The 115,343-nt window shown below is 44.6% G+C and carries 90 protein-coding genes and 5 tRNA genes (2 of these 95 cut by a window edge); 43 read left to right on the forward strand and 52 right to left on the reverse strand.

Annotation, left to right across the window (positions count from 1 at the left end; translation table 11 throughout):
* From proB to HMPREF1212_RS23310, 16 genes are all read left to right on the forward strand, one after another.
* On the forward strand, window positions 1-1,017 hold the 3' portion of the coding sequence (proB, locus tag HMPREF1212_RS23235; RefSeq protein ID WP_028726981.1) for a glutamate 5-kinase. It extends 69 nt beyond the left edge of the window; the window shows 1,017 of its 1,086 coding nt (coding positions 70-1,086); its start codon lies off the left edge, out of view; the stop codon is at window positions 1,015-1,017.
* Between the two features lie 67 nt (window positions 1,018-1,084).
* Window positions 1,085-2,332 carry a glutamate-5-semialdehyde dehydrogenase gene (locus HMPREF1212_RS23240; protein ID WP_046151360.1) on the forward strand — a complete coding sequence of 416 codons (1,248 nt, stop codon included), beginning with the start codon at window positions 1,085-1,087 and terminating at the stop codon, window positions 2,330-2,332.
* Window positions 2,333-2,489: 157 nt separating this feature from the next.
* On the forward strand, window positions 2,490-4,991 hold the full coding sequence (locus tag HMPREF1212_RS23245; RefSeq protein ID WP_087880946.1) for a TonB-dependent receptor plug domain-containing protein: 2,502 nt from the start codon (window positions 2,490-2,492) through the stop codon (window positions 4,989-4,991).
* 9 nt (window positions 4,992-5,000) lie between these two features.
* The gene (locus HMPREF1212_RS23250; protein WP_052725102.1) at window positions 5,001-6,194 is read left to right on the forward strand and encodes a DUF4876 domain-containing protein; all 1,194 of its coding nucleotides are present in this window, start codon (window positions 5,001-5,003) and stop codon (window positions 6,192-6,194) included.
* 16 nt (window positions 6,195-6,210) lie between these two features.
* The gene (locus tag HMPREF1212_RS23255; RefSeq protein ID WP_046151361.1) at window positions 6,211-7,824 is read left to right on the forward strand and encodes a DUF6850 family outer membrane beta-barrel protein; all 1,614 of its coding nucleotides are present in this window, start codon (window positions 6,211-6,213) and stop codon (window positions 7,822-7,824) included.
* 134 nt (window positions 7,825-7,958) lie between these two features.
* A complete protein-coding gene (locus HMPREF1212_RS27445) occupies window positions 7,959-9,776 on the forward strand; it encodes a helix-turn-helix domain-containing protein (RefSeq protein WP_232430208.1) in 1,818 nt (605 codons plus the stop codon).
* Window positions 9,777-9,976: 200 nt separating this feature from the next.
* Complete coding sequence (locus HMPREF1212_RS23265; RefSeq protein WP_232430209.1) at window positions 9,977-10,270, forward strand: helix-turn-helix domain-containing protein; 294 nt, start codon at window positions 9,977-9,979, stop codon at window positions 10,268-10,270.
* Window positions 10,271-10,457: 187 nt separating this feature from the next.
* Entirely contained in the window at window positions 10,458-11,213 is a 756-nt protein-coding gene (locus HMPREF1212_RS23270; RefSeq protein ID WP_046151363.1) for a DNA-binding domain-containing protein, read from the forward strand.
* A 43-nt stretch (window positions 11,214-11,256) separates the two neighbouring features.
* Window positions 11,257-13,305: a DUF5686 family protein gene (locus HMPREF1212_RS23275; protein ID WP_052725110.1), complete on the forward strand. Its 2,049-nt coding sequence runs from the start codon at window positions 11,257-11,259 to the stop codon at window positions 13,303-13,305.
* A 125-nt stretch (window positions 13,306-13,430) separates the two neighbouring features.
* Complete coding sequence (locus tag HMPREF1212_RS23280; protein ID WP_232430210.1) at window positions 13,431-15,275, forward strand: hypothetical protein; 1,845 nt, start codon at window positions 13,431-13,433, stop codon at window positions 15,273-15,275.
* Window positions 15,276-15,297: 22 nt separating this feature from the next.
* The gene (locus tag HMPREF1212_RS23285) at window positions 15,298-18,093 is read left to right on the forward strand and encodes a hypothetical protein (protein ID WP_046151364.1); all 2,796 of its coding nucleotides are present in this window, start codon (window positions 15,298-15,300) and stop codon (window positions 18,091-18,093) included.
* Window positions 18,094-18,158: 65 nt separating this feature from the next.
* Window positions 18,159-21,137 (forward strand): autotransporter outer membrane beta-barrel domain-containing protein, encoded by a 2,979-nt coding sequence (locus HMPREF1212_RS23290; protein WP_046151365.1) that lies wholly within the window; start codon window positions 18,159-18,161, stop codon window positions 21,135-21,137.
* A gap of 21 nt (window positions 21,138-21,158) precedes the next feature.
* On the forward strand, window positions 21,159-22,700 hold the full coding sequence (preA, locus tag HMPREF1212_RS23295) for an NAD-dependent dihydropyrimidine dehydrogenase subunit PreA (RefSeq protein ID WP_046151366.1): 1,542 nt from the start codon (window positions 21,159-21,161) through the stop codon (window positions 22,698-22,700).
* A 57-nt stretch (window positions 22,701-22,757) separates the two neighbouring features.
* Window positions 22,758-23,711: an N-acetylornithine carbamoyltransferase gene (locus tag HMPREF1212_RS23300; protein WP_028726979.1), complete on the forward strand. Its 954-nt coding sequence runs from the start codon at window positions 22,758-22,760 to the stop codon at window positions 23,709-23,711.
* Between the two features lie 139 nt (window positions 23,712-23,850).
* Window positions 23,851-24,858, forward strand: coding sequence for an FAD:protein FMN transferase (locus tag HMPREF1212_RS23305; RefSeq protein WP_046151367.1), 1,008 nt, complete (start codon window positions 23,851-23,853; stop codon window positions 24,856-24,858).
* A gap of 99 nt (window positions 24,859-24,957) precedes the next feature.
* Window positions 24,958-26,244: an NAD(P)/FAD-dependent oxidoreductase gene (locus HMPREF1212_RS23310; protein WP_046151368.1), complete on the forward strand. Its 1,287-nt coding sequence runs from the start codon at window positions 24,958-24,960 to the stop codon at window positions 26,242-26,244.
* 39 nt (window positions 26,245-26,283) lie between these two features.
* Here HMPREF1212_RS23310 and HMPREF1212_RS23315 read toward each other — a convergent pair whose 3' ends face one another.
* The 3 genes from HMPREF1212_RS23315 to HMPREF1212_RS23325 form a co-directional block, all read right to left on the reverse strand.
* On the reverse strand, window positions 26,284-28,350 hold the full coding sequence (locus HMPREF1212_RS23315) for an outer membrane beta-barrel family protein (protein ID WP_046151369.1): 2,067 nt from the start codon (window positions 28,348-28,350) through the stop codon (window positions 26,284-26,286).
* Window positions 28,351-28,428: 78 nt separating this feature from the next.
* Window positions 28,429-28,650: a hypothetical protein gene (locus HMPREF1212_RS23320; RefSeq protein ID WP_028726975.1), complete on the reverse strand. Its 222-nt coding sequence runs from the start codon at window positions 28,648-28,650 to the stop codon at window positions 28,429-28,431.
* A gap of 188 nt (window positions 28,651-28,838) precedes the next feature.
* Window positions 28,839-29,639: a DeoR/GlpR family DNA-binding transcription regulator gene (locus HMPREF1212_RS23325; protein WP_044191724.1), complete on the reverse strand. Its 801-nt coding sequence runs from the start codon at window positions 29,637-29,639 to the stop codon at window positions 28,839-28,841.
* A gap of 269 nt (window positions 29,640-29,908) precedes the next feature.
* Here HMPREF1212_RS23325 and HMPREF1212_RS23330 point away from each other — a divergent pair, with 269 nt between their 5' ends.
* The 10 genes from HMPREF1212_RS23330 (at window position 29,909) to HMPREF1212_RS23375 (ending at window position 44,166) form a co-directional block, all read left to right on the forward strand.
* Complete coding sequence (locus tag HMPREF1212_RS23330; protein ID WP_157317125.1) at window positions 29,909-31,036, forward strand: SIS domain-containing protein; 1,128 nt, start codon at window positions 29,909-29,911, stop codon at window positions 31,034-31,036.
* Between the two features lie 11 nt (window positions 31,037-31,047).
* Window positions 31,048-32,277 (forward strand): class II D-tagatose-bisphosphate aldolase non-catalytic subunit, encoded by a 1,230-nt coding sequence (locus tag HMPREF1212_RS23335; protein WP_046151370.1) that lies wholly within the window; start codon window positions 31,048-31,050, stop codon window positions 32,275-32,277.
* Entirely contained in the window at window positions 32,274-33,230 is a 957-nt protein-coding gene (locus tag HMPREF1212_RS23340; RefSeq protein WP_028726972.1) for a carbohydrate kinase family protein, read from the forward strand. Before HMPREF1212_RS23335 ends, HMPREF1212_RS23340 begins: the two co-directional genes overlap by 4 nt.
* A gap of 22 nt (window positions 33,231-33,252) precedes the next feature.
* A complete protein-coding gene (locus HMPREF1212_RS23345; RefSeq protein WP_044191720.1) occupies window positions 33,253-34,077 on the forward strand; it encodes a class II fructose-bisphosphate aldolase in 825 nt (274 codons plus the stop codon).
* A 28-nt stretch (window positions 34,078-34,105) separates the two neighbouring features.
* Window positions 34,106-35,194: an amidohydrolase family protein gene (locus HMPREF1212_RS23350; RefSeq protein ID WP_052725103.1), complete on the forward strand. Its 1,089-nt coding sequence runs from the start codon at window positions 34,106-34,108 to the stop codon at window positions 35,192-35,194.
* Complete coding sequence (locus tag HMPREF1212_RS23355; RefSeq protein WP_052725104.1) at window positions 35,191-36,288, forward strand: amidohydrolase family protein; 1,098 nt, start codon at window positions 35,191-35,193, stop codon at window positions 36,286-36,288. Before HMPREF1212_RS23350 ends, HMPREF1212_RS23355 begins: the two co-directional genes overlap by 4 nt.
* Before the next feature lie 4 nt (window positions 36,289-36,292).
* Complete coding sequence (locus HMPREF1212_RS23360; protein ID WP_046151372.1) at window positions 36,293-37,165, forward strand: DMT family transporter; 873 nt, start codon at window positions 36,293-36,295, stop codon at window positions 37,163-37,165.
* Window positions 37,166-37,241: 76 nt separating this feature from the next.
* Window positions 37,242-39,272: a glycoside hydrolase family 36 protein gene (locus HMPREF1212_RS23365; protein ID WP_046151373.1), complete on the forward strand. Its 2,031-nt coding sequence runs from the start codon at window positions 37,242-37,244 to the stop codon at window positions 39,270-39,272.
* Window positions 39,273-39,345: 73 nt separating this feature from the next.
* The gene (locus HMPREF1212_RS23370) at window positions 39,346-42,366 is read left to right on the forward strand and encodes a SusC/RagA family TonB-linked outer membrane protein (RefSeq protein ID WP_028726966.1); all 3,021 of its coding nucleotides are present in this window, start codon (window positions 39,346-39,348) and stop codon (window positions 42,364-42,366) included.
* A 90-nt stretch (window positions 42,367-42,456) separates the two neighbouring features.
* Entirely contained in the window at window positions 42,457-44,166 is a 1,710-nt protein-coding gene (locus HMPREF1212_RS23375; RefSeq protein WP_198293304.1) for a RagB/SusD family nutrient uptake outer membrane protein, read from the forward strand.
* A 124-nt stretch (window positions 44,167-44,290) separates the two neighbouring features.
* Here HMPREF1212_RS23375 and HMPREF1212_RS23380 read toward each other — a convergent pair whose 3' ends face one another.
* Window positions 44,291-45,955 (reverse strand): AMP-binding protein, encoded by a 1,665-nt coding sequence (locus HMPREF1212_RS23380; RefSeq protein WP_046151375.1) that lies wholly within the window; start codon window positions 45,953-45,955, stop codon window positions 44,291-44,293.
* Window positions 45,956-46,023: 68 nt separating this feature from the next.
* Window positions 46,024-47,187 (reverse strand): 6-bladed beta-propeller, encoded by a 1,164-nt coding sequence (locus HMPREF1212_RS23385; protein ID WP_046151376.1) that lies wholly within the window; start codon window positions 47,185-47,187, stop codon window positions 46,024-46,026.
* A gap of 519 nt (window positions 47,188-47,706) precedes the next feature.
* On the opposite strand from HMPREF1212_RS23385, the gene mtaB reads away from it, so the two are divergent.
* The 3 genes from mtaB to HMPREF1212_RS23400 are packed head-to-tail and all read left to right on the forward strand — an operon-like array spanning window position 47,707 to window position 50,960.
* Complete coding sequence (gene mtaB / locus HMPREF1212_RS23390; RefSeq protein ID WP_046151377.1) at window positions 47,707-49,035, forward strand: tRNA (N(6)-L-threonylcarbamoyladenosine(37)-C(2))-methylthiotransferase MtaB; 1,329 nt, start codon at window positions 47,707-47,709, stop codon at window positions 49,033-49,035.
* Between the two features lies 1 nt (window position 49,036).
* Window positions 49,037-49,927 carry a lysophospholipid acyltransferase family protein gene (locus tag HMPREF1212_RS23395; protein ID WP_028726961.1) on the forward strand — a complete coding sequence of 297 codons (891 nt, stop codon included), beginning with the start codon at window positions 49,037-49,039 and terminating at the stop codon, window positions 49,925-49,927.
* Window positions 49,917-50,960 (forward strand): glycosyltransferase family 2 protein, encoded by a 1,044-nt coding sequence (locus tag HMPREF1212_RS23400; protein ID WP_046151378.1) that lies wholly within the window; start codon window positions 49,917-49,919, stop codon window positions 50,958-50,960. Before HMPREF1212_RS23395 ends, HMPREF1212_RS23400 begins: the two co-directional genes overlap by 11 nt.
* Here the strand turns inward: HMPREF1212_RS23400 and HMPREF1212_RS23405 are convergent.
* The 7 genes from HMPREF1212_RS23405 to folB form a co-directional block, all read right to left on the reverse strand.
* Window positions 50,957-51,373, reverse strand: a complete 417-nt coding sequence (locus HMPREF1212_RS23405; protein ID WP_028726959.1) for a type II toxin-antitoxin system VapC family toxin — start codon at window positions 51,371-51,373, stop codon at window positions 50,957-50,959. The genes HMPREF1212_RS23400 and HMPREF1212_RS23405 overlap by 4 nt on opposite strands.
* Before the next feature lie 4 nt (window positions 51,374-51,377).
* On the reverse strand, window positions 51,378-51,620 hold the full coding sequence (locus HMPREF1212_RS23410) for a hypothetical protein (RefSeq protein WP_028726958.1): 243 nt from the start codon (window positions 51,618-51,620) through the stop codon (window positions 51,378-51,380).
* Between the two features lie 246 nt (window positions 51,621-51,866).
* Window positions 51,867-52,556: an HAD family hydrolase gene (locus tag HMPREF1212_RS23415; RefSeq protein ID WP_046151465.1), complete on the reverse strand. Its 690-nt coding sequence runs from the start codon at window positions 52,554-52,556 to the stop codon at window positions 51,867-51,869.
* A complete protein-coding gene (locus tag HMPREF1212_RS23420) occupies window positions 52,556-53,200 on the reverse strand; it encodes a MarC family protein (protein ID WP_046151379.1) in 645 nt (214 codons plus the stop codon). Before HMPREF1212_RS23420 ends, HMPREF1212_RS23415 begins: the two co-directional genes overlap by 1 nt.
* Window positions 53,201-53,306: 106 nt before the next feature.
* The gene (locus HMPREF1212_RS23425; protein WP_046151380.1) at window positions 53,307-54,548 is read right to left on the reverse strand and encodes a PNGase F N-terminal domain-containing protein; all 1,242 of its coding nucleotides are present in this window, start codon (window positions 54,546-54,548) and stop codon (window positions 53,307-53,309) included.
* 6 nt (window positions 54,549-54,554) lie between these two features.
* The gene (locus HMPREF1212_RS23430; RefSeq protein WP_046151381.1) at window positions 54,555-55,991 is read right to left on the reverse strand and encodes a monomeric [FeFe] hydrogenase; all 1,437 of its coding nucleotides are present in this window, start codon (window positions 55,989-55,991) and stop codon (window positions 54,555-54,557) included.
* A gap of 54 nt (window positions 55,992-56,045) precedes the next feature.
* Entirely contained in the window at window positions 56,046-56,408 is a 363-nt protein-coding gene (gene folB, locus HMPREF1212_RS23435; RefSeq protein ID WP_046151382.1) for a dihydroneopterin aldolase, read from the reverse strand.
* Between the two features lie 94 nt (window positions 56,409-56,502).
* Here folB and HMPREF1212_RS23440 point away from each other — a divergent pair, with 94 nt between their 5' ends.
* Window positions 56,503-56,865, forward strand: coding sequence for a bactofilin family protein (locus HMPREF1212_RS23440; protein WP_198293306.1), 363 nt, complete (start codon window positions 56,503-56,505; stop codon window positions 56,863-56,865).
* Window positions 56,866-56,970: 105 nt separating this feature from the next.
* Here HMPREF1212_RS23440 and HMPREF1212_RS23445 read toward each other — a convergent pair whose 3' ends face one another.
* From HMPREF1212_RS23445 to HMPREF1212_RS23520, 16 genes are all read right to left on the reverse strand, one after another.
* Complete coding sequence (locus HMPREF1212_RS23445) at window positions 56,971-59,664, reverse strand: 4-alpha-glucanotransferase (protein WP_046151466.1); 2,694 nt, start codon at window positions 59,662-59,664, stop codon at window positions 56,971-56,973.
* 87 nt (window positions 59,665-59,751) lie between these two features.
* Window positions 59,752-62,292 (reverse strand): adenosylcobalamin-dependent ribonucleoside-diphosphate reductase, encoded by a 2,541-nt coding sequence (locus HMPREF1212_RS23450; RefSeq protein ID WP_046151384.1) that lies wholly within the window; start codon window positions 62,290-62,292, stop codon window positions 59,752-59,754.
* Between the two features lie 255 nt (window positions 62,293-62,547).
* Window positions 62,548-63,945 (reverse strand): chromosomal replication initiator protein DnaA, encoded by a 1,398-nt coding sequence (gene dnaA, locus HMPREF1212_RS23455; RefSeq protein ID WP_028726947.1) that lies wholly within the window; start codon window positions 63,943-63,945, stop codon window positions 62,548-62,550.
* Between the two features lie 368 nt (window positions 63,946-64,313).
* Window positions 64,314-65,198 (reverse strand): MlaD family protein, encoded by an 885-nt coding sequence (locus tag HMPREF1212_RS23460; RefSeq protein WP_028726946.1) that lies wholly within the window; start codon window positions 65,196-65,198, stop codon window positions 64,314-64,316.
* A 25-nt stretch (window positions 65,199-65,223) separates the two neighbouring features.
* A complete protein-coding gene (locus HMPREF1212_RS23465) occupies window positions 65,224-66,453 on the reverse strand; it encodes an N-acetylmuramoyl-L-alanine amidase family protein (protein WP_046151385.1) in 1,230 nt (409 codons plus the stop codon).
* 121 nt (window positions 66,454-66,574) lie between these two features.
* Window positions 66,575-67,018, reverse strand: coding sequence for a 50S ribosomal protein L9 (gene rplI / locus HMPREF1212_RS23470; RefSeq protein WP_028726944.1), 444 nt, complete (start codon window positions 67,016-67,018; stop codon window positions 66,575-66,577).
* A gap of 21 nt (window positions 67,019-67,039) precedes the next feature.
* Window positions 67,040-67,309 carry a 30S ribosomal protein S18 gene (gene rpsR, locus HMPREF1212_RS23475; RefSeq protein ID WP_007654155.1) on the reverse strand — a complete coding sequence of 90 codons (270 nt, stop codon included), beginning with the start codon at window positions 67,307-67,309 and terminating at the stop codon, window positions 67,040-67,042.
* Between the two features lie 2 nt (window positions 67,310-67,311).
* On the reverse strand, window positions 67,312-67,665 hold the full coding sequence (gene rpsF, locus HMPREF1212_RS23480; RefSeq protein WP_028726943.1) for a 30S ribosomal protein S6: 354 nt from the start codon (window positions 67,663-67,665) through the stop codon (window positions 67,312-67,314).
* 86 nt (window positions 67,666-67,751) lie between these two features.
* The gene (locus HMPREF1212_RS23485; protein ID WP_046151386.1) at window positions 67,752-68,687 is read right to left on the reverse strand and encodes a multiheme c-type cytochrome; all 936 of its coding nucleotides are present in this window, start codon (window positions 68,685-68,687) and stop codon (window positions 67,752-67,754) included.
* A complete protein-coding gene (locus tag HMPREF1212_RS23490) occupies window positions 68,684-70,336 on the reverse strand; it encodes a GMC family oxidoreductase (RefSeq protein WP_046151387.1) in 1,653 nt (550 codons plus the stop codon). Before HMPREF1212_RS23490 ends, HMPREF1212_RS23485 begins: the two co-directional genes overlap by 4 nt.
* Window positions 70,329-70,868 carry a gluconate 2-dehydrogenase subunit 3 family protein gene (locus tag HMPREF1212_RS23495; protein WP_046151388.1) on the reverse strand — a complete coding sequence of 180 codons (540 nt, stop codon included), beginning with the start codon at window positions 70,866-70,868 and terminating at the stop codon, window positions 70,329-70,331. Before HMPREF1212_RS23495 ends, HMPREF1212_RS23490 begins: the two co-directional genes overlap by 8 nt.
* A 93-nt stretch (window positions 70,869-70,961) precedes the next feature.
* Window positions 70,962-72,614 carry a RagB/SusD family nutrient uptake outer membrane protein gene (locus HMPREF1212_RS23500; protein WP_046151389.1) on the reverse strand — a complete coding sequence of 551 codons (1,653 nt, stop codon included), beginning with the start codon at window positions 72,612-72,614 and terminating at the stop codon, window positions 70,962-70,964.
* Between the two features lie 10 nt (window positions 72,615-72,624).
* A complete protein-coding gene (locus HMPREF1212_RS23505; protein ID WP_232430212.1) occupies window positions 72,625-75,990 on the reverse strand; it encodes a TonB-dependent receptor in 3,366 nt (1,121 codons plus the stop codon).
* Window positions 75,991-76,189: 199 nt separating this feature from the next.
* On the reverse strand, window positions 76,190-77,122 hold the full coding sequence (locus HMPREF1212_RS23510) for a FecR family protein (RefSeq protein WP_052725106.1): 933 nt from the start codon (window positions 77,120-77,122) through the stop codon (window positions 76,190-76,192).
* A 119-nt stretch (window positions 77,123-77,241) separates the two neighbouring features.
* Window positions 77,242-77,769 carry an RNA polymerase sigma-70 factor gene (locus HMPREF1212_RS23515; RefSeq protein WP_232430213.1) on the reverse strand — a complete coding sequence of 176 codons (528 nt, stop codon included), beginning with the start codon at window positions 77,767-77,769 and terminating at the stop codon, window positions 77,242-77,244.
* Between the two features lie 124 nt (window positions 77,770-77,893).
* Window positions 77,894-79,408 (reverse strand): sulfatase, encoded by a 1,515-nt coding sequence (locus HMPREF1212_RS23520; protein ID WP_046151391.1) that lies wholly within the window; start codon window positions 79,406-79,408, stop codon window positions 77,894-77,896.
* 226 nt (window positions 79,409-79,634) lie between these two features.
* Between HMPREF1212_RS23520 and HMPREF1212_RS23525 the strand changes: the two genes are divergently transcribed.
* The 3 genes from HMPREF1212_RS23525 to HMPREF1212_RS23535 are packed head-to-tail and all read left to right on the forward strand — an operon-like array spanning window position 79,635 to window position 83,829.
* Window positions 79,635-82,064, forward strand: a complete 2,430-nt coding sequence (locus HMPREF1212_RS23525; protein WP_046151392.1) for a TonB-dependent receptor — start codon at window positions 79,635-79,637, stop codon at window positions 82,062-82,064.
* Between the two features lie 18 nt (window positions 82,065-82,082).
* A complete protein-coding gene (locus HMPREF1212_RS23530; protein WP_046151393.1) occupies window positions 82,083-83,123 on the forward strand; it encodes a sensor histidine kinase in 1,041 nt (346 codons plus the stop codon).
* Window position 83,124: 1 nt separating this feature from the next.
* Window positions 83,125-83,829, forward strand: a complete 705-nt coding sequence (locus tag HMPREF1212_RS23535) for a LytR/AlgR family response regulator transcription factor (protein ID WP_046151394.1) — start codon at window positions 83,125-83,127, stop codon at window positions 83,827-83,829.
* A gap of 16 nt (window positions 83,830-83,845) precedes the next feature.
* Here the strand turns inward: HMPREF1212_RS23535 and HMPREF1212_RS23540 are convergent, their stop codons facing one another.
* Together HMPREF1212_RS23540 and HMPREF1212_RS23545 are read right to left on the reverse strand one after the other, a co-directional pair.
* Window positions 83,846-85,066 (reverse strand): hypothetical protein, encoded by a 1,221-nt coding sequence (locus HMPREF1212_RS23540; protein WP_046151395.1) that lies wholly within the window; start codon window positions 85,064-85,066, stop codon window positions 83,846-83,848.
* Between the two features lie 73 nt (window positions 85,067-85,139).
* Window positions 85,140-85,763 carry a hypothetical protein gene (locus HMPREF1212_RS23545; protein WP_046151396.1) on the reverse strand — a complete coding sequence of 208 codons (624 nt, stop codon included), beginning with the start codon at window positions 85,761-85,763 and terminating at the stop codon, window positions 85,140-85,142.
* Window positions 85,764-86,169: 406 nt separating this feature from the next.
* On the opposite strand from HMPREF1212_RS23545, the gene HMPREF1212_RS23550 reads away from it, so the two are divergent.
* Window positions 86,170-87,174 carry an alpha/beta hydrolase gene (locus HMPREF1212_RS23550; protein WP_046151397.1) on the forward strand — a complete coding sequence of 335 codons (1,005 nt, stop codon included), beginning with the start codon at window positions 86,170-86,172 and terminating at the stop codon, window positions 87,172-87,174.
* A 2-nt stretch (window positions 87,175-87,176) separates the two neighbouring features.
* On the opposite strand, the gene HMPREF1212_RS23555 is transcribed toward HMPREF1212_RS23550, so the two are convergent.
* Window positions 87,177-88,562 carry a protein kinase domain-containing protein gene (locus tag HMPREF1212_RS23555; protein ID WP_046151398.1) on the reverse strand — a complete coding sequence of 462 codons (1,386 nt, stop codon included), beginning with the start codon at window positions 88,560-88,562 and terminating at the stop codon, window positions 87,177-87,179.
* A gap of 140 nt (window positions 88,563-88,702) precedes the next feature.
* On the opposite strand from HMPREF1212_RS23555, the gene HMPREF1212_RS23560 reads away from it, so the two are divergent.
* Entirely contained in the window at window positions 88,703-90,187 is a 1,485-nt protein-coding gene (locus HMPREF1212_RS23560) for a capsule assembly Wzi family protein (protein ID WP_046151399.1), read from the forward strand.
* A gap of 7 nt (window positions 90,188-90,194) precedes the next feature.
* On the opposite strand, the gene HMPREF1212_RS23565 is transcribed toward HMPREF1212_RS23560, so the two are convergent.
* Entirely contained in the window at window positions 90,195-90,932 is a 738-nt protein-coding gene (locus tag HMPREF1212_RS23565; RefSeq protein WP_028726936.1) for a lysophospholipid acyltransferase family protein, read from the reverse strand.
* Between the two features lie 139 nt (window positions 90,933-91,071).
* On the opposite strand from HMPREF1212_RS23565, the gene HMPREF1212_RS27230 reads away from it, so the two are divergent.
* On the forward strand, window positions 91,072-91,242 hold the full coding sequence (locus HMPREF1212_RS27230) for a hypothetical protein (RefSeq protein ID WP_167331494.1): 171 nt from the start codon (window positions 91,072-91,074) through the stop codon (window positions 91,240-91,242).
* 86 nt (window positions 91,243-91,328) lie between these two features.
* Here HMPREF1212_RS27230 and HMPREF1212_RS23570 read toward each other — a convergent pair whose 3' ends face one another.
* The 20 genes from HMPREF1212_RS23570 to mtnA form a co-directional block, all read right to left on the reverse strand.
* Window positions 91,329-91,652, reverse strand: coding sequence for a DUF3467 domain-containing protein (locus HMPREF1212_RS23570; RefSeq protein WP_046151400.1), 324 nt, complete (start codon window positions 91,650-91,652; stop codon window positions 91,329-91,331).
* Between the two features lie 388 nt (window positions 91,653-92,040).
* The gene (locus tag HMPREF1212_RS23575) at window positions 92,041-92,904 is read right to left on the reverse strand and encodes an endonuclease/exonuclease/phosphatase family protein (RefSeq protein WP_046151401.1); all 864 of its coding nucleotides are present in this window, start codon (window positions 92,902-92,904) and stop codon (window positions 92,041-92,043) included.
* Between the two features lie 133 nt (window positions 92,905-93,037).
* Window positions 93,038-97,330, reverse strand: coding sequence for a DNA-directed RNA polymerase subunit beta' (gene rpoC / locus HMPREF1212_RS23580; protein WP_046151402.1), 4,293 nt, complete (start codon window positions 97,328-97,330; stop codon window positions 93,038-93,040).
* A 74-nt stretch (window positions 97,331-97,404) separates the two neighbouring features.
* Complete coding sequence (rpoB, locus tag HMPREF1212_RS23585) at window positions 97,405-101,217, reverse strand: DNA-directed RNA polymerase subunit beta (RefSeq protein WP_028726932.1); 3,813 nt, start codon at window positions 101,215-101,217, stop codon at window positions 97,405-97,407.
* A 106-nt stretch (window positions 101,218-101,323) separates the two neighbouring features.
* Complete coding sequence (rplL, locus tag HMPREF1212_RS23590; RefSeq protein WP_028726931.1) at window positions 101,324-101,701, reverse strand: 50S ribosomal protein L7/L12; 378 nt, start codon at window positions 101,699-101,701, stop codon at window positions 101,324-101,326.
* Between the two features lie 44 nt (window positions 101,702-101,745).
* On the reverse strand, window positions 101,746-102,276 hold the full coding sequence (gene rplJ, locus HMPREF1212_RS23595; RefSeq protein ID WP_028726930.1) for a 50S ribosomal protein L10: 531 nt from the start codon (window positions 102,274-102,276) through the stop codon (window positions 101,746-101,748).
* Between the two features lie 16 nt (window positions 102,277-102,292).
* Entirely contained in the window at window positions 102,293-102,991 is a 699-nt protein-coding gene (rplA, locus tag HMPREF1212_RS23600; protein ID WP_028726929.1) for a 50S ribosomal protein L1, read from the reverse strand.
* Between the two features lie 15 nt (window positions 102,992-103,006).
* Window positions 103,007-103,450: a 50S ribosomal protein L11 gene (rplK, locus tag HMPREF1212_RS23605; protein WP_028726928.1), complete on the reverse strand. Its 444-nt coding sequence runs from the start codon at window positions 103,448-103,450 to the stop codon at window positions 103,007-103,009.
* 63 nt (window positions 103,451-103,513) lie between these two features.
* A complete protein-coding gene (gene nusG, locus HMPREF1212_RS23610) occupies window positions 103,514-104,056 on the reverse strand; it encodes a transcription termination/antitermination protein NusG (RefSeq protein ID WP_028726927.1) in 543 nt (180 codons plus the stop codon).
* 12 nt (window positions 104,057-104,068) lie between these two features.
* On the reverse strand, window positions 104,069-104,263 hold the full coding sequence (gene secE / locus HMPREF1212_RS23615; protein ID WP_007654183.1) for a preprotein translocase subunit SecE: 195 nt from the start codon (window positions 104,261-104,263) through the stop codon (window positions 104,069-104,071).
* Window positions 104,264-104,282: 19 nt separating this feature from the next.
* Window positions 104,283-104,355 (reverse strand) — tRNA-Trp (locus HMPREF1212_RS23620).
* 48 nt (window positions 104,356-104,403) lie between these two features.
* On the reverse strand, window positions 104,404-105,591 hold the full coding sequence (tuf, locus tag HMPREF1212_RS23625; protein ID WP_028726926.1) for an elongation factor Tu: 1,188 nt from the start codon (window positions 105,589-105,591) through the stop codon (window positions 104,404-104,406).
* Window positions 105,592-105,643: 52 nt separating this feature from the next.
* Window positions 105,644-105,715: transfer RNA gene (locus HMPREF1212_RS23630), tRNA-Thr, on the reverse strand.
* An 11-nt stretch (window positions 105,716-105,726) separates the two neighbouring features.
* Window positions 105,727-105,799 (reverse strand) — tRNA-Gly (locus HMPREF1212_RS23635).
* Window positions 105,800-105,850: 51 nt separating this feature from the next.
* Window positions 105,851-105,933, reverse strand: a tRNA-Tyr gene (locus tag HMPREF1212_RS23640).
* Window positions 105,934-105,957: 24 nt separating this feature from the next.
* Window positions 105,958-106,031, reverse strand: a tRNA-Thr gene (locus tag HMPREF1212_RS23645).
* A 98-nt stretch (window positions 106,032-106,129) separates the two neighbouring features.
* On the reverse strand, window positions 106,130-106,429 hold the full coding sequence (gene hpf, locus HMPREF1212_RS23650; protein WP_028726925.1) for a ribosome hibernation-promoting factor, HPF/YfiA family: 300 nt from the start codon (window positions 106,427-106,429) through the stop codon (window positions 106,130-106,132).
* Between the two features lie 2 nt (window positions 106,430-106,431).
* Window positions 106,432-107,328 carry a tyrosine-type recombinase/integrase gene (locus HMPREF1212_RS23655; protein WP_028726924.1) on the reverse strand — a complete coding sequence of 299 codons (897 nt, stop codon included), beginning with the start codon at window positions 107,326-107,328 and terminating at the stop codon, window positions 106,432-106,434.
* 72 nt (window positions 107,329-107,400) lie between these two features.
* Window positions 107,401-107,592: a 30S ribosomal protein S21 gene (gene rpsU / locus HMPREF1212_RS23660; protein WP_028726923.1), complete on the reverse strand. Its 192-nt coding sequence runs from the start codon at window positions 107,590-107,592 to the stop codon at window positions 107,401-107,403.
* Between the two features lie 145 nt (window positions 107,593-107,737).
* Window positions 107,738-108,793 (reverse strand): S-methyl-5-thioribose-1-phosphate isomerase, encoded by a 1,056-nt coding sequence (gene mtnA, locus HMPREF1212_RS23665; RefSeq protein ID WP_046151403.1) that lies wholly within the window; start codon window positions 108,791-108,793, stop codon window positions 107,738-107,740.
* Window positions 108,794-109,249: 456 nt separating this feature from the next.
* Here mtnA and HMPREF1212_RS23670 point away from each other — a divergent pair, with 456 nt between their 5' ends.
* The 7 genes from HMPREF1212_RS23670 to HMPREF1212_RS23700 form a co-directional block, all read left to right on the forward strand.
* Complete coding sequence (locus HMPREF1212_RS23670; protein WP_046151404.1) at window positions 109,250-111,037, forward strand: aminopeptidase P family protein; 1,788 nt, start codon at window positions 109,250-109,252, stop codon at window positions 111,035-111,037.
* Window positions 111,038-111,047: 10 nt separating this feature from the next.
* On the forward strand, window positions 111,048-111,572 hold the full coding sequence (locus HMPREF1212_RS23675) for a gamma carbonic anhydrase family protein (RefSeq protein ID WP_028726920.1): 525 nt from the start codon (window positions 111,048-111,050) through the stop codon (window positions 111,570-111,572).
* On the forward strand, window positions 111,573-112,727 hold the full coding sequence (locus HMPREF1212_RS23680; protein ID WP_046151405.1) for a serine hydrolase domain-containing protein: 1,155 nt from the start codon (window positions 111,573-111,575) through the stop codon (window positions 112,725-112,727). It abuts the gene before it with no gap.
* A gap of 22 nt (window positions 112,728-112,749) precedes the next feature.
* A complete protein-coding gene (locus HMPREF1212_RS23685) occupies window positions 112,750-113,868 on the forward strand; it encodes a carbohydrate-binding family 9-like protein (RefSeq protein WP_046151406.1) in 1,119 nt (372 codons plus the stop codon).
* A gap of 68 nt (window positions 113,869-113,936) precedes the next feature.
* Window positions 113,937-114,593 carry an HAD-IA family hydrolase gene (locus HMPREF1212_RS23690; protein WP_046151407.1) on the forward strand — a complete coding sequence of 219 codons (657 nt, stop codon included), beginning with the start codon at window positions 113,937-113,939 and terminating at the stop codon, window positions 114,591-114,593.
* Between the two features lie 34 nt (window positions 114,594-114,627).
* Window positions 114,628-115,191 (forward strand): Crp/Fnr family transcriptional regulator, encoded by a 564-nt coding sequence (locus HMPREF1212_RS23695; RefSeq protein ID WP_028726916.1) that lies wholly within the window; start codon window positions 114,628-114,630, stop codon window positions 115,189-115,191.
* Between the two features lie 113 nt (window positions 115,192-115,304).
* Window positions 115,305-115,343, forward strand: the 5' portion of a protein-coding gene (locus HMPREF1212_RS23700; protein WP_028726915.1) for an acyltransferase family protein. The gene runs 1,116 nt beyond the window's last position; the window shows 39 of its 1,155 coding nt (coding positions 1-39); its start codon is at window positions 115,305-115,307; its stop codon lies off the right edge, out of view.

Below are 115,343 nucleotides of genomic sequence, written 5' to 3' on the forward strand. Positions count from 1 at the left end.
TTAGACGTCACCCGCATGTCGGCCCTGGTCGACCAGGTTGCCGAACTTCATCAACATGGTGTAGAGGTCGTTCTGATCTCATCAGGTGCGGTAGCATCGGGACGCAGTGAGGTGAAACCCGGCAGGAAGCTCGATCCGGTTTCAGCCCGTCAGCTTTATTCGGCAGTGGGACAGGCTAAACTGATAAACCGTTATTTCGAGTTATTCCGTGAGCATAAGATTGCCTGTGGGCAGGTGCTCACAACAAAGGAGAACTTCGGTAGCCGCACGCATTATCTCAACCAGAAGCATTGTATGGAAGTGATGCTTGAGAATAATGTGATACCGATCGTCAATGAGAACGATACGATCTCCGTAACCGAACTGATGTTTACGGATAATGACGAACTGTCCGGCCTGATCGCAACAATGATGGGGATGGACGCGCTTATTATCCTAAGTAATATCGACGGTATTTATAATGGCAATCCTTCCGATCCGGCAGCAACGGTGATCCGCGAAATCGACGGCGGAAAACAGGATCTGTCGGAATATGTACAAACCAGCAAGTCGTCATTCGGCAGGGGCGGTATGCTCACCAAATGCAGTATCGCACAGAAAGTAGCCGACGAAGGAATCACCGTCATCATCGGTAACGGAAAGAAGGAGAACATTCTGCCCCGGCTACTGGTTAAGGGAAGTACGGAAGTTTGCACCCGGTTTATTCCTGCTGCCAAACCCGTGAGCAGCGTAAAGAAATGGATCGCCCACTCCGAAGGTTTCGCCAAAGGAGAGATACATATCAACAAAGGGACGGAAGAAGCGTTGACTGGCCCTCGGGCTACAAGCCTGCTATTAGTGGGCGTGACAGCCATCATAGGTGAGTTCGAGAAGAACGACATTGTAAAGATAGTCGGCGAAGACGGTATTCAGATAGGCGTTGGCTGTGCCGGATACGATAGCCGGGAAGCAGTGACCCTGATCGGGCAACGGGATATCAAGCCGCTGGTACATTATGATTATCTGTATTTGGACTAGATAGAGACTATTGCTACCGAAGGAAAAGACCGAAGGAAAAGTTAGAACCAGTTAATAAGAAAAGAATATGGCAATCAACCATCTATTACAACAAAGTGTTACTGCTTCGCGTCAGCTTATCACACTGAGCGATGAAGCTAGAAATAGCATCCTGACCGATACGGCCAACGAGCTACTAAAGCAACAGGCGGAAGTACTTGCCGCCAACGAGAAAGACCTGGCCCGTATGGATCCTGCTAATCCCAAATACGACCGTCTGAAGCTGACAGCCGACCGTTTGGAAGGTATCGCCGGGGATATGAAGAATGTAGCAACACTCCCCTCACCGCTGGGCAAGGTTCTGAGTGAGTTAACCCGTCCGAACGGCATGGTGATCCGCAAAGTATCTGTACCTTTCGGAGTAATAGGTGTGATCTATGAAGCACGTCCGAACGTGACATTCGACGTATTCTCTCTTTGTTTCAAAAGTGGAAACGCCTGTGTGTTGAAAGGTGGTTCAGATGCGGACGATTCCAACCGGGCATTGGTCGGGATTATCCACCAAGTGCTGGAACGTCATGGCGTTAACCCGGCTGTTTGTTGCCTCTTGCCTCCTGACCGGGAAGCTACGACCGAGCTGTTAAATGCCGTCGGACTGGTAGACCTGATCATTCCGCGCGGTAGTAGTTCGCTGATCAACTTCGTACGCGACAATGCCCGCGTTCCGGTGATCGAGACGGGAGCCGGGATTTGCCATACCTACTTCGATAAGGAAGGAGATAAGGAGAAAGGGCAAGCCATCGTAAACAATGCAAAGACGCGCCGTGTCAGCGTGTGTAACGCTTTGGACTGTCTGATTATCCATCAAGATCGTCTCGACGACCTGCCTTATATCTGCAATAAGCTAAAAGACAGCCATGTAATCATATACGCCGACCAACCGGCATTCGACTCTCTGGCCGGTTCTTATCCATCGGAACTGCTTCAACCGGCTACGGAAGACAGCTTCGGTACCGAGTTCCTCGACTATAAGATGAGCATCCGCACGGTTGCCAGTCTCAACGAGGCACTGGAGCACATCACCCGATACAGTTCGAAACATAGCGAAAGTATCGTAAGCGAGTCGGAAGAAATCGTATCTTTGTTCCAGCAACTAGTAGATGCCGCCTGTGTTTACAGCAATGTGTCGACGGCTTTCACCGATGGAGCCCAGTTCGGCTTCGGGGCGGAGATCGGTATCAGTACACAGAAACTGCATGCACGCGGGCCGATGGCATTACCGGAACTGACTACCTATAAGTATATTATCGAAGGAGACGGACAGGTCAGGAAATAGACCTGTCCCAGCCACAATGAGTATAGTGTAAGTTACCAACTGTACCAGATCGTTCGGTTTTTATTCCAATGCAGAACGATTAATACCATAATTAACATGGTATCCCGCATTCTATCCATATATTTGTCAGTGCTATATTGAAAACACTGACAAACTTATGGATTATTATATACCGAGAACTCACAAATATCTCCGGAAATTTGCTGTTTACAGCTGTATGCTGGTCTCCACTTACCACCTGGGATATGGTGCAGAACACGCCTCACCGGAATCAGGAGACACACTCTCTTTTCATCTTCCTAACGTGATTGTCACTGCCATTGAAAGCAAAGGAATGGAAAGTTCTTCGCTGCTACCATCATCGGCAATCGAACATGTACAACCCTTCAGTGCCGCCGATCTGATGCAGCTTCTGCCGGGAGGGCTGACAGGCAACCCCGGCTTCAACCAGGCTCAATATTTCACGATCAGGGAGATCACACTGACAAACGGATTGAATAAGACCAATGCCGCTCAGGCCGAAGGAACACAGATCGTGCTCGACGGATCACCATTACATTATAATGCCTGGATCGGCAGCCCGTTCGACGGGTCAGACACCCGCTTCCTGTCGATGAATGAAGTGGAACAGGCCGAAGTCATACGCGGCATACCTTCAGCCCGCTACGGTAACCTGACCAACGGGATGCTAAAGCTCAAGACACATCGTGGCGAGATGCCTTTGACTGTCGGCATACGTTACAATCCGAAGATGAAGCAATACACAGCAGGGAAAGGTTTCGTTCTCTCTCCGTCCGGGCATACGATCAATCTGCTGGCCGACTATACGGCTCAAGGAGATTTCCATACCGGAGGCTTCCGGCTGGCCAATACATATCACTGGCTGGCAGGCGGTCGACCGCTGATCGCCCGGTTCGATTATACCGCGAGGATAGGCTCTGAAAAGAACTACATCAGCGAAGAGGAACACAGCAGACAGCAACTGCAAAACCACCGCCTTTCCCTATCCGGGGAATGGAAGCCCGGACGGCAGCTTCTTGAAAATCTCTCACTCCGCATTGACCTGTCAGCATCAAAGACCCAATCGGATAAGTACAACGTACCTTCTTCCAAACAAGCCTACAGCGGATCGACCGTCACAGGCGAAAGCGTAGCGCTGGTGCTTCCCGACCGTTATATCTGCCGGACACAGAATGAAGGTCTACCACTATATGTAGATGCCGAGCTGCGTGCCACCACCCAACGCCCTTTACCACATCCCAAAAGCCGGGTGGAACTGAGTGCCGGCATCACCTGGCGTAGTGAAGGCAACCGAGGAAAAGGATTTCAGTTCGATCCCTTGCGGCCACCCTATGGTGCCTCACGCCCACGATCCTACAGAGAGATTCCTTTCATGCACAGCAGTGCCTTTTTCGCCGAAGCCCTTTTCCGCTGGCCTCGGACAATCATACAAGCCGGGATACGTTACCAGGCAATGGGATGCAACGGTTACGGCTGGATAGGAAGTACCGAACCCCGCGTCAACCTGTCGTGGACAGCCTTTTCTTCATCCGGCTGGCAACTACGGCTGAAAGCTGGCGCCGGCCGGATGGGATATATGCCAACCGTAGAGCAACTTTATCCCTCACCGGTTTACGACGACCGCATGGCCTTTTACTACAACGACCCGGAGAACGGCCACTCGCTCGCCGTAATCCACACCCACGCACCCAATGACAGAAAGAACACTGACTTGTGTCCGGTCATCAACCGAAAGTTGGAAACCGGCTTTATGTTGAAGACTCCTGCCGTCAGAGTCGACATGACAGGCTTTTATGAACGGAAGACAGGCGGCTTTGCCACTGTCACCGATTATGTGCCTTACAACTACCGCGAGTATGAATACCAGTACGATACCGGCCTCCGCCCCGAATACCGGGAAGGGCAGGTCTGGGTGAACGGTGAGCCGGTGGCTTATGAGGAGCGCACCCGCTTTACCGCCATATTCCGCCCGATAAATGCACAGGTCACAACCAAATACGGGATAGAAATGACAGCCGACTTCGGCACCTTCCACCCCCTGCTTACTTCGCTGGTAGTAGACGGTCAATGGCTCCGTATCCGAAGGAAAAACAACTCACTGACCGGCTATACCGATATGAGTACCTCCTACGGCGATGCCTACCCGTATGTCGGCTTCTATGACAAGCCGGTTTCTTCCAACGGCAATGAAGAGATAACCGAGCAACTCAGTACCAACTTCCGCTTCATCACCCGCATTCCCCGTATCGGGCTGGTGACGACGCTCACCCTCCAAATGGTCTGGATACAACGTTCCCGGCGCTATTATAACGGAAGAAAAGAAACGGAAGTATGGCCCCTCTACTGGTGCGGCACCGACGGCATACGCCATCCCTTCACCGAAGCTGAAAAAGCGAATCCCGACTTCTCCGAACTACTGTTGGAAAGCGACCCGGACGACTTCCTGCAGAACTCATATAAACCTTATGGGCTTATCAACCTCCGTGTCAGCAAAGAGTTCAGCCGATACGCCACACTGTCGTTCTTCGCCAACAATCTGGCCGACATGCGTCCGGTACGCTTGCAAGCCACCAGCGGACAGTATTACCGTCAGAACCCTTCTTCCTTCTTCGGTCTCGAACTACAAATAAAACTATAACAACACGATATGACTACATACTTACGACTCATCTGCCAACTGCTCAGCCTCCTGTTGCTCCTACCGGGATGTACGGAGAATACATTCAGTATCCGGACGATACACATTCAACTCGTACTGGAAGACAGCACCCTCGTACTCCCTCTCGGAGATATTCCGGTCACGCTTAAAAACCAGACACTAAGCAATACCTACACCGTGACGACTGATGCCGAAGGCCGTGCCGACCTCACCATCACACCCGGTTCCTGCACCATCAGTTTCAGCCATACGCTAACGAAGGGGCTGACAACCTACAACTACAACGGTGGATACGCCGACCTCTATGTAGAGCCCGGTAATGAAGATATCGATCTGGAGATCCCCATCACCCTGAATGCCGTTCCGCAACTGGTGATAGACGAACTCTACTTCGGCGGTTGCCTGAAGCCCGATGGCAAGTCGACTTATACTACCGACCAGTACCTGACCATCGCCAACAACTCCTCCCGGACGCTCTACCTCGACGGACTCTGTATCGGACAGGCCGCCCCCTTCACCACTGCAAAGCCATCGAGCTGGATGAAGTACACCGACATGAAAGAGATCCCCCTCACGATGATGTGCTGGCAATTTCCCGGTAACGGCACCGACTATCCCCTACTGCCCGGAGAGCGGCAGATAGTGGCTACTAATGCGATCGACCACACCGCCGGAGAGGCAGGCATCCCCGCTTCACTGGATCTTTCGCACGTGGAATGGGCCTTCTGGAATGCGTCGTTACGCGACAGCAAGATCACAGCCGGTGTAAAGCCCCTCCGCCTCGTATGGCATACCAGCGGTACGGCCTACGCCCTGACGGTAAGCGGCCCGACGGTATTGCTCTTCATGCCCCAAAGCGATATGGCAGCCTGGGTGGCCGATGCCGCCCATATATGCAAAGAGCCGGAAAGCTCTTCCAAACTGCAATACCTGCACATCCCCGCCGAATGGGTGATCGATGTGGCCAACTATGTCTCGTCTCCCTCCCTGGCCATCAACAGTCGTCTTCCGTTCAATATAGATCCGGAGCCGGGCATAGCAGGCCCTTCCGGGCAGGGTAATGCCTGGCGGAGAGCCCATTGGGAAAAAGACGGGCAAATCATCTGGAAGACCGGAAGCGGCACCTACTACAACTTCAATGAAGAAGTACCCAGTTTAAAAGATATCTCCGAAACAAACTAATAAGCATCCTCTTGTCATGAAGATAAAACAACTATATCCCCTTCTCTTTACCGGGCTCCTCTTTCTAACTGCGATACCGGCCACCACCGCGCAACATCAAAGCGGAACCATACGCCCGGACATCGGTAGCTACCGGCAGTTCAATCCCTGGGAACAATCGATCAACCCGGCCGGCATACAGCTGACCGAAGTCGACAGCCTGATGGAAATAACCATCGGACACAAGAACCTGCGCCCCGCCTTCTGCGCTACCGACCAACCGGACAGGCTGCTGTCTTACCGTGGAACCGTCGATGGCTACAAACGCCTGGGTGCGCTGCAACTCTCCGGCGGCCTTGGCTGGCAACAATACCGCTTGAAAGGACAAAGCTGGAACTTCCTCGAGCAACCCGGCTACCTCATCACGGCAGGCGACTCGCTCGCCAATCCCCGCCACTCCGAGCAATACAGCCTCTACGGGAAAGCCGCCTATGTCCTCTCCCCCCGCCTGCTGGCCGGACTGGCGATGTCCTATACTGCGACAGCGAATAAAGATGCCTCGCCCGAAAAGCGATATTCAGGCAGTGCACATACCGCTGTTCTTTCAGCCGGACTAGTCCGTTCCGGCCGGCAGGGACGTATCGGACTCTCCACCGGCTACACCCATCGTACGGAATTACTCACTTATGGAAGTACCTACAAAGAACGTCTCTATACCTACCCGCTAGGGTACTTTATTCCCATGCAGGAAATCAACGACGGAAACACCGGCATACTCCGCAGTTCAGCAGGCAACAGCAACATCTTCCGCAGCATAGGAAACGAATGGCAAGCTGCCGGGCAGGCAGAATGGCTGCAACCGGGATGGAGCTGGTTCAACGAGTTATATGCCAGCTTTGAACGCCGCCGCCTCAGTCCCGACGATTCCGAGAATATGCATGGCTGGAAAGAGCAATACCTCACCCTCGGCTACCGCAGCCGTCTTAGCATCGGCCACGGACGTTGGACGCATCTCGTCTCTCCCGCCCTGTTGTTGAAACGTACCCTGTCCGACCGCATCCTGCAACGTCCCGACCCGAATAACTTCAACGGAGCCTGGGTACGTTTTGGCCTGCTGCGTTTCGCTTCACGCCACACGGCAGACTTGTCCGTCAGCTACTGCCTGGCACGCGACTATACCCCCGACGGTGCCACGCAAGCCTGGCAACTCGCCATTGGATGGTCAGGCAACCGTGAAGAGATTTACAGTTACCCTTTCACTATCGCCCAGCTCACCGGCACTATCCATGCCGAAGCCGCCTTCGTGTGCCGTATGCCCCTTCCTCATACCGCCGGCCTGATGTTGCGCCCTTCCGTCACCCTCCTGACGGGCAATGGAACAGAGGAACGCATCACCCGTGAAGAGAACAATGCGGCAGTCGAAATAAAGGCCTACCGCAACTACGGGCGTGTCAGCTCCACCTTTGCCGCCCTCACCACCACCCGTCTCGGCTTCGGCCTGCAAGCAGAATACCGTCGTCCGTTGGCAGGCAGCGTAGACGGAGGTCTGCGTTTGCAAGCCTACCTGGAACGGATTGCAAAAAACCAAACTGATTATCAATTAGATAAAACAGGAGGAGGAGGCATGCTTGCCCTGATCGTATGGCTATGATCGCATCCCCCTCCTTTTCTGCGGCACCCTCAGCGCCTTTAGTGGGGCACCCTCAGCAAGCTTGATGGGTCACCCGCAGCAAGGGCGCTGAGGGTACCGCAGAAATAATGAATATTCTAAAACACCGTATTAATATGAAACGAACGATCTGTTTATATCTCCCTATCTTGCTCCTTTTAGTGCTTGCGTGTACTCCCCGCAAGTCATCTGAAGAAGCCGAACGCTTCCTGCAAACCGCCCTCAGCCAGCAGAAAGGCATCCGGGCATCCGGTGAAGAAGAAATCACCCCTGTCGCCCTCTTCAATGCCGAACAGGAGTATCGCTTTACCCCGGTACAACGCCTGCAACTCAAACGTATCTTGCTGGCCAAAAGCTATCGCATCGATCGCGAAATGACGGACGGGCTCTGTGCCGAAGCCGAAGCAATCGCTCTCCAAACAGGCAACGACAGTCTGCTCTGCGTCACCCGCTGGGACATCTTCCGTTACCACCAGGCTATCCACGATACGACAGCCGCCCTTGACGTACTACAGCGACAGGCTCCCCTCGTGCGTACCCTTTATGGTGAAGAAAATCTGAAACCCTACTACTATGCCCTGGCCAATATGTACAACTATCATAACCGCCCGGCAATCTGTTTCCATTGGCTTCGCAAGGCACGCCCGGCAAAAGCGACCAAGCTTCACATATGGTACAACCAGATGGCCAATGCCTTGCTACGCTTCAATCGCAATGACGACGCACTGGCTTATGCCGATAGCAGCCTGGCCACCTGGGGCAATAACAAATCAGGAGCCTCCGGTTCCTGCCTCATAAAAGGACAAGCCCTGCGCAACCTCGGCCGCAGCACCGAAGCCATGCATTTATATGCCGTGACCGTTGCCACTATCGACAGTCTGTCCCTTACCCGCAAAAGTGGAAACTACAGCAACAACGAACTGTATATCTTCTACGACTACGCCTCCCTGCTGCAACAGGCCGGACGCTATCATGAAGCCATCCCCCTGCTTGCCCGCGTTGCAGCTGCCGACAGCCGCACCGATAAATATAAAAACACCTACTCCTATTACACAAGCGATATTGAAACCCCACCGATCAATGCCTCCCGCCTTCTCTCCCAATGCTATTACAGCCTCGGGCAGAAAGACCGTTCCATTGAATATGCCCGCCGTGCCGACTCCCTGCAGAACGTAACCAACGAAGTCCGCCGGAAGATTAACGAACAACGCATCGAAGAAATATACCGCAACAAACTGCTTAGCAGTCAATTAAGCTATCAGCAGGAAGCCACAGCCGCCGCCCGCCGGATGCAATATGTCCTGTCCGTTGTAGTAATCCTGTTGGCAGCCGCACTTGCAACTGCCGGTTTGTGGTGGCACAAACGCCGCCAACGCCTGCGCCAACTCTTCATCCTGATGGCAGAACGCCATGCCGACTGGCTCTCCATCCGCTCCCTTCTCTTGGAGCAACCCCACCCCGATCCGAAAAACATCCTTCCCGAAGAATACTTCTCCCGTACGGGAGATTCGCGAATCGCCCTCCCCTTATCTCTCCTCTCTTCTCCTCCTTTACCGGAGAGTGAAATAGCTTTTACCGCTGACACCGAAGGAGTCTACCGCCGTATCTTCCACCGTGTGCTCCGGATCATGGAGAACGAGCAGCCTTTTCTTGACCCGAAGTTCGACCTCATCGCCCTGTCGCGGTTGGCCGGAACGAATCGTACGCAGCTATCCACAGCCATCAACCAGCAGGCACAGACCTCCTTCAGCAACTGGCTGGCCGCCTATCGCGTGAACTACCTGATTCAACAGATCGACCTGCAACCCGATTGCTATATCGACGAAATCTATCCGCAGGCCGGCTTCGCTTCGCGCACGACCTTTTATCGCCAATTCCGGCAGGCAACTGGCCTCACGCCGAAGCAATATATGAAAGAAAGAACCAGAGGGTAAAGGCCGGTTGTACCATTTCGTCCATAATCCGTTCCAGATCATTCGTATCTCATGGGCTACGTTGATATTTTAGCTACTGTATTTATACCTTTGGGGAGAAAAATTAGCAAATACTACTGACTAGTCCCTCATAAGTTATGGATAACAAGACGAACAATTCTATCATAATGCATCGCTTATATCAGCGTGTTTTAATCGTCATGGACCAAGAGCAACCCTACCTCGATCCTCAGCTGAACCTTGGAAAGCTGGTACGTATTATCGGAACAAACCGTACGCTTCTCTCGACGACCATTAACAACCAGTCGAAGAGCAATTTCAACACTTGGCTTGCTTCCTACCGGGTAAACCATCTGCTTGAAGCACTCCGTAGTAACCCTGACAAAAGCTTCAAAGAACTCTATTCCGGCTCAGGATTTGCCTCACGTACATCCTTTTACCGCCAGTTTCGGCTTATCATGGGATGCAGTCCGCAGGAATACTTACGACAGTAAAATAGATTCACCTTGTACCATATCATTCGAAAGCAGTACCACTTCATCCATATCATTTAACACCTATTGTTTTTCACAGCTGCTATCGATACATTTGCTGTATGAGATTTTACAACAAATGTTTAAACAGGGTCAGTTAACCTTTCCTATACCGGGAAGAACGCGGCACTTTAAAACCTGACGTATTATGATGAACAAACTAAAAGGCTGGCTGGTCGATTTACCGATAGGCCGCAAAAAAGGAGGCAAGATCCTTATGTTAAACTCCGCCGGATCGGTAGACCTGGAGACTGTCTACACGGAGATGGGGAAAGAAATCACCGGAGTAAAGAAAGAAACAATCGTACATGTCGTGACCCTCTTTCTGCGTATAATCGCCGAACTCATCCTAAACGGGTATAGTGTCAATGTCGGACTTTTCCGTGCTGTGGCCCGCTTCAGCGGAATGATAGAAGGCGGCGTATGGAACCCTGAAAAGAACTCGGTGTATGTGGATTTCCAACAAGACAAACTGCTGCGTGATGCCATCCGCCAGACAAAGGTGATTGTAGAAAGCACCAAACCCGACAGTATGTATATTATTGAAGTGGAAGACCGCATAATCGGTATGGATCGCAACCGGATCACGCCGGGACATAATGTCTTTGTACGTGGTGCCCGCCTGAAAGTTATCGGTACTGATGAGTCGGTGGGCGTTACCCTGACCCATACTGACGGTACGGTAAGTAAAATCGCAGCGGAAGATATCGTTATCAATAACCCTTCCGAATTGTTGCTGCTCCTCCCTGCTGACTTAAAAGACGGTATATATGAACTAAAGATAACAACTCAATACAGTAATGGCGGCACCAGTATGTTGAAACAACCCCGTTCCGTATCCTGCAACGTAGAGGTAGGCGGTGGTGGTGGCGGAGGTGACGACGACCGTCCGGTTATTGAATAAAGTGAAGTTAACCTGTATACTTTATATCCTTCTTCTCCTTTCCATGACAACCCAGGCATCGCGGAAAGGAGACAGAAGTCAGGTCGACTCCGTTATGCGTCACGTGGTAGCCAATGCAGCCCTCTATGAACAGGCCGTTGCATCCTACGAAGCAGAAGTGTATGTGAAAGGGCTTACAACGGTGCAGAAAAAGAACCTCCTCTTATATTTCGCCAACCTGGTCTTCCCTGTCGAGTCGAACCAGAAAGAGACTGCCTTCGAAATGGTAAGTGACTTCCGCTACGAGGCTCCTGGCAACTATCACCATGATATCCGCGCCATCAACAGCAACCGTCCCTTCCGGGCCCGGAAGCAGAAGGAAGTACTGTCGTTTATCAATCTCAATGTCTACTCGCCCACTATCTACGATAAGGGGATCATCATGCCTGTAGCCCGTGGAGCTTTCCGTTATTACAACTTCTATCTGGAAGGTACTGAGGATATAGCCGGCATCCGCATCTACCACATCCGTTTCAGTCCGAAGCAATGGAGCCAGAAGTTACTCGACGGGGAACTTTACATCATAGACAAGAGCTGGACGATAGACCGCATTGTGATAAACGGCCTCTCCACCCTCTCGGAATTTACCTTGCAGATGCGTTTCAGCCGCGACCGCCGTTACTTCCTGCTACCCGAAGAAGCCGATCTGAAAGCTCACTTCCATGCATTGGGTAACAAGCTGACGAACAGTTATCATGTAGCTTTCCGTTATAGGGCAGTCACCTGGACGGAGGAAGACAACGAGCCGCCACAACCAAAACCGCTCGACCGGACACGTTATTTCAGCCTTTCGTCAGACACGATACCGATAGTACGCGATACGGCCTATTGGCTGTCGAAACGCGATGCAGCCCCTACGCCCGAAGAGTTGAATGTATATCGGCTGCTCCCCGGTCAATCGTCTGCTACTACCGACAGCAACAGCTTCACCCCTTACCTGAAGATGACCGGGCGGCTGACCAACACCATGAACCTCGACTATAAGACTACCCGCGTGAAATACTCGGGCTTGCTCAACCCTTTCCAGCTGGGATATTCAGGTAGCAACGGCTTCACCTACCACCAGCGGATACGCATCAGCAAAACCTTCGCCCGCGACCGCCAGTTGCGTTTCCGTCCGGAACTGGGATATGTGTTCAAGCGGAGGCAGTTATTCTTTAAACTGGCGGCAGACTGGGAGTACCTTCCCAGCCGGATGGGGGTACTCAGCCTGATTGCTGCCAACGATAACCCAAGTTACCCGGCTGGCGTGATGGCAAAGATCGGGCAGCAATTACAAGACTCGGTATTCCAGCTGGCCGACGAAAGGCATAACAAGTTCCACCACTATTATGTAGACTTGCGCAACAGCATCGAACCGGCTAACGGACTGCGCCTGGAAGCTGGCCTTTCCCTTCACCGCCGGGTACCGACAACCGGAGGGGGAACCTTCCACGACTTCACACCGTCGGTAGGCCTCACCTATACGCCACGGCAGTACTACTGGATGGACGGTTACCGGAAAGAGTACCTTTACTCCCACTTCCCAACCTTCTCCATTGAGGTGGTACAGGCTATCCCGGGAGTAGGTCAAAGGGCTGGCAATTACGGCCGGGTAGAGACAGATATGCACCAAAGCATCCGCATAGGCTTGTCGCAACGACTCAACTACCACCTGAGCGGCGGGTTCTACTTCAATCGCCGGTCGCTCTACTTCTCCGACTTCCGCTACTTCGCCCGGCGTTATTTCCCCGAGTCGTGGGACGACCGTTTCGGGGGCGTGTTCAATCAGTTGAAGGGGGAATGGTACAACGTATCCGACAGTTACGTCCAGGGGCATCTGATGTTCGAAAGCCCGTTACTTCTGCTTCAACTCTTTAAGACCCGGCATGCACGCTATGTCGTGTCGGAACGCCTGTATCTCGGCCAGCTCTGGACACCGTCGCTTCCCTGCTACACGGAGCTGGGTTATGGGGTGGGTAGCGACCTATTCAATGTGGGAGTCTTTGCCGGCTTCGAGCAAGGACGGTATCGTAGCGTTGGTGTGAAGCTTACCTTTGAACTGTTCCAATAGGAGTCCAGGAGTACCAGATTGTTCAAAAGAAGTCCCGGATCATTCATACCTGCTCTTACCCCTTGTGTCTCTGCACTCCCTGTGATACATTTACCACTGAATTGATAGACACACACAGTATTAGTATGAGAATAAAGTACCCGAACATGTTATGGCGCCGGCTACCTGTATTGGTATTTGCCGCCCTTTCACTTCTTCAGTTACCCTGCTTTGCCTGGGATTTTGCAGAACATCGCAAGATTGGCGACCGCGCTATGAGCCTGCTGCCTGCCCAATTGGTTAAATCCGGTATCTTCTCCACTGAAGAGGAAGCAGATAGAGCCTTGCTTTCTATCCTTAATATGTCGCACATGGAAGGGACGAATGCCTATGCCATGAACGAGCTGACCCAACTGCCTAATATTGTAACCTATGGTACGCTTTGCGGACTGGCGGGCGACCATGTCGAGAACCCGCTCTTGCTCGAAACCGGACTGCAGACCCACTTCTCTAAGACAAACCGGACACTGGCACTCGAATTTAAAGCCATGAACGAGTTCCTCACCGGCGCATCCAGCAAGGAGTTGCTCGACATCAACCTGGCTTACGGGCTGCTGGCTATCAAAGACCTTTCGCACTTCTATGCCTACGGGAAAGGAATGAACGAACACCTGCGCATGATAGACCCGGAGTTGATACGCCGCTTGCAGAAACCTTCTGAAGTGAATGAAGTCTTCTCCGAACTGAACCATCTGCCATCCCTCTCAAAGTATTTCTGCATACATATCTTTGCCGTCTATCTGGCCGAAGAGGCGGGCAAACAACTGCACGCAGGTAACCGGACAAGTGCAAACGACCTGATGTTCTACGCCTCTCTCTACGAAGCCTTTGCCGAACACTTCCTGCAAGACTCGTTCGCTTCCGGCCATCAGATGGTGCGACGTGGCTTCTCGGCATCGGCCGTCTCCAACAACAAGAGTCTGCACGACTTCTATAACACGATCCCCGTACAAACAGCTAATATGAAAGGCGAAACCTGGTCGGCCTATGGCGACAAACGCTTGAATCAGAATGCCATGAGCTATAAGAATGCGGATGACTACCTAAATATCCGTGTCACAGAACATCATCCTTACTCACTGGATAAAGGCGACAGCTACGAACGTGAGACACAGGTGTTTTACCAGGTGGTGACGGCTACCTGCCAGTCGCTTACGGAAGTATGGGCTGCCTGGCACCAAGCCTCTTCAGGAGATACCCGTAACCTGCTCGATGAGCTTCCCGACAACGAGAAAGCGCTTCCCGACTTCGTGTATGCAAACTTTCCTGTCGTGCGCCAGTTCCCCATCCCATTCGGAACAGACATAAATACACTGCCGATGAACGACCTCACGGACGAACGCAAAGAGGAATTGCAATTGATCGTACAGGAACCTTTCACCCGCAACTTCATCCGTTCGAGGGTAGCCAATTCCTTTATGTTTCTGATCGGGATGCCTATCCATGCACATCGCGAAGGGGTGATGGTATATGGTGCCCGCCTGAATGCCAGCATGTTCAATTGGCATAAATTCGGCAACGGGACAACAATGATTATGAAACCGGGGGATGTGGCACAATGGGTCAGCCCCACCATCTCCGGATATTATATGCATGCTCCTTCCGGCTCTTATATAATGAAAAACTGGAATGTCAAGGCGGGTGTGAACTATGCTGCCGACATCTTCGTTTCGCCCAACCGTTTCCTGGGTCTTTACGGGTACATGGAAATGGGTATCGACCGTCGTAACAATGAAACACGTTTCCTGGTGGCTCCGTCGACCGGTATACAGCTGGGGTCGCTGATCGGACTGCATGAATTCAACATGCCGGGGTGGCTGCGTATTCCGTTGGGGATCATTCTCCCCCTTAAGTTCGCCGTAACCTGCAACAAAGTGAAGGGGCGCCCGGTAGAGTGGATCAGTAACATGGAAGTAGACATACTCTTTTAAGAATACTCAAATATTATACATCATGAAAGATTACAAACAACCTGTATGGTGGTGGCTGTCGCTCTGCATCCTTTTATGCATTGGGACTGCTTGCAAAGATGAAAATGAGACGGATGAACCATTATCAAGTACCTCCTACTACGAAGGTGAATTTCGTTTCGTCAACTTCCACAGGAAGATGGCACCGGGAGCCTATGAGTGTTACTTCACCAACCGAGAGGATAAATCGGAACTGGTAGTAGCGGCTATAGTCTATTCCGAAGAAGGGGAAGTGGTCTTTATCCCCGAGTCGCCTGTACGCACCGGCGATTATTATTTCAACCGGGCTGTCCTGGTGAAAAGCGACCGGCCGGCCAATGAAGCCGAAGTAGGACTCGATGTCCCCCTGGGGTGCGAGATGAGTATCACCCCTACAGCCTGCACATTGAAGGAAGAAACACCCGACCCTAACCTGGAATGTTATGGCTCGGGAACTAAAGACGATCCTTTCCGCATCTCCTCGTATGCCCATCTTCAAAACTTAATGAACCTGGTTAACTCAACGGAGGAGAATAATAAAAAGTATGGCGATAAATACTACATACAGACGGCGAACCTTTCGCTGAAGGTTCCCTGTGCCAACCTCAACGGCGGCTGGAACTCGATCGGCAACCACATAACAAGGCCGTTTGCCGGACACTATGACGGGCAAGGCTACAAGATCAAGAACATGACCGTCAAGCGCACGGGCGATATCGTGCCCCAGCCTGCCGGATTGTTCGGCATTATCATTAACAGCAGTATCCGCAACGTGAAGCTGGAAAGTTCGACGATCGAGAGTGACTTTGCCGTAGCCGGCATGTTGGTCGGGGCAGTAGTGTCGACCGGCGACATGCGCCTGACCTCCGGACTGAGCAACTGCACGGTGTCGTCCGATTGTAAGATACAGGCACCCTACCTGGTGGGCGGACTGGTAGGCGGTGTTAATCAGAATGCACGTCTGGTGATGAGCAAATGCACGAATCACATGCCGGTAACGGCTCCCTACCAGGGAGTAGGCGGACTGATCGGGGCGGCTTTCTTTGCCTCGACCGTCACCCTCGAAGGATGCACGAACACGGCTGCGGTCACAGGACGGTCGGGGATCGTGGGCGGACTGATCGGCTCGGCCGATACCCTCATGGTAAATGATTGCAAGAACTCGGGGATGATCGATGGCGGCATCAACTCTATCGGTACCGGCGGATTGGTAGGCGGCGGACTGAACGTCATAACCAGCTTCAGCGAGAACCGCGGAACGGTGACAGGCGACCGCGAAGTTGGTGGTATCATCGGTTCTACCGCCCGTAACTCATCGGAAAAGACCTATGGCGATACGCATGTCTACACCAGTGGTAACTATGCCGAAGTGAAGGGTAACAGTGAGGTCGGAGGCCTGGTCGGTGCCGCTCAGATATTGATTTCCGGCAGTTATAACTTTGCTACGGTAAAGGCAAGTCAAAAGAATGTGGGCGGCCTGGCGGGATTAGGCCCGATGGCTATTATCATCGGATCGACCAATGACGGGGATGTTAGTTGCTACGGATCGGACGAAGACAGCTTTACAGGCGGCGTACTGGGTTCGGCACAGGACTACGTGATAACCGGCTCCAACAATTGCGGCAAGGTAAGTAATCCCAACGGCAAAGGTACGGTAGGTGGTATCCTGGGCGGTTGCGACCTGCTGGGTATCGTATCCTATTGCGGTAACTTCGGCAGCGTGAGTGCCGACCAAGGGGCAGCCGGCGGTATCATAGGACGTGCCGGCAAACCGCGTAACCTGACGGATAAGATGATAGCCGATATGGTGTTAGGCACCGCCCTAAGCATTGCTACCATCGGCATGTCGGCTTCCGAGATACCGGGAGCGGGAGGCAGCAAGCAGAAAGCGGCCAAGATGATGGCCAGAAGCTTGCAGATAGGTATCGCGAACAATGTACTCGGAGCGCTTACCTCGGTAAACGATTTCGCTTGGGCGATTGCCAACAACGTGGTGGAAGAGTCGGCCGTCTCGCGCCAGCAGTTGGAAGATCTGGAGTATAAAAGAAGCAGTGAGCTTGAGAAGTATCACAACAACCGCTTCAACCTTGTCGAGATTAAGTCCAACCACCTGATGGTTTCGCCCGGCCCCTACAGTCGGCAGCTGTCCAACCAAAGGGACTTCCTCGGACGCATCAACCACGCGGATAGCAAATACCAGAATAACCTGAATGACTGGCGCAACGATGTGGAGGACAAGATGCATGCCCGTGAGGAGATGCGTGAAGTGGCGGCCCACGTGGGCGAAACGATCGCTTTCCTGGGCGACATCATCGGCTTCTGTCCGGTGCCCAACCCGGTGAGTATCGTCGTGACCGCCATCGTTGCTTTCTACAACCTCGTGATGAACCTGACGGACTACAGCTACAACCGTGTCGGTATCATCCAATGTTTCAATTATGGAGAGGTTAAGGCTTCCGGTAAATACTTCTCGGGAGGTATTGCAGGTGAACTGCACGATTATGCCCGTATCCTCGACTCGGCCAACTTCGGCCCGGTAGAGGGCGACCATGCCGGTTATATGTTCGGCAAAGGAGGGCATTTACCGGCGGTAGAACGCAGCCTTAATTTGCGCGATGATGGTGCACTGTTCTACAAAGAATGTGAGATGTACAGCTCGAAAGGCAAGAACATCGATGTACGTGAAAAAGGAGCAGATGTATTCGAGAAAAAGACATACACCTTGTTTAACTTGGAGAAAGAGTGGGAATGGCTACCTTTTGAATCTCTCCCGGCGATAAACCGCTCGACCTTCGAATAAATCCGAGGCCTTCCCAGCACCCTTGCTGAGAGTGAAATAGATTAATTATCAAACAACATACAGACATGAAGATGACATATGAAATAACAGGGAAACTGATTCCCCTCCTGCTGCTTTTCGGAAGCCTGCTGGCAACCGGTTGCAGCAAGGATGACGAAGATATACCGGACATTCCCGGCAAACCGAATGAAGAGAATGTGATAGTGCTCACCCATGAAGTCGCCGCCTCGATCCCGATCTTCTCGGCCACCAGCGTTGCCCCTCCGGGCGAATGGATTTTCTGTCTCGAAGACAATGATGGCAATGAGTATATGATACCCGGCTCGGCCGGCGAAAAGAAAGACGGCACGTATATGCACCTGCTCCTGCCGGAAGGTACCAAATGTATAACCTATACCGTTAAGTACGTAATCAACCGGGAAGAAACAGCTGGCTACGACCTGGGCTTCACCATCACACTGGATGAAAAAGGTATTATCACCTGTCAGGATATATGGAATGAAGACCTGGAGTTGTTCGGCAAAGGAACCTGCGAATGGCCTTACAAGATCAGTTCACTGAAAGACATCAATGCCATTTCCGCTTTCTGCGACGAGAATGGATGGGAAAACACTTGGTTCCAACAGATATGCGACATCTACTGTGATGAAGGAAGCAACAAGCCATATAATGAAACGAATGGCGGTATCTTACCGATCGGAACCCAGAAGCCTTTCCTCGGACATTACAACGGAGGGGGATTTGTCATCAACAAGCTCAAGTTTATCTCTTCCGGTACGACCAATAACATCGGACTCTTTGCCGTGGCGGCCGGCAATGCTACGATCGACAGCGTGCACCTCGACGTGACCAATATCCTGAAAGCCAATAAGAATATCGGCACACTGGTTGCGGTTCTGAAAGAGAATGCCGCCGTTACGGACTGTTCCGCCACGAACGGTAGGATCTCTGGCATCAGCCATGTAGGCGGACTGATCGGATGTATGGAAGGAGGAAGCGTTACGAATTGCAAGAATGACAACAACAGCGTGGAATCTAACCAGCAAAACAACCCTTACACAGATTGTATCGGCGGAGTGATAGGCTGTGTCAACGTTGCCGACGGGGCTACTGTACAGATCAACAACCTCTCCAACAATGCAGCGGTGCTGGGTAATGAAAACATAGGCGGTGTGATTGGCTTCGTCACGGCCACCAATTCATCCACCTCACTCACAATAAATAACCTAACAATGGAGTTGATGGTGATCACCGGCGAGCGGAGTGTCGGCGGCATCATCGGCGGATGTACACAGCCACTGACTCTGACAAATGCAGTCAACCGCTCCGCCATCGATGCGCAGGGTAGCGACCGAAGGGATTTCGGCGGCATTATCGGTGCCATCTCCACCGAGGGGTCTGTGGTGCTCGATAATTGCCAGTCGGGTAAAAACAAGATGGGTGCCCAACCCGACCCAAGCCAGAAATATATCGATGCCGGAGCACATACGGGGGGACTGATCGGATACGTTCATGCCGGTGAGGGTGTCACGCTGAAGAATAGCAGCCTTACCTCCAATACGTACGGTACTGACCAGGTAGGCGGCCTGATCGGCCTTAGCGTATCTGCAACAACTATCGAGAACTGCCGGAATGATGGCGGCAACATACAGGCTTCGGGCATGCAGGCCGGAGGTCTGGTAGGACAGGCTACCGGAAGCATCAGCTTCAATAGCAGCTGCGTGAACCAGGGAAATGTAGAGGTAACGGGTGATTATGCCGGTGGCTTTGTAGGCCAGGCCAATAAAGTCAGGTTATCCGGAGGGCGCAGCCAGGCCAACGTAACAGCTGGCGGCAAGTATAGCGGAGGATACGTAGGATATGCCGGCGATCTCACGGCAGAGGGGATCGACCTTCCCACCATAACCGGTACGGTGATCGGCAATGAATCGATAGGCGGACTGGCAGGTAGTGCGGGCAAAGCATCCGTGAGTAATGTCAAACTGGGTTACATTGTAGGACAAGCAGCATCGACAACGAAATATACAGGCGGCCTGATCGGCTTGCTGGATAAAGGCACATTCAACCAGTGCACCTTCACCGGCTCCGTACAGGGAGGTGAGAAAACGGGCGGCATTGTCGGTTACCAGCAAGGGGGCGAGATCAAAACATGCGTTACCCGGTCGGAAAACCGTATACTCTGTAATGCGACCGGCGAAGTGGGTGGCATAGCAGGCGCTATCGCCAAAACGGCTATCTCCGGCTGCGAGAACCATTCCACTGTGGTTAATGTCGAGAGTGAACACCTGACGGGCGGTATCGTCGGCTACATAGACGAACAGCCGGATAACCTTCAGATAAGGGGTGGCGACCAGACTGGCGGCATCATCGGAGGTCACCGTAGCAACAAGAACTCGAATATCCAGGTTCCCAACTGTCATAATACCGGCGATATCACCGGAAAGGACGAGGTGGGTGGCATCACCGGAAGCCTTATACAGGGACAACTCTACCGTTGTTCCAATAAGGGTACCATCATCGGTACCCGCAGTGCAGGCGGTATCTCCGGCTGTATATACGGTACGGAGTCTTACTATCCCAACGGCCTTGTCAATGAATGTTTCAACACCGGACGGATAGATGCACCGGATAAGGTGGGCGGTATTGTCGGTCGTTTCTTCGGTTGGAGCCATGCCACCGTCAAGAACTCGTACAATAAAGGGGAGATCGGCCACAACGGGGCAACAAGCTGTGCCGGTATCGTGGGATGCATCGACAACAATGCCTACAGCCGTATCGAGTATTGCTACAGCGGCGGAACGCAACGTACAGGTTGGGGTATTGCCGGACGCTATTACACGACAGTAGGCTCGGAAGTGACCTTCGTCAAATGCCATTACTCAAAGGAAAGTGCTCCAAACGACAAACTGGATAACCCCGACTGTACGAAGAACTCAAACGGCGGTCTAAGCTCGCAGAGTAACTTCAAAGGTTGGGATTTCAGCGATACATGGGTGATGAAGTCGATGCCTGAACTTCAGGGAAACCGGGAGACGAATCAGTAATTCAACAGAAAGGTTAATAGTATGAAAGACTGTATCACGAAGAATACGATCCGGGAAGAAGCAAACCGTTGCTGGATGTGTCACGCCCCGGTTTGCTCCGCAGCCTGCAAAGCCAGGATGCAACCGTCGCGAATGCTCCGTTCCCTGCGTTTGGAGAATGAGGATGGTGCCATCCGTCATGCCCGTCAGATGGATGCCTGCCTGACTTGCACGACCCGTGCCTGTGAAAAGGCCTGCCTGCACGGACGAACCGGACAGGCGGTAAAGATCCAAAAGATAGCCGGCTTCCTGTACAGGCAGGGAACCACTATTGACCTGCCAGACAAAGAGCAACCCCTGCCCGACCTGTCGATCGACTTCTGCGGCATCCGTTGTGAGAATCCCTTTATCCTGGCCTCCTCCCCCGTGGCACATAATTATGAGATGTGTGCCCGTGCGCTGGAAGCCGGCTGGGCAGGCATTTGTTTCAAAACGATCTCCTACTACCCTGCACAGGAGGTGTCGCCGCGCTTCGACCAGGTACAGCAGGCGGGGGTTCCTTTCATCGGCTTTAAGAATATGGAACAGTTATCGGAAGCTCCCATTCCGACGAACTTCGATATTCTCTACCGTCTGAAGCAACATTATCCCGACAAACTGATCGTCTCCTCCATCATGGGACAGATGGAAGAGGAATGGACGAAACTAGCCCACTTCTCCACTCTGGCCGGTGCCGACATCATCGAATGTAACTTCTCCTGTCCCCAGATGACGAATGAGGGGATGGGTAGCGATGTAGGACAAAACCCTTTACTGGTACGCAGCTTCACCGCTGCCACTTGCCGGGGAACGCATCTGCCCGTTATAGCCAAGATGACACCTAACCTGGCCGATATGATCTCAGTAGCTCGGGCCGCTCGTGAAGGAGGTGCCACTGGTATCGCAGCAATCAAGACGATCAAGAGTATCACCCGCATCGACGAAGAAGCACTGACAGCCCTGCCTGTCATAGCCGGTAAAAGCTGTGTGTCCGGTTATTCCGGGAAAGCCGTACGACCTGTTGCTCTCCGTTTTATTCATGAGCTGGCTTCCGATCCGGTTGTCGGTCAAATGCCGTTAAGCGGAATCGGGGGTATCGAGACATGGCGCGATGCACTCGACTTTCTGTTGTTGGGCTGCACGAACCTACAAGTCTGCACTTCCGTCATGCAATACGGCTACCGTATCATCGATGACCTTCGTGAAGGTTTACAACTCTACATGCAACGCAAAAGGTACAAAAACCTGTCGGAGCTTTCTGGGTTGGCACTATCCAACATAGTTCCTCCGGAGTCTCTCAACCGCAGCACGATATGCCGCCCGGTCATCGACAGAAAGCTTTGCTGTGGCTGCGGGTGGTGTTTTATCTCCTGTAGCGACGGAGGACACCAGGCTATTTTCTTTCCGCCTTCCCGGCGGCCATCCATCTGTGAAGAGCAATGTGTCGGCTGCCTGCTATGCAGCCTGGTCTGTCCGACAGGGGCTATTAAACAGGGAGAGCGAATGGAAAAAGCCCGCGGACAACAACTATTCTTACCGGAATAGGGAATAATCCGCGGCGAGTCGTTATCTTTGCCGTAGTCAAACAACAACGCGACAATTATGAGACATTTCACTTGTGTACAAGATTTAGGCGACCTTCGTCAGGCGCTTAACGAAGCGTTCGAGATAAAGAAAGACCGCTTTCAGTTCACAGCTCTTGGTAAGAACAAGACGCTGCTAATGATATTCTTCAACTCCAGCCTGCGTACTCGCCTCTCTACCCAGAAGGCTGCCATGAACCTGGGGATGAACACGATGGTACTCGACGTGAACCAGGGCGCCTGGAAACTGGAAACCGAACGCGGTGTCATCATGGACGGCGACAAGCCCGAACATCTGCTCGAAGCCATTCCTGTGATGGGTTGCTACTGCGATATCATCGGCGTACGCTCCTTCGCTCGTTTTGAGAACAAGGCAGACGACTACAACGAGAAGATTATCTCCGAGTTCATCAAATACTCTGGTCGCCCGGTATTCAGCATGGAAGCGGCTACCCGCCACCCATTGCAGAGTTTCGCCGACCTGATCACCATCGAAGAATATAAAAAGACTGCCCGTCCGAAGGTGGTTATGACTTGGGCTCCTCATCCGAAAGCATTGCCGCAGGCTGTTCCCAACAGTTTCGCCGAATGGATGAACGCTACCGACTACGAGTTCGTTATCACCCACCCGGAAGGTTACGAGCTGGATCCGAAGTTCGTCGGTAACGCCCGCGTGGAATACGACCAGAAGAAGGCCTTTGAAGGTGCCGACTTCATCTACGCCAAGAACTGGGCTGCTTATGCTGATCCGAACTACGGTCAGGTATTAAGCAAAGACCGTGCCTGGACTGTCGATACGGAAAAGATGGCGCTGACCAACAACGCTTATTTCATGCACTGCCTGCCAGTACGCCGTAACATGATCGTTACCGACGACGTGATCGAAAGCCCGCAAAGCATTGTCATTCCGGAAGCCGCCAACCGTGAGATATCGGCACAGACTGTCCTGAAGAAAATCCTGATGGGGCTATAAGAATATAGTTGTGCCACGATCGTGCCATAGCCTTGGCACAGATATGCATCCGGCGTGGCACAAAAGTGCATTCACTATGGCACAATTATGCCATAGTGAATGCACAAATCTTTATCACCGGTCTACAATCCGAAATAATATGAAACACAGACATCTTACACTCACCTTCTCCTTCCTTATTATCCTCCTGCTGAACAGTTGCAAACAACCGAAACAATACTTTGAAGTAGCAGGAATGCTCCATACTCCCTACACTATCAAGTTTGAGTACACAGAATCGCTGGAAGACGAAATACAAGCTGAGCTTCAACGTTATTACCACTGTCTGAACCCATTCGACTCTACCTCCATTATCTCACAGGTGAACAGGAACAAAGAGATAGAAGTGGACGATCTCTTTGTCGAAGTATTCAACAAAGCAATGGAAGTGTCCGAACAGACCAACGGTATTTACGACATCACTTGTGCCCCGCTGATAAATATTTGGGGATTCGGTTTCAGCAAAAGCGACAATATCACGCCCGCCATAATAGATAGTGTCCGTTCGTTTGTCGGCTATCGGAAAGTACGTCTGGAAGGGAAAAAGGTTGTAAAGGATGATCCCCGCCTTCTGCTGAATTGTTCATCTTTGGGGGATGGTTGCAGTTGTGAAGTCATTGCCCGTCTCTTCGATAGCAAAGGCATTGAAAACTACCTGATCGACATTGGTGGCGAAACGACAGCCAAAGGCGTCAACCCCAAAGGGGAATGCTGGCGTATAGGCATCACCAAACCGTCCGACGATCCTATGGGAACCAATCGGGAATTACAGGAGATCGTCCGCCTATGTGGTCGTCACGGCCTGGCCACTTCAGGCGATTACCGTAACTTCTACATCAAAGATGGCAAGAAATATGCTCACACCATCGATCCGCGTACCGGTTATCCAGCCGCCCAACCCATCCTCAGCGCTACCGTCATTGCCCCCGACTGCATGACCGCCGATGCTTACGCTACCGCCTTTATGGCTATGGGTCGTGAGGTAGCCCGCAAAATCCAGCAGGAACATCCCGAACTGGAATATCTCTTCATCTATGCGGATGAGAACGGGGATTACCGCACGGACTACTCCGACGGTTTCCGGCAGTATCTTGTTTCCACAGAATAAAAGACGAAGAAACAATCTTTTAAATCAAGGCTTTAGCATTCTTATTTATCAACTTATTCCTCTATTCAATTGTTTTACTATAAACTAAAACATAAAGATATGGGGTTCAATATAGCAAAAACAAATAAGAAACGGGTAGTCATCATAGGGGGTGGCTTCGGGGGGCTAAAGTTGGCCAATAAGCTGAGAGGAAGTAACTTTCAGGTTGTCCTGATCGATAAAAACAATTTCCACCAGTTCCCGCCTTTGTTGTATCAGGTAGCATCTTCCGGACTGGAACCGGGATCGATCATATTTCCTTTCCGTAAGATATTCCAGAAACAAAAAGATTTCTATTTCCGGATGGCGGAAGTGAAAGCCGTTATCGCCGAACGTAACCTGATCGAGACTTCCATCGGCGAATTGACCTACGATTATCTGGTAATCGCCTCCGGAACCGTCACCAACTTCTTCGGAAACAAAACCATTGAAGAAAAGGCATTGCCAATGAAGACTATTCAGGAAGCTCTCGAACTCAGAAACACACTCCTTTCCAACTTCGAGAAAGCGACAATCTGCACCGATCCGGAAGAACGGCAGGCACTGATGAATGTCGTTATTGTAGGCGGTGGTGCAACAGGAGTTGAAGTATCCGGTGTACTGGCCGAAATGAAAAAGTTCGTCATGCCGAAAGATTATCCGGATTTGAAGCCATCGGATATGAATATCTATCTGATAGAAGGTTCCCCGAAATTGCTCGGAGTAATGTCACCCGAGGCTTCTGCCAACGCTGAAAAGTTCCTGAAAGAAATGGGGGTGAATATTATACTCAACAAGCGGGTTATAGATTACCAGGACGGAAAAGTCATATTGGACGATAACTCCACTATCACGACAAAAACACTCGTATGGGTCAGCGGTGTAACAGCCACCCACTTCGACCATATCGATAAAGAACTATTGAACCGCGGCGGTCGGATCACCGTGAACGAGTTCAACCAGATGCAGGGAAAGACGAATGTATTCGCTATCGGTGATGTCTGTTTCCAGACAGAAGAAGAATATCCGAACGGCCATCCACAAGTTGCCCAGGTCGCTATCCAGCAAGGGAACCTCCTGGCTGAGAATCTCAAACAACTGGAAGCCGGTAAAAAACTAAAGCCCTTCCATTACGTGAACCTCGGTACACTCGCAACCGTAGGACGTAACAAAGCCGTTGCCGACCTGAAAAAGTTAAAATTACAAGGGTTTATCGCCTGGATGGTATGGATGGGGGTACATCTTCGTTCCATCTTGGGAATCAAGAATAAACTGATGGTACTGATAGAATGGGTATGGAGTTACTTCACTTACGATCAGTCCATCCGCCTGATAATTTATATCCCTAAAAGAAAAAAGGATGAGTAAAACACAAGAAGTCCCCGTGCCTGGCACGAGGACTTCTTGTTATAAGCTATATGTCAGCGTCAACCACGTAACCCGCGCATCACGATTACGTATCTGTTCCATCTGCATTTTATCAGTATCGATAATGGTCGTCTCTTCCAGGCCGTCAAAAATATTATTGATGCTTAAATTAGTACGTAACTTACGATTCATAAAATACTGGGAAAGCCCGGCATTCACACTGCTGTGGCTTTTCACTTTCCCCTGCGGTGTCAGCTGATCTGAAATATAGAAACCATCCAGCTGTAATTCCGTAGTAGAAGTGATATTGAAAGTTATGCTCCCCTTCAGGTCGGTACAAACCATCGATTTCTTCTCATCATATCCGACCGTACGACCGTCGATCTCATCCCGATACACATTACCGGAAAAACCGATAGAAAGAAGACGGATCGGATCCCAGTTCCCTGAAAGTTCGAAACCTAACGCCTCACTATGGCCGACATTCGTCTTTTGCCAAATAGACTCGTCATTCACCACTTCCATTATACGGTTCGACTTATTACGATAATACACTGTCGGAGATAAACGGAAGCGATCAGCAGTCAGCAAATAAGACAATTCCAACGAATGGACGAACTCATCTTTCAGATCAGGATTCCCCTGTACCAGATGAGTAGGATCGCTGTACTGGATGAAAGGGTTGAGGTCAGCCCCATAAGGACGGATCACCCGTTGCAGATAACTTAAAGACAGGTTACCGGTCTTTCCGGTCTGCAACGACAACTTCACACGGGGATATGCATGGAAACGGGTAGTTTCCTCTTTCAACGTATTTGCTTTCAGTTCCTGTGAATTGAATTCCCCCTGTACACCAACTTCGGCGGAGAAACGATACCAACGTTTATCGACGGAAGCATACAATAAATGAGTATTACGGTTAAACGAATAATCGTATGACTTATTGGCAACAGGCACCCAACTGTCATCACTCATATTAATATCGTTCGTCTCCGTGTTATACTTTTCATCTTTGAATCGTCCGATATAGCCGACTTTAAAGTACCAGTCATCCGCAAATAACTTACTGAATGCAGCAGACAGGAAGTAATTATGCTTATCCTGGTTGATGAACATATTATCCTTTTTCAGAATTGTACCTGTTCCCGGCTTCTCATTCTCATAATAGTTATCCTCATCATATCCGAAATCGTTATAGTTGAATGTGATATTCAACTGATCCTGCGGATTGGCAAAACGATGGTTCCAACGTACCTCCAAAGCATAGGCATCCTGACGCTGGTCATTATAACGATGACGTGTCATCTGGTTCTTTACGCTACCATCCGGATTCAGAACCTTATTATTGATACCACCGTAACGGCTGTAATCCATCAGATGATACAGACCATATACAGTCAGCAGGTCATTCGAAGTCAGGTCGTAGCCGACACTCAGGTCTGCCAGATGTACATCCGGGCGGGCGGTAGCATTATTATTCATAAGGGTTGTCCCTGTCTCCGTCTTTGTCGTTTTATCGAACGAACGCTTGCGGTATTCCTTCCGATAGTTATATTTCCCCACGATGTGGAACTTACCCGGATGCAGATTGACGATTGCTCCGGCATTATAGCGTTCCTGCAATCCGGCTCCCAACGTAACGGTCAGCGGCGAATCTTCCTTCGTATAGTTTGCCGACGCAAGATTCAACAATCCCGCATCCCCGTCAGGCACAAAGGATATATCCGGCAAAGCCGACATGGAAATCCGGTTAAAGAATAAAGCCGGCAATTGTATCAAAACATCCCCGCTGTATTCTTCCAGCAGTCCATACGGAATACCGTTGATAAGCATCCCGGCTTTACTGGAACCACGGTAGGTTACGCCTCCTTCGATATCCGTAACCAGCGAAGGCATCTGACGAAAAGCATCCGACACCGTATTGGTCAGGCTACTCAGATTGTTTTCAACCTGCAGGCGCTTGACTTCTCCTCCGCTAAGTCCGGCAAAACGTTTGCCTTGTATCTCTACATTCTGTAATGACAGGTTCATATCGACCGGTGTCTGTGCACCGACAGTATGACTTAATAATGCTATTGCGGGAAAGATGAGTAAATTTCTTTTCATATTGTTATACCGTATATAAACAAAAAAAGTCTGTATGTTTAAGCATACAGACTGTCCTTTTAACTGGATTACTGAATATTATTCAGCAGGAGCAGCTTCTGTTTCAGTAGCAACAGCAGTTGAATCACCTTCAGCAGGAGCAACTTCTTCTGTTACAGTTTCTTCTTCTACAACTGCAGGAGTTTCTTCTACAGTAGTTTCAGTTTCAGCAACTTCAGCATTTGATTCTGCAGATTTGTTACCACATGATGTGAAAGAAACGGCTGCAACAATAGCAGCAAATGCAACTAACTTTTTCATTTTGTCTTTAATTTAAACGGTCTATAATGTCTTCTTGTTGTAAAACGATGCAAATGTATGTATTAATTATATATGTTGTACAACATAAGACATTTTTTTTTCAACTATTTTTTGATAGAGGAGCAACTATCTGTGTATCAAGATAATTCTCATAGCTAGTTTATTCATATAGAACCTTAACCTAAATTCTATGGAATACTAAATGGCTCCACTGTATATAAGGCTATATTCATCGATTTGATTTGTGTTTTGATATTTGATGGAATATTATTGTCGGTCACAACTGTATGAATTTTGTTTACAGGAGCAATAAATACAAAGTTACGTTTATTGAATTTACTTGAGTCTAATACTGCAATGACCTCTTTTGACATAGAAAACATAGTCTGATTAATATTAGCTTCTTCAATATCATGTGTAGATAACCCAAATTCAATGTTGAAACTATCCACACCTAGAAAAAGTTTGTCACAATAAAAAACTTTCAGGTTTGATTCTGCTAAAGGACCGACAGTAGAATGCGATACTTCGCGTAAATGACCTCCAAGCAAGATCACATTAAATCTTTTATACTTTAAAAGTTCAATTGCAGTATCAAGAGCATTCGTAATAACTGTCAAATGTTTTAAATGATGAAGATTTTTTGCAATTTCAAAAGTTGTGGTTCCTGAATCAAGCAAAATAGTCTCGCCATCACGAATCAAAGAGGCTGCAAATTTTCCAATGGCCAACTTCTCTTTAAAATTATACAAGCCCTTTAATTTTAAGGATGTTTCATTATTTTTCCCATTGGTATTTGGTAACCGGATCGCACCGCCTCGAGTACGTAACAAAAGATTTCGTTCATGAAGAATATTCAAATCCTTTCGAATAGTCACTTCCGAAACATTAAATTTCTTACACATACTTTCGATAGAAATCTCTGGATTCTCATTCAAATCCTGTAAAATAGTAGCTCTACGCTCTTTTGCCGACCCTATTGATTTCATTACTGTTACAATTTTTGTTGTTAGAAATAAGAATTATTTGCAAAAATAATAATTTTATTGAGTAAAAAGAACAAATAGAATATTAATTTCGAAACATTTCGAAATGTTTTTATTTCATCGCATAAAAACAGACAACACACGCATTTACAGTATATTACAATATAATCCAAAGGGATTGTTTAATTTTTCGAAATAAAAAACAAATGTTTTGACTCTTTTTCTGTAAAGAAATGAAATATTTTTGCCCAAAAGAAAACAATAATAAAAAGATGAAAGACAATCAATTTTTTACTTACAAAGAAATTATGCAACAACCAGAAATGTGGTTGAAAGTATATGAATTAGTATTGCAACAACGTGTGAGGATCGAGTCTTTTATTTCCCAATATACCGACCGGAACTACCAGATTATCTATACTGGTGCCGGAACATCAGCCTATATCGGGAATATCTTAGAGATAGTCTTGTCGGAAAGTAATTTTCGGGGAGCAAGATCAGTTTCGACCACAGATCTTATCACTAACCACCATGCTTACATCAATGAAAATCAACCGGTTTTATTGATTTCATTTGCCAGATCAGGAAATAGTCCGGAAAGTGCAGGAGCGATCAAAATTGTAAATACATACTGTAAACATACGGCACATATTTACATTACATGTAACAAAGAAGGGGAACTTGCAAAGAATGCAGACAAAGAGAATACTTTGCTCCTGTTGTTACCTCCCGAAACAAACGATTTGGGCTTAGCGATGACCAGCAGCTTTTCAAGTATGCTCCTCACAGCCCTGCTAGTCGCAAATATACAACATGTAGATACCCAATTGCCCTATATCCAGTCACTGACCCTAAAAGCTCAAAAAATACTGTCCACTTATGCTCCGATTATCCGGGAAATCATGAAACGTGAATTTTCACGTGTAGTCTTCTTAGGATCAGGAGAGTTGAAAGGAATCGCAGAAGAATCACGACTGAAACTACAGGAATTAACCGATGGAAAAATTGTTTGCCAATTCGATTCTTTCCTTGGCTTCCGTCATGGACCAAAAGCTATTATTAACAAAGAAACGGTCCTGGTCTATCTATTTTCCGGAGATGAACATATCCGTCGGTATGAAACCGACCTTGTGAAACAAATCAACACTAATAATAAAGTGACGGCACAGATTATAGTTTCGGAAACACCGGTAAAGACAACAGGTATAAAATCTGATCTCGAAGTGATTTTCGGTGAAGGCGATAGTCCATCCATATACGACTGTATTCCGTACGTTATCGTAGCACAACTGATGGGATTCTACAAATCGCTTGAAATCGGCCTCAACCCCGACACTCCCTCTGTTTCCGGAAATATTTCAAGGATCGTGGAAGGAGTTATCTTGTATGACAACCTATAATAAAAACTAATATGACAAAGACAGAACATTTATTAAACCAGATTTCAAAACTCGAACAGCAGACAGGAGTTAAACGAACAATTTTCGCCGTATGCCCAAACTCAATAGCAGTTATTAAAGCTTCTTTTCGCTCGGCCAAACGAAATAATGCTCCAATCTATTTTGCTGCAACCCTAAATCAAGTAGATAGTGACGGAGGTTATACCGGTCTAACCCAAAAGCAATTTGTAAAACTTCTCGCACAGGAAGCCGCTGCTGTCGATTACGACGGTACCTATATTATAGCGATCGATCATGGAGGTCCATGGTTGAAGGATATCCAATCCAAAGAACACTGGAGTTTGGAAAAAGCGATGAATGGCGTTAAAAAATCGTTTGAAGATGCAATATTGGCCGGCTACGATCTGATCCATGTAGATCCTACCGTCGATATTTTTCTCCCGGACGGAGAAACGATCGATATAAAAGTAGTTGTCGAACGGACAGTGGAACTTATTGAGCATACGGAACGATTCCGACGTGCCCGATCTTTACCTGCAATATCGTACGAAGTAGGAACTGAAGAAGTACATGGAGGATTGGCAGACGAAGCAGTTTTCGATACTTTTCTTGAAAATCTGAAAGCAGGTCTGGACTCTTGTGGGCTTTCTGATGTATGGCCCTGTTTTATTGTCGGCAAAGTCGGTACAGATCTGCACACCACAACCTTTGACACGTCCGTAGCCCGTAAACTCACAAAAAAAGTAAGACCGCTGGGTAGCTATATAAAGGGACATTATACTGATGGAGTTTCAAACCCGGAAGCATACCCATTAGCCGGGGTCGGAGCTGCAAATGTCGGACCCGAATTTACAATCAGTGAATATGAAGGGTTAGCAGAGCTGGAACAAATAGAGAGAGCACGGGATAAGGAGGGACAGATCGCTCAATTATCCAATATAACTTCAACACTCGAGCGTTTGGTTGGAGAATCCGGTCGTTGGCAAAAATGGCTTCAGCCCGAGGAAAAACTCTGCAGTTTTAAAGAGCTCCAAGCAGACCGCCGCGCGTGGATCATAAAAACCTGTTGTCGATATATCTGGCAACACCCTGAAGCCTTTATGGCCCGTCAAATTCTTTTCGATAACTTGACACGTCTTGGCATGGACCCACATACGACCCTCTCCTGCCGTATTGAACATGATATGGATAAATATTTTCAAGCTTTTAATCTGGTAAACCTAAATAACTCATTGTTATGAAAAAGTTTGATATAATAGCGATTGGTGAACTCAATGTTGATCTGATTCTGAATCATATCCAAAGCATGCCGGTTATTGGCAAAGAAATATTTGCAGACGATATGCTCCTTACGCTGGGCAGTTCCACTGCGATTTTTGCAGCCAATGCTGCTTCCCTAGGTATGAAAGTAGCTTTTGTGGGAATGATCGGGAAAGATAACTTCGGCGAACTGGTAAAAACAAGCCTAGAAAAACGATCTGTCTCCACCCGTTATTTAATCGAAACAGACCAATACGCTACCGGAGCGACGATTGTCTTGGCGTACGCAGAAGACCGGGCCAATATTACCTATCAAGGTAGTATGGACACAATGGGATTCAATGATATTGATCCATCGGTTTTCGAAATCACGAAACATATCCATATCTCATCGATATTTATTCAATCAGGGCTCAAACGCGATTTGCTTCGCATACTCAAGCTAGCTAAAGAGCGCGGCATAACTGTTTCACTCGATACCCAATGGGACCCAATGGAAAAATGGGACCTTGATTACACTGAGATTTTGCCTTATGTCACACTTTTTATGCCAAATGAAACCGAATTGAAAGGTTTGGCTGGTACTTCAGACTTACATGAAGCAATCGAAAAGATCCGTCCATATATTGGAGAAGCCTGTATTGTAAAATGTGGTAGCCAAGGTTCCATTCTGTTCCAAAAAGATGGAACAACCCTAGAAGCATCTCCTTTCCTCAATACAGAAGTGATAGATACGATCGGTGCCGGCGACAGTTTCAATGCAGGCTTTGTTTACAGTTATGTAAAAGGATACTCTCTGGCAGAATGTCAGCGGCTGGGAAATCTGACTGGAGCGATCAATACAACCGCAGCCGGTGGCATTGGAGCCTTTACCGATAAAAATGAGATCGAAAAAAGAGCTTTGGAAATCTTCGGTCAAACCATTCAGTTATAACTTTTATTTTCCACAAAGAAACATGAAAAGCAGCATACAGGAAACACTGAAAACATGCCGGCAAAACCGATCAGCTGTTTTGGCTACCAATTTCTATAATTACGAAACATTGTGGGCTATTCTGCAAGCGGCATCCCAAACGCAGTCAGTTGTTATTTTACAACTTACTAAAAGCTCGATCGACTACATGGGACTTGAGATGGCTGTTACGATGGGACGCCAGGGACTTGCCGATTTCGGTTTGCAAGGATGGTTACATTTGGACCATGCCAATTCCGTTCCCTTTATAAAAAGATGTCTTGATGCCGGATTCGATTCTGTGATGATCGATGCCAGTGAAAAAGATTTCGATGAAAATGTAGCCCTTACCAAGACTGTAGTGGCAATGGCCCGGCCGTATGGTGCTAATGTAGAGGCGGAACTGGGGTATATTGCTAAACTCGGGCAACCGCAACAAGGTGGCTTCACTACCCCCGAAGAGGCCCGGAAATTTGCAACACTTACAAAAGTTGATGCACTGGCGGTTGCGATTGGTTCAGCGCATGGATTTTATAAAGAAACACCACAGCTTGCAATCGACAGATTAGCCGAAATCCGTGAGGCGACAGAAGTTCCACTGGTTTTACACGGAAGTTCCGGCATCCCTTCTGTACAGGTAAGAGAGGCTATTCGTCACGGAATATGCAAAGTAAACCTGGCTACCGAAATAAAAGACCATTTCATGCAAGCACTCAAGCGAATTTTACCGGACAGTCAGGAAATAGATTTACGCAAAGTATTTCCTGCAGCAGTAGCACCGGTAGTCGAAATGTTGAAAAAGAAATACGAAATGGTAAACCTTCGATAATTAACAAGAAATGAAATACAGATTTTTTATGAATAAAACTATTTGGATTTTTTACCTGCTGATTATAGTGCACCAGGGGGTAGTAAGGGCACAGAATGTGGAGAATCTGCTACTGAAAGATTACCGTCCGGTTTCTGCATTCCGCATACCACAGGTAGAAGTAAAGAAAGCCCGATGTCCGGTGATAGATGCCCATTCGCATGATTATGCCAAGAGTAAGGAAGAGGTAGATGAATGGGTCAATACCATGGATTCGGTAGGCATCGCATTTACTCATATTATGAGTTGCAACTGGATAGGTGAACCGATCGATGTTTTTATGGAACGATATCGTGATTATCCGGATCGTTTCGGCTTTTGGTGTAGTTTCGATTATACAGGATTTGATGAACCGGATTGGGAAAAAAGAGCAATAGCTTCACTAGTACACTACCATAAACTAGGAGTGATCGGCGTAGGAGAAATGGGAGATAAAGGAGAGGGCGACCTTTATGGCTATCCTGTAGAAGGGCGAGGTATTCATATAGACCATCCACGATTGAAGCCATTGCTTGAAAAATGTGCCAGCCTTGGTATGCCAGTCAATATTCATGTGGGCGAACCGATATGGATGTACCTGCCGATAGATGCAAACAACGACGGATTAATGAACTCTGCCAATTGGCGGATCGATACTACTAAAACAAATTGCTTGGGATATGACGGCTTAATGTTACATTTCGAAAATGCATTGAAAGCAAACCCGAAAACAACCTTTATCGCCTGTCATTACCTGAATATGAATCATGATCTGCCACGTTTGGGACGGCTACTCGACCAGTACCCCAATCTCTACCTCGATATTTCGGCCCGTGTTTCGGAATCGGCAGCAACCCCTCGTGCTACGCGCGAATTCATTATCCGATATGCCGACCGCATTCTTTTCGGTACGGATAACGGCCGACGTGCACAGATGTATCGGTCAGTATTTCGAATACTGGAAAGTAACGACGAACATATCATCACTCCCGGCAACAGCCATTACTGGCCGTTGAGTGGTTTCGGGCTGCCCGACGATGTACTGAAGAAAATTTACAGAAGTAATGCTGAAAAACTTTTTAAAATTAAATCATTATGAGAAAGCTTTCAATTAAGTTATTTATCTGTGCCCTATTAGGGGGTTCCCTGAACCAGATATCGGGTCAGGATGTGGAACATTTGTTGTTAAAAGACTACAAACCGGTTTCCGTATTCAATATTCCTGCAACCTTTCCTCAAAAGGCCAAGTATCCAGTATTCGATGCGCATTCGCACAATTATGCGAAAGATAAAAAAGAAGTTGCGGAATGGGTAAAATCCATGGATGCTGCGGGAGTTCAAGTTACAAGTATCCTCAATAACAGCAAGGGGGAAGCATTCGAGGTATTGGTCGAAAAATATAGTGATTACAAAGATCGCTTTGCATTATGGTGCAGTTTCGATTATACAGGTTTTGATGAACCGGATTGGGAAAAAAGAGCTATACAAGCACTGGAAAGAAACCATCGTATGGGAGCTGTCGGAATCGGAGAAATGGGTGACAAAGGTGATGGCGACCTTTATGCCTTTCCGACAAAAGGGAAGGGCGTTCATTTGGACCATCCGCGGCTGAAACCTTTGCTCGAAAAATGTGGAGACCTCGGTATGCCAATCAGCATTCATATGGCTGATCCGATTTGGATGTACTTACCAATCGACAAAACAAATGACGGCTTAATGAACGCTTCACGGTGGAAAGTAGATACGACTCAGGTAGAATTGGGATACGAAGGACTGATGCAAAGTTTTGAACGTGCCGTAGCAGCTAATCCGAAAACAACTTTTATTGCCTGCCATTATCTCAATATGAGTCACGATCTGTCACGCCTCAGTACACTGCTCGATAAATATCCCAACCTGTATGTCGATCTGGCGGCCCGTGTATCGGAATCGGCAGCAACTCCGCGAGCAACCCGCGCATTTATCCTGAAATATGCCGACCGGATCTTGTTCGGTACCGACAACGGAATGAGCGTAAACATGTATCGCTCCGTCTATCGGATACTGGAAACGGCTGATGAACACATCATCCGCCCTGGAAACAGCTATTACTGGCCTTTGAGTGGTTTTTATCTGCCCGACGATGTCTTGAAAAAGATCTATTGGGAGAATGCGGCTAAACTATTAAAACGAAAACAACAGCAAGAGTTTTAATAATATGAAGAATCGTAAATGGTTGTTATTCATCAGTATCACAATGATAACATGGGGTATCTGGGGAGCATTCAGCGAAATTCCTGAAAAAGCGGGATTTCCGGCTACTTTTACCTATATTGCCTGGGCTTTGGCCATGATCCCATGCGCCATTGGTGCCCTCTGTATAGCTAAATGGAAATTCGATTTTAATGCCCGATCAATTCTACTCGGCTGTATGATCGGTTTTCTCGGTGCGGGTGGGCAATTACTTCTTTTCGAGGCACTCCGTTTCGGTCCAGCTTATATTGTCTTTCCTTTTATATCCATGGCTCCTGTGGTGACGATCACGCTTTCGATGGTTTTCTTGAAAGAACGGGCGGGCCGTATACAATTATTCGGTATTGCAGCAGCACTCTGTGCGATCCTTTTCCTTTCGTTGCAGGGTGACAAGTCCGATAGTCACGTAACCGGTTATCTATGGCTGTTTTTTGCCTTATTGATCTTTATCATGTGGGGTATTCAGGGATTTACAATGAAATTCGCGAATAAGACCGAAATGCAAGCCGAAAGTATCTTCGTCTATATGGCCTTCACTGCTATATGCCTAATTCCTGTCGCTTATTATATGACCAATTGGCAAGCAGAAGGGATTAATCTCAGTTGGGAATGGGCAATAAAAAGTTTTTTAATCCAGCTACTCAATGCCGTCGGTGCGTTAACACTAGTTTATGCTTATCGATATGGAAAAGCCATTCTGGTATCTCCAATGGAAGGATTGGCTCCTTTATTTACCATGGTATTGTCACTTATCATATATGCGGTGGTTCCGGATATCGTCACACAGATTGGCATGGGGCTAGCTGTTTTAGCGATGATTACTATGTCGATAGAATAAAGCGCTTTTTAGTCCTCCGATGATGTATTTAAGAGAACAAACAGAGATAAAGCAAACAAATTAAAAAGAATAAATCATGAAAGAACAACGAAGCATTATATCGCTTTTATTATTAATAGTGCTATGTACAGGATGCAGTAAAGGCATAATAATAAAAAACGGCGACTTGCAACTGGAGATAGATGAGATGATGAGAGCCAGGTTAACGTCTCTCAATAATTCGACCTCATCTTTTCATAATAATTTCATCGAATCAGATGCTTTAATAGCCACAGAGTTTACAGCCTCACTCTTTAAATTAACAAATGTATCAGAATTTAAAGAAGGAAATACGTCCGGCTATTCATTAACAGGAACTTATAACAAAGATGGCTTTTGTATCGAAAAACATCAAAAAATAACTATTCCGGAAAATTTAGAAAAAATACTCCTGATCGAAACCTATTACATAAACAGAGGGAGTAAAGATATTACTGTAAATGGCTGGAAAATGAATGAATTACATATAGATGTAGCCGATACATCCGTTTGGTCGTTCCAACCGACATCCACCAGTCGTCGAATGGATTGGATTCTGGAAGTAAAACCCGGATATTACAAAAAAAATTTCCTGGGAATGAACGATTCTGATTACGGAGGTGGTATACCAATGATCGATCTCTGGCGTCGTGATGGTGGTATCGTAACTGGACTGACTGAGAAAACATTGAAAATGATATCAATGCCTGTCCAATGGCTCACTCATGATAATCATGCATCTATTGCATTAACTTACGAATCAAAAGAAGGACGTGAAATACTTGCTGCTGGTGATACCCTACGGACTTACAATTCATTTATCGGCATTCACACCGGAGATTTTTACGAACCTCTGGATCGTTTTTCCCGTTATATGGAAACTCAAGGCATAGTCTTTCCCAAGCCCGAACCTGAAGCTTATGAAGCTGTTTGGTGCGCATGGGGATATGAACGCACATTTACTATTGAGGAAATAATCGGGACTCTTCCTAAAGTTAAGGAATTAGGATTCAAATGGGTCGATGTAGATGACGGATTTCAGATAGCAGAAGGAGACTGGGAAACAAATTCTCGTTTCCCCGGAGGTGACAAAGACATGCGTCGAATTACCGATGCAATACATCAGTATGGAATGAAAGCCAAATTATGGTGGGCTCCCTTGGCGGCAGACCCGGGAACAAAGGTCTTACAAGAAAACCCGGGAATAAAACTTAAAACCCAATGGGGATCTCCACAATATATCACATGGTGGGATAGTTATTATTTATCTCCTATTAATCCTATAACGGAGAAATATACAAACAATCTGTTAGAACGTTTTATTGTTACATGGAACTTTGACGGTCTTAAACTCGATGGACAGCACATGAATTGTTGTTTACCGGATTACAATCGTACCAGCAAACTGGAATATCCGGAACAATCGTCTGAGCTAATGCCTACATATTTCCAAAACATTTACGAAAAAGCACGAACATACAAACCCAATGCAGTCGTACAATTTTGTCCATGCGGTTGTGCAATCAACTACTTTATGATTCCATTTATGAATCAGGCAGTATCATCAGATCCTACATCCAGTTGGCAAATACGGCATAAAGCAAAGACCTATAGAGCAATTTCTGATAAACTGGCATATTATGCCGATCATGTCGAATTGAGTGACAATGGAAATGATTTTGGTACCCAGATCGGAATCGGAGGTGTTATCGGTTCAAAATTTACCTATCCCAAAGATAACCCCAATGTTCGTAAAAGTTACGTTCTGACACCAGAAAAAGAAAAGCTTTACAAAAAATGGGTAAGTATTTATAATGACAAAATGATCTCTACAGGAAACTATATCAACCTGTATGATATTGCATATGATAAGCCGGAAACCCATGTAATTAATAAAGACGGGAAAATGTATTATGCATTTTATGCCGATCAATGGAATGGCGAGCCTATCGAATTACGTGGTTTGGAAAAACGTAAATATACCGTTTGCGAATATACTTCCGATGAAAAGAAAACTTACGAAATTGACGGAGAAAATCCTGTGATAACCCCCTATTTCACAAGAAACTACCTAATAGAAGTATATTGACACAATACATCCTTATCATAAAATCCGAGAATCAATTATTTACTTTATTTATAAACCATCTAAATTTAATACCATGGATCTACAATTATTCAGAAAAGTGCATTTAATTTGTATAGGAATTCTTTTCCTTACAATCGGAACTGCATTTGCCCAGAAAACTGTAACAGGAAAGGTAACTTCGTCCGATGGGAACGAAACCTTACCCGGAGTTAATATTTTAATTAAAGGAACCTCTTCTGGAACAGTTACAGATATTGACGGAGGATACACACTCAGCGATGTACCTTCTGATGCGACATTAGTCTTTTCATATGTCGGATACACTACAGTCGAAGAAATCGTAGGAGACAGGACTACAATTAATGTAGTCATGGGGTCCAGTGAAGTTCTGGATGAAGTTGTCGTTATCGGATATACAAGCGTAAGAAAGGCTGTAATGACAAGTTCGGCAACCACATTGAACAGCGAAGCCATAACTGACAACGTTACATCAGACTTCGGCTCAATGCTTCAAGGTAAAGTCTCTGGATTGATGGTAACCAACAGCAGTGGTGCCCCTGGTTCGGAGGCTAATTTAGTTATTCGCGGCGTGGGAACTATTACCGCCGGGAAAAGTCCCTTATTCGTAGTTGACGGTATCCCGGGGGGTACCTACGATCCCAACGACGTAGAAACAGTAACAGTCTTAAAAGATGTCGGTTCTACTGCCATCTATGGAGCAGAAGGAGCAAACGGTGTTATCGTAATTACCACCAAACAAGGAAAACGGAATCAGGCACCCAAAATAACAGTAAGAGTGAATGCAGCCCTTACTCAAGCTCTTTTCGGCAGATTCAAGCCCATGGATGGAGAAGAACTCTACAATCTATGGGAATCATGGGGGATACCTAATTTCGAAGCAGACTTTCCACAAACTCTCAAACAACGGAATTATGATTGGTTAGGCAACACATTCAAAACAGGTAATGCCCAAGATTACTATGCCTCAGTTACAGGTGGAACAAAAAACACCTCGTATATGGTCAGTCTCAACCATTACAATCAAAAAGGGACAATGCCCGGTACATCCTATAAACGAAGCAACATACGTTTAAATTTCAACGCACAACTTTCCAGTACTCTTGATCTAAGCGTTCGCATGAACATGCGTGAAAACAAGAAAAACAACCTTTGGTCAAACACATTCAGTGAAATGGCTTATCGCGGTATTCCCTGGGATAACCCATTCGACGAAAACGGCGATCCTGTCAATATTGCAGGGATACCGACAGCAGACCAAAGATGGTTTTATGCGAACCGCCAGAATCCCTGGCACGGTTACCAATATAATTATAATAAGGAAGGCGGCACGCGCATGAACCTTGATCTTGTGCTTAATTGGCATATTCTCCCATGGTTAACAGCAACCAATACCGTACGTTTAGAACGGGCACAACGTTGGGAAAAAGTTTACTATGATTCACGAGATGCCAGCCAGACTTGGAACGGTATCACTCAAGGAAGTCATATAGAAGATAACTCCTCCTATCCGCTAGGCGGTTATAAAAACACAACGCTCCTCAAAGCTTCACATCGCATAGGGAACCATGATTTGGGAGGTCTTGTAGGATATGAGTTCAGTGAAGACAAAGGGGATTATAGATTTGGAGCAACTGCCGATCAACAACCAATAGGAATGGAAATTGTATCCGCCGGTGCTGCAACCACTATGCGTGCAACAGGCGGTTATGCAACTCCGAGAGCGACCTGGTCTGCCTTTACGCAGTTAAACTACTCTTATTCCGACAAATACATCGCAACAGCATCATTTCGCGCAGATGCAAGCAGTCGTTTTGCCCCCAATAATCGTGTAGGTTTCTTTCCTTCTATGAGTGTCGGATGGCTAGCCTCCAACGAAAAATTTCTTAAAGGAAACAAAGTTTTGACATTCCTCAAAATTCGCGGAAGCTTTGGTTTAACAGGTAATGCCGATATTGGTGATTTTGCCTATATGGACGCTTACACATTTTCAGGTGTTACTTATCTAGGTAATCCGGGAGCTCAACCCTCGAGCCTTGCAAACCCAGACCTTGGATGGGAAAAATGTTTAATGACATCAGGAGGTATAGATTTTAAGCTTTTCAACTGGCTTGAAGGTAGTATCGATCTTTACAGAAACCTCAACTCGGATCTTCTGTTTAGTGCTCCAGAAGCTCCCAGCACCGGTTTTTACAGCTACTTGAGAAATATCGGAAAGATCAGTAACAAGGGTATTGAAGTTCAATTAACCAGTACAAATATTGAAAATAAAAACCTAAAGTGGACAACCTCATTCAATATCGGGTTCAATAAAAACCGAGTGGAAAAATTACCCGGAGGTGAACCAGGAAAACCCGGTACACCTATCATGGTCGGTGCGGCAGACGCTGCACGGCAACGATTGGAAGAAGGGCATGAATTATATGCTTGGTATATGCCGGAATGGCGTGGAGTAGACCCGGCTAACGGAGATCCCCTTTGGACTTCAGAAGACGGAGGCGTAACCAATGACTATTCAAAAGCTAAAATCGATTGGCTGGGCTCTTCTCCTACTCCTAAATTTTCAGGAGGTTTACTAAATAACTTATCTTATAAAGGCTTCACTTTCGGTATGAACATTTTATTCGTATATGGAAATAAGATTTATAACGGAGCACGCGCTTCCATGGATAACGACGGTCGTCAGGCCCAATATAATCAGATGTCATTAGATAATGGTCTAGGATGGAGCAGATGGGAAAAACCCGGAGATATTGCCACTCATCCGCTACCGGTTTATGGTGGTAACAAAAATTCCACAAACCCCTCATCCCGTTTCCTGGAAAATGGAAGTTATTTACGTATACGTAATATCAATATTGGGTACAATATACCGGAAAAGGTGCTAAGCAAGTTGTATATCAAAAATGCCAGAGTATTTCTCAGTGGTGACAATCTGCTAACATTCAGCAAATTCTCAGGTCCTGATCCGGAAACAGATCTTACGGCAAGTGGCATCTCCAATGTCGCAGGTTCTATTAACTATATATACCCGTCTAACCGAACTTTTTCACTCGGTGTTGAATTAAATTTCTAATATAAACTAAAATGATCATTTATCATGAAAAATAAATTTTTAATACTAGCAACCACTATTTTAGGCATATCCTTGTCATCTTGTGTGGATATGGATTTGACTCCTGAGTCAACTATGACTTCAGACCAATTGGCCAATGATCCAACAGGTATCGAATATGCTACTATAGGAGCTTACAGATGGTTCAAAACAAATCGTTCGGGAATGGCCGGCGGTTCATCCAGCAGAGACGTTTATGCAAGAAATTGGTTTCAAATGAACGAATTCCGGGGTGACAACGTTTTTATTGCCGGAGTTACCACCGACCCTTTTATGAAATCATATGAATATACGGATCAGAATACTGAAGCGACATGTCGTTATATGTGGTACTCTTCTTATTCTATACTGAATATTTTAAATACAAATATTAGAATAGGAACTGAAGGACTGTCCGAAAAAAATGATCATATTCTTGGAGAAAACTATTTTCTACGTGCCCTAGTATATATGAATCTTTGCGACCTGTTTGCTCGTCCATATTCCCAGGGCGCAGACAATCCCGCAGTCGTACTTCGTACGGAAGAACCTACAACCGGTGAAATAACAAGGGCATCTATTGGAGAAGTTTATGCCCAAATCGAAAAAGATCTTAATAAGGCAATTCAACTAATGGGTAATTATCGTCGTTCAGACAATGCTAGTTACGCATGGAAAGGTTCTGCCCAAGGTCTTTTATCCAGATTATACCTCTATATGGGCCGAAATCAAGATGTTGTAAATATCGTAAATGAAATGTTAAATGGTAAAACTCCGGAAGACGTTCTCGATCCTGATCTTGCCACTTACTTCACACGGACACAGACCTCACGGGAAACACTCTGGTGCATTGGATACCTTGCAAACGAAACTCAAGGGAATAGTTCTGTTGCCTCCATGTATCTCAATGATCCGGCAAGTGGTGCTGGTTGGGGTGAGATTTATCCGTCCGATCCTATGTACGAATTATTCAACCGATATGCAGACGATGATATACGTTGGAAAGACTTCCATCTATTCCAGCCGATCCCTACTCCTGGAGTTACTTTCAATGGTGAAAATGTCAAATGGATGGCTAATTGGCCGGTTCCTAATCCCACCAGTTGGTATTACGGATCTCAATATCGTTATCTAGCAGAAGATGCCGGGGGGAAATATATTATCTTCAGTAATAATCCCGGATTAAACAATCCTGTCCCTGATGATTATTTCACTAACACTAGTGCTAAAATATATATTAAGGAAGAAATAATAAATACTTATCCCAAATACTTCTTCACATACAATGGGAATAAGATTAACGTAACAATTACCCCTGCAACCAATAATCGTATGAGTTACAGAAAAATATTCAACACGAAGTTCTCATATCAGGATGGGGATGCCATGTTATGTTCTTATCCGATGATCAGATGGGGAGAGATAATCTTAAACCGAGCAGAAGCTTATGCAAAATTAAACAATTCCACAGCAGCATTAGCTGACGTGAATGTTATTCGTAGCCGTGCCGGTCTTTCCGGAGAGCAGTTAATGACAACCAGTAATATGACAGCCCGGGGATATACGGATATATTGGATGTTGTCCTTGACGAACGTCGCCTTGAACTAGCATATGAGGGTTTCCGCTGGAAAGATCTTTTCCGCAATAATAAACCGATGGATCGTCGTTACGCTGGTACACATCCCTGGGAGATTATCCAGCCAACCGACTTACGAATACCACATCAGATATCCGGAGACGAGACACTGATTAATCCCGGTGTCGTGCCTAATCCCAGATAATACAGAGAGGTAAATACATAAAAAGAGAGTATCTTAAAATGCTATATCAAAAAGTTTTTTTAAGCATACTCTCTTTTCTATAAATCCAAACGAATATGTTTGGTATGATTATCCTGAATATTTATCAGTAATTACTGTATAAATACCTCTTTATGCTCTTCTTCGGTGTTTTCTCAAACTCTGTAGGATACAATTGTATTTCCGAAACAAATTCATACGAAGCCAACTGTTTATTCAGTTCAGTCCGGTTCTGCTCCATAATGACCGGAAGGTCGGTATGCGAGATCCCGGTACCGTCCACAGTGTCATAATCGGGATAGACCAAAGCCACCAGTTTGCCGTTTTTCTCGATAACGATACTTTCCATCACAAAAGGCAGGTTGTTTATCTTCGACTCGATCTCTTCCGGATAGATATTCTGTCCGCTTGCACCCAGGATCATCGTCTTGCTACGGCCACGGATAAAGATACGGTTATCATGATCGATCGTACCCAGGTCGCCGGTATGGAGCCAGCCGTCTTCGGTAAAGGCATTCTTCGTTGCCTCTTCATTCTTATAATATCCTTTCATCACATTCTCTCCGCGAACCTGGATCTCCCCTACCTTATTATATGGATCGTCAGAATCGATGCGGACTTCCATTATTCCTTTCAGCACCTGTCCACAAGAACCCGGAACGTATTCATCGTTATGATCGTAGCTGATCAGCGGGCCGCACTCTGTCATTCCGTAACCGATCGTAAAAGGGAACTTGATCTTATAAAGGAAATCCGTTACCTCCTGGTTCATGGCGGCACCACCGACAATCACTTCACGGAAACGGCTGCCCATAGCATCCACGAGATGTTTGCGTATCTGCGCATAGATACGTGAGTCCAGCAAAGGTATATTCAAGGCCAGCTTCATCGTCGTCTTGCTCAGCTGGGGAAGGATCATTTTCTTATAGATCTTTTCAAGGATCAACGGGACAGTCAGGATCAGGTTCGGCTTCACCTCTTCAAATGCTTTCAACAGGATCTTCGGGGAAGGAACTTTACCCAACATATATACATGGGCTCCCACAGCCATCGGCACAAGGAAGTTGAAAGCACAGCTATAAGCATGAGCCAACGGAAGGAAACATAATTCGCGGTCGCCGCGATACATCAGGTCGAGTGTCATGGCATACGTCACATTCCCTGCCAGGTTATTACCGGTCAGCATGACGCCTTTACTGAAACCGGTAGTCCCGGAAGTATAGTTCAGCAATACCACCTTGTCATTATCCAGCTCGGCATATTTGATATCCTCTTTGGAAAATCCTTTCGGATACTTCTCCGCCATTTTTTCATCCATCGACTTCATCAGCTTCTGGATACTCTCGCCGTCACGCTGATGCAGGCAACGGAAATCGGAAAGGGAAAACACACCGCGTATCTCCTCGATCTTATCTTCTTCCAGTGAATCCCAGATACGGTCGCTGACAAAAAGGAATACCGACTCGGAATGGTTGATTATATGATGTACATCATTCGGATTGAAGTCCTGCAGGATAGGCACAATAATCGCTCCATACGTAACAGCCGCCATATAGACAATGCACCAACGGGCACTGTCTTTCCCGATCAGGGCAATCTTGTCGCCCCGGCGGATCTGACATTCCTCAAACAGAATATGGATGCGGGCAATTTCCTTCGCCACATCTTCAAATGTAAAAGTAACGTTCTTACTATAGTCGGTCAGAGCAGGTAATGACCAGTTCTCTTTGAAACTGTTCTCGTATATCTTAATGAAGTTTTCTTGTATCATAGCACAAATGCTTATATTTTGTGCAAAAATAAAGACTCTCCGGCAGATACACAACAGATAGACTGAGTTTAACCCTTATACTTCACCAACATGACCACCGGATTCGATTCTTCATCCAACTCAGCCGCAATTTCTTTCAGCTTGCCTTTCAACTCTCCCTTTTCGTAGGCTTCAACAAGCTCCGGGGCATCTAAAGAATAACAGGTAGCTATCTTCTGATCCACGGTTCCTTCTATTTCCTGTCCTAATGAGACTTGTTTCTTTTTTGAATAATCATCATTGTAGACGGTATATTGGAAAATAGCATTTTCCTGCTTGTCATACATCAAGTCGGTATTGGGGAATCCTTTGAACGTTGTAAAGTTTACTTCCTTTTTCATAGCGCGCATGAAACAATAACGGTCGGTAATAACAGTCGGGAACAGAAATACCTTAGTCTCCATAGCGTGTATAGAAGGAGTTCTTACAATAAAGGGAGTCAGGTTATTATCCGGCGAATAATTATATATCGTATCGGACGACGTATTTACAAGTGCCCAGTTGCCACGACTGGGAGATGTCAGGAAGTATGCAGGCATAATAGTCAACTCATCCTTTGTTATGACCGGTGTTTCATATTCTTTAAAAGGAATACGAATTTCATGGGTGACACTTCCATCCTGCTTGGAGATAATCAAATGACAGGCTTGTTCGTCTTCTTTCGGGGTATAATATTTCTTATAGCAAATCAAATGATCCCGGTCATAATTGAAAATGTCATCATAATAACCGGTATCTGCAAATTTGAAACTTCTCTTAAAATTACCGGACAAGTCATACACCAGTATTTTTCTGGGAGAATGGTCTTTGATATAGATTTCGTTGTTATCCTCATCAAGGATAATCCTTGAAACCGATGAATATTCCTCAGCACCTTGTCCCAGACGGTTTATCTTTCTTATCCCTTTCCCTGTCCGGTCAAAAACAAAGATATTCCCGTCATTCCGGTTTCTTATCAATAGGACATGCTTACCGACCGCTTCCACTATACCGTGGGTAATAAACTCGTCGGAAGTTTCCAGCGGAATGTATTCTACATCCATAAAGTCCTGAAGGATCAGTTCTTTTTCAGGGTAGCTAGCGGTGACATCGACTGTGATAATCTCGTCTGTTTGGGAACCGGACTGATTGCATCCCGTGCATCCTACTATTGTAAGAAGGATGATTGCCAGATTTGCATTTAATTTTTTCATGACTTCTTGTTTGTTGTGAATACATTATTACAAACGCATACTGAAATACGAATAATTCGTACGAAATATACGTACTATAAGAAAAACAAACAACTAAATAGACATTACGCCCTCAACTATTAACAATCTTTATTGGTCTATTCCCCTATTATTAAGAAATTGTTTTGAATTTATAATCTGATTCGTTTTTTGCCAGAGATGAGCCTTCAAACCCTTGTCAGGGTTCCGCACTATTTCAGCCTCACTATTTTCTATATTTAATCGCGAAGCCTGGTTTTAACTTCCTTATAGTAGGTATTTCCCCATTACAGTGGGTATTTTCCCCCATTATAATGGGTATTATTCCCCATTGTAGTGGGGAAAGTTCCCCACGCAAGTGAAAAATGTGGGGAGTTTATGATAGGGAAAAAACATTCCTTGGCTATTAGTTATCTAAATGGCATGCACTGAACCCACATAAAGCGTCTACAACATACATGTCAATAATTTTCGCTACATTTGCGCGATAATTCAATCGCAATGATAGACAAAACCGTATTTGAAAATAAGATAGCTGCTTATTATACCCTGGGCTGTAAGCTCAATTTCGCAGAAACCTCTACCATCGGGAAGGTACTGGCAGAACAGGGCGTACGCAAAGCCCGTGCGGGTGAGAAAGCAGATATTTGTGTTGTAAATACCTGCTCGGTAACGGAACTGGCCGATAAGAAATGCCGCCAGGCCATCCGCCGGATCAGCAAGCAGCATCCCGGAGCCTTTATGGTAGTGACCGGTTGCTATGCCCAGCTCAAGCCCGAAGAAGTAGCCCATATCGAAGGGGTCGACCTGGTATTGGGCGCCGAACAAAAGCTGGATATATTAATGTATCTGGACGACCTGAAAAAGAAAGAAAGTGATGGCGCCATCATCGCTTCCGAAAGTAAAGATATCCGTAGCTTCTCTCCTTCCTGCTCGGCAGACGACCGTACCCGTCATTTTCTGAAAGTACAGGACGGATGCGACTACTACTGCTCCTACTGTACCATACCTTTTGCCCGCGGACGAAGCCGCAACGGTACTATCGCCAGCATGGTGGAGCAGGCCCGGGAAGTAGCCCGCAAAAGCGGAAAAGAGATCGTGTTGACGGGAGTCAATATCGGCGACTTCGGCAAGTCTACCGGTGAAACATTCATCGACCTGATCCGCGCCCTCGACGAGGTGGAAGGTATCGTACGCTACCGTATCTCTTCCATCGAGCCCAACCTGATTACGGACGAGGCCATCGACTTCGTAGCTTCCAGCAAACGTTTCGCCCCGCATTTCCATATCCCTCTACAAAGCGGAAGCGACGACGTACTGAAACTGATGCGCCGCCGTTACGATACCGAACTGTTCCGTCATAAGATAGAAAAGATCAAAGAGATCATGCCGCATGCCTTTATCGGCGTGGATGTGATTGTCGGTACCCGTGGCGAGACAGACGAGTTCTTCGAAGATGCCCGTACCTTTATCGACAGCCTGGATATAAGCCAGTTGCATGTGTTCAGCTATTCCGAACGTCCCGGCACACAGGCGCTGAAGATCGCCCATTCGGTAGACCCGAAAGTGAAACATGCCCGTAGTCAGCAACTGTTGGATATCTCCGACAGGAAACTACATGCCTTTTATGACGCCCATATCGGTAGCCAGGCGGAAGTCCTGTTCGAGCATACCCGCAAAGACGGCCGGATGCACGGCTTTACTGAGAACTATATTAAAGTAGAGATACCTTACGACAATTCACTGGTTAACGAAACCCGCCGGGTGACGCTGACCGGATGGAATGAAGACCGTACCGCACTGAATTGCGAACTAGTAACTATCGGTTGATATGTGGAATAAAATTCAATATGGATTGATCTTTGCATGGGCCAAGCTCCATGCATTCTTACCGATGCCGGTGCTTTATGTGCTGTCTGATATCCTGTACGTACTTATATACAGAGTGATCCGTTACAGGTTACGGGTCGTACGCCGTAATATGGAAGCCTCTTTCCCCGACAAATCAGAAATAGAGCTGCGCCGGTTGGAGAAGGCCTTCTATCATCATTTCGCCGACTACATTGTCGAAACCATCAAACTGGCACATATCTCCCCCGAAGAGGTATTGCGCCGTGCCCACATCAAGAACCCGGAAGTGGCTACCCGCTTGCAGGCTGAAGGACAGAATACGGTCATGATGCTGATGGGGCACTACGGCAACTGGGAATGGTTCAGCGCCTCCAGCCTGGTGTTCACCGACTCCCGTTTATGGCAGATCTACCGCCCGTTGAACAATAAGGCAGTCGACCGCCTGTTCATCTACCTGCGTACCCGCTTCGGTTCGTATGGGATGAAGAAGAACGACACGGTTCGCGACATGATGACGCTGAAACGTGAAAACAGCAAGAACATCGTTATCTTCATAGCCGACCAGACACCGAGCAAGGCCAACTTGCATTACTGGACAACTTTCCTCAACCAGGACACCGCCATACTGAACGGTGCCGAACGCATCGCCCGTAAGCTGGATCTCCCGGTTATCTTCCTGGATGTCCAGAAGGTGAAACGAGGTTATTATACAGTCGAATTCAAGCTGATGACCGCCCACGCTAAAGAGACTGCCGAAAACGAGATCACCGAATCATACGCCCGTATGACTGAAAAGATGATCCTTCGCAACCCGGCCTACTGGCTCTGGACACATAAACGCTGGAAATACAAACGTGAAGATGCAGAGTAATACTAAAAAAGTCGCCGTCGTCATCCTCAACTGGAATGGAGCGAAGCTGATGGAAGAATTCCTGCCGTCGGTAATGGATTATAGCCCGGCCGAGCTGGCAGAAGTAATCGTTGCCGACAACGGTTCTACCGATGCGTCCGTCGATATGCTGAAAGAGAAATTTCCTTCCGTACGGATCATCCAACTGGACAAGAACTACGGATTTGCCGAAGGATATAATCAGGCATTGAAGCAGATCAACAACGAATACACCGTCCTGCTGAACAGTGATGTCGAAGTAACTCCGGGATGGCTCGACGCCCCGCTGGCGGCTATGGAAGCCGACTCTACCATCGTTGCCGCCCAACCCAAGATCAGGGCACAGCGTAACAAGGATTATTTCGAATATGCCGGAGCTGCCGGCGGCTATATGGATATCTACGGATACCCTTATTGCCGGGGACGCCTGTTGCATGTTGTAGAAAAAGACGAAGGCCAGTACGACACACCTGCAGATATCCTCTGGGCTACCGGAGCCTGCCTGTTTATCCGTACCACTATCTACAAGGAAGTTGGCGGACTCGATGCCGGCTTCTTCGCCCACCAGGAAGAGATCGATATGTGCTGGCGGCTGCGTTCGCGGGGGTATCGCCTGGTATGTACGCCCCAGTCGGTCGTTTACCACGTTGGCGGTGCCACTTTGCAGGTAGAAAGCCCGCGCAAGACCTTCCTCAACTTCCGTAATAACCTGTTGATGCTTTATAAGAATCTACCGGAAAAAGACTTAAAGCATGTGATGCGTGCCCGCTTCTGGCTCGACTATATTGCTGCAACAAAGTTCCTGCTGTGCGGCCACGTTCAGAATGCCAAAGCAGTATACGAAGCAAGAAAAGCTTTCTTCGATATGAAACCTGAATATGCAGAGAAACGCCGGGAGAATCTAGCTAAGACGACGCTCGGCACTATTCCGGAGTTGATAAATGATAGCTTAATTATTGGTTTTTATTTAAAAGGGAAGAAGAAGTTTGCAGATATTAATAATCGTAAAACTTAACCATTCCTAATTATCCAGTTTTCAAGACGAATACCGGATAGATTTTGAAAGTCTTTCAAATTTTCTGTTACCATTATCATTTTATGAGCTATAGCAGTACAGCCTATCAACAAATCAAAGTTGTCTTCTGCCGGAGTACCGGCCAAACGTAACCGAACCTTTTCAGATGCGAACAAATTAAGAGTACCCGTTATTGGTAAAACATGAATAGAAGATATAAACTCGTCCAAACTCTGCTGCCGATGATGTAGTCCTTGTCTACGTCCTAATTCGGCACCATACTTCAACTCCGCAACTGTTATCTCGGATATATAACAATTATCCAATCCTACTGTATCTATTTTCTTATTAACATTGTATTTTCCCCGTAAAAGAAATATACAAATATTTGTATCAAGTAAATACTTCTTCATAACTTCAGAATGCTTTTATATCATCCTTAAACTTCCGTGACGATTTAATAGTCTCATTCAGCAAATCGGCATCATCCGAATCACCATCTTTCCATACACCATAAAAGCTATCAGCAGAAACAACTTTTTCCTTGTCTTTATGAAGCAGAGAATTACTTAAGCGAGCTATCAAATCAAGTTTTGCCTCTTTGCTCAAATCTTTCAGCACACTCCAATAATTATTTGTGTTATTAATTGCAGTATCCATATAACTGTTCTCCTTTCTATTTTTTAGCAAATATGCATTTCTCTTTAATTTCTTACCCGACAAGTATCGGAAGAGACAAAGGTAGCCAATAAATCCAAAAGTGGCAAAAGAGCGGAGGTTTTAACTTATACTCGCCTGTTCTGCGGCAAAGGCTGGGACAGGCAGGTTTACTTATGATAGGCGATATGACACACGGTAAATCGGTAATTCTTCGGTCAGAGCCATAAAATATTTTCTCCCCATATTTTAAGGCAGTAGTGAAATTACATCCCACAAAGAGTCTACGGAATAAAAACGCGGGCTTACGACCGGTTCATCTACTAATTCGTGTGCCCAGGTAGTTTGATAAGGCACATGGATGGCATAACTCCCTAATGCCAGCGGGGGAATAATATCGGAACGTACAGAGTTGCCTATCATCAGGAACTCTTCAGGGCGGATATCGAGGTGGTTGAGCAGGGCGCGGTATTCGCGGTCGGTCTTATCGCTCATGATCTCGACGTGATGGAACAGATGTTCGATACCGGAACGGCGTAGTTTCTGCTCCTGGTCGAGCAGGTCGCCTTTGGTTACAACGATCAGGCGGTAGCGGCCAACGAGGGCGTTCAGGGTGTCTTCTACCCCGTCCAATAACTCCACAGGTTTGGTGAGTTGTTCTTTTCCGAGCATAAGGATCTGTTCGAGTATACCGGCGGGTACTTTACCGTCGGTGATGCGGATGGCCGTTTCAATCACAGAAAGGATATAGGCTTTCACGCCATAGCCGTATAGAGGCATGTTACGGCTTTCCGTACGGAAAAGTTCGGCCGAGACAGTTTCGCTGTCTACATAAGGGGCAAGCAAAAGACGGAGCTTCTGCTCCGTCTCCAGAAAATAAGTTTCGTTTATCCAAAGTGTATCGTCGGCATCAAAGCCGATCACCTGTATTCCTTCTATCATAAGTTAGCTTGTTGCAATATATCGACCATTATCGGCTTGAAACCGCTTACAAAGCATTCCACGGCAATAACCATCAGGATAAGCCCCATCAGACGCATCATCACGTTGTTACCCGTCTCCCCCATATACTTGTTCAGCCGGGTGGATGCCCGAAGGATCAGGAAGGTGAAGAAGTAGACGGAAGCGATCACGCTTACCAGCAGTATCTTCTTTATCAGCGTATTCGCATCTTCCATCAGCATGATACCGTTGGCGATTGCACCGGGGCCGCAAAGCATCGGGATGGCTAGCGGGGTGATGGAGATATCGTTCACATAGGTTTTCACCTCATCGTCTTTGAGTTTTGCCTTGGAATAACGTGCCTGAAGCATGTCAAATCCAATGGTAAAGATAATAATACCTCCGGCAATACGGAAACCGTTCGTAGAAATACCGAAGAATTTAAACAGGAATTGTCCGGAGAAGGTAAAAACCATCAAGGTGATAAAAGAGACGATAGTGGCACGACGTACGATGGTTTTGCGTTCGTCGTCACTCATGCCGTTGGTCATTGTCAGGAACACGGGCATGGTGCCTAACGGGTTTGTCAACGTGAAAAAGGAGGTGAAGCACAAAAGGGCGAAAGGTAATAATGTATCCATAATAATAATGATTTAACAGGTTGATAGTAGAGGCGGGGTTGGCCCGCCCTCACCGGATTGTCACATTATTGTTGCAAAGGGCGGGCAGACCCCGCCCCTACCATAATCATTCATCCCAAACCAGATAGGCGGAAACCAACCAATGGTTCAGCTTATTACCGTCTACTTCCTGGGCTTCGGGGATACTGACTGTCAGCGTATGTTCACCCGGTTGGATATCGGTCAGTTCGACCTCTTCGGGAACGACATCGGAACCCGGACACCAGTTGGAACGGGAGAAGTCGGACGAAGCAACAGGTTCTTCCACCTCTTTTTCCGTATATCCTTTTTCACCGATATAAGAAGCCAGACGTTTCTCCAGCCACACACCCGTAGCAGGGTTGAAACGGCGGAAAGAGGCACAGTCGTTACGCCAGGGGATAAAGTCCAACACTTCTTTCCCATCCACCGAGATAATATTTTGCTTCTGGACGAACTCATCACCACCATTATGCCCGCCATGTCCGGTTACGATATATTTCAAGCGTACATTCTTCGCACCTTCCGGTATCACGAAATCGGTGGATACGTCTTTGCGGGCAAAGATATCGGGATAGGATTGTCCGATGTAGTAAACAGTGTTCATCAACGGCTCGACATGTCTCTTTGTCAATGCGTCGCAAGAGATATCCGACTCGTCCACATCGATCGTCACGCTGGCGATATAGCCTTCGGGAGTCCATGTGTCGATAAAGATACCCACATAAGCACTGCCTTCCAGCAAAGGATAAAGGTCGGTGATGTTCTGCTCCCAACTCACGCTGTCAGCCCACTGGTCGATATAGACCGGCTTACGTTTGCGGCTCAGGCTATCGTCCTCACTGCTGTAATGACCTACACCGAACGGTGTCATGAAACGCATCAGTTCGACTGTCGGCTCGTAATCTTCACCGGAAACGATACCGATCATATTTTCCAGTTTCGTACTGTCTACAGCAGGGAATTGCTTCTCCCCTTTCGCGATATTCAGCAGGTTGATCGCCGACGCTTTCGGCAGGATGAAACAGGAACCTGATTTATCCCAGCGGTCGCCGTTGGAAGCGATCGTCACTTTCAGGTTCACGGAAACGTTGCGTTTGTAATCGGGCAAGGTTACCTTCTTCAGAATGATACGCCCGTTCACCAGGTGATAGATACTGTCTGCACCTGCCTCGTTATACCCTTCGTATTGATCGGGAGCAAACTTCACCGGCGTATCATGGAATACCTGCACGGAGTAATCTCCCATTGCCGGCAATTCCCGGTGGCCACATGCAGTCAGCAGCAGAGCACCCGCCAGTGAAAAGGAGAATAAGATTTTCTTTGTCATTGTCGTTTAGTATTTAGTAAGTTCTTTTACCAGCTGCTTCTGTCCGGTTACCTTATCCGTATGGGTACAAGGGCCGGTCACACAACCACCCTCACAGGCCATTACTTCGATAAACTGTGCCGGCGCTTTGCCAGTCTTGGCATAGGCACGAAGCAGGGCGACGTTCTTTTTTGTCAGGTTGGCTACCTGTACGGCGTTTACATCCGCCTCTTTCAGATAGACCTTGACGGCGTTTATCACTCCCCCGCTCTGGGCAAAACCATGTGCTTCGCGAACGGAGTTATAAAGTATGGAGAATGGTTTTGCCTCTTCCACTTTGATATCGAGTCCTTCCAGGATAGAACCGATCTCCTCGAATGTCAGCGTAAAGTCGACAGCCGGATCCATTTTCACCTCTTTGCGCTTGGCTACGCACGGGCCGATAAATACGACCTTGCAATCCGGATATTTCTCTTTGACAAGGCGTGCCGTATAATACATCGGAGAACCTGTGGAAGATATATACTTCTTCAGATCCGGAATATGCTTTTCGGCCAGCTGTACGTATGAGGGACAACAACTGGTTGTCATGAATGGTTGTCCTTCCTCTAGTTTTTCTTTCAGTTCTTCTGCTTCACGGCGGGTAGTTTCCATCGCTCCCTGGGCGACTTCCACGATCTCTTCAAATCCCATCGCCTTGATCGCACCGTATACTTTTTCGACCGGAGCACTGAACTGTGCCAGGATAGAAGGTGCCACGATAGCGATCATCTGTTCCTTGTTACGCAGGCGTTGCAGGATATCGAACACCTGGGATATCTCGAAGATCGCTCCGAACGGGCAGGCGTTGATACATTTACCGCAGTAGATACATTTCGACTCGTCGATATGCTCCACCCCGTACTCGTCTTTGCTGATGGCTTTCACCGGACACACCTCTTCACAAGGGATGGGAATATAGACGATAGCATGGTAAGGGCAGTTCTGATGGCATTTACCACAGCTGATACAGGTATCATGGTCGATCCGTGCCTGCCCGTTCTTCTTGAACTGGATGGCATCTTTCGGACAGTTCATGTAGCAGCTGCGTGCCACGCAACCCCGGCAAAGGTTGGTGATCTCATAGTTCACCTGTACACAGGAAGAACAGGCTTCGTCGACCACACACATCAGGTTCTCTTTCTTGTTCTCCGGACGCAACAAAGCCCGTTTAGCGTACTCCGATAGCGGCGTCAGCTCATCTATCTCGTCCTGCATATCAAATCCCAGCAGAGGAAGTGTTTTGTATTTCCACACGGCACGCTCCTTATGTACGCAGCAACGGCCTATTACTTTCGATTTACGGGGACTGAGTTCTATGGGCAAGCGGTCGATCTCATCGAGCAGACGGTTCTCTTTCCAAAGTTTCACTAACTTCGCCATCAAGCCGTGGCGAACGATCATTACGTTATTGGTAAATGCCATGGTGTATATTATTTGTGCTTTAAAAATGCAAAGATAGACAAAGTTATTCAAATACTAGCTGTAGGTTTCTTCCAGAATTACAGAGGCACTGTAAACATCCCCGCCAAAAGGGGGATTCAGCTTGGAGAGCTTCAGCCTGATAGCCAGCAGTTGGGGAAATGCTCTTTTGAGCGCATTCAGGATTCGTCCGGCTGCATGCTCCAGTAACTTCGACGGGATAGCCATTTCTTCCTTGACAATTGCATACACTTCGGCGTAATTGACCGTGTCGTCCAGATCATCGCTGGCAACGGCGTTTTCAAGGGGAGCAGTCAGGATCAGGTTCACCACAAACGTGTTCCCGACACGTGTCTCCTGGGGGGATACTCCATGCCAGGCATAGAATTTCATTGTTTCCAGCTCTATTTGTACTGTCATTTTACGTTATTTTATCTGTAAAAGTAGATAAAGAAGTCCTCTCTGCAAAAAAAATAGCCTATATTTGCGAGACAAGCAACAAAGTATTTATATGATGGGAATAAAACAAAAAGACGAAAATTCCGCCGGTGGCCTACATAACACCCTAGCCGCCGGAACCACCGTTAAAGGTAATATTATTACAGAAACCGATTTCAGACTGGATGGTCAGGTAGAAGGAGATATCAACTGCAACGGGAAAATAGTGATCGGCCCCAAAGGACGTGTGACCGGTAATATTATTTCAGCCAATGCCGAGGTGCTGGGAGAAGTGGAAGGCTCCGTACGTGTCAGCGAAAAACTGGTACTGAAAGCTACTGCCAATATTAAAGGGGATGTATTTGCACAATCGCTGGAAATCGAGCCGAACGCTCGTTTCAACGGGGTTTGCAATATGTGTTCCGAAGCAAAGAAATAAACAGGACTATAGTCCTACCTGCATCAGCACTACTGTGTTAAGAACCTCAATACTACTGTGCTGATACCGGTAGGACTATAGTGCCGGTTAAAGCCAATCCCCATCCTATTTTCTTCCTGACGACTGGATCAATTGTGACACTTTCCCGTTAAACCGGTCTTCCGTCAACAGTCTTTCCAAAGGTATATGCATCCGGTAACGCCAGTAATGATTGGGGATAGCCGGGATGTTGATCCGTTCGGACTCGATATCTTTTCTCTTTACCGCATCATCGATAGCAAACCAGTCCTGTATCGGAATAATGGTCAGCATGGAATTGGTAGCCAGATGATTCGTGACGATCTGGGTAGCTATATCTTCCGTACATTCTTCCGGTGCCTGTCCCTCGCGCAACAATACATTATTATAATAGCGCTGTATCTTCTCACGGTCTTCCTTCCACCAATTGCGGAGCGGAGTCATATCGTGTGTCGATGTCGTACAAACCGAATGGTAGGGCAGGTTGAACATATCCGTAAACTCCCGCTGGGGGGTCTTCGGCATCCGCTCGATCTCCAGGCTGAGTATCTGAAGTTTATTCATTACATCGGGTACTGATTCGGGGATCATTCCCAAGTCTTCCCCGCATACCAACATATTGGTACTTGCCACCAAAGGCGTCAGACGTTTAAATGCCTGCGCTTTCCAGAAGTCATTATGACGATGATAGAAGAATTCCCAATATAATTGATCGAACGCATATCTGTCGGATGTACTCAGTTCGCTGTACATATAGGACTGGCTGGCCGAAATACGGGGATGGAATTTATCCTTTTCCTGCGGGTCACGAAGGAATAAAACCTCATTAGCAATAGAGAACAGTCCTTCCTTTATCTGCAGAGAGGCTTCATCGGTCTTTCCGGCAAACAAGGCTTCGATCTTCCGCTGCGTATCACAGAATGATTTCAGCACAAAATGATTGGAAGAAGATTGTGCCAGGTAAGTTCCTACGACTTCTTTCGACAGGGTACCGAATAATTCCGGCAGGAATTTATGGTTGATATGCGGAGTCGTAAAGCGGGCTTCATTGAAAGTAAAACCATATTGCTCTATCTCCTCTTTTGTCAGGGGAAGCGCCGGATTGAAATGACCGCAAAGTCCCTGGACATAGTCCTGCGGCACTTCCCAGATACGGAAGAAGCCTAAGATGTGGTCGATACGGAAACTATCGAAGTAATCGCTCATCTTGCGGAAACGCCTCTTCCACCAGGAGTAATTATCTTTCTCCATAATCTCCCAGTTGTAGGTCGGAAACATCCAGTTCTGACCGTTCACCGAGAAATCGTCGGGGGGAGCTCCTGCCTGACCGTTCATATTGAAGTATTGCGGTTCTGTCCAGGCATCGATACTGGTGCGGTTCACACCGATCGGGAGATCACCTTTCAGGACAATGCCATTCTTACGTGCATAGTCGGATACTGACTTGAATTGTGTATGCAGGATATACTGCAGGAAATAATAGAAAGATATTTCCGGATAAGCTCCGTTGTCTTCCGAACATAGTTCACGTATCTGCGATTTATTATAGGTCGCATTATTTCCCCAACAGGTAAAGTCGGATGTTTTATGTTTATCACGAAGATAGCTGTAAGCGGCATAAGGGACTAACCAGGACTGGCTTTGAGCAAAGAACTCCTGATATTCCGGACTGGACAGGATAGCGGAACCTTCCTGACTGAAAAATTCCCGGCAATAAGCCAGTTTATATTTTACCGCTTCCTCGTAGTCGACAGCATCTTTCGCATTCAACTCTTCCTGCTTTGCCTTGTAAAAGGCAGTCCTTCCCGCATCTTTCAGTTCTCCCATCAACGGCAGGCTGATATACATCGGATGGAGTGCATAAATAGAAATAGCACTGTACGGATAAGAGTCTCCTTTCGCATGGCTCATCGTCGTATCATTCATAGGCAAGACCTGTATGATACGCTGGCGGGTTTTCTTTGCCCAGTCGACCATCATACGGAGATCGCCAAGATCACCTACCCCGAACCCTTGCTCGGAGCGGAGAGAGAACACCGGTATTACGGTTCCCGCACATCTCCATAAAGGAAGGTTGTCGCGGAAATAGAGTCCGGATACGGTAACTGTTTCTCCAAAATCCTGCGGGGGAAGTTCGAGCTTTCTGTTTTCGTCTTCTTCCCAGTATAACGGCTGATGTTTGTCGTTATCGTAGACCAGGAATTTGTATTCCAACGGATAGACTATATCATTTGCATCCAGGTCGATATGCCAGTCAGGGAAGGTGTCGCAACTGAGGATCAGCGCTTTGTCAGGATGCCAGTTTCCCAGACACTCCTGATTACCGGTGATGGCAACGCTTTGATTCTTTTCCACCCGGGGAGCCGATATCTTAATCGTCAGCCTCTTCCCGCTTTTGACCACCCGTTCATAGGTGTTACAAGGATGAGCAAACAGGCTTTTCGTGAAAGCTGAAGAGTAGAAAGCCAGATTAGCCGGACGTATCTGCCAGTAGTCATACAAGGTATAATGATTGGCATGTCCTTCAAATACTATCTGATGGTTTTTCTCCCATTCTTCAAATACCTGCTTGTCATTTATACTTAAAAAGTAACGATATTCTATAGTCTGTTGAGGCGATGTAAGTTCCAGATCCAGCTCAAGCTGCCAGTTTCCATCCCCTTTGTAGTTCATTTCTTTAGCCAAAGCGGGCTCCCATGAGCCAAGCTCCGGAATAGATCCTACTACACATAACTTCTGCCCCCAAACGGTATGGAAGTTTATATTAAAGGTGACTTTCATGTGTATCAAATTTAGTTCCAGCCACGAAGATATAAAAAATGCGGAAATTTCTCTCCGCATTCATTAAAAATATTTGTTATACTACACTTATCCACACTTTGATGCTCCGCAGTTTGTGCAAATCAAACATCCTTCCTGATAGATAAGAGTTTCCTGTCCACAGTTCGGACATTTCTGTCCTTTCAGTTCCGTACCGTTCGGCAGGTACTTTTTCAATGCACGTTCCACGCCGTTCTTCCAGGTATTGATAGACTCGTTGTTCAGCTCCATTCCCTGAACCAGCTTGATAACCTGATCGATAGGCATACCATAACGCAACACGCCGGAGATCAGTTTTGCATAGTTCCAGAATTCGGGGTCGAACTTACCGTCCAATCCTTCGATGGTCATCTTGTAACCACGTTTATTCTTGAACTGGAAGTCATAATGTTTCTGTCCATCTTCATCATAGCTCTTGATGATCGATCCTTTCGATACATTCTTCGGAAGCATGATACCTTCGTCGTCATCTGCAAGACCGGTAAAGATCTCATAAGGACGGCCATTCAGCAAGCCGACAAAGGCAATCCATTTTTCGCGATTGTTCTGGAATTTAACAACATCAGCTTCCAGTTCACGCGGACGGGTAGCTACGATAACAGGCGGTTCCATGCAATTGCAATCGTCTTTCTTGCCCTTCTTCTCAGTCGACAACAATACACCTGAACGCGAACCGTCACGATAAACGGTACAACCTTTACATCCGCACTTCCATGCTTCCACATACAGAGAATCGACCAGATCCTCCGACACATCAGCCGGCAGGTTGATAGTTACGCTAATAGAATGGTCTACCCATTTCTGGATACGTCCCTGCATACGTACTTTCTGCAACCAGTCCACATCGTTGGACGTCGCTTTATAATACGGAGATTTAGCAACCAACTCGTCAATCTCTTCCTGCGTATATTTCTTGATAACGGAATATCCGTTAGCCTGCATCCAGGTTACGAACTTATGGTGGAATACTACATATTCCTCGAATGCATCGCCTGTTTCGTCAACAAAGTCGACACGCGCATCAGCATCATTCGGGTTTACTTTACGGCGACGTCTGTACACCGGAAGGAAGACCGGTTCGATACCGGAAGTCGTTTGTGTCATCAAACTGGTTGTACCTGTAGGTGCAATCGTCAGACAGGCAATGTTGCGACGTCCGTATTTCAACATTTCTTCATATAGTCCCGGATCAGCTTCACGCAGACGGTTGATGAACGGGTTCTTTTCTTCACGTTTTGAATCGTAAATTTCAAAAGCACCGCGTTCCTTAGCCATCATTACAGAAGAACGGTAAGCTTCCAACGCCAATGTTTTCTGAATTTCTTCAGCACATTCGGTGGCTTCTTCCGTACCGTAACGCAGACCTAAAGCAGCGATCATATCTCCTTCTGCCGTGATACCTACACCAGTACGACGTCCCTGCAATGTTTTCTTCTGTATCTTTTCCCACAAATGACGTTCAGTTTCCTTCACTTCCATCGATTCGGGGTCAGAGTCTATTTTTTCGAGGATCTTTTCTATCTTTTCAGATTCAAGATCAATAATATCATCCATGATACGCTGTGCCAATGCCACATGCTTTTTGAACAGGTCAAAATCAAAATAAGCATCCTTTGTAAACGGATTCACCACGTATGAATAAAGATTAATAGCCAGCAAACGACAGCTATCATACGGACAAAGAGGTATCTCACCGCAAGGATTGGTAGAAACCGTACGAAAACCCAGGTCTGCATACGAGTCGGGAACTGATTCACGTAAAATAGTATCCCAGAACAGAACGCCCGGTTCGGCTGACTTCCAGGCATTGTGAATGATCTTCTTCCACAAAGCCGGAGCATCGATTTCTTTTACCGTAGTAGGTTCCTGCGAATCGATCGGATATTGTTGTTTATATGAAGTACCGTTCACTACGGAGTTCATAAAGTCGTCATCAATCTTCACCGACACGTTTGCACCGGTTACTTTTCCTTCTGTCATCTTTGCATCGATAAAGGATTCAGAATCCGGATGCTTGATCGACACACTCAACATTAACGCCCCACGACGTCCGTCCTGTGCTACCTCACGGGTAGAATTAGAGTAACGTTCCATGAACGGTACCAGTCCGGTTGAAGTAAGAGCCGAATTCTTTACGGGAGATCCTTTCGGGCGGATATGAGATAAATCATGTCCTACACCTCCACGACGTTTCATCAACTGAACCTGTTCTTCATCGATCCGAATAATTGCGCCATAGGAATCGGCTTCTCCATCTAACCCTATCACAAAACAATTAGAGAGTGAGGCAATCTGGTAGTCATTGCCAATTCCCGTCATCGGACTTCCTTGCGGAACGATATAGCGGAAATGATCAAATAGGTCGAAAAGCTCCTGTTCCGATAACGGATTAGGATACTTTTTCTCTACACGGGCAATTTCACTTGCCAACCGACGATGCATATCATTAGGGGATTCCTCATAAATGTTCCCGAATGCATCCTTCAAAGCATACTTGTTTACCCATACTTTAGCGGCAAGCTCGTCGCCTGTAAAGTAGTCCAGTGAAGCCTTAAATGCTTCATCGAATGTGTAAGTTTTATGGTTCACGATAATTACTGTATTTAATAATAGTGCAAGTTTAAGAATACTTTATTTATTAGCCAAATTATTCAACAACTAAAATCGGAAATAATAGAAAGTTTTCCGTTTCAAAATACACCACCTATGAAAATCAACATATTAACTTTCGAAGCCACATAAAAAGTTTTCCAAAACAAAAACCTCTTACATTTCATGGTTTCCCAAAACAGAAAAGGACACCACATAAAATGGCATCCTTTTCTACTATATTTTAAGGCTTTTTCAGCCCTTCAGCTTAACTTCGATTTCTTCGACAGACGAACGGAAAGACTTGCTTGTTTCCATCTGGTCTTTGATCGTTTTACAGGCATGCAAAACGGTGGCATGATCTTTCTTTCCGACAATCTTTCCGATATGGGAGAATGAACAGTCGGTATACTTTTTTGCAAGATACATCGTTATCTGACGAGCCTGCACAATTTCACGCTTTCTGGAGCGCGTTTGAATAACCGCCTGATCGAGATTGAAGTAATTACATACAATTTCCTGAATCATCTGAACGGACAGTTGCTTCTTTTCAAGACGAACAGCCTGGCTAACCACACGTTTAGTCAAAGGCAGGTCTATTTCCTTATTATTGATAACAGCATTCGCCATCAGGGATACGAGAATACCTTCCAGGTCGCGAACATTTTCTGTTACATTATTTGCAATAAAGTTGAATACTTCATCCGGAATAACAATTCCGTCATGATTAATCTTATTCTTAAGGATCTTCTTCCGCAGGTCGAGATCCGGACGGCTCAACTCAGCAGTCAACCCCCATTTCAGACGAGTGATCAAACGCTCTTCCATTCCCTGTAAGTCGACAGGAGCCTTATCGGATGTAAGGATCAACTGTTTTCCTAATTGGTGAAGATGGTTGAATATATGGAAGAATGTATTCTGGGTTTTATCCATACCGATCAATTCCTGGATATCATCCAGCAACAGGACATCGATATTCTGATAAAAGTTCAGGAAGTCATTCGTTGTATTTTTACGGATCGCATCAGTAAACTGTACGCGGAAAAGATGAGACGAAACATACAATACCTTCTTTTCCGGATGAAGCTCACGGATACGGGTACCAATTGCATGACACAAGTGTGTTTTGCCTACTCCCGAAGGGCCGAATATGAATAAAGGATTAAATGTTGTCTTTCCGGGATTCTGGGCAACGGCTTCACCCGCAGTACGCACCAACTTATTACTGGTTCCTTCAAAATAGTTCTCAAAGTTATATTTGGGATTCAACTGAGGATCTAAATCCTGAGGTGCAGTCTGTACAAATGGATTAGGAGCCTTGTTTGCATCTTTGGGAGTTATCTTCTTTACTGCTACTGAACCATTCTCTGCCGGATAATCTACTGTACCGCCAGTCGTCTTATCTACCATAACACGGTAGTTAAGAATTGTCCCCTGACCGATAACACGATATAATGTAACCTTCAGTACATTTACGTATTTCTCTTCAAGATATTCGTAAAAGAACTGACTCGGTACCTGAATCGTAAATTTATTATCCTCATACGATAGAGGTATGATCGGCATGAACCATGTGTTAAAAGCGGCCTCCGGCACGATGTCTTTTATAACAGCGAGGCATTTATTCCACAATGTCTGATATTCAGTCTGCATGATTTATTACTCTCCCAACTATAGCTTTTATATTTCTTTTCGACTACAAAGTTTAGAAATTAATTCGGAAAAAAAAAGCTCCGAAATATTTGGTTCTTTTGAATGTTTAATATCCCATTTAGTGTCAGATAGTTATGAAAACACACCTGACTAGCAAGCACTTATCCACAACTCCGATCAAGAGCCCTTTATTTTGGGACACTTTTGCTATCCACACTACGTTCCTCTTTCTCATGCAAAAAGACCTCAAGAATAGGTTATCCTCCTCTATCTAAAGGCCTTAAGCAAGTCTGAAATCAGGGTTGTATATTTTTTTCTTTAATTGGAATAATTCTAAATAACATTAGATGTTTTAATATTCCTTTCAGTTAAAAAACAGAAAAATGAACATATCTTTTCGGGTTCTTCTTCAGGTCTATCAACAAATTGGATGCATTCACCATCGTACTATCCAAATTATCATATAAACTCCTGTCATTCAACAATAAGCCCAGACTATTATCCTTCTTATTCAGCTTGTCTGTAGTAAGCTGAAGGTTAGCCAAAGTAGCATTTATCGAATTTACTGTTGTTGCCAGATCCAACTCCTTCAAACCGGAACTTACTTCAGTAAAATTTCCTGTTATCACTTTCAGATCAGAAACAATACCCGGAACCTCTTTACTCAGGAGCGTATTCAACTGACGGGTAGATACCTCCAGATTACCCGTTGTCTTTTCAATATGATCCAACGACTGAGCAATGGCCGGATGGGTAATCAGCGTTTGCAGGCCTCCCAGGATCGAATCGATCTTTGGTAGAAGCTCTGCCACACCGGGCAAGATCTTCTCCTGCACCGCCTGCATCATATCTTCTTCCATTCGTCCTTCAAGGGTTGCCCCGGGCTTCAGGTAATCTTTTACATATTTATTCAGATGTATATGAAGCTCACCTCCACTCAGCAATGTCTTAATAATCGTAATATAACTGCCGGATGTCAGTTTCATCTCATCATCCAGGCTGATCTCCACCGTTATTTTATCCGTATTTTCATAATCATAGACAATACTCCTAACCAATCCAACTTTAAAACCATCAATATAAACAGGACTGGAGACAGTCACATCTTTTACATTATGAAATGTAACGAAATAATGATTTACCGGTTTAAATAAATTTATCCCTTTCAGATAATTAATCCCGAAATACAGCAATGCCAGACTGATAATACTTACAAGTCCGATCTTTGCCTCTTTGGTCAGTATACTTTTCATTCCTTTAAATTATATGTTTCTCTATTTAATATTTCACCTTTTTGCCATCTTTAAATGCTACGATAAACGCATCTTTAAAGTCCTTAGCCACCTGTCGACGCAACTTTCTGATAGAATCAAAATCCGTTGTTTCGCCATAAGTATATTTATAAATTCCTTTTTCTACAAAGAAGTTCACATTCTTATATCCTTTAAACACTTTAGCCCCCGGAGAAAGTTTTTTATCGGACGTAAGAATTTGCACTTTATAGATTATTTTACCTGTCGTATCCGACTTTCCTTTAGTCGATGCCGCAGGCTGCGATTGCTTTCTTTGCGAAGAGGTTGAGGTATTCTTTTTCCTGTTAAGAATATACTCCTCACTACCGACCGGAGCATCGGAGAGGTTATCCTGCGTTTCCGGTTCACTGCTTACTTCCGGGACACTGCGTGTCTCCGATGAAGCAACCCGGGTATTAGCTCCCGCAGAAACTCCTCCCTGTTTCCTGTCGTATTCCTTTTTATATTTGGTAAAAGCATCACTGAGCGCACTTGCCAGTTTATTCTGCCCGTCGGACGATTTCATAAAGCGCTCTTCTTCCCGGTTGGAGATATACCCTAATTCGACCAGGACACTCGGCATACTTGTTTTCCTCAATACCAGGAAACCAGCCTGCCTTACACCTCTGTCGCCACGGTTGGCCGATGTAAAACACTTCTGTATCTCTGAAGCCAAGCTGATACTTTGCTCCATATGCTTGTTCTGCATAAACTCGAAGATAATATACGACTCAGAGGAATTCGGGTCGAACCCTTCATATTTCTGAAGATAATTATCTTCCAGAAGAATAGCGGAGTTCTCACGCATAGCCACAGCCAGGTTTTCATCGGTACGGGCCAAACCTAATGTATAAGTTTCCGTACCACGGGCTGTACTTCCTTTTTTTACGGAATTAGTATGTATCGATATAAACAAATCAGCTTTATTCCTATTCGCTATATTAGCACGTTCATCCAACTCGATAAAACGATCTGTTTTACGGGTATAGATAACTTTTACATCGTCATGATTGGCCGAGATTTTATCCCCCAGCTTTAAAGCCACAGACAGATTGATCACCTTTTCATCGATAACAGTACCACGTGCGCCCGGGTCTTTACCACCATGACCGGCATCGATCACAACAGTAAATGTCTTCTCCCTGGCCTGAACTACAGGCAGAGTCAGAAACAAGGCTATCAGCAGATTTATATATAGAAAAGATATTTTTGCCACCTTAAAGTTTTATTGCAAATTTGGGGCAAATGTAGTGTTTTTTTACTGATTAATAGTTCATAAAACAAAAAAAAGCGAACCCCAAAGGATTCGCTTTCTTACTTTATCTTGTGTTACTGAATTATTCAGAAACCACTTCGAAAGGAATTTCAACAGAAACTTCTTTGTGAAGTTTAAGGATAGCCTTGTAGCTACCAACTTCTTTAACAGCTTCTTTGATATAGATAATCTTACGTTCTACTTCGTGACCAGCTTTTGCCAAAGCTTCAGCAACCTGGATATTTGTTACAGAACCAAAGATTGTACCTGTTGAGCTGGTCTTTGCACCGATAGTCAGTGAAACACCTTCCAACTTTGCAGCCAATGCCTGAGCATCTTCTTTGATCTTAGCCAATTTGTGAGCACGTTGTCTCATGTTTTCAGCCAATACTTTCTTTGCAGACTCAGAAGCGATAACTGCCTTACCCTGGGGGATTAGAAAGTTACGTCCGTAACCGTCTTTTACTGTTACGATATCGTCTTTGTAACCTAAGTTGATTACATCTTCTTTCAAAATAACTTGCATATTCTGTCTCCTCTCTTTATTTTATTTCATTAAATCGGTTACGTAAGGAAGCAACGCCAAGTGACGAGCTCTTTTTACAGCCTGAGCGATACGACGCTGGAATTTCAAAGAAGTACCAGTGATACGACGCGGAAGAATTTTACCCTGTTCGTTCAGGAATTTCTTCAGGAATTCAGGATCTTTGTAATCGATATACTTGATACCGTTCTTTTTGAAACGGCAATATTTCTTTTTCTTAACGTCTACTGATGGCGGAGTTAAATATCTGATTTCTGATTGAGTTGCTGCCATGATTAATTCTCCTTTACTGTTTCTTTAGATGATTTCAGATTTCTTCTCTTAGCGGCATATTCTGCTGCATATTTGTCCTGGCGGAAAGTCAGGAAGCGGATTACACGTTCGTCACGACGGAAGTTTACTTCCAGAGTAGCGATAGTTTCCGGATTTGCCTTGAATTCAACCAGCTGATAGAAGCCTGTTGTTTTCTTGTCGATAGGATAAGCTAATTTGCGCAATCCCCAATTTTCTTCGTTCACGATTTCTGCACCCTGTTCTTTCAGGATGTTCGTGAATTTTTCTACCGCTTCCTTCATCTGTGCGTCAGACAAAACGGGAGTTAAAATGAAAACGGTTTCATAATTGTTCATAAAACGCTGTTTTATATTTGTTAGTACTTAAAAATTTGCGGGGCAAAGGTAAGGAGTTTTTTTTATTCTGCAAATAAATATCAGTCTTATTTCTTCGTATGTACATTACGATAATTGTTCTTCAATTGGTTCGAATGAGGATTATGACAATCCAAACAACTCATTCCTTCGTACAGCCCGGTTGGAGTTTTATCATCTTCCGTACCTAATTCACGACGATTATTCGGTGCATGACACTGCATACAAAGCCATGCGTTCGGATCATCTGTCACTTTTATAACAGAGTCCCTGTCATGCATCGTCGTCTGAAACAATTTATCCGCAGGCAAATGACGTTTATCCGAACGCATATATAAAGCCGTAGCAGGACGTTTTGTATCTTCCAATAAAACAGAACGTTCTTTTCCGTTCTTTGTTATATATGGTTTATGTTGCGGTTGTTCGGCATGTACCTGATGGCAAGCCAGACACGTCATCGCCGGACGTTCAGCCTGTGACGTACTTTTAATATGCCAATCAATGGCATCTCCTTCCAAAGACATTAAATCATGGATCGTCCCATCATAATGCATCCCATGACAACGAAAACAATCCCAGTAAGGTTTCTCCGCTCGATTATGTTCTACATCCATAAATATATCTTTATAAGTTGTCGAATGTGCGCCGGATTCCCAGGCGGCATGCTCCGCCTGATGGCAAGTTACACATCGGGAAGCAACAGCCAATACCTGTTCTTCATTTAAACAGACATCTTCATTCGTCTGCTTTTTGGTAAAATGACTGTATATCATTCCAGCCTTTTCTGCAAGACCTTTTGCCCCGTTGCTAAATGCTGTTCCATGACAGTCGATACAACGGATATCCGAATGCGCAGAACTTTTCCATAAACGACAGGCAGAAGTCACTTCATGGCATTGGGCACAAGTCAGATCAGGGTCTAAAGAAACATAAACTTTATAGCTTGCAAGACAAGCTATAACACCTCCAATCACTACAATTCCTATCCAATAATAAGTATTCATGCTTCACCTCCTTTCGTCCACTGTTTGACAATGTGTTCACCTGTTCGAAAAGCTAACGCCATAATTGTCAACACCGGATTAAAACCACCGTTATTTACAAGTACACTACCATCTGCTATATACAGATTATCCAGATCATGTACACGACAATACCTGTCAACCACAGAAGTAGCCGGATCATTTCCCATACGACAAGTGCCAGCCTGATGCTGTCCTCCTGTTTGTCCACGCCCACTCCCTTGTTTCCAGACGAACTTGGCTCCGGCTTCTTTCAGTATTTCCTCAGCTTTAGCTGATAGAAATTCTACATTTATCTGGTCAATAGGATGACGGGCACCGGATATAGCGACAACCGGTATACCCAAAAAATCTTTTACTGTGTCATCGAGAGTTACACGCATATCAAAATCAGGGATTTCTTGTATGGGCCCCTGAAAACATTCGATCCGATAATAATTGTCACGCTGGAACTTTTTATGCTCCAATCCCCAGCGAGGATATTGAGGTGGCCGGTTACCCGAAAAGGCATACGGCAACTGATAAAACTCATTAGCTAAAAGCCCTCCTCCTACTATCCCTTTATTATGGTGATTATAATCCATGATAGCGACAGTAGCTCCCGGGCCTTGTAAGTCCAAAATATCATAATCAAACAAACCCTTGGCTCCACAATAAGCATGCCCCTGCAAATTACGTCCCACCCAGTCATTATTATTGCCAATACCATTCGGGAACTTTGCCGACTTTGAATTAAGCAAAAGCCGTGCTGTTTCGGTAGCAGAAGCTGCCACTACTATTATATCCGCCTCCATCCTGCATTCTCTGTTCTTTTTATCAAAATAAGATACAGCTATGGCGCGGTGTTTATCGTCTGTATGTATTTTAAAAACAAAACAGTTTGTTTTCACCTCACAATTTCCTGTTTGCATTGCCACCGGAATAACTGTATTATGTGTACCGTTTTTTGCATTTACCGGGCAAGCATACCCACAACAAGTCCTGTTCCGAATACAAGCAGCCCGTCCGTTATAAGCAACAGAATTACGAAGCATAGGAATAGGGAACGGATGCAGCCCCATCCTTTTACAAGTTTCCGCCATAATTCTTCCGTCTTTATTATATTCAAAGGCAGGCATCGGATAAGGTTCAAATTGATTAGGAGCAAACGGATTTTCAGACATATCACCGGAAACTCCTATTTCGCGCTCCGCCTTGGTATAGTAAGGAGCCAACTCTTCATAAGTTATCGGCCAATCGGTTAAAGTAGAACCTTCTACTTCTCCATATTCTGACTTCAACCGAAAATCTTCCGGCATGAAACGCCATGCCATCGCACCATAAGAAACTGTACCCGACCCCACACATGCTGCAACATGATTATACCCTCCCGACTGAGGGGTAATCAGCTGCTTACTCCCGTCATCATTAATTAACACGCGAGGATTTTTTTTCCAATCCGGCCCGAAAGCAGAGCCCAGATCCTGTACTCGTTGTGAAATCAACTCATCATTAATATGTTCGTCATAAACAGGCCAACCACCACGTTCAAAAAGGGTTACATGAATGCCGTTTACAGCCAGTTCCTTTGCTATAACACCCCCACCTGCTCCTGCTCCGATCACAATAGCTTTTTTCTGTATTTTACTCATATCTGTTCTGCCCTATTAATAATGGATAATCCAGTCTCATCATACGATAACTCACATAGTCTTTATTACCTCCATGACGCGGAGGCCCATAGTAGCCTTGCATCGTATTACGCAAAACCATATCAAAAAACTGTCTTTGTGAAATATCTTTCCAGTAAGTTTCAGGCAGCTCATTACGTTCCATTTGTTGTAATACGACATACTGCTGTTTCCCTGGTAAGTTTGCAAATGTTTTTCCGAATGTTTCATTACTATATTTATCCAGTGCTTGGATTCCTTTCTTATAATCAGATTTCAATTCAGGGAAGCGCTGATAAAGCAGTTTGTCTATAAAATTAATACACCCTGCCTCTTTCGCTCCCGGAAAATCATCTTCAGGGATAAATTGCTCACAAATAGCACCCAGACACTCACCCTCATCAATAGAGAAACAACGATATTGTCGTTCTAATCCGGTTTTACAAGCAGGCATCAACAATAAGCTGCCATACAAAGCAATACATCGTTTTATAAAAGTTCGTCGGTTAACCATAGTATAAAATTTATTGTTTACATTTCAGAACTTCAACCGGCCAAAGAAATATAATACACTTCAACCGGATGAAGTTTTATTATTTACTATACATTAATATAATGCATCAGAGCCTGTCCATCCCGGATTTTGCTCCAGAATTCCATTAGAAAGCAATATCTCATTTTCCGGAATAGGAAGAAACCCTCCTGTTTCCGGTCTGAATTTAACCGTTACCTTCATGGGAACATTCATTGTCCGAGCAGGAACATCAACTATTTTATTAATTTCCTTTTCTGCATCCCCCCAGCGTAACAGGTCATAATACCGGACACCTTCGAATGCCAGTTCGTATCGTCTCTCTTCTTTTATATTCTCCAAAGTTGCCGGAACAGACGGTAACCCAACTCTTTTCCTCACCTGATCCAAATAAGACTGTGCGTGGACCGAGCCTAATTCAGCCCCCATCAATAAGACATCTGCAAAACGTATGACAACAAGATCCTGCGTATTATTTTCTTGAAAATTAGTTGTCGCTCCATATAGCTCACAACTATAATTCACTACATTTCCTGCTGCATTCCGAACATTAACCGGCATATATTTCTTCTGCCAATATCCGGTTTCCTGTTGATTATTCTCACCATTCCAGATGAAACCGGTAGTACCTTCTTCCGGATCATCGACATAATAAATAGACGCTTTTTTTCTAATATCATCATCCGGCCATTGTGCATACAACTGAGGATTGACAGTACCAACCCCCCAACCTTTACCAAATGGTATCTGATCTTGTCCTTTAATACCGAAATACAAATTGATTTTATTACTAAACCCTTTCCACATCAGTGTTGAATATTTCCAGGCAAAAACAGTTTCTACATTATCTCCATTTTCTCCAATCCATTCCAATTGGTTATTTTTTGCATAACCATATTCTTTATTTGACAAAGAATACGGCCAAAGACTTCTAAAATCAGAAATCAATCCATGTCCGCTGTTAGCAATACAGTCATCAACATTGTCAATCACATATTCTTTATCTAAAACTGTTTGATCAGGTAATTGTATCGATGCAATCTTATAATAACCACTATAAAACAGATATGCCCGAGCCAACAATGCCTGAGCAGCCCATTTCGTAGCTAAAGATTTTTCCGTATCCGGGATATTTGTTAAACTAACCGATGGCAATAAATCTATCGCTTTCTTTAAATCCGAAAAGATACAACCATATAGCTCTTCCGGCGAAGCTTTAGGTAGAGATTCTACTTGCGTAGACAACACCAAAGGTACCGATCCAAACAACCGACATAAATCAAAATACATATATGCTCTTAGAAAGTAAGCTTGTCCCAGTATATTGTTCTTTTGCGCTTCACTTTCCCAAGATACTTTATCAATACTTTCTAAAACGAAATGAGCCCTGTAAATTCCCCGGTAATATTTACTCCAGATACCCGAATACATATTATCCTGGCTTTTCTTATATTCATTCACTGCCAAAATCATCCTGTCAACAGTACTTCCTCCTCCAAAACGATCATCAGACATAGTTTCAGCAAGCAGGAAAAATGTTTGCCAATAAGGATCCTGTATCTCCCCTATCGCAGCATACGCCGATAATAATGAAGAAAACACATCTTCGGACGTCTGAGGAAAGTTAGATGAATTCTTCTGTGTCAGATCTTCCGTATCCAGAAAATCAGAACAAGACAAGAATATAAAAATGCTAACAATCAATATACTTATATTTATCTTTTTCATAACAATGTATTTAATACTTAAGTGAAACACCGATTAAGAAAGACATTGGAGCGGGATAAAAACCGTTATCGATACCACCTGCCCAATTATTCCCATTTCCGACCTCTGGGTCAAAACCGGAATAGCCGGTAACCATCAATATATTTTGCCCAGTCACATACAATCGAGCCTGATTCAACGGTAACTTTTTCCACAAATACTTAAAGTCATATCCAATAGTAAGATTACTTATCCGCCAATAATCGCCATTTTCAATATAACGATCAGAGACATAAGTATCGTTAATATGAGTTGCCATATTAACTCGTGGAATTGTATTGGACGTTCCTTCTCCATGCCAGCGTCCTAAAACATCTTTCGTGTAATTTTCATGGGGCCTGTCGGCAAATCGACGATATGATTTTGCTATTTGATTACCAAAAACGCCATTAGAAGTCATGTTCAAATCAAGTCCTTTATATCCCAAATTGAAAGAGAAACTAAAAATAAAATCTGGATTCGGATCTCCTATCATGATCTTATCTCCATCATCAATTACATTATCATCATTTTGATTAATAAAAATCAGATCGCCGGGAACAGCATCAGGCATTATTTTTTCACCATTACTATTCACATAGTTATCGATTTGCTGTTGATTCTGGAACACACCACCAGTCTTATATCCCCCAAAATAACCTAAAGGGAAGCCTTCTTCCGCTCTATATAGTTCTGCCGTTCCATTTGCCAACACGTTAGACGGGCCATGAATTATACCCTCACTGTTAGCAATGCGAAGAACTTCATTATCATTATGAGCAAAATTCAAATTCACCCCATAAGAAAAATCACGAATATTATCTCTCCATGACAAAGCGACTTCCCAACCACGATTTCTGACATCACCACCATTTATGTACGGTGCGCCGGTTCCCATTATACCTAAAATCGGAGCTTGTACCAACCAATCCTTTGTTGTCTTATTATACCAATCAAAGGTAAATCCTAACCGACTATTAAAGAAACGCGAATCAAACCCTATATCTGTTTGTTCAGATGTTTCCCAAGTAACATCCGGATTTGACATAATATTAGGATAAGCGGCTGTAGTCCAATTCGTTTTTTCTATACCAGGGAAATATCCGGTATCAAAAGCAATTGTCGACAAATACTGGAATGGCGAAATAGCCTGATTTCCATTACGTCCCCAACTTGCTCTCAGTTTAAAGAAATCCAACCAGGATACTACATCTTCCATAAACGATTCATTGGAGACAACCCAACCAGCTGATACAGAAGGAAAATATCCCCATCTTTTATTCGGGGCAAAATTAGAAGAGGCATCAGCTCTCATCACGAATGTTGCCATATACTTTTCCTTATAGTCATAATTTATTCTACCGAAGAAAGACAACAATCGGCCTTGTTCCCAAGGGCTGCCATGTAAGGATGTTTTATCAGAGTAAATAATCTTCGTATTATCTAAATATCCATGTTTAAAATCATCAAATATGGAATTCAGATTCTTACCGCTTAGGCTTTCTCCTATTCCCGATTTCTCTGCAGAAGTACCCAACAAAACATTCAAATTATGTATTTCATTTATTGTAGTTTCATAATTAACCGTATTTTCAAAGATCCATTTCAGGCCGACCGACATATTCTGGTTGACTTCACTTTCTGTCCGGTATCCGTCATCAATCGTTGACAAACTATAAACAGGGATAAAACTCCTATAAGAAGAAGCACTCATATCGATACCGAAAGAACTCCTCCAAGTTAAACCTTTTATGGGCTGCAGAACCATATAGGCATTGCCTCTCAAATAATTAGTCTTGTTTATATTCCCACTATTGCGATAATAATTAAAACCGACAGGATTTGCGTCATAAGGATTCCAGGGAATAGCATAATGATAATCTCCTTTTTCGTCGTATACAGGAAGGAACGGACTCGTTTTCATAGCCATAAATAAATAATCACCTCCTCCCCCGACAGATTCCTTAGTCACATGCGAATAACTCAGATTCTCTCCGAACTTCAAAATATCGAACGATTTTCCTTTTATCAGTGAATACTCCGTATTTATCCGGAAAGTATACCGGCTATATTGCGGTGCGGAGGGTTGTCCTAAAACACCTTCCTGGGATGTATAAGATAATCCCAGTGAATAAACAGACTGCTCTGTCCCTCCGGTTATGCCTAATGCATGATTTTGAGTAAATGCATTTTTATTTTTCAATTCATCAAGCCAGTCGGTTCCGCTCCATGTTCCATTCTGTATTTTATCCCAATCGGGCACTAAAGAAGGAAAATCATATTCCGGCATACCAGAATTAACAGCCGCTTCATTCATTATCAGAGCAAACTCTTTTGCATTCAAAGTTTCTACATCCTTATATAAATTTTGAATACCGACATAACCATCATAAGAGATTGAAGCCTTTCCCTTTCGTCCCTGCTTTGTTACGACCAATACGACACCATTGGCCGCCCGAGCCCCGTATATCGCAGCAGAGGCTGCATCTTTCAAGACATCTATCGATTCTATATCTGCCGGACTTAAATGATCGATACTACCAGTCGTAACACCGTCGACAATATAAAGAGGTGTTGAGTTGCCGGTCGTACCGACACCACGAACTGATATTTTAAACCCTTCGCCCGGAACACCGGAGTTCTTGACAATAGACACACCAGGAGCCTGACTCTGTAAAGCACCTAAAGGATTGACCGTATTCAGCTTCTGCAAATCATCCCCTTTTACCTGGACTGTAGCTCCCGTCACTAATTTCTTTTTCTGTACACCGTAGCCGACAACTACAATCTCATCCAGGTTCTGATAATCTTCTTTTAGTACAATTTCCAGATTTTCTTTACCTGCAACCAGAATGATTTGATCCACATAGCCGATATAGGATATTTGCAACTCCGCATTATCCTGAACCCTTATCGAAAAACGTCCTTCCAAATCTGATATAACCCCATTGGCAGTACCTTTTTCAACTACGTTAGCCCCAATAACGGGTTCACCATTTTGATCCACAATTTTACCCGATATATTTTTAACTTGCTGTTGAGCGATCAACACGTTTACTTCCTTTTGGGTAAGAATAATATTCACTCCTTCCACAGAAAAAGTCAATCCCGTATCTTTCAGCACTTCATTCAAAACCTCCTGAACAGATTCATTGGCTGCATGTACAGACACCTTCTGTGTCAAATCCAGCTCCCGGTTTGATATAAACAAATAATTCGTCTGATCTTCAATTTCACTGAGAACATCTTCCAACTGAACCTGGATTTTATTCAAACTGACTTTCTCATTCTGAGAATATGCATGATTTGCAAAAGCGAAACAGGAACACAATAGTAAAAAACCGACTGTTAACTTCATAACTCTGCATATTTGTTTTCTTCCCGAATCTTTTTCTGGCAAAGACCCGGATAAAAAAAGTTTTTTCATACCTTTGTAATTGATTTTTAATTAATAAGTATATTTAAAAATGTACTGGAGAACCGATGGTTGTTGACGCAACTGCCGGTTCTTTTTTAGTGCTTTTCATGTCTCCTTTCCCATAGGCTATTCTATTTTATTAGTTGATATATATTATATTTCTGTCCTCGTCACGCTTGAAAACAAACGGGAAATCATTTTGCAGAACACGTAAGGCATGATCTATTCCATCTGAAATCCGCAATTTACCACGATAGCCCAAACGATCGACCTTCTTATTATTGATTACAATTTGCACATCATAGAACTTTTCAAACAATTTCATAATATCGCCAAACGATTTGTCTTCAATATAAATCAAACCATCTTTCCAGCGAAAACTGTTCACATCTGTTGTAGATGAAACTTGTAAGACATCACCAACCAGTCGAGCCGTTTCGCCCGGAGAAAGGAATACGGCTTCTGGATGCCGGGCATTATATAATTTTACTTTTCCGTCATAGAGCATTGTTCTGAAGTCCTCTTTGCCAACATAAGCCTCCACAGTAAAAGTGGTACCCAATACCTCAACATCGTATTTATCTGTTTTTACAATAAAAGGCTTCTTATCTTTTGTCACTTCAAAATAACCCTCTCCATCCAGAATAACCTCTCTGCTTTTTTTTGAAAATGCGATAGGATAACGAATTGTCGTATTGGCATTCAGCCAAACATTAGTACCATCCGGCAGTTGTATATTTGTACGGTTTCCCGCAGGAACACTCACACATTGAAAAGCACTACTTAACTGGTCGATACGATAATCATCGTACAAATAAAAACTTCCAAGTAAAAACAAAATCGAAGCCGCTATTCCCAAAGACCAGCGTAACCACGGTTGTAGATATATCCGTTTTCCTGATCTCAGTACAGGTTCTTCCACAAGGATAGATGCATCAAAACGGATCCGTTCGCGGATAAATATTTCTCGGTTAGCTTCATCACTTTCAATCCATTGATGTATGGCCTCTTTCTCTGCTTCCGAAGATTGTCCCAGATAATAACTGATAAGTATATGTTGATCTATTTGCATGAGCTCTCTTTTTAGTGTTTCATAAGTAGAGCAACTCAGCAATCCAAAATCCCAAACTAAAACAAAACTTTATGAAAAAAATTTCAAAAGAGAAAGCAGGTGTGGCTTTCATGCCGAACTTAATTCAGCAATAACAATATAAATGGAATATAATCCTTCAACTTTTTCAGAAGATGATCGTTTGCCTTGTTCACATGATAGTCTATTTTCTGCTGGGAGACTCCCAACATCATGGAGATTTCTTTACGGGATTTATTTTTCAGACGATTGAGTATAAAAATATTTTGTGTCTGTTCCGGTAATTCCGATAAAGACTCCATGATAATCTTTGTTATATCTTTAGAGAAGATTACCCCATAACTTTCATCTTCCAATGTCTGAATACGTGTAATGATTTCCCAGCCATGTAAATCCGTACAGTTTTTACTATACTCAATTTCCACCTTCAAATGTTTCAAGTAGTTCAGACACTTGTTCTTCACCGACAATAAAATGTAACCTAAAATATCGGTATCCGACGGCAGTTTATGCCTGTTTTCCCAATAATACAGCAAGGCATCATGAGTCATATCCTCTGCCGTCGGCTTATCATTTACATAATAAAGAGCATATCTTACAAAACGTTCGTAATACGTATTGTAGAACATTGCAAAATTAGTTTCAGTATTAATCTGCAAAGGATTTATTATGTGTTTGTTATCACCCATCTCCTCATTATAAGGATACAAAAGTAATTAATTAGCGATACTTCATAAAACAATATAAGCATAATTATGGCAAATAAACCGGCCTCAACACATTCCCCTTCGCATCTTCCGGGTAAAGTGCTCCTTCGGCATCGAGTTGGGTTGTCATAGCTTTTATCATTTTGACCAGTAATTTTGGATTTCTTCCCGACACGTCAAGTGATTCACCCGGATCTTTCTTCAGGTTATACAGACGGTAACGGGGTTCGGACGGATTTTCCGGATTATAATAATAGATCAGCTTCCAATCTCCTTCTATATAAGTTGTAAAGTAACTTCCCCTGTGGCTATGCGGGAAATGCATCAGTACAGTCTCCGGACGGCTATTGTTTCTCTTCCCTTCCAATTGATCCCGCAAGTCGACACCATCGACAATATGCCCTTGTGGATTTTTTGCTCCGCTCAAAGAAACAAGTGTCGGATAGATATCCATTACCGTACCCATCTGTAATTGGACACCACCTACTTCAATCGGTAATTGTTTCTGAACCGGATTATTCATATCCGGCTTACCCCAGCAAGCGATAAACGGAACACGAACACCCCCTTCAAATTCAGAACCTTTCTTTCCACGCAGAGGAGCAGAAGAAGTGTAGCCCTTATCATCCCCCAGAGGAGCATCGGAACCATTATCCCCCAGGAATATTATTAATGTATTCCCGGCAATCCCCAGTTCTTCCAGATGATCCATAATATCCCCCAGCGATTTATCCATTCCTTCGATCAGCGTAGCAAAATCGGCTGCTACTTTCGGTTTTCCCGTATAACGGTAATGGTCGGCAAAACGTTTATCTGCTTCAAAAGGGGAATGAACGGCATAATGTGACATATATAGGAAGAAAGGCTTCTGATCCCCCACTGCCTCGGTGATCTGCTCGTTCGCTTCCAAGGTCAGGGCTTCACTCAGAAAAGTATCTGTACCGTGATACTTTTGTAATCCCGGTACGGCGCGGGCCTTTTGTCCTTTAATGTTTCCATATCCGTTCTCACCGTAATAACTTCCCGGATGCCCGATAGAAGAACCGGCTATATTCACGTCGAAACCGATATTCTGCGGAAGTTCCCCATCGCTGTTCTGGCAACCGAAATGCGCTTTGCCTACATGGATCGTTTTATATCCGGCCTCATGCAGTACACGGGGCAATGTTACATCATTCTTCGAGATACCTTTCCAGTTCCAGTCTGTCGGGCCGAAAGGTGTTTTGTTATTCGTTTCAGAATTGATCCAGTTAGTCGTCCTGTGACGGGTCGAGTTTTGTCCGGTCATGATAGATGCACGGGAAGGGGAGCTGACACTTTGCGCATAGAAAGTAGAGAAGCGGATTCCCTGACGAGCCATACGCTCCATATTCGGTGTCTGATACCAGTCGTTCAGCGGATAACGAACCGGATTACCAGCCTCATCCGTCAGAAACGGCAACGAGGTATCCATCAGGCCCATATCATCGACCAGAAAAACAATAACATTCGGACGTTCCTGTGCCATAAGCGGCTGTCCGGCTAAACATAAAAGAGTTGATACACACAGAGTTTTTTTCATGATATTTTATTTATAAAACTATCCTTAGAAGATAAATCATCGGATAACTGCAAATTTAAACAATATCTATTAAACCCGAGGCCTATATTCTCCGAATGAAGAAAAACAATCAGGAAAAACAGGCTTTTTCCCCTTTCATCAAGTAAATCACTCCGTTCGTCAGGTTAATTTGATAGCCGTATTGCTTCCGATTAGTTTTGTCCCAGAAATCAAAAACAATAAAGTTATGAAATACAATAAAATGTATATCCTGGTCATCTTACTGATTCTGTCGATCGGTATGTCTGCACAATCTGTCATATCAGGTAAAGTAATAGACAAAGACAATGCCCCCATAGCAGGTGTGACAATATTATTAATAACCCATGCGGATTCAACCTACATGACAGGCGCAATCTCTGATCTGGACGGGCTATTTGAAATACCGAATCTCAAACCAGATCATTATATCCTTTCATTTTCTATGATGGGACTAAAAAAGATCAACAAAGAGCAACAAGTCGGACTAAATACAAAGACTGAATTGGGCAATATTGTTATGGAAGAAGATGCTTACATGTTGTCTGCCGTAACTATAACCGGTAAACGCCCCGCCGTGAAAGTCGAACCGGGGAAAATGACAATCAACTTGTCGTCCGCATTATTGAGTACGGATGGCAATATACTGGATGCATTAAAAAAACTGCCGGGAGTAATCGTTCAAAATGACGGATCGATTATCCTGAATGGCAAATCAGGTGCGAAAGTGTTGATCAATGATAAAGTAACTTATCTGTCAGGGGAAAATCTGGTCAATTATTTACGTTCCATCCCTGCCAACTCCATTGAAAATATCGAACTGATATCCCAGCCGTCATCAAAATATGATGCAGCAGGTAGTTCCGGTATGATTAATATTCAAAAAAAGAAGGTCAAAGAACAAGGTATAAATATAGCAGTATCTTCCGGTTTGGAGAGAGGAAAATATACCAAAGGAAATGAAAGTTTTTCCTTAAACATTCATCATAACAAACTGAATATATATGCTGATTACTCCAATTACTGGGGGAAAGACTATATAGAACTCATAGTCTCCGGCCATTACATAGATCCGGTCACTTTAAAACCACTCGAACTTCGGAAAGACTTTGTAAATAATCTAGAAAGGGAATCCAGAGGACATTATGTAAATGTCGGGATAGATTATGACTTTTCGGATAAAATAACCGTCGGAACATATTTATCGTCGAGTTGGTTTAACCGGGATAAAAACGAAGTGATCATATCAGACTTCTTTAAGAATAACAGCACTCAAAGCGATTCCACTTTAACAGCGTTAAGCACTTTGGATCACGGCTACACCAACATCACAGGAGGAGCCAATATGATATACAAATTTGCGAAAGCAGGGAAATGGGATGCATCCTTCGACTTCCAATTGTTTGACCAGAAAGACGATCAGTTGTTGAAATCCTTTTTCCAGACTCATATCAAACCATTACAGGAAGATACAATGGCCGGCAAAACAAATGGGGATATCAAAATATACAGCGGACAAACTAATTTGAGCTATGATATGTCTGATAAATTCGGAATAAAAGCCGGGCTGAAAACTGTTTTCGTAAATATAGGAAGCGATGCTTTGTATAAAAACCTGATTAGTGGCAATTGGCAGGAAGACAACAACCTCAGCAGTAATTTTGCATATAATGAAAACATCAACGCAGGATATGTCCAATTCAACGCTAAATGGTCTCCCCGCCTTTCAACAGAAATAGGTTTGCGATTAGAAAATACATATACAAAAAGTGATTATAGTTCGACAACCCAGGACACCACTTTCAGCAAAAGATATACAGACCTTTTCCCTTCTTTAATGGCTCAATATCAACTTTCTGAAAATCACGGCCTGTCTATGGTATATAACCGTCGTATTGTACGGCCCAATTACAGAAATATGAATCCTTTTGTGGAGGTGAGAGATCAGTTTTTATATGAACAGGGGAATACCGGATTGAAACCGGAGTTAATAGATAATATAGAAATTTCATGGCTATTCAAAAAACGGTATTCATTCAATGTATTCTACTCTCATACAAAGGATCCGATCTCTACAAGTTTTCTGGTCGAAGATAGCCGTGTCATGATTATGCCGCAAAACTTATCCGGCAACAATTCACTCGGATTAAGAGTCGGATTAAACAACCTGCAACCTTTTAGCTGGTGGACAACTCACATAAATGGTTCTTTAACTTATAAGCAATACGATTGGACGGCATCCGGAAAAACGTTAAAGAATGAAGCTATCACTCCGATGTTACATATCAGCAATCAATTCAGATTGCCCTACGAATGGGGAGGAGAAATCCAGGGATTTTACAGTGGCAAGATGATCGAAGGGCAAACCAGGGTGAAATCTTTATGGACGGTATCGCTCGGAGTTCGCAAAAACCTGTTCAAAGAGAGATTTAGTATGTATATTTACGCACACGATATCTTTCACTCTCTTCGTCCCCGTGTTAGTATAGATAGTAACTACCTGTATTATACATCTAAAGAAAAGAATGACAGCAGAATGATAGGAATATCGCTCGGTTACCGTTTTAATCGTGGCAGGGAGATAAAGAAATCTCAAAAAGCAAATAGGATCGAAGAAAGTAAACGAATAGGTTTGTAACATTAAAGATAAAGACAAATGAACTTAAAGCATGACTGGATTAATTCCTTACTTATCGCATTAACACTGACATTGTGCATGTTTATTGTTGTGGACATTACTTATAATGAGCGAATGTGGGAATTTAATCCGTTTGCTTTTAGAGCCCGTTTACTGGCTATGGGTATAACCATTACCATATTCTTTCTGGGAAGTTTTATTTATCAACGAATAGCACGTTATTCTATAAACAAGAGCAAAGACAAGAAGAAAGCAAGCTGGAAAGAATACGCATTGGTGTTTCTGATAAATTTTACCCTTTTAAATATCACACACACGTTTATTCAGTTTTATGTAAACCTGAATGATACGTTTAAGTGGGGCGAATCGGCACTGATCAATGTGGTTGTATCTCTTATACTGTTTCTATATTATACGTTGGTGCGCAATGGTATTCTATTCAAAAGCTTTATCGAGCAGAACCTTCAGTTGGAAAAGGTTAAAGTAGACCAGTTGGAAACCGAGCTGAAGTTCCTGAAATCGCAATACCACCCGCATTTCCTGTTCAATGCCTTGAATACCATTTATTTTCAGGTAGACGACAAAAACGGGGAAGCCAAACAAAGTATCGAGCAGTTATCCGACCTGTTGCGCTATCAGCTCTACGATATAGAAAAGGAAGTGAGAATGGAGCAGGAAATAAACTATCTGAGGTCGTACATTGCTTTTCAGCAATTACGGATGACGGAAAGGCTCGTGCTGGATTTGTATTTCGACCCGGAGTTGAAAGACCAGAAGATACACCCTCTTTTGTTTCAGCCTTTAATTGAAAATGCTTTTAAATATGTAAGAGGCGAATACAGAATACAACTGGAAATGAAGTTAGACGGGAGAGAAATTCAGTTTGAAATAACAAATTCAATATCCCAATCCCAGAGTTCAAACAACAAAAAGGGTAAAGGGATAGGCATTGAGAATTTAAAACGGCGGCTCGACCTTTTGTATCCCGATAAATACAATTTAGAAATCAAACAAACAGACAATCTGTTTGCTGCTAAACTAATTATAAGCACAAATTGATATGAAAATAAAATGTATCATTACAGATGATGAACCCGTAGCAAGAAAGGGTTTACGGGGTTATATCGAAAAAATAGATTTCCTCACGCTGACCGGCGAATGTGAAGATGCGATTCAACTAAACACTCTGTTAAAGACCCAGCAGGTCGATCTTATCTTTCTCGATATAGAGATGCCGGAGATGACAGGACTGGAATTATTATCAAACTTAACTAATCCCTCTAAAGTGATCATCGTATCCGCTTATGAGCAATATGCCCTTAAAGGATACGAGTTTGAAGTAGTGGATTATCTTTTGAAACCGGTATCTTTCGACCGCTTCCTAAAATCGGCAAACAGAATCCATGACCTGTTACAAACGGAACAGAAAGATGCTGACGATTACATATTCGTAAAGAGCGACAAGCAGTTAAAGAAGATTCTGTTCAGGGATATCCTCTTTATCGAAAGCATGGAAAACTATGTTATCATCCAAACTGTGTCCTCTAAAGAAATAGTGTACACCACCTTGAAACAAATCCATGAGTCATTGCCACAAGATATCTTCCAACAGACTCACCGGTCGTATATTGTAAATATCGATCAGGTAAACGCGATCGACGGTAATCTGCTGAACGTAAATTCGCACAAAATACCCGTAGCCCGGAATTTAAGGGATAACGTATTCAACCTGATTCTGAACAACCGGCTGATAACCAAAGGTTAGATCAACACTAATCCAGCTACTTCTGTAACCAGCGATTCAAATGATTACCCGGAGCAGCGACGACAAACTTATAGAACTTCGATGCCGGCAAAGCTTGCAGGTCGACCATATAATTTTTCGTTCCGGCCGGCAGCGTCGCCAGTTTGATCCATTCATCTTCCCCACCCTCTTTGAATTTATTTGCGGCGGCGGCATAAACAGTCACCGGAGCATCCTCTGAGTAACATTTCCAGGACAAACCGACCGTATTGTCATAAGGCATTGTCTGCAAATCATAAATATCGGCATCCCCGACAAAAGACATGCCGTCCTGCTCCCACAAGACAGGCTGCGGAACCTCAAAGCCCATGAACCGGCAGATGGAAGGCGCAATATCGGTGATCGCCAAACTGCCGGATGTGAAATGACTGTTTACCGGCACATTCGTTGAAACCCAGGTAGTACGTTCGCGCCAAGACTGTCCCCCGTGGCCGTGGCCATTCTCTCCGCGTCCGTGATCGGTTGTGATTACGACCATCCACTCTTCATCAAAATTGGCCTCGCGATACTTCACGGCTTCCCAGATACGGGCAACCTGATCGTCCGCTTTCCGTACATATTCATCGAAAAAGGCTCCGTTGCCGGCAATATGCCCCGCATCGTCGGTATACCACAGATATACCCAGCTCAAGTCGGGCGCATCCTTACGGATACCTTCTGCCGCATCTTTCGATATTTGTTCGTCTATATCGAAGATATGCAAATCCTTCTCTTTCTTTGGGAAACGGATGGTGTCCAAGTCGTAACCGTCTTTCACGTAGTCGATCTTGAGATAGTTTGTCTCCTTTTTCCCCTCCCCGATCAGGACAGTCCGGTTATCCGTCCAGCTGGAATAGACGGCCGTTTTATATTCTTCCGGTTGCTCTTTCGCTATCCGGAAGATCGTCCAGTAGTTATAATTCGGTTGCAGGTCGGAGTTGCCGCCTACATTATGTTTATTGAACCAGGTCGATGTCAGCAGGTTGGTATAGCCGATGGCCGAGATCGTCGCCGTCTGTGAATATCCGCCTATCTCCCCTCCGGTATATGCCCGGCTATAAGCGCCTTTCGAAGCTATATCGAATATGGCCGGCGTATGAAGCCTTTCGATCTGATCGGCCGGAACCCCGTCGACAATTACATACACCGCTTTCCTGGTCTTAGCGAACAAACCGGCACAACACAAACTAACCAGCAACAGATAATAAAAACGTCTCATAACTATCTTCCCTTATTGATTTAACAAAGTCTTAAATATACATATTTCTTTCATTCCACAAAAAAACAAACGACTATTCAGCGGCTTGTACCGACTCTTCCTGAATGCGTCTGATCAAAACCACCCGTCGATGTGCCTCTTTCAGCAGATTCAACTCCTTTAAACTCAGTATAATTTCGCACGTCTGCGAACAATACGGAAAACTCGCCTGTAAAACCTGGGTCTGCTTATTATCTGCGTTATAACAAACCACCTCCACTTGATTATCGACCTCAATAACATCATCCGTAAAGATCACGACATTCTTATCTATCGTAGATACTCCCAGATAGGAAACCTTCGTGAAGTTCTGCTTTCCGTTCTCAAATTCCACCGGGGAATACAACGTATTTTGAAGTCCTTCGATAAGTCCGGCACTCCCCTTCCCTAATATCTCCCCGGCAACTTTCCCTATCGAGTCGGCATTCTTCGTCAGCAATTTACTTAAAGATTTCCCGACGCCTTTTCCTACTTCTCCTAAACCATCGGCAGCTTTCTCTCCGGTTTCTTCCCCCCGGTCTTTCAGCGCGTCCGATATTCCATCGATCATATCCAGCGTTTTCTCGGTAACTTTCTTTGAACTATCCCGTGTGCTACAAGAAATCACAGGCAACAAAATCAGGATACTTCCCAAAACAATAAACCACCTTTTGATCATAATAACAGGAGTTTAATTAACACTAATGAGTTTGTTTTCGCATCATTTATCAATGAAGTTCTAAAAGTACGCAAATCTTTTATTTTATGAAACAAAGCCTGCCTCTTATTATTTTATTTGTCCGGACGGTACTCTTTAGTTTGTACATAAAATGCTTTTAATATTTTGTTCCTATATTTTTATACTTTTGCCCATGCTAAAAATCAATTTTGAGCTAGCTCAAAATTAAATTCATGCTAGCTCGAAATTAAATTTGGGCATGCTCAAAAGAAAAAAAATATAGATACTAAGAGTTAGTTATAAGGTATAAAAAGATTAGAATACAAGCACTTTTCAACTAGTTGTTTCCTACCTTTGTCTCTTGAACAATGGCAAACAAGATATAGTTATAAAAAGAAAAGCAGCTATGATACGCAAGTTACTTCTTACTTCCCTGGTATTTCTCTTTGCAGTAAGCATTTACGCGCAATATGTTCCCGACGTGCTCGGTGATGATTACGTGCGCCGTACTTTTCAGATGCCGGATGATTATGAAGGGAAAGTTGTCTGCACGCTTGTAAAAAAGCCGCAACTACCGGATGTAAAGAAAGCGGTTCTATACATTCATGGTTACAACGATTATTTCTTCCAGAAGCAATTGGGAGACAGCGTGAATGCACATGGCTACAACTTCTATGCGATGGATCTCAGGAAGTACGGCCGTTCCATCCTGCCGAACCAAACCCCGTTCTACTGCAAAAGCCTGACGGAATATTTTGCAGACATCGATACGGCACTGGCAACCATCCGTTCGGAAGGAAATAAAAAGATACTGTTGATGGCGCACTCCACCGGGGGACTTATCACGCCATTGTATTTAGAAAGTAAGAAAGACAATCTCCCTGTCACCGGATTAATATTGAACAGCCCTTTCCTGGACTGGAACTTCGGTTGGTTTATGGAAAAGGTGGTAATCCCGGTCGTTGCATTTGTCGGAAAATTTTTCCCCGACCTGACCGTGCAGGGATATGGCATTGCCTCTTATGCACACAGTCTGCTCAAACAGTTCAAAGGGGAATGGGAATATGATACAAACTGGAAGATGATCAACGGCTATCCTAAAAAGGCCGGCTGGATAAAAGCCATCCAGGAAGGACAGCGGCAGGTGAAAAAGGGGTTGAAACTGGAATTGCCGACCTTGGTGATGTCGTCCGACAAATCTTATCCGGAAACTGAAGAATGGCATAATGAATATCTATCTTCCGACATTGTGCTGAACGTACACGATATCCAGGAATATGCTCCCCAACTGAGCTATCTGACCGTTTGCGATACTATAACCAACGGGATGCACGACCTGATCCTTTCCGAAAAGGCTGCCAGGGATCAAACCTACCATGTAGTCTTCGAGTGGATAAAATGGTGGCAATGATCTTACTTTCTCCTTGGGGACGTCACATGCAGCTTGGTCATATTATTCATGTCGTCCAGAATGTAACGGTTCACGTAGTTAAAGCTAAAGCGAAAAAAGTAATCCTTTAACGTACCAATATTAGCCGGGCTGATCAGGCTATGCAGATGGTTTAATGCGATAAAGACATATCCTTCCCGGGGGATTCGGTTGTAGAACTCGATCTTGTTCCGGTCTAAGGCGATGATGTCACCCTCACATTCCGCAAAACCGTTCATCGCTTCTTCCCAAGTGATGAGCATGTGATCTTCATAAACAGCCCAACGGTAGACATCTTTGCCGTTCACCTTCTCCGGAAGCGTGTTGGAGTGATGTACGAGGATATAGTCGTTCCGCATATCATTATCGCTGTGAATCCAGATATCGAGTACCCGGAACTGCGACGAGTTGTCGAATTTGATATAGCCGTTCTTACAGATCTGAGGAGCAAACACATGCCTGTCTACATCGGTAAAGTAAACAAGGTTGCTTCCGAAAAACTCTTTCTTCCCGACAAACTCCGAGAATAGTTTGACAATCTTGGCCTGATCCGAACAATGTACAAACTCCGGCAATTCTTTCGGAAAGTTTTTACGGCAGATCAGGCTGAACTCCTTCAGCAAGTCGTTCGGATCCCGTTCTTTCTGGATTTCTGCGAAAGCCAGCATCTCATCCACTGTATGGAAACGTTGCTGGGTATCCTGCGTCAGGCAGCGTTCTACTATGCGGTCGTAAAATTTCAGGGCGGGGAATACCTTACTGATAGCCGTATCGTTATTCGTATTGCCGAATGCATACCACTGCAAGGTTTCTCCTATCGCTGTTATGTCGGAATAGTCCGGATCGGCAGTCTCCGCCATTGCAATATCCGTCAGCACAAAATCATTATGGTCGTCTACGAGTATGTTGCGGGGTTTGATGGCTCCATGTACAATGCCCATGCTATGCAGGAACTGAACCGTATTAGTAAGGAAACGGAATAGCTTAAGAAAAGAGTCCACAGACAGGACACTTCTGTATTCTTCCAGCGAACATCTGTACAACTTCATAACCAGCACGGGGATTACCTGTCCCTGCACGGTCACAGTATCAAAGTCTGCATATTGCACAATATTGCTTCTTGTCTCCAACAGGGATATTGTCAGATACTTTGCTTTAAGCTTATTTAACCACTTCTCCTTTCCTGAATCGTCTCCTTTATACAAAAAGAACTTTAAGGCAACGTCGTTCCCATTCATCCGGCCCTTGAAGACTATGCCTGTTTCGCTCTTGCCCAAAGGCTTGGTGTCGAGCTGGCATTCGCCCAAAGATAATGAAAGTCTACGCTTTTCGATTTCAAGAAATTCAAATAATAACTGTTTTTCATCCATATCAAACGTTGTAAATCAAGGAACGGAAACAAAGGTACAATTATATTTGAATTTTTATATTGCTTAAGCTTCTTTTTTAAATCTCCCGGCAGAGAGATTATTTTAATCATTACCTTTGTTGCGAACAAAAAATCAATTGAATGAAAGCCTTACGCATTATACTTGCAGGAATAATTTTATATGGCATATCGAACGACAGTTATTCCCAAACAACCGATATCCAGGATGCTACAATCTATAAAACAGAATTGTTTGGTTCAGCTGCAACCGGATCGAATACGCCGTTCTGGATGGTTAGCAACCGCTACGGCATTGTTCCGCAAGAGGCAGGCAACGGTTTGCTAAATGCAGGCGTATTCCATAACCAACATTTCGACAAGGGATTTCGCTGGGGAGCCGGACTGGATGTTGTAGCCGCCGTGCCCCGCTATCGTAATGTATTCATTCAGCAGGCGTATGCGGAGATAGGTTATAAAAGTTTGTTGTTCAGTGTGGGGAGTAAGGAAAGGTATAATTCACTATGGAATCGGAATCTGAGCTCCGGTGATATGGTACAATCCACCAATGCATGTCCTATTCCGGAAGTCAACCTGAGTATGCCGGAGTTTACCTTGGTTCCCCTGACTAAAGGCTGGTTGCAGGTAAAAGGTGATTTCGCTATCGGCAGGTCATTCGATACGGACTATCTGAAAGACTTCGCTAATTCCAAACAAGTCTATATCAAGAATGTGCTTTGGCATCATAAGTCTTTCTTCTTCCGAATTAAAGATACGGAAAATGATTTTCCCTTGTCTCTCACAGCCGGTGTCCAACACTATGCCCAATGGGGAGGAACTTCTACCGATCCGAAGATCGGAAAACAACCTCAATCTTTTAAAGATATGATACGGGTGATATGTGGACAAAAAGGTGGTAGTGATGCTACATTGTCCGATCAGATCAATGTATTGGGAAGCCATTACGGTTCGTACGACTTCAAATTAAGCTACACGGAGAAAGACTGGGGAGCTCATATTTATTATCAGCATTATTTCAACGATAAGTCGGGCATGGAGTTTGCCAATAAAACAGACGGGCTGTGGGGATTACAATTCGACCTGCCTTTCCTTCCCTGGCTGAACAAAGTGGTTGCCGAATATCTTGTAACAATGAATCAAAGCGGCCCTATGCATTTTATCCTGTTCGACCGTGATAAATGGCAAGGTGGACGTGGAGGCGGAAACGACGATTATTATAACAATGGTGAGTATACGACAGGTTTTTCTTATTTCAACAGAGGGATAGGCTCTCCGCTGATCCCGTCTCCGGAATATAATACCGACGGTTCTTTAGGTTTCAAAAACAACCGCGTTAAAAGCTGGCATTTCGCAGCAGAAGGGGATATTAATACACAGTTATCTTATCGTGTCTTATTTACTGCGATGAATGGTTGGGGTACTTCTTATTTCCCTTTCCTGAATAAAAAGTTCGGCACATCCAGCTTGGTTGATATCAACTATACCCACCCTAAGTTACAGGGATGGAAATTCTCCGGATCGGTCGCAGCAGACACAGGAACCATGTTAGGCAAAAGCGTTGGTTTCAGCCTGGGCGTCACCAAGACGGGGATATTAAAAGCCTGGTAACAAGAAATTATTTATATTTATCCCATAAAGCGGAAGCAATGATCTCCTGCGTATGATCCGCAAACTGTTGCATTCCTTTATGGGAGGTATCCATATCATTCGTCGAGATAGCCGGATGAATGATCATTTCCATCTTATGCCGGTGTATATCCAACGAACCGATCGGCAGCACGTCGAAAGGGCCATTCAAAGTAATCGGAACAACCGGCAGACGCTGATCCAAAGCCATCTGGTAAGCTCCCTTCTTGAAACGGATCATCTTACCGTCATACGTTCGTGAACCTTCCGGAAAGACAACAACAGAAGCCCCGTTCTTCAGACAACGTTCAGCTTCCACCACACTACGGGCAGCCGCTTTAGGTGTTGAATTATCCACAAAGATGAAACCGGCAGCCCGGCAGGCAGCCCCGACGAAAGGTATCTTCCCTATCCCCGCTTTCATAACCCATTTGATAGGAACGCCCAGGAAACCATAGATCAAAAAGATGTCGAAGGCGCCCTGATGATTGGACACAAATACATAAGATTGTTTACGGTCTATATTCTCCCGTCCTTTCACTTTTACGGGACAGAGAGCCAGATAACAGGTCAGCCTCGACCAGATCATCCCGGGATAATAGGCGAATATCTTCTCACCTCCCAGCAGGCATCCGATGATAACAGTTAAGGCTGTAAGTATAGTCAGCACCACAAAGACAGGTACAAAAAACAGCCATAAATAAACCAAGTAAAGTATTCGTATCATATATAACTGTGTTAGTCCTACAAATATAGGAGCTAAAATCGATGGATTCATTATTTTTATTCTAAAATATTTTTGCAATCGGGTTATTATTACTTTATTTGCGGTAGAAAAGAAAATAATTATAAAAACATCTATAACCATGAACGAGTTAATTAAAAATCTTGGGGTAATCGTACTCTTGATCGGTGTAATCATTCTTGCAGTACCGGCTATTACTGGTGGCGTAACAAATACCATCCTTATCGCTGGTTTAGGAGTTATTATTTTGGGTTACATCGGCCACATTGTTATCAACAAGAAAATGGAGTAACACACACAAGTCCAGAAATTAAAAAAAGGATTGTTCCCTGTATTGGAAACAATCCTTTTTTATTACCCGTAAAGTGCAGGGGATATTTAAGCTTCTCCCTGAACTCCTCCCATCGGCGGGATAAAATCTTCAAAGTTGGCTGTCTTATTACCGCTTCCGCCTTTCATCTGCTCTTCATATTTGGCCAGGTTATCCTGCAAAGCAAAGAATAAACGTTTTGCATTGTTGGGAGTCAAGATCACACGGCTCTTAACCTGTGCTTTAGGTGCACCGGGAACTACGCGGATGAAGTCTAGTATGAATTCAGAAGTTGAATGTGAAATAATCGCCAGGTTAGCATAAGTGCCTTGTGCCATTTCTTCAGACAGTTCTACCTGTATCTCATTAGATTGTTTGTTATCGTTCTCCATTTCTTTTTATGTTTTATGTTTAACTAATCGGATACAAATATACAGATATAAGAGGTTTCCATGAAATATATTGCAAATAAAAAGGGCCACCTTCACAGGCGACCCTTTTCCAGTTGTGTTTTTAATTCTCAATTCTTTAGACCAATGTAAAAAAAATACCTTATTGTGTTTAATATTTATTATCCTGACTTTTAGGCTAAGGTTTTCTGTCCAGATGCATATTACTACATTTTGAACAATGCAAAGATACAAACTGTACAAAAAAACTCCAAGCGCAATTTACGTATTAACTAATATTACTTCAATTATTAACAATTTAAAACACATCTAAAAACTGTTGTAAATGTGATTATTATAAAGATCAGTTTCTACAACAGATCAATCTCTTCTATTGAATGATCAAAGTTGCCATGACCGGGCAGTGATCCGAAGGATAAAGATGATTCAAGGTATCGGTAAGCACTCCGTTACGTAATACCTTAATGTCTCCTTTTACAAAAATATAATCGATCCATTCTCTCTTCTCGTTCGGTATACGGCCGTAATCGTGGAATGTCCATTCCGGGCCATATTTTAAAGAGGCTATTTCACGCGAATGCGTGACATGGCGAGGATCATTCTTATCTGTCAGCACTTTGATAGGATCATCATCCGGTGCGGCATTAAAGTCACCGGTTACAATAACCGGAAGTCCTTTAGCCAATTTATGGGCTTCTTCCAGAACTAATGAAGCTCCTTCATGGCGTGCCACTTTTCCCATATGATCCAAATGAGTATTCAGGAAAAAGAACTTCTTACCTGATAGCTTATCCTTAAATACGCCCCAGGTGGCAACACGTTCACAGGCGGCATCCCAGCCTTTTTTACCCACCGCATTCATATCTTCCGCCAACCAGAAATTACCGCTATCCTCAAGAGAGAAACGATCCTTCTTATAAAATATCGGGGCATATTCTCCTTTTGTCTTACCGTCTTCACGTCCTACTCCCACATAACTATACTCCGGTAAACGTGCCAAAAGATCATTCAACTGATGGTTCAAAACTTCCTGGGCACCGAAGATATCGACTTCATGGAACTTTACCAGATCGGCAGCCAGATCCTTACGGTTACTCCATTGATTAGCTCCATCCTCTTTTGTATCCATGCGGATATTAAATGTCATCACATGCAAAGGAGTTTCCGGTTGCTTGGCAGACATAAAACTGACAGATAATAACACTGACAGAAAACTTAACAAAATCTTTTTCATGATATTTAATATGTTTATTTATAAAGCCTACATACAAAAGTAAAGCTTATGTACTGATTAACCAAATTACTAAAAACAAAAAGGCTTCCGAAAATCAATCCGGAAGCCTTTTCTATTGTACGATATTTATTTCTTACTCGTCGTCTTTATCCATAGCGTTGAAATCAACTACGTTCTTACGATTAGCAAAAATACGTTCGAATTCATCCTTAGCACCAACAACCAGTTTGTCGAAGTCTCTCTGGCCTGTACCAGCCGGGATCAAGTGACCGCAGATAACGTTTTCTTTCAAACCTTCCAGACGGTCTACCTTTCCGTTGATAGCAGCTTCGTTCAATACCTTTGTTGTTTCCTGGAATGATGCAGCCGACATAAAGCTTGTTGTCTGCAATGCAGCACGTGTAATACCCTGAAGGATCTGGTTGGCAGTAGCAGGAACGGCATCACGAACTTCTACAAGTTTCATGTCACGACGTTTCAACATACTGTTTTCATCTCTCAACTTACGGGCAGTTACAATCTGACCAGCTTGTAATGTCTGAGAATCTCCTGCATCCAGAACAACTTTCTTACCCCAGATACGGTCGTTTTCATCCATTACTTCCAGTTTGTCTACAATCTGTTGTTCCAGGAAGCGAGTATCACCCGGATCGACCACTTCTACCTTACGCATCATCTGACGAACGATCACTTCGAAGTGTTTGTCGTTGATCTTCACACCCTGCAGACGGTAAACGTCCTGTACTTCATTCACAATATATTCCTGTACGGCTGTCGGGCCCTTGATAGCAAGGATATCAGATGGAGTTGTTGCACCATCGGACAGCGGCATACCTGCACGGATATAGTCATTTTCCTGAACCAAAAGCTGTTTTGACAGAGGTACCATATACTTCTTTACTTCACCCAGTTTGGAAGTTACAGTAATCTCACGGTTACCACGTTTGATCTTACCGAAACCTACTTCACCATCGATTTCAGAAACGACAGCCGGGTTAGACGGGTTACGAGCTTCAAACAACTCAGTAACACGGGGAAGACCTCCGGTGATATCACCAGCCTTACCAACTGCACGCGGGATCTTAACCAAAACCTCACCAGCCTTAACCGGATCACCGTTCTCTTTGACAACGTGAGCGCCGAGCGGCAATGAGTAGTTCTTCAGGTAATTTCCGTTTTCATCTACGATGTGGGCAGCCGGAGCTTTTGTCTTATCTTTAGATTCGATAATGATCTTTTCCTTCAAACCTGTAGTTTCGTCACTTTCAACTTTGTAAGTAACACCTTCTACCACGCTTTCGAACTCGATCTTACCGGAAACTTCCGATACGATAACGGCATTGAACGGGTCCCATTCGATGATTACGTCACCCTTGCTGATCTTATCTCCGTTGTTGAAGAATAATTTAGAACCGTAAGGGATATTGTGAGTCAGCAATACGATCTTCGTATTCGGATCAACGATACGCATTTCAGCCAGACGGCTTACAACAACCTGATGTTTCTTTCCGGTTGCCGCATCAGTAGCTTCTACTGCACGGAGTTCGTCAATTTCCAGAATACCGTCATATTTAGATGTAATGCTGTTTTCTGTTGCAATGTTAGATGCGATACCACCGACGTGGAATGTACGCAGAGTCAACTGTGTACCCGGCTCACCGATAGACTGGGCAGCGATAACCCCAACGACTTCACCTCTTTGAACCATACGTCCGGTAGCCAGGTTACGTCCGTAACACTTAGCACAAACACCTTTCTTGGATTCACAGGTAAGTACGGAACGGATTTCCACACTTTCGATCGGAGAATCCTGAATCATCTTAGCTGCATCTTCGCGGATCTCTTCACCGGCAGCAACAATCAGTTCGCCGGTAAGCGGATGCTGGATATCATGTACGGATACACGACCCAGGATACGTTCGTACAGAGAAGCGATCACTTCTTCGTTATTCTTCAATTCTGTACAAATCAGACCACGCAATGTTCCACAGTCTTCTTCATTGATAATCACATCATGCGATACGTCTACCAGACGACGAGTCAGGTAACCTGCATCGGCAGTCTTCAACGCGGTATCGGCCAAACCTTTACGAGCACCGTGGGTAGAGATAAAGTACTCCAACACTGACAAACCTTCTTTAAAGTTTGAAAGGATCGGGTTTTCAATAATCTGACCACCTTCGGCACCGCTCTTCTGCGGCTTTGCCATCAAACCACGCATACCAGACAGCTGACGGATCTGTTCTTTAGAACCACGGGCTCCGGAGTCCATCATCATGTATACAGAGTTGAATCCATCGTTATCAGCAGTCAACTGCTTCATCAGGATATTAGACAACTTACTGTTGACATGTGTCCAAGTATCGATAATCTGGTTGTAACGTTCGTTGAAGGTAATGAAACCCATGCTATAGTTAGCCAGGATCTGTTCCACTTCATCATAACCTTCCTTAACCAGTGCATCTTTTTCAGGCGGGATAAGTACGTCGGCCAGGTTGAACGACAGACCTCCCTTAAATGCCATATAGTATCCTAAGTTCTTGATATCATCCAGGAACTGGGCTGTACGGGCAACGCCGCAAGTCTTGATTACCTTACCAATGATATCACGAAGAGATTTCTTTCCGAGTACTTCGTTGATATAACCAACTTCAGCAGGTACGAATTCGTTTACCATCAAACGACCTACCGATGTTTCAGTCAGCACCTTAACGATCTCACCATTTTCATTTACATCATTCACATACACTTTGATCGGAGCGTGGATGTCCACTTTCTTCTCATTGTATGCGATTGTAGCTTCTTCCGGTCCGTAGAATACTAAACCTTCTCCCAGTGTACCGGGACGCATTTTAGTAATATAGTACAAACCAAGTACCATATCCTGAGAAGGAACGGTAATAGGCGCACCGTTAGCCGGGTTCAAAATGTTATGAGAAGCAAGCATCAACATCTGTGCTTCGAGTACAGCCTCATTTCCTAAAGGCAAGTGAACAGCCATCTGGTCACCGTCGAAATCGGCGTTGAATGCCGTACAAGCCAACGGGTGCAACTGGATAGCCTTACCTTCGATCAGTTTCGGCTGGAATGCCTGGATACCCAAACGGTGCAGTGTCGGTGCACGGTTCAGCAACACAGGGTGACCTTTCATTACATATTCCAGGATATCCCAAACAACCGGTTCCTTACGGTCAACGATCTTCTTGGCAGACTTAACCGTTTTAACGATACCGCGTTCGATCAATTTACGGATAACGAAAGGTTTATAAAGTTCGGCAGCCATATTCTTCGGCAGACCGCACTCATGCATCTTTAATTCAGGACCTACAACGATAACCGAACGGGCAGAGTAGTCAACACGTTTACCCAACAAGTTCTGACGGAAACGACCTTGTTTACCTTTCAAACTGTCGGACAGTGACTTCAACGGACGGTTAGCATCTGTCTTAACGGCACTCGATTTACGAGAGTTATCAAACAGAGAGTCCACAGCTTCCTGAAGCATACGCTTTTCATTACGCAGGATCACTTCCGGAGCTTTAATATCAATTAATCGTTTCAGACGGTTATTACGGATAATAACACGACGATACAAATCATTCAAGTCGGAGGTTGCGAAACGTCCACCATCCAGCGGAACCAACGGACGCAATTCCGGCGGAATAACAGGAACGACCTTTACGATCATCCATTCCGGTTTGTTACGGCCTCTGGATGCACGGAAAGATTCAACAACCTGTAAACGTTTCAACGCTTCGTTCTTACGCTGCTGTGAACCGTCCGTACTTGCACGGTGACGCAATTCGTAAGAAAGAGAGTCAAGATCCAGACGAGCCAGCAAATCATAAACGGCTTCAGCACCGATCTTTGCAATGAACTTATTAGGATCCGTATCTTCCAGCATCTGGTTTTCCTTAGGCAGGTTATCCAGAATCTGCAAGTATTCTTCTTCCGAAAGCAAGTCTAATTCAGCAACAGTGTCTACACAACCCGGCTGAATAACCACATAACGTTCATAGTAAATGATAGAATCCAGTTTCTTAGTAGGCAAGCCTAACAGATAACCGATTTTATTAGGTAGAGAACGGAAATACCAGATATGAGCGACCGGAACCACCAGATGGATATGTCCCATACGTTCGCGACGCACTTTCTTCTCTGTAACTTCTACCCCGCAACGATCGCAGACAATACCTTTATAACGGATACGTTTGTATTTTCCGCAATGGCACTCATAGTCCTTGATCGGACCGAAGATACGTTCGCAGAAAAGACCGTCACGCTCAGGTTTGTACGTACGATAGTTAATCGTTTCCGGTTTCAGAACTTCGCCGCTAGAGTTTTCAAGAATCTCTTCAGGAGAAGCCAGACCGATGGTTATTTTTGAAAAGTTACTCTTTATCTTGTTTTCTTTTCTAAAAGCCATATTGTTTATTTATAAAGAGTTATCAATAGATAAAGTAGATGAGCCGAAACTCACCTACTTATATTGTTGTTGAATTAATCCAGAGTAAAGCTTAAACCTAAACCTCGCAGCTCATGAAGCAATACATTCAGAGATTCCGGAATACCCGGTTGTGGCATCGGATCACCTTTTACAATAGCCTCGTAAGCTTTAGAACGTCCTACAACGTCGTCAGACTTAATAGTAAGGATTTCCTGAAGAACATGTGCGGCACCGAAGGCTTCCAGTGCCCAAACTTCCATCTCTCCGAAACGCTGACCACCAAACTGAGCTTTACCACCCAGAGGCTGTTGGGTAATCAAAGAGTACGGACCGATTGAACGGGCGTGCATCTTATCATCAACCATGTGACCCAGTTTCAAGAAGTAAGTTACACCTACTGTTGCCGGCTGGTCGAAACGCTCACCGGTTCCACCATCATACAAATAAGACTTACCATAACGAGGGATACCCGCTTTATCAGTCATTGCATTCAGGTCATCCAGAGATGCACCGTCGAAGATCGGAGTCGCAAACTTAACATCCATTGTTCTACCGGCCCAACCTAATACAGCTTCAAAGATCTGTCCCAGGTTCATACGGGAAGGCACACCAAGCGGGTTCAAACAGATATCAACCGGAGTTCCGTCTTCCAGGAACGGCATATCTTCCTGACGAACGATCTTGGAAACAATACCCTTGTTACCGTGGCGACCGGCCATCTTATCACCTACCTGGATCTTACGTTTCTTGGCAATATAAACTTTCGCCATCTGAACAATACCGGTAGGCAGTTCATCACCGATAGTAAGATCGAATTTCTTACGTCTCAGCTCAGCATCCAGTTCTTTATATTTCTTCAGATAGTTCAGGATAACCTGCTTGATAAGTTCGTTCTTATCAGCATCGGCAGTCCATTTACTAACCTGAACAGCATTATAATCCAAATCTTCCAGAGCCTTGCGGGAGAATTTAGCACCCTTCGCAATTACTTCTGTATTCATATAGTCCTTAACACCCTGTGAAACTTTACCATTGGTAAGAGTCAATAACTTATCCACCAATAAATTTTTCAGGTCGGCCATCTTCATTTCGTATTCTTCATCCAATTTCGGAAGAATAGCCTTATCGGTCAGTCTGGACTTACGTTTCTTAACAGCTTTAGAGAATAACGCCGTATCGATAACAACACCACGAAGAGACGGAGTAGCTTTCAATGAAGCATCCTTTACATCACCTGCCTTGTCACCGAAGATGGCACGCAGCAGTTTTTCTTCCGGAGAAGGATCAGATTCACCCTTCGGAGTGATCTTACCGATCAGGATATCACCTGGTTCGATACGGGCACCTACGCGAACGATACCTCTTTCATCCAAATCCTTAGTAGCCTCTTCGCTTACGTTAGGAATATCAGATGTCAATTCTTCCATACCACGTTTCGTTTCACGAACTTCAAGGATATATTCATCCACGTGAACAGAAGTAAAGAAGTCTTCACGAACCATACGTTCGTTCAGTACGATAGCATCCTCATAGTTGTAACCCTTCCACGGCATGTAAGCCACTTTCACGTTACGTCCCAAAGCAAGTTCACCCATCTGAGTTGAATAACCTTCAGTCAGGATATCCCCCGTCTTCACACGCTGGCCACGATGGCAGATCGGGCGAAGGTCGACAGTGGTACTCTGGTTTGTTTTACGCCATTTCGGGATAACATATGTTTTAATAGCATCTTCGAAGCTTACAAAGTCTTCGTCTTCGCTACGGTCATATTTGATCTTGATACAAGTTGCATCAACAAATACAATTTCACCGTCACGTTCAGCCATGATCTGAGTACGTGAATCGCGGGCAACCTGTGCCTCGATACCTGTACCTACAATCGGAGCATCCGTACGCAACAAAGGAACTGCCTGGCGCATCATGTTAGATCCCATCAATGCACGGTTAGCATCATCATGTTCCAGGAATGGGATCAAAGAAGCTGCGATAGAAGCAATCTGTTGCGGAGCAACGTCCATCAAGTCGATTTCTGAAGGCGGAACAACAGGGAAGTCTGCTTCAAAACGGGCTTTTACTCTGTCAAGAATAAATTTACCCTCGTCATCCAACGGAGCATTACCCTGTGCAATTGTCATTTCTTCTTCTTCCTCTGCAGTATAGTATTGCAGGCTTTCTTCAGAAAAGTCTACTTTACCATCAACCACATTACGGTATGGAGTAGAAATGAATCCCAGGTCATTGATCTTTGCATATACACACAAAGAAGAAATCAAACCGATGTTCGGTCCTTCAGGTGTTTCAATCGGACAAAGACGGCCATAGTGCGTATAGTGAACGTCACGAACCTCAAATCCGGCACGCTCTCTTGACAAACCACCCGGTCCAAGGGCAGACAGACGACGTTTATGAGTAATTTCAGCCAACGGGTTTGTCTGGTCCATAAACTGTGACAAAGCATTTGTTCCGAAGAATGAGTTAACAACAGAAGAGATAGTCTTCGCGTTAATCAAATCGATCGGAGTAAACACTTCGTTATCACGAACATTCATACGTTCACGTACTGTACGGGACATACGGGCCAGACCGATACCGAACTGGTTGTACAATTGTTCGCCTACGGTACGTACACGACGGTTACTCAAGTGGTCGATATCATCCACGATCGCTTTCGAGTTGATCAACTCGATCAGATACTTGATGATCTCGATTATATCTTCTTTAGTCAAAACCTTTACATCATCGCTGGTAGTAAGGTTCAACTTCTTGTTAATTCTGTAACGGCCTACTTCACCTAAATCATAACGTTTTTCAGAGAAGAAAAGGTTCTGTATGACTTCACGGGCACTTGCTTCATCTGCAGGTTCTGCATTACGCAACTGACGGTAAATATACAAAACAGCCTCTTTTTCAGAGTTACTGGGGTCTTTCTGAAGCGTATTATAGATGATTGCATAATCTGAAAGATTCTGGTCTTCACGATGTAATAATACATTCTGTGTTCCAGATTCCAGAATAGCTTCAATATTATCGCTATCTAAAACCGATTCACGATCGATGATAACGTCATTACGTTCAATAGAAACAACTTCGCCGGTATCTTCATCCACGAAATCTTCCACCCATGTTTTCAACACACGGGCAGCCAGCTTGCGGCCGATCAGTTTCTTCAGGTTTGCTTTCGAAACTTTTACTTCTTCTGCCAGATTAAAGATTTCAAGAATGTCTCTATCGCCTTCAAAACCAATAGCTCTTAAAAGGGTGGTTACAGGTAATTTCTTTTTACGGTCGATATAAGCATACATCACATTATTGATGTCTGTTGCAAATTCGATCCATGAGCCTTTAAAAGGAATGATACGTGCGGAATACAATTTTGTACCGTTGGCATGTGTACTTTGACCAAAGAACACACCCGGAGAACGGTGCAACTGTGAAACAACAACACGCTCAGCACCATTTATAACGAAAGTACCACGTTCCGTCATATAAGGGATCGGGCCTAAATATACGTCCTGGATAACAGTATCGAAATCTTCATGATCCGGATCCGTACAATATAGTTTTAACTTTGCTTTTAAAGGCACACTATAGGTTAATCCGCGGGCAATACATTCATCAATGCAATAACGAGGCGGATCTATATAGTAATCTAAGAACTCCAACACAAAATTGTTTCTGGTATCTGCAATAGGGAAATTCTCTGCAAACACCTTATACAATCCCTCCTTCTTTCTCTTTTCAGGAGGTGTGTCAAGTTGAAGAAAGTCTTGGAATGACTTCAATTGAACTTCGAGAAAGTCCGGATAAGGGAACTGATTCTTAATCGAAGCAAAATTAACTCTTTGGTTTTCAGCTGTTGAAGACATCTAGTAAGGAATTTATTGAACTTATTGAAATTATAGACACAAAAAGGTTAAGAATCTCCTTAAGGGAGACTCTTAACCAAATCACCTGGAAACCAGGTTATAAATACTATTTAAGCTCAACTTCAGCTCCAGCTTCTTCCAAGCTCTTCTTTAATCCTTCAGCATCAGCTTTAGAAATACCTTCTTTGATTGCGCTAGGAGCACCATCAACTAAATCTTTAGCTTCTTTCAAGCCAAGACCAGTTAATTCTTTTACTGCCTTAACAACAGCCAATTTATTAGCACCAGCTGCTTTCAATACAACATCGAAAGAAGTCTTTTCTTCTTCTGCAGCAGCAGCGCCACCAGCAGCAGGACCAGCAACAGCAACAGCTGCAGCAGCAGGTTCAATACCATATTCTTCTTTAAGGATTGTAGCCAGTTCGCTAACTTCTTTTACGGTCAGGTTTACTAATTGTTCTGCAAAAGCTTTCAAATCTGCCATTTTTTTGTATATTTAAATGATTATTATCTGTGTAAATTAAAAAATTATCTTTCTTCCAAAGTCTTCAACAGACCGTGGATAGTTTGTCCTGATGACTGAAGAGCAGAAATAACGTTCTTCGCCGGAGATTGCAACAATGCAATAACGTCGCCGATAAGTTCTTTTTTGCTCTTGATATTTACAAGGGCTTCCAGGTTTTCAGCGCCAATGTAGAAGCTTTCCTGTACATAGGCAGCTTTCAACACGGGTTTTGCAACTTCATCCTTTTTTGCACCTTTGGTAAATTCTTTGATCAGACGAGCAGGAGCGTTAGCTGCTTGTGAAAACATAACAGCTGTATTGCCTTTCAGAGCGATCTGCAGCGGTGAAAAATCACCTTCTACATTTTCCAGAGCCTTTTTAAGCAAATTGTTCTTAACAACAACCAACTTTACTTCCTGCTTGAAACATTCTCTTCTCAATTTGCTGGTTTTCTCAGCATCCAATGCTTCGATATCAGTCAAATAAAAGTTAGGATATTCCTTTACAGTTTCTGTAAGTTGGCTTATTACTATGCCTTTATCTTCCTTTTTCATTGTGCAATAATTTTAATTAGTTTTCTTCAACTGATTTCGGGTCGATTTTAATACCCGCGCTCATTGTACTAGAAAGATAAATGCTCTTTATATATGTACCTTTAGCAGCAGACGGTTTCAACTTCAAAAGAGTTGAAATAAATTCCTTCGCGTTATCACGAATCTGATCGGCATTGAAAGATACCTTTCCGATTGATGTATGAACGATACCGGTTTTGTCTACCTTAAAGTCGATCTTACCCTGCTTAACTTCCTTCACTGCGTTTCCGATTTCATTGGTAACCGTACCGCTTTTAGGGTTAGGCATCAAACCACGAGGGCCTAATACTCTACCCAGAGCACCGATTTTACCCATGATAGAAGGCATAGTGATGATCACGTCAATATCAGTCCAACCACCTTTAATTTTGTCTATATACTCATCCAAGCCGACATAGTCAGCTCCAGCAGCAGTTGCTTCAGCTTCCTTGTCCGGTGTACATAATGCGAGAACCCTAACTTGTTTACCAGTTCCGTGAGGCAATGAAACAACGCCTCTAACCATTTGATTGGCCTTACGGGGGTCAACACCTAAACGAACATCCACATCTACAGATGCATCGAACTTAGAAGTAGTAATTTCTTTTACTAATGCTGATGCTTCCTTTAATGTATATGCTTTCCCAGCTTCAATCTTGCCCAAAGCCAACTTTTGATTTTTTGTCAGTTTACTCATTTCAATTGAAGTTTATTAATTATTACCCGGGAATGTCCCTTTAACAGTGATACCCATACTTCTGGCTGTTCCGGCAACCATTCTCATGGCAGCTTCAACAGTAAAGCAGTTCAAGTCGACAATTTTGTCTTCTGCGATAGTTTTTACCTGATCCCAAGAGATTTCAGCAATCTTCTTACGATTCGGCTCTGCAGAACCACTCTTCTGTTTAGATGCTTCCAGCAATTGGATAGCAACAGGAGGGGTTTTAACGACAAAGTCGAAAGACTTATCGGCATAGTAAGTAATTACCACAGGTAATATTTTACCAGCCTTGTCTTGGGTTCTGGCATTAAATTGCTTGCAAAACTCCATAATATTAATACCCTTAGAACCTAAAGCCGGTCCTACTGGGGGAGAAGGGTTTGCTGCTCCTCCTTTAATCTGCAATTTGATTTGTCCAGCAACTTCTTTAGCCATTTTTCTAAAATTTAGATATATAACATCAATAACAGAAAGAAAACACTTCTCGTAACAAAAGCGTTACTCCTTCTCAACTTGCATATAGCCCAACTCAAGCGGTGTTTTACGTCCGAAGACTTTTACCATCACTTTAAGTTTCTTTTTCTCGGCGTTGACTTCTTCGATCACACCCGTGAAACCGCTAAACGGTCCAAAAGTGATTTTCACACTCTCGCCAACATAAAATTGGATATCCAGTTCTTCCTGTTGATCCTGCAGTTCGTCGACCGTACCTAAAATACGGCTTACTTCAGAAGGACGCAACGGAACCGGGTTATCAGACCCGCCCAAAAATCCGATTACATTGGGAATGTTTCTCAATCGATGAGCGACTTCTCCAACCAATGCTGCCTCTACTAATACATAACCCGGTAAGTAAGCTCTTTCTTTCATCACTTTCTTACCATTACGCACCGTAAAAGTCTTCTCCGTAGGTATCAGAACCTGATTGACATATTCACTCAGATCTGTGTTCTTCAACTCAGCCTCGAGATATTCTCTGACTTTATTCTCCTTACCACTGATGGCGCGCAGAACATAAAATTTCTTTTGGATATCAGACATATCTAAAACTGATTAAAAGATTTTCTCGTAGAAGAAACGCATTACGCTTTCGAAGCCTAAGTCTACAACAAAGATTACTGCTGCAATTATAAGGGAAGCAAACATAACAACCACAGCACTATTGGAAAGCTCTGTTCTAGTAGGCCAAGAAACTTTATAAACAAGTTCGTTATAAGATTCCTTAATATAAGTAATTATCTTTTTCATCGAATCTATAGATTTTTAGCACGGAAGGAGAGGCTCGAACTCCCGACACCTGGTTTTGGAGACCAGTGCTCTACCAACTGAGCTACTTCCGTAAAATAGCCAGTCTCATAATAAGACTGGCTATCAGTATTGTCTTAATATTAGTCGATCAATTCTGTAATCTGACCAGCACCTACAGTACGTCCACCTTCGCGGATAGCGAAACGAAGACCTACGTTACAAGCTACCGGGTAGATCAGTTCAACGTCGATTGTTACGTTATCACCAGGCATAACCATTTCAGTTCCTTCCGGAAGAGTAATTTCACCTGTTACGTCCAATGTACGGATATAGAACTGAGGACGGTATTTGTTGTGGAACGGAGTGTGACGACCACCTTCTTCTTTCTTCAGGATATAAACCTCAGCCTTGAAGTGAGAGTGTTCTTTCACTTTACCCGGGTGGCAAATAACCATACCACGTTTGATTTCGTTCTTGTCGATACCACGCAACAACAGACCTACGTTGTCACCAGCTTCACCCTGATCCAACAGTTTGCGGAACATTTCCACACCTGTTACAACAGACTTCTTACCGTCAGCACCCAGACCGATGATCTGAACTTCTTCACCAACCTTAACGATACCTGCTTCGATACGACCTGTAGCAACAGTACCACGACCAGTGATAGAGAACACGTCTTCAACCGGCATCAAGAAAGGTTTATCTACATCACGCGGAGGCAGCGGAATCCAAGTGTCAACAGCTTCCATCAACTCCATGATCTTATCTTCCCAAACAGGGTCACCGTTCAAACCACCTAAAGCAGAACCACGAATTACAGGAGTGTTGTCACCGTCGAACTGATAGAATGAAAGAAGTTCTCTCATTTCCATTTCAACCAATTCCAACATTTCTTCGTCGTCAACCATGTCACATTTGTTCATGAATACAACCAGTCTCGGTACGTTTACCTGACGAGCCAAAAGGATGTGTTCACGAGTCTGAGGCATAGGACCATCAGTTGCAGCAACTACGATGATAGCACCGTCCATCTGAGCAGCACCAGTTACCATGTTCTTTACGTAGTCGGCGTGACCCGGACAGTCTACGTGAGCATAGTGACGATTTGCAGTCTGATACTCTACGTGAGAAGTGTTAATTGTAATACCTCTTTCTTTTTCTTCAGGAGCGTTGTCGATAGAATCGAATGAACGCAGTTCTGAAAGACCTTTCTTTGCCAATACTGTTGTGATAGCAGCTGTCAAAGTTGTTTTACCGTGGTCAACGTGACCAATCGTACCAATGTTCACATGTGGTTTCGATCTGTCAAATTTCTCTTTTGCCATAACTTAATTGTTCTTTATTTGATTAATGATCATGTTCTAAATTCATCATTTGAGCCGGTGCCGAGACTTGAACTCGGGACCTCTTCCTTACCAAGGAAGTGCTCTACCGCTGAGCTACACAGGCGAAATAAAAAGAGCGGAAGACGGGGCTCAAACCCGCGACCCTCAGCTTGGAAGGCTAATGCTCTATCAACTGAGCTACTTCCGCAATTTTAATTCTTTCACGAACCAATTCTCGTTTTGAATTGTTTCTTAGTAGTGGGCAGTGATGGATTCGAACCACCGAAGTCGAAAGACAGCTGAGTTACAGTCAGCCCCATTTGGCCACTCTGGTAACTGCCCAATATGTCAAAAACTTTTCTTTTGAGCCTCTTGTCGGATTCGAACCAACGACCCCGAGATTACAAATCACGTGCTCTGGCCAACTGAGCTAAAGAGGCGAACCTTCTTTTCTAAAAGAAGCCGTTTCGTCGGGTAGGCGAAACGGCTGCAAATTTAGATATTATTTCTTACATACCAAATTTATCTACCGTTTTTTTTATTTGGCTCTGATTTTTTCCTTGAATTTAACTAATTGTTTTTCCAATGCTTCGACACATTCGTCGATAGACGCCTCGAAAGTATCATTCACTTTCTCTGCAAAACAATCTCCATTCTTTATTATAAGACGCACAGCGGCTTCTTTATTCTTTGCTGATTCGGGTTTTGTAACCTTCAGCGTTACCTCTGCTAATATTATGCCGTCGAAGTATTGCTCCAACTTACTAACTTTCTTCTGAATAAACGCTTCTAACTGAGCTGTTGCGTCAAAATGGATTGCTTGAATTCTAATGTCCATAATTAACCTCCTTCTTTTTTCGCTCTTGGATGAGCATGATACACTTTTTTTAATTCCTCAAAGGTTGTATGTGTGTAAACGCTGGTTGAAGCCAAACTGCTGTGTCCGAGTATCTCTTTCACCGCATTCAACTCTGCTCCATTATTCAACATACTTGTTGCAAACGAATGTCTCAATACATGAGGGCTACGTTTCGCCAATGTTGGGATCTCCGACAATTTATCCTTTACAATAGTATAAACGATACCAGCCGATAATTGTTCCCCGTTTTTTCTTACAAAAAACCATCCGCTCTCCGAACCAACTTCACGATTTCGAACTTCAGTGTATGCTTGTATTAAGTTTTTTAATCCTTCTGCAAATGGGATCAACCGTTGCTTATTACGCTTTCCCGTTACCCGTATCTGCATCGATTCGCAGTCTACATCGGAATCTTGCATTCCTATCAACTCCGAACGGCGGATACCTGTATCGTAAAGCATCTCAAGCATCAGACGATTCCTTACACCTTCAAAATCCTCACCAAATCCATCACCGTCCAGCAAAAATTCCATTTCCTTGTCTTTTATAAAATAAGGTAACGGTTTCTTTGTTTTCGGCCCGGTTATTAACCTTAATGGATTAACAGAGATGCTTCCCTGCTTCATAAGGAATTTAAAAAAAGACTTCAAAGAACTTAATTTCCGGTTGACCGACACTGGAGAAAGCTTTTCGTCCATTAAAACGACTACCCAATTTCTCACTAAATCCGTATCGACATCCACCGGATCAAATATGCCTTCCTTATACTTTTTTACATAATCTTCAAACTGGCGCAAATCTTTCGAATAAGCTCCTATCGTATAATTGGAATAGTTCCTCTCATACCGAAGATAATCTAAAAACGAATCTATCAACATATCTGCGTTGCACCAACTTTTATGCAACGAAAATAGGAATAAGAATTCAATAAAACAAGTTTGGTAAGATATTTATTCTTCGATCTGCTGCAATTGCTGAACGTAAACAGCACGCATGTTCTGTTTTCTCTTGGCAACAGAAGGTTTGATGAACGCCTGACGGCTTCTCAATTCCTTTACAACTCCTGTTTTTTCGAACTTTCTTTTAAACTTTTTCAGCGCTTTTTCGATGTTTTCGCCTTCTTTCAATGGAACTACGATCATAATTTAATTTATTATATTGTTTTTAATTACATCCTCAAAATGGGCAGCAAAATTACTGATTCTTTCGTTATTAGCAAAACTTTCCGACAATAATTCGTATTTTTTATTTTTCTATGAATGCTTTAACAGTCAGAAGCTCTGCCTTCTAGTCACTAAGGCTATCCGTAAATGGGGGATAGGCCACTCCTTTTTCCGTAATAATCGCAGTTATCAACTCATGAGGTGTAACATCGAAAGCCGGATTGAAAATCTTAACATCCCGGGGAGCCATCCGGTGAGCATACCACATTTCCGACACTTCCTCCGGAGCTCGTTCTTCTATTACAATAGACTTTCCGTCAGGACATTGCTTATCAATCGTAGAGGTCGGTCCCAGCACATAAAACGGGATACCGTAATGACGGGCCAGAATAGCAACGCCGGATGTTCCGATCTTATTGGCTACGTCACCGTTCATAGCCACCCGGTCGCAACCGACTATCACAGCCTGTACCCACCCTTTCTGCATAACGGAAGAAGCCATATTATCGCAGATCAGCGTAACATCCACTCCGGAACGCTGAAGTTCGTAAGCCGTAAGACGGGCTCCCTGCAGCAAAGGACGTGTTTCGTCGGCGAAAACCCTAAAGTTATACCCCCGCTCCTGCCCCAGATAAACCGGAGCCAAAGCCGTTCCGTACTCCGAAACAGCCAAATGACCGGCATTACAATGCGTCAGAAGCCCCATACCCGGTTTCAATAAAGCCAAACAGTTCTCTCCTATCCGACGGCATGCCGCAGCATCTTCCTCCCGGATAGCCACAGACTCATCATGCAACAGCCGGACTAGTGCCGGAATATCTTCCTGACGGTTATCCAACACGACTTTCTCCATCCGGTTCAACGCAGCCACCAGATTAACAGCCGTCGGCCGGGAAGAAGCCAGATAATCTTTTATCCGTTTAAATTCCTGGTAAAAGTCGTCAAAGCCAGCCGCCCCGATCTGTTTGCTGCAAACATAAATGCCATAGGCCGCTGCCACTCCGATAGCAGGAGCACCGCGAACTTTCAGTTTGTAAATAGCCTCCCAGATATCTTCCGCATTGGAAAGGGACAAATAAACCTCTTTCTCCGGTAGTTGGGTCTGATCCAAAAGAACTACGGAGTCAGCATCCTCACTAAGACGGACTGTTTTTAAATCTGTAATATTACTTTTACTCATTCTCTCTTTATATTCACTCTTTCCTACAAAGATCGGAAAAATTCGATATAACACAATTTTTTATCCCTAAAACAACGTTACTCCCTTAGTAGTCCCGCCCTCCCGGCACTACTAAGACAAAACGCCAGCACAACGAGCCCGGCAAGCTGAGACTATTGTGCCAATTATTTATTATAAAAGACCATTCACTAATTTTTCAAAATCAAAATTCCTTTTATGTCTTTATATATATATTCTTATTATATTAAGAGAGCGTCAGTGAGATCGTCAGTAGATCGTCAGCGAGTGCTCAACAAACCGAAAGCAAACATCTATATATCAAACAAATACAGCCACAAACGATCGTCCGAAGATCGTCAGTGAGATCGTCAGGGGAATTTACCTACTTTAATACACCCTTCTTTCCCAATAATTTATTAACTTTGCCAATAGTAACGTTGACTAAATAGTAATGCGATGAAAACAAATATCCCTGAACGTATTGCCGCCCTGAGGGAGGTAATGAAAGAAAAAAAGATCGATGCTTATATCATTCCCAGTTCCGATCCTCATCTGAGTGAATATCCGGCCGACCGCTGGAAGTCACGCGGCTGGATATCCGGTTTCGACGGATCGGCCGGTACAGTGGTGATTACGGCTGATAAAGCAGGTTTGTGGACTGACTCCCGTTATTTCCTGCAAGCCGGCATACAACTGGAAGGATCCGGTATCGAATTATATAAACTGGCATTGCCGGAAACTCCGACCATTCCGGAATTCCTGCTCCATGAATTGCAAAGCGGACAAACAGTCGGCACAGACGGACTGACCTATAGTGTTGCCGAAGCCGCTAAACTTGAAAAAGCACTGAGACGGAAAGAGATCAGGCTGGAGACAGCTTACGACCTGATAGATCTGATCTGGAAAGACAGGCCGGCTGTTCCCGGTAACCCCTTGTTTGAAATGCCGGTTGAACTGAGCGGTAAGGCCGTCCACGAAAAACTGGATGAGATAAACAACCACCTGCGTAAAGAAGGTGCTGATTGCGGAATACTGGCAGCTCTCGATGAAGTGGCCTGGACATTCAATATCCGTGGCACGGACGTCACTTACAACCCGGTTGTAATCAGTTATGCCTTTATCTCCGAAGATGAAAGCGTTCTTTTCATCGACCCCAAAAAGATAACGGCGGAAGCTTCTGAGAATCTGAAAAAAGAAGGTGTCGTGCTGGCCGATTACACAATGATACAAAAGTATCTTTCCCGTCTCCCGGAAAACATCCGTGTATTTATCGACCCGTCCAAGACGAACATTTCCCTTTACAATGCTCTGCCGAAAGGATGCACGATCATCGAAGGCATCACTCCGGCAAACCATCTGAAAAGTATCAAGAACGAAACAGAGATAAAAGGATTCCGTAATGCTACCGTGAAAGACGGTATCGCATTGACCCGTTTCTACATTTGGCTGGAAAAGAAACTGGCTGCCGGTGAGAAAGTGACAGAACTGGATGCTTCCGCCCGCCTGACAGCCTTGCGTGCCGAGCAACCGCAGTATATCATGGACAGCTTCGAGTCGATCACCGGATATGCCGGACACGGTGCGATCGTTCACTATGCCCCTACTCCCGAAACCGACGTGGAACTGAAACCGGAAAGTCTGCTCCTAATGGACTCGGGCGCACAATACCTGGACGGGACAACGGACATTACCCGTACCGTTGCACTGGGTGAACCGACCGAACAGATGAAAAAAGATTTCACCCGCACGCTAAAAGGCATGATCGGAATTGCCAAATGTAAATTCCCGGCCGGCATACGCGGTTGCCTGCTCGATGTTCTTGCCCGTAAAGCGTTATGGGATGCAGGTATCAATTATCTTCACGGCACCTGCCACGGTATAGGACACTGCCTGAATGTACATGAAGGCCCGCAAAGTATCCGTATGGAAGAAAATCCTGTTCCGTTGAAACCAGGTATGGTGATGAGCGACGAACCGGCCATGTATCGTACCGGTGAGTACGGCATCCGCACGGAAAATATGATCCTGATCCGCGAAGACAGCGAAACAGAATACGGTAAGTTCTATGGTTTCGACACCCTGACTTTATGTTATATCGATACCAAATTGATCATGGTGCCGATGTTGTCGGTTAGGGAACGTGCCTGGATAAATAAATATCACCAGATGGTGTACGACTTGTTAAGCCCGCATCTGAACGAAGAAGAAAAAGCCTGGTTGAAAGAAAAAACAGCTGAAATTTAAAACAAAAGTAATGGCAATAATAAGATCAGTAAGAGGCTTTACCCCTAAGATCGGTAAAGACACATTTTTAGCAGACAACGCCGCTATTATCGGCGATGTTGAAATCGGAGAGGGTTGCAGTATCTGGTTCGGTACGGTTTTACGTGGTGACGTAAACTCGATCCGTATCGGTAACGGCGTGAATATCCAGGATGGTTCCGTACTGCATACATTGTATGAGAAATCGACGATAGAGATCGGCGACGATGTTTCGGTAGGACATAACGTAACGATCCACGGAGCCAAGATTTGTAACGGCGCCCTGATCGGAATGGGTTCTGTTGTACTCGACCATGCCGTGATCGGTGAAGGGGCTATCGTTGCCGCCGGTTCGGTAGTATTGAGCAAAACGATTGTCGAACCGGGTAGCATTTACGCCGGCGTACCTGCCAAGTTCGTCAAGAAGGTAGATCCCGAACAGGCCAAAGAGATCAATCAGAAAATTGCTAAAAACTACCACATGTATTCAAGTTGGTATAAAGAAGAAACAGAATAAATGAAAAAAGCAGGATGGGCAATACTTTTGATAGTATGCTGTATCGGAGGCTATCTGGTATTGCCCTCCAACTATTATCTGCGCCGTGCCCTTACGCATTTGCTTCCCAAGATCGACCAGTATCCGATATTTGAGAACCGGACGGTAAAGGCCGGTGATCCGCAGCCCTGGATACGATCGGAGACATACAATACAGTTTCCATCCCGGAAAAGTATCTGCCGGTTTTCGAGCAACTGGGAACGGTTGCTTACGTTATTATCAAAGACAGTACGTTGCTTTTCGAACAATATTGGGAAGATTACTCTCCGGAGTCTCACAGCAACTCCTTCTCGATGGCCAAGAGCATTGTCTCGCTGGCAATAGGAGCAGCCATTGACGATGGTTTCATAAAAGATGTCGACCAACCGGTCAGCGACTTCTATCCGGAGTTTCAGGGATACAACGGGAAACCTTTAACTCTCCGCCATCTGCTTACGATGAGTGCGGGAGTAGACTTTGACGAAGCCTATTCCTCCCCCTTCTCTCCTACTACAAAATTGTATTACGGCGATGATTTGCAACAGATTGCACTCGGCATGAAAGAAATCGAGGAACCGGGAGTCAACTTTATCTACCAGAGCGGAGTGACGCAACTACTCGCTTTTATCGTTGAAAAGGCGACCGGAGAAAATATCAGTTCCTATGTTTCACGTAAGTTCTGGACTCCGATGAATGCGGAAGAAGACGCTCTCTGGAGTCTGGATAAAAAAGACGGTATCGAAAAAGCTTATTGTTGCTTCAATAGCAATGCCCGCGATTTTGCCCGTTTCGGACAGCTGATACTAAACAAGGGCGACTGGAACGGCAGGCAACTTATCTCCTCTTCTTATCTGAAGGAGGCAACGACTCCCGATACCAGTTTACTGTTCAAAGAATATAATGAGACGAACCACTGTTACGGGTTCCAGTTCTGGCACCTCTCCTACAACGGTATGGAGATCCCCTATATGCGTGGTATCCTTGGACAATACATCTTCATCATCCCCGACCTCAATGCCGTTGTCGTACGACTCGGTCACAAACGCAGCGAAACACGCTCCGACCAACATTATCCGGATGATATAGATACCTGGCTGGGAGCGGCTGTCGAAATGATTCAAAATAAATCAGAATAAACACTCTAAATTAAATCAACAAATGAAGAAAACAGTCTTTACTGCACCTGTCGCAGCATTATTACTCCTTTCTTGTGCACAAGCACCACAAGATAAAGGGAAAGAGATTACTTACACGCCACAGGCGCCTTACAATCCGCCGACTTATGTGTGTTACAAAGCCCCGGCTCCTATCAAAATAGATGGAAAGCTGTCGCCGGAAGAATGGGATGCCATTCCCTGGACAAACGACTTTGTGGATATCGAAGGCGACAAACGTCCTAAACCGCTTTTGCAGACACGGGCAAAAATGACTTACGACGACAATGGTATGTACTTTGCCGTCCTGATGGAAGAACCCCATGTATGGGCTACGATCAAAGAACATGATGCCGTTATCTATCACGATAACGATTTCGAAATATTCCTCAATCCGACAAACGACACACACAATTACCTGGAATATGAAGTAAACGCACTGGGTACGGAGTGGGATTTATATCTGACTAAACCGTACCGTGACAATCCACAGGTACTGAACAACTGGGAGTTTGCAGGGATGAAATCGGCTGTTTATGTAGACGGTACATTGAATAATCCGAAAGATACCGACAAATCATGGAGCGTGGAAGTATTCATTCCATGGTCTTCCATCTATCAGGTAGCCAGAGGAAAGGATAAACCTACTGCCGGTGAACATATCCGTACAAACTTCTCCCGCGTGGAATGGACAACAGATGTACAGGATGGAAAATACGTGAAAGTGCCCATCAAAGGGGAAGACAAGATACGCGAATACAACTGGGTATGGGCCCCGACAGGTGTAATCAACATCCACATGCCTGAGTACTGGGGATTTGTACAAATCTCGGATAAAGTAGCCGGTACAGGAGAAACTCCGTTCGTGAAAGATCCGAACGATGAGATCAAATGGCTTCTTCGCAATTTGTATTATCGCCAGAACGAATATGCAGCTACATTCGGTGGATATGCCCCTTCTGTAGCGGCCCTCAAACCGGAAGAGCTCTGCCCGGCTGAACAGGCTAAGCAAATCCAGCTTTTCCAGACTCCTTCCATGTATGAAATAACAGCACCGGGAACAGACGGGAACACATGGCATATCCGTCAGGATGGATTAGTTTGGGCAACAAAAAATAAGTAATAATAGAAAATATGAACCTATATGACGCCCCTATCAGGCTTGTCATATAGGTTCACATCTGTCAATAAATGAAACAATATAAATATCTCCTTTTAGATCTTGACGGAACAATCACCGACTCGGAAACAGGGATTACCCGTTGTGTCGAATATGCGTTAAATCACTTTGGCATTCAGGTCGATGATTTACGTGAATTATCACCATTCATCGGCCCTCCTTTATTGGATTCATTCAAAGACTTCTACAATTTTACTGACGAGCAAGCCGCCATTGCCGTTGAAAAATACAGGGAAAGATATGAGAAGAAAGGAATCCTGGAAAACAAGCTATATCCGGGGATCGGCGAATTCCTGGCAGAAGCCCGGCTAAAGGATAAAATAGTAATACTGGCGACCTCCAAACCTGAAATATTCGCCAAACGTATCCTGGACTATTTCGAATTAAGCAATTACTTCTCTTTTGTGGCCGGAAGCGGTCTGGACGGTTCCCTGCACACCAAAACAGATGTGATCGACTACATATTACAATCGAACAAGATCATAGACTTGAGTTCAGTCGTTATGATTGGCGACAGGAAGCACGATATTATCGGGGCAAAGAACGTTGGCATAGACTCCGTCGGCGTTTTATATGGCTTCGGAGATTATAAAGAATTATCAGAAGCCGGAGCAGACTACATTGTTGAAGATATTCCGGCACTCCGTAAACTGCTATTGGAGAAGTAAATGTAAGTAATGGAAAATAATTAAGGATTTACTTATGATCAATATTATAAATAAGATAAACTCATCGTATCCAATTTCTGATGAAACCATACGGACACTGAAAGAAAATGTAACCTTATGCCATTTCCCCAAAAAACACCAGCTGATCAAAGCTAATATGTTTTGCAAATCAGCTTATTTCATAGAAAAAGGAATGACCCGCTCTTTCTGGTTGGTAAACGGAGAAGAAATAACAACCTCTTTCTCCGATGAAGGTGGAATTGTTTTCAGCATGGATGAATTATATTATAATAAGCCCAGTGAAGAATTTGTAGAGACACTTGAAGATGTTATTGCATATAGAATATCACTGACTGATTTACTCCGGTTATTTCAAACCAATATTGAATTAGCTAATTGGGGAAGGGTTATTCATCAAAACGAATACAGACGTTTACACCGTTCCCACAAAGAACACCTTACCTTGTCTGCAAAAGAAAGGTACGAGGAGTTTAAGCAACAATTTCCGGAAGTGTGCCAGCGGGCACAATTAGGATATATAGCCTCTTATCTGGGGATCACATTGTCTACACTCAGCCGCCTCAGAGCTCAGAAATAATCTTTACCGGGTATAATTTGACATAAGACAAATTTTAAGACGCATAAGTTTTATAATTTTGGCACTTCATAAGTAACAGCAAACAATAATAATCTAAATAACAAATTCTTATCATGCAAAACATTTCTTCCGCTGCATTTACAGACACTAAA

This window comes from Parabacteroides sp. HGS0025, from assembly GCF_000969845.1.
Classification (GTDB): domain Bacteria; phylum Bacteroidota; class Bacteroidia; order Bacteroidales; family Tannerellaceae; genus Parabacteroides; species Parabacteroides gordonii.

Coding starts and splice junctions, on each gene's coding strand:
- HMPREF1212_RS23245 (WP_087880946.1), top strand. CDS start 2,490: ATGGATTATTATATACCGAGAACTCACAAATATCTCCGGAAATTTGCT.
- hpf (WP_028726925.1), bottom strand. CDS start 106,429: ATGGACATTAGAATTCAAGCAATCCATTTTGACGCAACAGCTCAGTTA.
- HMPREF1212_RS23690 (WP_046151407.1), top strand. CDS start 113,937: ATGAAACAATATAAATATCTCCTTTTAGATCTTGACGGAACAATCACC.
- HMPREF1212_RS23310 (WP_046151368.1), top strand. CDS start 24,958: ATGGGGTTCAATATAGCAAAAACAAATAAGAAACGGGTAGTCATCATA.
- HMPREF1212_RS23240 (WP_046151360.1), top strand. CDS start 1,085: ATGGCAATCAACCATCTATTACAACAAAGTGTTACTGCTTCGCGTCAG.
- HMPREF1212_RS23540 (WP_046151395.1), bottom strand. CDS start 85,066: ATGAGACGTTTTTATTATCTGTTGCTGGTTAGTTTGTGTTGTGCCGGT.
- HMPREF1212_RS23515 (WP_232430213.1), bottom strand. CDS start 77,769: ATGTTCTACAATACGTATTACGAACGTTTTGTAAGATATGCTCTTTAT.
- HMPREF1212_RS23425 (WP_046151380.1), bottom strand. CDS start 54,548: ATGACAAAGAAAATCTTATTCTCCTTTTCACTGGCGGGTGCTCTGCTG.
- HMPREF1212_RS23380 (WP_046151375.1), bottom strand. CDS start 45,955: ATGATACAAGAAAACTTCATTAAGATATACGAGAACAGTTTCAAAGAG.
- mtaB (WP_046151377.1), top strand. CDS start 47,707: ATGATAGACAAAACCGTATTTGAAAATAAGATAGCTGCTTATTATACC.
- HMPREF1212_RS23340 (WP_028726972.1), top strand. CDS start 32,274: ATGAAAAAGTTTGATATAATAGCGATTGGTGAACTCAATGTTGATCTG.
- HMPREF1212_RS23510 (WP_052725106.1), bottom strand. CDS start 77,122: ATGCAAATAGATCAACATATACTTATCAGTTATTATCTGGGACAATCT.
- HMPREF1212_RS23545 (WP_046151396.1), bottom strand. CDS start 85,763: ATGATCAAAAGGTGGTTTATTGTTTTGGGAAGTATCCTGATTTTGTTG.
- nusG (WP_028726927.1), bottom strand. CDS start 104,056: ATGTCTGATATCCAAAAGAAATTTTATGTTCTGCGCGCCATCAGTGGT.
- HMPREF1212_RS23375 (WP_198293304.1), top strand. CDS start 42,457: ATGGATTTGACTCCTGAGTCAACTATGACTTCAGACCAATTGGCCAAT.
- HMPREF1212_RS23410 (WP_028726958.1), bottom strand. CDS start 51,620: ATGGATACTGCAATTAATAACACAAATAATTATTGGAGTGTGCTGAAA.
- HMPREF1212_RS23430 (WP_046151381.1), bottom strand. CDS start 55,991: ATGGCATTTACCAATAACGTAATGATCGTTCGCCACGGCTTGATGGCG.
- mtnA (WP_046151403.1), bottom strand. CDS start 108,793: ATGAGTAAAAGTAATATTACAGATTTAAAAACAGTCCGTCTTAGTGAG.
- HMPREF1212_RS23695 (WP_028726916.1), top strand. CDS start 114,628: ATGATCAATATTATAAATAAGATAAACTCATCGTATCCAATTTCTGAT.
- HMPREF1212_RS23680 (WP_046151405.1), top strand. CDS start 111,573: ATGAAAAAAGCAGGATGGGCAATACTTTTGATAGTATGCTGTATCGGA.
- HMPREF1212_RS23345 (WP_044191720.1), top strand. CDS start 33,253: ATGAAAAGCAGCATACAGGAAACACTGAAAACATGCCGGCAAAACCGA.
- rpoC (WP_046151402.1), bottom strand. CDS start 97,330: ATGGCTTTTAGAAAAGAAAACAAGATAAAGAGTAACTTTTCAAAAATA.
- HMPREF1212_RS23460 (WP_028726946.1), bottom strand. CDS start 65,198: ATGAAAAGTATACTGACCAAAGAGGCAAAGATCGGACTTGTAAGTATT.
- HMPREF1212_RS23685 (WP_046151406.1), top strand. CDS start 112,750: ATGAAGAAAACAGTCTTTACTGCACCTGTCGCAGCATTATTACTCCTT.
- HMPREF1212_RS23405 (WP_028726959.1), bottom strand. CDS start 51,373: ATGAAGAAGTATTTACTTGATACAAATATTTGTATATTTCTTTTACGG.
- preA (WP_046151366.1), top strand. CDS start 21,159: ATGAAAGACTGTATCACGAAGAATACGATCCGGGAAGAAGCAAACCGT.
- HMPREF1212_RS23255 (WP_046151361.1), top strand. CDS start 6,211: ATGAAGATAAAACAACTATATCCCCTTCTCTTTACCGGGCTCCTCTTT.
- HMPREF1212_RS23675 (WP_028726920.1), top strand. CDS start 111,048: ATGGCAATAATAAGATCAGTAAGAGGCTTTACCCCTAAGATCGGTAAA.
- HMPREF1212_RS23330 (WP_157317125.1), top strand. CDS start 29,909: ATGAAAGACAATCAATTTTTTACTTACAAAGAAATTATGCAACAACCA.
- HMPREF1212_RS23305 (WP_046151367.1), top strand. CDS start 23,851: ATGAAACACAGACATCTTACACTCACCTTCTCCTTCCTTATTATCCTC.
- rpsF (WP_028726943.1), bottom strand. CDS start 67,665: ATGAACAATTATGAAACCGTTTTCATTTTAACTCCCGTTTTGTCTGAC.
- secE (WP_007654183.1), bottom strand. CDS start 104,263: ATGAAAAAGATAATTACTTATATTAAGGAATCTTATAACGAACTTGTT.
- rplI (WP_028726944.1), bottom strand. CDS start 67,018: ATGCAAGTTATTTTGAAAGAAGATGTAATCAACTTAGGTTACAAAGAC.
- HMPREF1212_RS23420 (WP_046151379.1), bottom strand. CDS start 53,200: ATGGATACATTATTACCTTTCGCCCTTTTGTGCTTCACCTCCTTTTTC.
- HMPREF1212_RS23365 (WP_046151373.1), top strand. CDS start 37,242: ATGAAAGAACAACGAAGCATTATATCGCTTTTATTATTAATAGTGCTA.
- HMPREF1212_RS23400 (WP_046151378.1), top strand. CDS start 49,917: ATGCAGAGTAATACTAAAAAAGTCGCCGTCGTCATCCTCAACTGGAAT.
- rplL (WP_028726931.1), bottom strand. CDS start 101,701: ATGGCAGATTTGAAAGCTTTTGCAGAACAATTAGTAAACCTGACCGTA.
- HMPREF1212_RS23550 (WP_046151397.1), top strand. CDS start 86,170: ATGATACGCAAGTTACTTCTTACTTCCCTGGTATTTCTCTTTGCAGTA.
- HMPREF1212_RS23485 (WP_046151386.1), bottom strand. CDS start 68,687: ATGAATACTTATTATTGGATAGGAATTGTAGTGATTGGAGGTGTTATA.
- HMPREF1212_RS23525 (WP_046151392.1), top strand. CDS start 79,635: ATGAAATACAATAAAATGTATATCCTGGTCATCTTACTGATTCTGTCG.
- HMPREF1212_RS23655 (WP_028726924.1), bottom strand. CDS start 107,328: ATGTTGATAGATTCGTTTTTAGATTATCTTCGGTATGAGAGGAACTAT.
- HMPREF1212_RS23370 (WP_028726966.1), top strand. CDS start 39,346: ATGGATCTACAATTATTCAGAAAAGTGCATTTAATTTGTATAGGAATT.
- rplA (WP_028726929.1), bottom strand. CDS start 102,991: ATGAGTAAACTGACAAAAAATCAAAAGTTGGCTTTGGGCAAGATTGAA.
- HMPREF1212_RS23560 (WP_046151399.1), top strand. CDS start 88,703: ATGAAAGCCTTACGCATTATACTTGCAGGAATAATTTTATATGGCATA.
- HMPREF1212_RS23275 (WP_052725110.1), top strand. CDS start 11,257: ATGACAACCCAGGCATCGCGGAAAGGAGACAGAAGTCAGGTCGACTCC.
- HMPREF1212_RS23270 (WP_046151363.1), top strand. CDS start 10,458: ATGATGAACAAACTAAAAGGCTGGCTGGTCGATTTACCGATAGGCCGC.
- HMPREF1212_RS23335 (WP_046151370.1), top strand. CDS start 31,048: ATGACAAAGACAGAACATTTATTAAACCAGATTTCAAAACTCGAACAG.
- HMPREF1212_RS23360 (WP_046151372.1), top strand. CDS start 36,293: ATGAAGAATCGTAAATGGTTGTTATTCATCAGTATCACAATGATAACA.
- HMPREF1212_RS23350 (WP_052725103.1), top strand. CDS start 34,106: ATGAATAAAACTATTTGGATTTTTTACCTGCTGATTATAGTGCACCAG.
- HMPREF1212_RS23520 (WP_046151391.1), bottom strand. CDS start 79,408: ATGAAAAAAACTCTGTGTGTATCAACTCTTTTATGTTTAGCCGGACAG.
- dnaA (WP_028726947.1), bottom strand. CDS start 63,945: ATGCAGACTGAATATCAGACATTGTGGAATAAATGCCTCGCTGTTATA.
- HMPREF1212_RS23395 (WP_028726961.1), top strand. CDS start 49,037: ATGTGGAATAAAATTCAATATGGATTGATCTTTGCATGGGCCAAGCTC.
- rplK (WP_028726928.1), bottom strand. CDS start 103,450: ATGGCTAAAGAAGTTGCTGGACAAATCAAATTGCAGATTAAAGGAGGA.
- HMPREF1212_RS23570 (WP_046151400.1), bottom strand. CDS start 91,652: ATGGAGAACGATAACAAACAATCTAATGAGATACAGGTAGAACTGTCT.
- rpsU (WP_028726923.1), bottom strand. CDS start 107,592: ATGATCGTAGTTCCATTGAAAGAAGGCGAAAACATCGAAAAAGCGCTG.
- HMPREF1212_RS23500 (WP_046151389.1), bottom strand. CDS start 72,614: ATGAAAAAGATAAATATAAGTATATTGATTGTTAGCATTTTTATATTC.
- HMPREF1212_RS23505 (WP_232430212.1), bottom strand. CDS start 75,990: ATGAAGTTAACAGTCGGTTTTTTACTATTGTGTTCCTGTTTCGCTTTT.
- HMPREF1212_RS23320 (WP_028726975.1), bottom strand. CDS start 28,650: ATGAAAAAGTTAGTTGCATTTGCTGCTATTGTTGCAGCCGTTTCTTTC.
- HMPREF1212_RS23670 (WP_046151404.1), top strand. CDS start 109,250: ATGAAAACAAATATCCCTGAACGTATTGCCGCCCTGAGGGAGGTAATG.
- HMPREF1212_RS23250 (WP_052725102.1), top strand. CDS start 5,001: ATGACTACATACTTACGACTCATCTGCCAACTGCTCAGCCTCCTGTTG.
- HMPREF1212_RS23555 (WP_046151398.1), bottom strand. CDS start 88,562: ATGGATGAAAAACAGTTATTATTTGAATTTCTTGAAATCGAAAAGCGT.
- HMPREF1212_RS23440 (WP_198293306.1), top strand. CDS start 56,503: ATGGGAATAAAACAAAAAGACGAAAATTCCGCCGGTGGCCTACATAAC.
- HMPREF1212_RS23290 (WP_046151365.1), top strand. CDS start 18,159: ATGAAGATGACATATGAAATAACAGGGAAACTGATTCCCCTCCTGCTG.
- HMPREF1212_RS23490 (WP_046151387.1), bottom strand. CDS start 70,336: ATGAGTAAAATACAGAAAAAAGCTATTGTGATCGGAGCAGGAGCAGGT.
- HMPREF1212_RS23315 (WP_046151369.1), bottom strand. CDS start 28,350: ATGAAAAGAAATTTACTCATCTTTCCCGCAATAGCATTATTAAGTCAT.
- HMPREF1212_RS23265 (WP_232430209.1), top strand. CDS start 9,977: ATGGACCAAGAGCAACCCTACCTCGATCCTCAGCTGAACCTTGGAAAG.
- HMPREF1212_RS23530 (WP_046151393.1), top strand. CDS start 82,083: ATGAACTTAAAGCATGACTGGATTAATTCCTTACTTATCGCATTAACA.
- rpoB (WP_028726932.1), bottom strand. CDS start 101,217: ATGTCTTCAACAGCTGAAAACCAAAGAGTTAATTTTGCTTCGATTAAG.
- rplJ (WP_028726930.1), bottom strand. CDS start 102,276: ATGAAAAAGGAAGATAAAGGCATAGTAATAAGCCAACTTACAGAAACT.
- HMPREF1212_RS23535 (WP_046151394.1), top strand. CDS start 83,125: ATGAAAATAAAATGTATCATTACAGATGATGAACCCGTAGCAAGAAAG.
- rpsR (WP_007654155.1), bottom strand. CDS start 67,309: ATGGCAGCAACTCAATCAGAAATCAGATATTTAACTCCGCCATCAGTA.
- HMPREF1212_RS27230 (WP_167331494.1), top strand. CDS start 91,072: ATGAACGAGTTAATTAAAAATCTTGGGGTAATCGTACTCTTGATCGGT.
- HMPREF1212_RS23285 (WP_046151364.1), top strand. CDS start 15,298: ATGAAAGATTACAAACAACCTGTATGGTGGTGGCTGTCGCTCTGCATC.
- HMPREF1212_RS23355 (WP_052725104.1), top strand. CDS start 35,191: ATGAGAAAGCTTTCAATTAAGTTATTTATCTGTGCCCTATTAGGGGGT.
- HMPREF1212_RS23575 (WP_046151401.1), bottom strand. CDS start 92,904: ATGAAAAAGATTTTGTTAAGTTTTCTGTCAGTGTTATTATCTGTCAGT.
- folB (WP_046151382.1), bottom strand. CDS start 56,408: ATGACAGTACAAATAGAGCTGGAAACAATGAAATTCTATGCCTGGCAT.
- HMPREF1212_RS23385 (WP_046151376.1), bottom strand. CDS start 47,187: ATGAAAAAATTAAATGCAAATCTGGCAATCATCCTTCTTACAATAGTA.
- HMPREF1212_RS23325 (WP_044191724.1), bottom strand. CDS start 29,639: ATGAAATCAATAGGGTCGGCAAAAGAGCGTAGAGCTACTATTTTACAG.
- HMPREF1212_RS23495 (WP_046151388.1), bottom strand. CDS start 70,868: ATGGTTAACCGACGAACTTTTATAAAACGATGTATTGCTTTGTATGGC.
- HMPREF1212_RS23300 (WP_028726979.1), top strand. CDS start 22,758: ATGAGACATTTCACTTGTGTACAAGATTTAGGCGACCTTCGTCAGGCG.
- HMPREF1212_RS23445 (WP_046151466.1), bottom strand. CDS start 59,664: ATGAAAGTCACCTTTAATATAAACTTCCATACCGTTTGGGGGCAGAAG.
- HMPREF1212_RS23565 (WP_028726936.1), bottom strand. CDS start 90,932: ATGATACGAATACTTTACTTGGTTTATTTATGGCTGTTTTTTGTACCT.
- tuf (WP_028726926.1), bottom strand. CDS start 105,591: ATGGCAAAAGAGAAATTTGACAGATCGAAACCACATGTGAACATTGGT.
- HMPREF1212_RS23280 (WP_232430210.1), top strand. CDS start 13,431: ATGAGAATAAAGTACCCGAACATGTTATGGCGCCGGCTACCTGTATTG.
- HMPREF1212_RS27445 (WP_232430208.1), top strand. CDS start 7,959: ATGAAACGAACGATCTGTTTATATCTCCCTATCTTGCTCCTTTTAGTG.